Genomic DNA, 113,553 nt, shown 5'->3' with positions numbered 1-113,553 from the left:
GCTCAGCGCGCCGTATGTCACTCCGACGAAACCCAGTGGTCACTGCGAGTCAACCATTGGAACCACGATTCCCGACCCAGTTCACCTTCCGTTTACCAAGCAGACCTACGGTCGCGACGTCACCAACGTCCGTGCGACAACTACGACGATTGTTTGGGTATGGAACACATCTCGTTCCTGGTAGCCGTTGTGATCATCACGGCGCTCGCCTTCGACTTCACCAACGGGTTCCACGACACCGCCAACGCGGCCGCCACCGCGATCGCGACCGGGGCCCTTCGTCCGAAGGTCGCGGTCACCATCGCGGCCCTGCTCAACTTCGCGGGCGCGTTCCTGTCCGTGAAGGTCGCCACCACCATCTCCGGCGGCATCGTCAACGAGAAGGCCGGCGTCCATCCCGAGATCATCTTCGCCGCCCTGGCCGGCGCGATCCTCTGGAACCTGCTGACCTGGCTGCGCGGCCTGCCGTCCAGCTCCTCGCACGCCCTGTACGGCGGCCTGATCGGCGCCACGATCGTCGGCGTCGGCACGAGCGGCGTCAACTTCGACACCGTGGTCACCAAGATCCTCATCCCGGCCGTCGCGTCCCCCTTCGTCGCCGGACTGGCCTCCTGGGGCGCCACCAAGCTGGCCTACGCGATCACCCGCAAGGGCAACACCGCGACCACCGAGAAGGGCTTCAAGACCGGCCAGGTCTTCTCCTCCTCGCTGATCTCGCTCGCGCACGGCACCAACGACGCCCAGAAGACGATGGGCATCATCACCCTGACCCTGGTCTCGGTCGGCGCCCTGCCGCACGGCGCGCTGCCCCCCACCTGGGTGATCGTCTCCGCCGGCGCGGCGATCGCGCTCGGCACCTACATGGGCGGCTGGCGGATCATCCGCTCGATGGGCAAGGGCCTGGCGGACATCCGCCCGCCGCAGGGCTTCGCCTCCGAGTCGGCCGCCGCGACCGTCATCCTGACCTCCTCGCACATGGGCTTCGGCCTCTCCACCACCCAGGTCTGCTCCGGCGGCATCATGGGCGCCGGCCTCGGCGGCCCGAAGGGCGAGCTGCGCTGGAGCCTGGTCCGCCGCATGGTCTACACCTGGGGCCTGACCCTGCCGGCCGCCGCGGTGGTCTCCGGCGGCGCCGCCCTGCTGGCCGAGCAGGGCAGCTGGGGCGTCGCCCTGGTCGGTGCCGTGCTGGTGGCCGGCGCGGCCGCGATGTGGGTGATCTCCCGCCGCCAGCCGGTCGGCGCGGACAACGTCAACGACGTCGACGTCACCCCGGTCGAGGTCGCACCGGCCGGTACCGCGAACACCCCCACCCCCGCCTCGACCACCGTCGCGGCCTGAGCGCCACCGGCTGAGGAGCACTCACCATGCACATCAAGTGGAACGCCCTGGCCCAGACCGCCGGTCTCAGCTTCGGCATCACCGTCGCCGTGGTCGCCGTCTTCGCGCTCGGCATCCTGGCGCTGTCCCGCCGCGAGGCCGCGGTGAGCGCCGCCGGTACGGGCGAGGGCACCGCCGGAGCCGCGGGCGGCGGGCGGCTGGCCCTGGCCGGCGCGTACGTCTGCTTCGCCCTGTGCGGCGGGGTCGTCCTCTACGGGCTGTCCCTGATCGCCGGCCACTAGCCACACGCGCCACGCACAACGGAACGGGCCGGGGAGTGTCTCCACACTCCCCGGCCCGTTCGCGCATCCCTGCCCGCGGTCGGTCCCGCCGGCCGGTCAGCCCTCCTGGGTGGTCCTCAGCACGGTCTCCCGGATGAAGAGGACGGTGACGAAGGCCAGCGCCGCGAACGGGGCGGCCCACAGGAAGACGGTGCCGACGCCGTGGCCGAAGGCGTCCGTCACCAGCGGCACGATCGGGGCCGGCAGCTTGGCCAGGTCCGGGATGCCGCCGCCGGTCGCCGCGGGCGAGGCCGGGACGTGCGCCGCGGCCAGGTTCTCGGCCAGGTAGTGGCCGACCTTGTTGGTCATCAGCGCGCCGAGCGCGGAGACGCCCATCGCGCCGCCCATGGTGCGGAAGAAGGTGACCACCGAGCTGGCCGCGCCGAGCTCGTGCCGGGGCACCGTGTTCTGCACCGCGAGCACCAGGTTCTGGCTGGTCAGGCCGAGGCCGACGCCGGTGATCGCCATGTAGAGGGAGAGCAGCGCGTAGTTCGTGTCGGCCCGGGCGGTGCCCAGCAGGCCGAAGCCGATGGCGAGCAGCGCGGTGCCGGAGACCAGGTAGGCCTTCCACTTGCCGTACTTGGTGATCAGCCGGCCGGCCACCGCGGAGGAGACCGCCAGGCCGAGGATCATCGGCAGGGTCATCAGGCCGGCCATGGTCGGGGACTTGGCGCGGGCCAGCTGGAAGTACTGGCTGAGGAAGGTGGTCGCGCCGTACATCCCGACGCCGACCAGCACGCTGGCGATGGCGGCCAGGGTGACGGTGCGGTACTTGAAGAGGCTCGGCGGGATGATCGGCTCGGCGGCGCGGCGCTCGATCACGACGGCCAGGGCGCCCAGCACCAGGCCGCCGCCGACCATGGCCGCGGTCTGCCAGGACAGCCAGGCGTAGTTCTTGCCGGCCAGGGTGATCCAGATCATCAGCAGGCTGACCGAGGCGGTGATGACCAGCGCGCCCAGGTAGTCGATCTTCGCCTTGCGCTTGACCAGCGGCAGCTTGAGGGTGCGCTGCACCACCAGGATCGCGACCAGCGCGAACGGGATGCCGACGTAGAAGCACCAGCGCCAGCCCAGCCAGGAGGTGTCCACGATGACGCCGCCGATCAGCGGCCCGCCGATGGTGGCGAGCGCGAAGACCGCGCCGAAGTAGCCGCTGTACCGGCCGCGCTCGCGCGGCGGGACCATCGCGGCCAGGCAGATCTGGCCGAGCGCCACGACACCGCCGGCGCCGACGCCCTGGAGCGCGCGGCAGGCGATCAGCTCGCCGGTGTTCTGCGAGAGGCCGGCCAGCGCCGAGGTGCCGATGTAGATCAGCAGGGCGATCTGGAGCAGCAGCTTCTTGCTGACGAGGTCGGAGAGCTTGCCCCAGATCGGGGTGGAGGCGGTAAGGGTGAGCAGGGCCGCGGTGATCACCCAGGTGTACGCGGACTGGCCGCCGTGCAGGTCGGCCAGGATGTGCGGCAGGGCGTTGGAGACGACGGTCGAGGAGAGCACGGCCACGAACAGGCCGAGCAGCAGGCCGGAGAGCGCCTCCATCACCTGCCGGTGCGTCATCTGGGGACTGTCGGCCGCGGCGGCGGTTCCGCTCGCGGCCTCGGTGGTCACGGTCATCTGGGTCCTTCGGCGGGCGGGCGGGATGCGCGGATCATGAAATTTCGTTGCCGTAAGCAACCATAAAACGAGATGGTTGAATAAGGCAACTTTCTTCAAGGGCAAGTAAAACCCGCAGCTACGGGCCCTGTCGCACCGCCGGGGACCGCCCGGTCAGTCGGCCGCCGACTCCCCCAGCACGTCGTTGAAGCGGTGCAGCAGCTCCGCGAAACGGGTCACGTCCTCCGGCGACCAGCCGCCCATCACCTCGCGCACCCGCCGCATCCGGACGCCCTGCGCGGCCAGGTAGCGCCGCCGCCCGTCCTCGGTGAGCGAGACCAGCGCGGCCCGGCGGTCCAGCGGGTCCGTCTCCCGGGCCACCAGGCCCAGCTCCTCCAGCGTCCGGACCTGCCGGCTCACCGTCGCCTTGCCGACCGAGAAGTGCGCGCCGACGTCGGTCACCCGCACCGGCCCGGCCTGCTCGATGTAGCCGAGCAGGCTGTACGCCATCCCCTCCAGCCCGGGGTGCACCCGCCGTGAGAGTTCCGCCACTCTGGCCCGGCCCCGTCGGAACATCAGCGCGACCTCGCGCTCCACCGCCACCAGGGATTCCTCGTCACTCACCGCGCCAGTATCGCGCAGCGACGCCGGCGGCGGCCCGGCGCGGCCGGTGCGACAAGCCAACTACTTCATGGTATGAAGTATCGGTTCTGGAAGTACCGTTTTTCCCCATTACACGAGGAGATGTGGATGGCAGCCCCGGGGCAGGGTTTCATCGCCGAACTGAAGAGCGCGGTCACCCCGCGCGCGGCACTGCTCGTGATCGGCGTGCTGCTGCTCCAGCTCGGCTTCATCACCTCCTACATCGGGGCACTGCACAAGCCCGCCCCGCAGAACCTCTCCATCGCGGTGGTCGCCCCGCCGCAGGTCGCCCCCAAGCTGGTCGGCGCGCTGGAGTCGGTGCCGAACGACGCCGTCCGCGCCAGCACCGCGCCGGACGCCGAGACGGCGACCCAGCTGATCAAGGACCAGAAGCTCTACGCCGCGCTGGTCGTGGACCCGACCTCCACCCAGGACACCCTGCTGGTCGGCAGCGCCCGCGGCACCTCCGCCGCCAAGGCCGCCGAGTCCATCACCACCGCGATCGACCAGTCCCAGGGCCGTACGGTCAAGGTCCACGACGTGGTGCCGCTCGCCAAGGGCGACACCAACGGCCTCTCCGCCTTCTACCTGGTGATCGGCTGGTGCGTCGGCGGCTACCTGGTCGCCTCGATCCTGGGCATCAGCGCGGGCTCCAAGCCGGCCAACACCCACCGCCTGCTGATCCGCCTCGGCGTCCTCGCGGTGTACTCGGTCGGCGCCGGCGTCCTCGGCACGGTGATCGCCGGGCCGGTGCTGGACGCCCTGCCGGGCTCGGTCCTCGGACTGAGCGCCATCGGCGCCCTGGTGGTGTTCACGGTCGGCGCGTTCACCATGGCGCTGCAGTGCCTGTTCGACATCCTCGGGATCGGCGTCGCGGTGCTGATCTTCGTGGTGCTCGGCAACCCGAGCGCGGGTGGGGTCTACCCGGCGCCGATGACGCCGCCGTTCTGGCGGGCGATCGGCTCCTGGATCCCCAACGGCGCCGGTACCACCGCCACCAAGTCGGTCGCCTACTTCGGCTCCACCAACCTGGGGCTGCCGATCCTGGTCATGGTGGTCTGGGCACTGATCGGCATCGGCGTCGCCCTGCTGGCCGTGCTGCGCGGCCCGCGCTCCGGCGGCCGCGAACTGGCCGCCACCGAGAGCTGAGCCCCGCACTCCTCCCGCTCGTCACCGAGCCCCCGGCCGCCACGGCCGGGGGCTCGGCCGCGTTGCCGCCGGGCCCCGCCGCTACCCGACCGGGCCCGGGTCGGCCACGACGGCCCGGACGACCCGCACCGCCGCGCCCAGCAGCGGGCCCCGGCGGCCCAGCCGGGAGACCGTCAGCCGCTCCTCCGACCAGGGCCGCACCGTCACCCGGGCGGCCAGCTCGGCCCGCATCGCGGGCAGCAGCCAGGGCGCCAGCCGGGCGTAGCCGCCGCCCAGCACCACCTCGGCCGGGTCCAGCAGGTTGACCGCGCCGGCGGCCGCGGTGCCGAGCGCCGTACCGGCCCCGGCCAGCGCCGCGCGGGCGGCCGCGTCCCCGGCCCCGGCGCGGTCGGCGAGCAGGGCCACCCAGTCGCCGCGGGCCCCGGTCAGGCCGGCCGCCCGCAGCACCGCCGCCTCGCCCGCGTACTGCTCCAGGCAGCCGTGCGCCCCGCAGGCGCAGCGGGGCCCGTCGGGGTGCACCGGCACGTGGCCGAACTCCCCGGCGAAGCCGCCCGCCCCGCGCAGCAGCCGGCCGCCGACCACGATCGCCGCGCCGACCCCGGCCTCGGCGGAGACGTACAGGAAGTCCTCCGGGCCCTCGCCCAGCCAGCGCTCGGCCAGTCCGCCGAGGTTGGCCTCGTTGTCCGCCTCGATCGGCAGGTCGGCCAGGCCGCCCCCGGCCGTCCGCAGCGCGGGGCGCAGGGCGGCGGCCAGCGGGACGTCCTGCCAGCCCAGGTTGGCGGCCCGCTGGAGCATCCCGCCGGAGCCGCCGACCAGCCCGGGCACGGCCAGGGTGAGGGCGGCCGGGCGCAGCCCCGACTCGGCGACGGCCTCGTGCAGCAGGTGGGCGAGGTCGGCCATCACGGCGGCGGGCTCGCGGCCGTGGTTGGAGACCTCCCGGCGCCGCCAGGCGCGGACCTCCCCGCGCAGGTCGACCACGCAGGCGCCCAGGTGCCGCACGCCGATCTCGGCGCCGAGGCCGCCGGGCCCGGCCGGGTTGAGGCCGAGGGCGGTGCCGGGGCGGCCGACCTTGCCGCTGGGCGCGGCGGGGCCCTCCTCGACCACCAGGCCGGCGGCGATCAGCTGTTCGGCCAGCGAGGAGACGGCGGCCCTGGTCAGCCCCGTCCCGGCGGCCACCTCGGCGCGCGAGCGCGGCCCGCTCGCGATCGTCCCGAGCACCAGGGCCAGGTTGGCCCGGCGCATCCCCTGCTGGCTGGCGGGCCCGGTCCGGGCGGGGTCGGACTCGTGCACAAGGCTCACCTCGCCCCTTTTACGTCCTTACGGCACATCCCGTGGCATCTCGGGTGCAGCGTAGCCGGGTTCCGGGGGCACCGTCGTCGGCACCGGGACGGGCTCGGCCGGGGCCGTCCCGGCGGGCGGGAAGACCCACCGCCGGATCGCCCAGTAGCGGAACAGCATCGCCACGAAGGTGCCGACGACCATCCCGCTGAGGAAGTCCGCGACCTCCTGCCGGAGCGGGTCGACGTACGGCTCGCGCAGGTCCAGGAGGTACCGGGAGACCGCCAGCGGGACGTCGTTGACGGCGATCGCCACCGCGCTGACCAGGACGAACACCAGCACCTCGCGCCGACGGCCGTCGGCCCGCAGGGCCCGGAAGGCCCAGCGGCGGTTCAGCACGTACGAGACGACGGTGCCGATCACCGTCGCGACGGTCAGCGCGACCACCGGCTTGTGCTCCAGCACGGTGAACTTGAGCTCGAAGTCGATCACCGTGGTGAGCGCGAAGCAGCCGCTCCCGACCAGCAGGAACTTCACCAGCCGGCGGTGCCGCACCAGGAACGGGCGCAGCCGCGCGGGCACCCGGGCCAGCGCCCGCTGCGTGGGGGACGGCATCTCCGCAGTCTCGCACGCGGGGGTGCCGTCGGCCCCGCAGACCGCCGCGGCCCGCAGACCGCCGCGGCCCCCGCGGAGCGCCGACGGGCCGCCCGGACCGCCGCTCGGGCGGCCCGGGCGGCGGTCGGGCGGCCCGGGCGGCGGTCGGAGCGGCGGCCGGGGCGAGCCGGTCAGGCGGCGACCAGCACCGCGGCCCCGGCCGGCTCCAGCGCCAGCTCCAGCACCTCCCGGACGTCCGCCACCGGGTGGACGGTGAGCCGCTCCAGCACCTCGGCCGGGACGTCGTCCAGGTCGGCCTCGTTGCGCCTGGGGATGATCACCGTGGTGACCCCGGCCCGGTCGGCGGCGAGCAGCTTCTGCTTCACCCCGCCGATCGGCAGCACCCGCCCGGTCAGCGACACCTCGCCGGTCATCGCCACGTCGGTGCGCACCTTGCGCCCGGAGAGCAGCGAGGCCAGCGCCGTGGTCATGGTGATGCCGGCGCTCGGCCCGTCCTTGGGGATGGCCCCGGCCGGGATGTGCAGGTGCACGCCGCGGTCGCGCAGCGAGGTGACCGGCAGCTCCAGCTCGGCACCGCGCGAGCGCAGGTAGGAGAGCGCGATGTGCGCGGACTCCTTCATCACGTCGCCCAGCTGCCCGGTGAGGGTCAGCCCGGTGCCGCCGGTCTCGGCGTCGGCCAGCGAGGCCTCGATGTAGAGGACGTCGCCGCCGGCGCCGGTCACCGCGAGGCCGGTGGCCACGCCGGGGACGGCGGTACGGCGCTCGGCCGGCTCCTGGGCGGACTCCGGCACGTGGTGCGGCCGGCCGATCAGGGCCCGCAGGTCCTCGGCGCCGACCGTGGCGGGCAGCTCGCGCTCGCCCAGCTCGGCCTGCGCGGCGATCTTGCGCAGCACCCGGGCGATCGAGCGCTCCAGGGTGCGGACGCCCGCCTCCCGGGTGTACTCCCCGGCGAGCCTGCGCAGCGCCGGCTCGTCCACGGTGACCTGCCCGCCGCCCAGACCGGCCTTCTCCAGCTGGCGCGGGAGCAGGTGGTCGCGGGCGATGACGACCTTCTCGTCCTCGGTGTAGCCGTCCAGCCGGACCAGCTCCATCCGGTCGAGCAGCGGCCCGGGGATGGACTCCAACACGTTGGCGGTGGCGAGGAAGACAACGTCGGAGAGGTCGAGCTCGACCTCCAGGTAGTGGTCCCGGAAGGTGTGGTTCTGCGCCGGGTCCAGCACCTCCAGCAGGGCGGCGGCCGGGTCGCCCCGGTAGTCGGAGCCGACCTTGTCGATCTCGTCGAGCAGGACGACCGGGTTCATCGAGCCGGCCTCCTTGATCGCCCGCACCAGCCGGCCGGGCAGCGCGCCGACGTAGGTGCGCCGGTGGCCGCGGATCTCCGCCTCGTCCCGGACGCCGCCGAGCGCGACCCGGACGAACTTCCGGCCCATGGCGCGGGCCACCGATTCTCCGAGCGAGGTCTTTCCCGTTCCGGGCGGCCCGACCAGGGCCAGCACCGCTCCCCCGCGGCGGCCGCCGATCAGCCCGAGGCCCTGGTCGGCCCGGCGCTTGCGGACGGCCAGGTACTCGACGATCCGCTCCTTCACGTCGGCCAGGCCGGCGTGGTCGGCGTCCAGCACCGCGCGGGCGCCGGCGATGTCGTACGCGTCCTCGGTGCGCTCGTTCCAGGGCAGCTCCAGGACGGTGTCCAGCCAGGTGCGGATCCAGGAGCCCTCGGGCGACTGGTCGGAGGAGCGCTCCAGCTTGTCGACCTCCTTGAGCGCGGCCTCGCGGACCTTCTCCGGCAGGTCGGCGGCCTCGACCCGGGCGCGGTAGTCGCCCTCCTCGTCGGCCGGGTCGCCGTTCAGCTCGGCCAGCTCCTTGCGGACGGCCTCCAGCTGGCGGCGGAGCAGGAACTCCTTCTGCTGCTTGGCCACGCCCTCCTCGACGTCCTTGCGGATGGTGTCGTTGACCTCCTCCTCGGCGAGGTGGTCGCGCAGCAGGGCGAGCGCGTACTCCAGGCGGGCGACCTGGTCGGCCTCCAGCAGCACCTTGAGCTTCTGCTCGGCGGTGGCGAAGGGCGCGTAGCCGATGTTGTCGGCGAGCTCGCCGACGCCCTCGATCTGCGCCACCCGGTCGACGATCTGCCAGGCGCCGCGCCTGCGCAGCCACTGGGTGGACAGCGCCTTGTACTCCTTGACCAGCTCGGCGGCCCGGCCGGCCACCGGGGTGCCCACCGAGGACTCCGTGAACGGCGTGGTCTCCACCCAGAGGGCGGCGCCGGGGCCGGTGGTGCCGACCCCGATCCGGACCCGGCGCACGGCGCGCACCAGCGCGGCCGGCTCCCCGTCGGCCAGCCGGCCGACCTGCTCCACGGTGGCCAGCGTGCCGGCCGCCGCGTACGAGCCGTCCACCCGCGGGACCAGCAGGACCTGCGGCTTGCCGGCGCCGGTGGCGGCGGCCCGGGCGGCCTCGACGGCGGCGCGCACCTCGGTGTCCTTCAGGTCCAGCGGGACGACCATGCCCGGCAGGACGACCTCGTCGTCGAGCGGCAGCACGGGCAGGGTGAGCGGTGTGGACGTCGATGCCATGATCTCTCCCCAGTCAGTGAACTTGAGTCGACCTGACTAAGGCTTCACGGGCGCCGGATGTTCCCGGCCCCCTGTTCGCCGTGAGCGAACAGGAATCGGCAGGGAAAGCGCGGCACCCGACTTCGTCAAAAGAGCACCGGACACGCCTCGAAAAGTCCCGACGGGGAGCCCCGCGAGTCCGGGGAGGTCCGACCGGCGACGGCGTCAGCGCGCCGCACGCACCCGCGCGGGCGCACCGCCCGCGGCCGTCGCGGCGGCCGGGCGCGGCCGGGGCGGGCGCCGCTCGGCCCGGCGCAGCCAGCGCCACAGCGCGACCCCGGTCAGCACCGCGGCCGGGTGCCCCACCCCGGTGATCACGTCCTTGTCGGTGGCGATCTGCTCGGCGATCATCAGCCCGGCGCCGCCCAGCGCGAGCAGCCGCCCGCGCCAGGAGAGCAGCCCGGCCACCGCGCCCAGGCAGGCGAGCACGCCGTAGCTGACCCCGATGTCCAGGTAGTCCATCGCCTCGGGCGCCATCCGCCCGGTCTCCACCGCGGTGATCACCACGCCCTGGGAGAGCAGTGTCGCCGCGACATGCCCGGCCGCGAACACCGCCGCGGCCCGGGCCGGGCCGACCCTGCGCTCCAGCGGGGCGAGGGTGAGGGCGAATCCCCACAGGTACGGCATCCACACCTCGCCGGCCACCCAGAACCCGCTCAGCACAAGGGCGCGCAAAGGATGCTGGAGCAGGTTGTGGCCGTCCGAACTGGAGGCCTCCTGCAGACGCTGGACGAGTTCCGGATCGGCGAGCCGGGCGAAGGTCGTGGTGGCTCCCACGACGGCGAGGTACCCGAGTGTGAAGGGCGTTCTCCGGGGCGTCGGCACCCGTTCCAGCAGCCATTCCAGGACGCCGGTGCGCAGCCCGAGGCGGAGCATTCCGTACGGCGCCCCCGCACTCCCGTACCCGTCGGCACCCCGCCCGAGTCCCGCCATGCCGCCTCCGCTCCACGCCGCAGCCACCGGCTCCCCGCCGGATGCCCAACGTACCGGCGCGCGCCGCGGATTCCGCCCGGCCGGGCGCTCACGTGGCCACGGTACGTCGAGGTTCTGAGAGGCACCTGAAAGAAGCCCGTGAAGACCGTCGCCGTAGCGGACCGCCGGATTCCCGACATTGGTCCAGACCTTCTCCCCATAAACGGGGCACCAGGGCCTCTGACCGGCGACTTGGCGTCAACTGCACTGCATACGTACCGTTACGCAGAGAAAATTCGACGGGTAAGGTATCGGCCCGTGCCCACTCGTGCAGTGGGTCCGAGGGCGGCCCGACAGCCGGCCCACGGGCCGGAAACGTCCGGTCCACCTGCCGGGAAGCATCCGCTGTCCGTACGCTGCGAAGTGCGCGGGAGAAGTGGGCGGCCGACCATCCGTCCTCGGCTCCCGATCGCGCGACGGGACGGCGGACCCGGCACAGTCCACGACGGAACAAGACTACGAGCGGAGCCCCGCCATCCCCACAGGTGGCCGGCCCGCAGCCCTGGGGGCGGTGGCGTGACCGTGACAGAGATTCAGCAGGACAACCACAACGCCGGCGGCACTGTGAGCAGCCAGCGCAGAGTCCTGGTGGTGGAGGACGAGCCCACGATCGCCGAGTCGATCGCCGCCCGGCTGGGCGCCGAGGGCTTCAAGGTCGCCGTGGCCCACGACGGCCCCGGCGCGGTCGACGGCTTCCACACCTGGCAGCCGGACCTGGTGGTCCTCGACATCATGCTGCCCGGCTTCGACGGCCTGGAGGTGTGCCGCCGGATCCAGGCCCAGCGCCCGGTGCCGGTGCTGATGCTGACCGCCCGCGACGACGAGACGGACCTGCTGGTCGGCCTCGGCGTCGGCGCGGACGACTACATGACCAAGCCGTTCTCGATGCGCGAACTGGCCGCCCGCGTCAACGTCCTGCTGCGCCGCGTCGAGCGCGCCCAGCAGGCCGCCCGCACACCCGCGCTGGGCAGCCTGCGGTTCGGCGAGCTGGAGATCGACCACGTGCAGCGCCGGGTCCGGCTGGCCTCGGGCGACGTCCACCTGACGCCGACCGAGTTCGACCTGCTCGCCTGCCTGGCCGCCCAGCCGCGCGCCGTGCTCACCCGCGAGCAGCTGCTGGCCGAGGTCTGGGACTGGACCGACGCCTCCGGCACCCGCACGGTGGACAGCCACGTCAAGGCGCTGCGCCGGAAGATCGGCGCCAGCTGGATCCGCACCGTCCACGGTGTCGGATACGCGCTGGAGGCCCCGCTCTCCTAGGGCCTCCCAGGGCGACGGGCCACCGGGGGGCCCGCAGCCCGGACGACGCCGTGCCACCACGCGGGCCGACACCGCGGGGACCACAAGGAACCGATGACCTTTCCACAGCAACGCAACGGGGAATCCGCCGACATGCGGCCGCAGAACCTGGCCGCCCGTGCCGCCCGCCGGGTCTGGGCCGACATCCGGCCGCTCGACCCGGTCCGCTCGATCAAGGGCAAGCTCACCCTGCTCGTGATCGTCTCCGTGTGCCTGGCCACCGGGATGGTGGTCGTGGCGATCCGGTCCGAGACCCAGATCCGGATCATCATGGTCTTCTCCATGATCGCCTCACTGCTCTTCATGCAGTTCCTCGCGCACGGGCTGACCGCCCCCCTGCGCGAGATGACGGCCGCCGCCCGCGCGATGGCCTCCGGCGACTACAGCCGCCGGGTCGAGGTGAACTCGCGCGACGAGATCGGCGAGCTGGCGGCCGCCTTCAACGCCATGGCCGCCGACCTCCAGGCCGCCGACCGGCACCGCCGCGAGCTGGTCGCCAACGTCTCGCACGAACTGCGCACACCGATCGCCGCGCTGCGCGCCGTCCTGGAGAACGTGGTGGACGGCGTCGTCCAGCCCAATCCGGCCACCCTGGGGGCGGCCCTGGAGCAGACCGAACGGCTCGGCCGCCTGGTCACCCACCTGCTCGACCTCTCCAAGATCGACGACGGCGTGGTCGCCCTGGACGCCCGCCCCTTCGAGGTGCGCGAGTTCCTGGACGGCGTGCTGCGCGGGGTCACCGTGGACGGCGCGACGGCCGGCGGCGCCTTCTCCCGGCGCGGGGACGTCCGGCTGGCCCTGGAGGTCAGCCCGACCGGCCTGACCGGCGTGGCGGACCCGGAACGGCTCCACCAGGTGGTCGCCAACCTGGTCGACAACGCCTGCAAGCACTCCCCGCCCGGCGGCACCGTGACGGTGCGGGCGAGGCCGGAGGGCGAGGAGGGCGGCCTGCTGCTGGAGGTCGAGGACGAGGGCCCCGGCATCCCGCCGGCCGACCGCTCCCGGGTCTTCGAGCGGTTCAGCCGCAGCGGCACCGCGACCGCCGCCGGACCGGGCTCGGACGGCGGCACCGGACTGGGCCTGGCCATCGCCCGCTGGGCGGTGGACCTGCACGGCGGACGGATCGCGGTGGCCGAGTCCCCGCGCGGCTGCCGGATCGAGGTCCGGCTGCCCGCACGGCGTCAGAGCGACGGTCGGGACATTTGTCACAGATCCGACACAGCGGTCTACGAAGATCGTTAGAGGATTTGGCCGGGTTTTTGTCCGCTTTGGCCCCGGTATGCCCCCTGTTCGGCGCTGATCGGTTCCCCTCAGATACGGCTTTCTAACGCACTTTTTCAGCCAAAGTGCAGGTCAGCACTGTGATCTGGGCGACGCCTGGGCCCCGGGGACTGCGCGATCACTGGTCAGGGGCGTAGCCTTAATCCCCGCTGTCCAAACATCCCAAAAGGAAGCGGAAGAGGGCGGTTGCCGCCGTGTCGCCACAGTCCCCTGAAACCCCCAACAGCTCGGCAAGCTCCACTGGCTTCGGCCCCAATGAGTGGCTCGTCGACGAGATCTACCAGCAGTACCTCCAGGACCCGAACTCGGTCGACCGAGCCTGGTGGGACTTTTTCGCCGACTACAAGCCCGGTACCGAGGTGACCCCAGTGACCCAGGCCGCGACCCAGGCCGGCCCCGCGCCGACCCCTGCCGCTGCCCCCGCGCCCGCCGTCGCAGCCGCTGCTCCGGCCGCGCCCGCCGCCGCTCCGGCTCCGGCCGCTCCGGCGCCGGCCGCCCCGGCTCCGGCTCCGGCCGCCGCCCCGGCTCCGCTCGCCGCCGCGCCCGCCGCGCCCCCGGCCCCCAAGGCCGCCGCCCCGGCGCCGGCCGAGCCCGCTGCCGCCGCCGGCCCCGAGCTGATCCAGCTCCGCGGCCCGGCCAAGGCCGTCGCCACCAACATGGACGCCTCGCTGGAGGTGCCGACCGCGACCTCGGTCCGCGCCGTGCCGGCGAAGCTGTTGATCGACAACCGCATCGTCATCAACAACCACCTGCAGCGCGCCCGCGGCGGCAAGGTCTCCTTCACCCACCTGATCGGCTACGCCCTGGTCCAGGCCATCAAGGCCGCCCCGGGCATGAACTACAGCTACAAGGTGGAGAACGGCAAGGCCTTCCTGGTCAAGCCGGAGCACGTCAACCTCGGCCTGGCCATCGACCTGGTCAAGCCGAACGGCGACCGCCAGCTGGTCGTCGCGGCCATCAAGAAGGCCGAGACGCTCGACTTCTTCGGCTTCTGGCAGGCCTACGAGGACATCGTCCGCCGGGCCCGCGCCAACAAGCTGACCATGGACGACTTCACCGGCGTCACGGTCTCGCTGACCAACCCCGGCGGCATCGGCACCGTGCACTCCGTGCCGCGCCTGATGCAGAACCAGGGCACCATCGTCGGCGTCGGCGCCATGGAGTACCCGGCCGAGTTCCAGGGCTCCGCCCCGGAGACCCTGTCCCGGCTGGGCGTCTCCAAGATCATGACGCTGACCTCGACCTACGACCACCGCGTCATCCAGGGCGCGGCGTCCGGCGAGTTCCTGCGCGAGATCCACCGCCTGCTGCTCGGCGAAAAGGGCTTCTACGACGAGATCTTCGAGTCGCTGCGGATCCCGTACGAGCCGGTCCGCTGGGCCACCGACGTCGCCACCACCCACGACGACGAGGTCAACAAGACCGCGCGCGTCATGGAGCTGATCCACTCCTACCGGGTCCGCGGCCACCTCATGGCCGACACCGACCCGCTGGAGTACAAGCAGCGCAAGCACCCCGACCTGGACGTCACCACCCACGGCCTCACCCTGTGGGACCTGGAGCGCGAGTTCGCGGTCGGCGGCTTCGGCGGCCAGAAGATGATGAAGCTCCGCGACATCCTCGGCCTGCTGCGCAACACGTACTGCCGCACCGTCGGCATCGAGTACATGCACATCCAGGACCCGAAGCAGCGCAAGTGGCTGCAGGAGCGCCTGGAGAAGCCGTACGCGAAGCCCGAGCGCGAGGAGCAGCTGCGGATCCTCCGCCGCCTGAACTCGGCCGAGGCCTTCGAGACCTTCCTGCAGACCAAGTACGTCGGCCAGAAGCGCTTCTCGCTGGAGGGCGGTGAGTCGCTGATCGCGCTGCTGGACGCGACCATCGACTCCGCCGCCGAGCACCGCCTCGACGAGGCCGTCATCGGCATGGCCCACCGCGGCCGCCTGAACGTGCTGGCCAACATCGTCGGCAAGCCGTACGGCAAGATCTTCGGCGAGTTCGAGGGCAACCTCGACCCGAAGTCGATGCACGGCTCCGGCGACGTCAAGTACCACCTGGGCTCCGAGGGCACCTTCACCGGCCTGGACGGCGAGACCATCAAGGTCTCGCTCGCCGCGAACCCCTCCCACCTGGAGACGGTCGACCCGGTCGTCGAGGGCATCGCCCGCGCCAAGCAGGACATCCTGGACCAGGGCGGCACCACCTTCCCGGTGCTGCCGATCCAGGTCCACGGCGACGCGGCCTTCGCCGGCCAGGGCGTCGTCGCGGAGACCCTGAACATGTCGCAGCTGCGCGGCTACCGCACCGGCGGCACCGTGCACGTCGTGGTGAACAACCAGGTCGGCTTCACCGCCGCCCCGGCGTCCTCGCGCTCCTCGATGTACTGCACCGACGTGGCCCGCATGATCGAGGCCCCGATCTTCCACGTGAACGGCGACGACCCGGAGGCCGTGGTCCGCGTCGCGCGGCTCGCCTTCGAGTTCCGCCAGGCGTTCCACAAGGACGTGGTGATCGACCTCATCTGCTACCGCCGCCGCGGTCACAACGAGGCCGACAACCCGTCGTTCACCCAGCCGCTGATGTACGACCTGATCGACAAGAAGCGCTCGGTGCGCAAGCTGTACACCGAGGGCCTGATCGGTCGCGGCGACATCACCATGGAAGAGGCGGAGCAGGCGCTCCAGGACTTCCAGGGCCAGCTTGAGAAGGTCTTCGCCGAGGTCCGCGACGCGGCCCAGGCGCCGGCCGACGCCACCGCCGGCAAGCCGCAGGCCGACTTCCCGGTCAGCATCCAGACCGGCATCTCCCAGGAGATGGTCAAGCGGATCGCCGCCTCGCAGGTCAACCACCCGGACTGGCTGACCGTCCACCCGCGCCTGCTGCCGCAGCTGCAGCGCCGCGCCGCCTCGGTCGAGGACAACACCATCGACTGGGCGATGGGCGAGACCCTCGCCATCGGCTCGCTGCTGATGGAGGGCCACCCGGTCCGCCTGGCCGGCCAGGACAGCCGCCGCGGCACCTTCGGCCAGCGGCACGCCGTCCTGATCGACCGCAAGACCGGCGAGGACTACACCCCGCTGCAGTACCTCACCGAGGACCAGGCCCGCTACACCGTCTACGACAGCCTGCTGTCGGAGTACGCGGCCATGGGCTTCGAGTACGGCTACTCGCTGACCCGCCCGAACGCGCTGGTCATGTGGGAGGCGCAGTTCGGCGACTTCGTCAACGGCGCGCAGACCATGGTGGACGAGTACATCGCCTCCGCCGAGCAGAAGTGGGGCCAGCACTCCGGCGTCACCCTGCTGCTGCCGCACGGCTACGAGGGCCAGGGACCGGACCACTCGTCCGCCCGTCCGGAGCGTTTCCTGCAGATGTGCGCGCAGGACAACATGACGGTCGCGATGCCGACCCTGCCGTCGAACTACTTCCACCTGCTGCGCTGGCAGGCGCACAACCCGCACCACAAGCCGCTGGTCGTCTTCACCCCGAAGTCGATGCTGCGTCTGAAGGCCGCGGCGAGTGCGGCGGAGGAGTTCCTGTCCGGCTCGTTCCGCCCGGTCATCGGCGACTCCACCGTCGACCCGGCGCAGGTCCGCAAGGTGGTCATCACCGCCGGCAAGTTCTACTACGACCTGGCGGCGGCCCGCGCCGAGCGCGGCGTCACCGACACCGCGATCGTCCGGGTCGAACGGCTCTACCCGCTGCCGGTGGCCGAGCTCCAGGAGGAGCTGGCCCGCTACGGCGACAACGTCCAGTTCGTCTGGGCGCAGGAGGAGCCGGCCAACCAGGGTGCCTGGCCGTTCATCGCGATGAACCTGGTCGACCACCTCCAGGTCGTCATCGGCCGCACCGGCGGCGACGCCCGTCTGCGCCGCGTCGCCCGTACCGCCGCCTCGTCCCCGGCGGTCGGCTCGGCCAAGCGGCACGCCGCCGAGCAGCAGGCACTGGTCGAGGAGGTCTTCGCGCTCTGACGAGCCGAAGCCCGACGCTCTCCACGCCCGCGGCCCCGTCCTCCCCACCGGGAGGGCGGGGCCGCGGGCGTTCGCCGGGCCACCACCGGTACGACGGCCGACCGGCCCGGACTATCCTGACCAGGTCAATCCCCACCGGACCGGAGCGAACCGTGTACTTCACCGACCGAGGCATCGAGGAGCTGGAGAACCGGCGCGGCGAGGAGGAGGTCACCCTGGGGTGGCTGGCCGAGCAGCTGCGCACCTTCGTCGACCTCAACCCGGACTTCGAGGTCCCGGTCGAGCGGCTGGCCACCTGGCTGGCGCGGCTCGACGACGAGGACGACGAGTGACCCGGTGACGGCCGCCGCGAGGCCCGGGAGGCAACCGCCTCCCGGGCCTCCCGCGTGTCCGGGCGCGGAAGGGTGCGGAAGGGCGCTGAAGGGTGCGGAGGGATGCGGAACCCCGGGGGCCTCGTAGGGGAGGACTCGGGGACGGGTCGGGGACGGATCGGGGTCGGGTTCGGGGGTCGGGGCGCTTGACTCTGCCAGCACGCGATATATCGTCTTTAGAAGAGAACGCGATACATCGCGATCGACAACGGGAGGCGACGGACATGAGCCAGTGGACGGTCGAGGGCACCGAGAGGATCACCTTCGACGAGCCGGTGCGCGCGCTGCACGTGCGGACCATCGAGGGCACGGTGAACGTGGTGGCGGCCGACGGCCCGACCCGCCTGGAGGTCACCGAGCTGGCCGGCGAGCCCCTGCACGTGACCCTGGTGGACGGCGTCCTGACGGTCACCTACAAGGACATCCACAGCTGGGGCGAGTTCGGCGACCGGCTCAAGTCGGTCGGCTCGGTGAAGGACCTCTTCGGCTCCTTCAAGCGCAAGCGGATCGCCGCCGTGACGGTGACCGTCCCGACCGAGGTCGAGGTCAAGGTCGGCACCGTGTCGGCCGACACCACCGTCAGCGGCGTCAGCGGGCACGTCTCGGTGCAGAGCGCCAACGGCGACACCACCCTCGCCGGGGTGACCGGCCAGATCGAGGCCGGCACCGTCACCGGTGACGTGGACGCCCACGCGGTCGGCGGCCGGCTCAAGGTCAACACCGTCTCCGGGCAGCTCACCGTGATCGCCGGCACCGCCGACCGGGTCCAGGCCAACACCGTCACCGGCGCCGTCACCCTGGACCTCGACGTGGCCGGCGAGACCGACGTCAAGGTCAACACCGTCAGCGGCGCCGTCGTGATCCGGATCCCCTCGCTGGCCGACGCCACCGTCGAGGCCGGCTCCACCAGCGGCGACGTCTCCAGCACCTTCGAGGAGCTCCAGATGAGCAGCACCTGGGGCGCCAAGAAGATCTCCGGCCGCCTCGGCGAGGGCCGCGGCAGCCTCCACGTCACCACCGTCTCCGGCGCGGTCACCGTGCTGCGCCGCCCCGAGGCGGAGGAGGACGGCCCGGTCGTGGTCAAGGAGCTCCCGGCCGGCCCGGGCACCCCGAACCTCACCAAGGAGGCCTGAGATGACCCCTGTGTTCGGCCACGGCCGGCTCCGCCTCTACCTGCTGAAGCTGCTGGACGAGGCCCCGCGCCACGGCTACGAGGTGATCCGGCTCCTGGAGGAGCGGTTCCAGGGCCTGTACGCCCCCTCGGCCGGGACGGTCTACCCGCGGCTGGCCAAGCTGGAGCAGGAGGGCCTGGTCGCCCACAGCACCGAGGGCGGCCGCAAGGTGTACCGGCTGACCGACGCCGGGCGCGCCGAACTCGAAGCCCGGCAGGTCGAGTTGGACGAGCTGGAGGTGGAGATCCGGGACTCCGTGGCGCAGCTCGCCGGGGCGATCCGCGAGGACGTCCGGGACAGCGCCAAGGACCTGCGCGAGGAGCTGTGGAACGCCGCCCGGCAGGCGCCCGGGCCGGAGCGCACCGAGCCCGGCGACCCGTGGGCCGGGCCCTGGGGCGACAACGAGTCCTGGCAGCGCGCCAAGGAGGAGTTCGCCCAGTTCAAGCAGCAGGCCAAGGAGCAGGCCAAGCGCGCCCGGGAGCAGGAGAAGGCCGCCAAGGCCAAGGCGAAGGCCGCCGAGGCGGAGGCCCGACGGCTGCGCGAGCAGGCCAAGGCCTCGCGCACCGCGGCCCAGCAGGAGGCGCTGCGGATCAAGCGCCGGGTCGAGCAGCAGGTGCGCGAGCACGCCGCGAAGGGCGACTGGCCGACCGGGCTGGCCGAGGGCCTGTCCGAGCTGACCAAGGGCCTGGCCGGCCTGGCCGACGCGGCCCGCTGGGGCCACGGCGCGGAGGAGCCTCCGGCCGAGCCCGCCGAGCGGGTCACCGTGACCAGGATCGACCTGGACAAGGACGGCTCCGACACCCCGGCCGACCTGCCGCCGTGGGCCGCCACCGACCCGGCCGGGGACCCGGCCCGCGAGCTGGAGCGGCTGCTCGACCGCTTCCGCGACCAGGTCCGCGACGCGGCCCGGGACGGCGGGGTGAACGCGGACACGCTGGCCGAGGCCCGTACGGTGCTGGGCGCCGCGGGCGAGCGGCTGAAGCGGCTGCTCGGCTGAGCCCGGAACGGCTCCTGCGGCCCGGTGCCCCCGTCACGGGAGGCACCGGGCCGCCGCACGCCCGCGGGCAGGCGCCAGGGAGTGGGGCTCCGTCAGGAGCGGGGTGCCGTCAGGGAGTGAGGACGATCTTCCCGAAGACGTCGCCCTCGGCGAGCCGGGCGAAGCCGTCCCGGGCCTCGGCCAGCGGCAGCACCGAGTCGATCACCGGCCGGACGCCGGTGTTGGCGCAGAACGCGAGCAGCCCGGCCAGCTCCTCCTTGGTGCCCATGGTCGAGCCGACCACCCTGAGCTCCAGGAAGAAGATCCGGTTCAGCTCGACGGAGCTCGGGTTGGTGCCGGAGGTGGCCCCCGAGATGACGATGGTGCCGCCCGGGCGCAGCGACTTCACCGAGTGCGACCAGGTCGCGGCGCCGACCGTCTCCAGCACCGCGTCCACCCGCTCGGGCAGCCGGGCGCCGCTCTCGAAGGCCGCGTCGGCGCCGAGCTCCACCGCCCGGGCCCGCTTGGCCTCGTCCCGACCGGTGACCCAGACCCGCAGGCCGGCCGCCTTGCCGAGGACGATCAGCGCGGTCGCCACGCCGCCGCCCGCCCCCTGCACCAGGACGGTGTCCCCGGGCCTGACCCCGGCGTTGGTGAACAGCATCCGGTAGGCCGTCAGCCAGGCGGTGGGCAGGCAGGCGGCCTGCTCGAAGCTCAGCCCGGCGGGCTTGGGCAGCAGGTTCCAGGTGGGCACCGCGACCCGCTGGGCGAAGGTGCCCTGGTAACGCTCGGTCAGGATGGACCGCGGCTCGTCCGGGCCGACCCCGTGGCCGCTCTGGCCGATCACCGAGTGCAGGACCACCTCGTTGCCGTGCTCGTCGACGCCGGCGGCGTCGCAGCCGAGGATCATCGGCAGCCGCTCGGCGGGCAGGCCGACCCCGCGCAGCGACCACAGGTCGTGGTGGTTGAGGCTGGCGGCCCGGACGGTGACCACGCTCCACCCGGGGCGGGCCTGCGGCTCGGGGAGGTCGCCCAGCTCCAGCCCGCTCAGCGGGTCGGCGGCGTCGGTACGTGCGGCGTAGGCAGCGAACATGCCCCGGACGATAGCCGCGACGGCCGGGGCCGGGAACCACGCGGAGGTGTGACGCGTGTCCCGGCTGCTGCTCCCCCGCTCGCCTCCGGGCGCTCGGGGGGACGCGGGGGAGCGGCCGCCGTGGCGGGCGCGCTCCCCCGATCACCTCGTCAGATCCGGGCGACGCCCTCCGCCCGGGCGGCCTCGGCGACGGCCTTGGTGACCGCCGGCGCGACCCGCTCGTCGAACGGCGAGGGGATGACCTTCTGCGGCGTCAGCTCGTCGGCCACGACGCCCGCCAGCGCCTTGGCGGCGGCCAGCTTCATGCCCTCGGTGATCCGGGAGGCGCGGACCTGGAGGGCGCCCGCGAAGATGCCCGGGAAGGCCAGCACGTTGTTGATCTGGTTCGGGAAGTCGCTGCGGCCGGTGGCGACCACGGCGGCGTACTTGTGGGCGACCTCCGGGTGGATCTCCGGGTTGGGGTTGGCCATCGCGAAGACGAACGCGCCCTCGGCCATGGTCGCCACGACCTCCTCCGGCACGGTGCCGCCGGAGACGCCGATGAACACGTCGGCGCCGGCCATCGCGTCGGCCAGCGAGCCCTTGAGGCCGGTGCGGTTGGTCCGCCCGGCGATCTCGGCCTTGACGTCGGTGAGGTCGCCGCGGCCCTCGTACACCACGCCCTTGCGGTCGCAGACGGCCACGTCGCCGATGCCGGCCGCGACCAGCATCTTGGCGATGGCGATGCCGGCCGCGCCGGCGCCGGAGATGACGGCCCGCAGCGAGCCGATCTCACGGCCCGTCACCTTGGCGGCGTTCCACAGGGCCGCGGTGGTGACGATCGCGGTGCCGTGCTGGTCGTCGTGGAAGACCGGGATGTCCAGGGCCTCCTGGAGCCGGCGCTCGATCTCGAAGCAGCGGGGTGCGGAGATGTCCTCCAGGTTGACGCCGCCGAAGGAGGGGGCCAGCCGGACCACGGTCTCGACGATCTCGTCGACCCCGGTGCAGTCGAGCGCGATCGGCACCGCGTCCACGCCGCCGAACTGCTTGAACAGGATGGCCTTGCCCTCCATCACGGGCAGCGAGGCCTGCGGGCCGATGTCGCCGAGGCCCAGCACCGCGGTGCCGTCGGTGACCACCGCGACGGTGTTGGACTTCCAGGTGTAGTCGTTGACCAGCTCCGGCTGCTCGGCGATGGCCGTGCAGACCCGGGCGACACCGGGGGTGTAGGCGAGGGACAGGTCGTCCGCGTCGCGCACCGGGACGGTCGCCCGGATCTCCATCTTCCCGCCGCGGTGGAGCGCGAAGACCGCGTCGACCGGATCCTCGGTGTCCTGGGTGCTGCTGTGAATGATCTCCGCTGCCACGATGACCTCTTCGTCATTGATCTGGCGAGGACGCGCGGCCGACGGGCAGGGCGACCCGTCCGGAAACCGGAAACCGGGTACGCCGAAGCGGACCCGGGGTCGGGGTCGGGGCGCTGCCGTCGGGCGGCGCCCTCGGATGAGGGTTGTATGGGGTCTGTGTTGTCCGCGTTGTGCTTCCGGGCCGAGCGTAGGTCGGAGGAAGGCATCGCACCTATGCCTTTTCGTCCTCGTCACGTACGGTTCATCGCCGCGCTGTCGCGTCACAGGGGCCCGGCGTCGGAAGCGCCGGGCTCCGGCGGCGGCAACGGCATGAGCGCACGCGCACCCGCAGGAGTGAACACAGGCCGAAGGGGATCCGGTGCCCCGGATACGGAGCCGCGTGAGGACTTCCGTTCCCGGGCACCCCGAGCCTGTCGGGGCTCGTCGGCCTGGTTCGAGCGTTCGGGGGTCACCCGGTACCGAATTCTGACACACCCGCCGCCGGGCCCGGCAGGGCGGGATGGCAGGATCGCTTGTCCGCCATTTCGCGTACACCCGTGCGACACCGTGGCGGCCCCACCTCCCTCCCTCAGGAGCCGCCCTCATGCCGCACGTCCGCCACGCCCTCCGTCCGGTCCCGGCCGGCGCCGCCCTGGCCGCCGCCGGGGCCCTCCTGCTGACCGGCTGCGGCGGCGGGCAGGCCGCCCCGGGCGACCCGGTCAAGGACCTCCGCGGCAAGCTGCCGAAGGCCCAGCGGTCGGCCGGCGCGCTGCGGGTCGGCATGGACGTCAACTACGCCCCGGTGGAGTTCCGCGGCCCGGACGGCAAGCCGACCGGCCTCGACCCGGACCTCGCCGCCGCCCTGGGCCGGATCCTCGACGTGCGGGTCGAGTTCGTCGACACCCCCTTCGACAAGCTGGTGCCGAACCTCCAGGCCAAGCAGTACGACGTGGCGATGTCCGCGCTCAGCGACACCCGCCGGCGCCGGGACGCGGTGGACGAGACCGGCAAGCCGACCGGCCCGGGCGTGGACTTCGTGGACTACTTCATCGCGGGCACCTCGATCGTCGTCCCGAAGGGCAACCCCAAGGGGATCAGGGGCCTGGACGACCTGTGCGGCAAGACCGTCGCGTTCCAGCAGGGCACCACCCAGGACGAGATCGTCACCCGCCAGGTCGGCGTCTGCACCCGGGCCGGCCGCCCGCTGACCCCGCACAAGCTGGACACCGACACCAAGGCGCTGGCCGAGGTCGCCTCCGGCGCCGCCGCGGCCGGCCTGAACGACTACCCGGTGGCCGCCTACGCGGCGAAGACCACCGACGGCGGCGCCCGCTTCGAGGTGACCGGCGGGCAGTCCACCTCCAACCCGTACGGGATCGCGGTGCGCAAGGACGACGGGCCGCTGCGGGACGTGCTGGCCGGGGCGATCGACCAGCTGATCCGCAGCGGCGAGTACGACAAGATCCTGGCCAAGTGGAACGTCGGCGCCGGCGCGGCGCAGAACGCGGTGGTCAACGGGGGCATCTGAGGCGGGGGCGGCGGGCCTCCGGGGACGGCACGGACCGATCTGCATACTTATGCGCAGAGTGACAGGGGCGCGGAATAAGTCCGAATAGCGGACAGCGCGACCCCTCGTTATCCGATTTTGATCTGGATGAGGGCCACCTGACTGTCATCAGATGGCAGGATTCCCCCCATCTCGGATCGAGCCGGCCACTGGTCGAGGCCGTCCGGTCAACGTCCACCTCGGCGGAGGGTGGCGGAAGCAGTACCTCGTAAAACCCCGGACGGCTCCCCCGCGCCCGGGCAACTGCACGACCCGGCCTGCACGTACGACGACGTACGGCGACACGCACCCGTACCGAGCCGCGCGGCTCGCCGTTCCGGTGCGCCGCTCCCGCGGCGCGCTCCGCCCGACCTCTCTCCCCCAGGATGGAGATCCCCCTCATGACCACCCGTACCCAGCGCAGCCGGCTCTTCGCAGCCGGTGTGGTCGCCGCCTCGGTCTCCCTGGTGCTGACCGGTTGCAGCAGCAGCAAGAGCGAGAGCAGCGGCGCCCCCAACGCCTCCGCGACCGTCAACGAGGTCAAGGCCGACCCCAAGCTGGCCGGGCTCGTCCCGGACGACGTCAAGGCCGCCGGCAAGCTCCTGGTCGGCGCCGACGCCTCGTACGCGCCGGACGAGTTCAAGGACGACAGCGGCAAGGTCATCGGCATGGACGTCGACCTGGCCAACGCCATCGCGGCCAAGCTCGGGCTGAAGGCCGAGGTCCAGGACTCCGGTTTCACCGCGATCATCCCCGGCATCCAGTCGAACAAGTTCCAGCTCGGCATGTCGTCCTTCACGGACAACAAGGAGCGCGAGCAGATCGTCGACATGGTCACCTACTTCAACTCCGGCAGCGCCGTCGCGGTGAAGAAGGGCAACCCGGAGAAGATCGACCCGAAGGACCTCTGCGGCAAGAAGGTCGCCGTCCAGACCGGCACCACCCAGGCCGACGAGATCAAGGACACCCGCGACCCGGACTGCGCCAAGGCCGGCAAGCCGGGCGTCCAGAACGGCGGCGACAAGTTCGACCTCCAGACGGACGTCACCAACGCCGTGGTCTCCGGGCGCGACCAGGCGATGATGGCCGACTCCCAGGTCGTCGACTACGCGATCAAGCAGTCCGGCGGCCAGCTGGAGAAGGTCGGCGAGACCTACGGCGTGGCCCCCTACGGCGTCGCGCTGGCCAAGGGCTCCAAGCTCACCCCGGCCGTCCAGGGGGCCGTCCAGTCGCTGATCGACGACGGCACCTACAAGCAGATCCTCGCCAAGTGGGGGGTCGAGTCCGGCGCCATCACCACCTCGACCGTCAACGGCGCGGTCAGCTGACCCTCGTCCGCTCCATCTTCTCCCCCGAGGCCACACCGTGAACTCTTTGGACAAGGGGACGGCGGAGCAGGGCCGGCCCGAGACCATCAAGGCCGTCCCCGTCCGCCACCCCGGACGCTGGGCCGGCGCCGTCGTCATCGCCGTACTCGCGGCGATGCTGGTGAGCGCCCTCTTCACCAACCCCGCTTTCAAGTGGGACATCGTCGGTCAGTACCTGTTCCACGACAGCATCATGCACGGCCTGCTGGTGACGCTGGAACTGACCGTGCTCGCCATGCTCATGGGTGTGGTCGGCGGCATCGTCCTCGCGGTGATGCGCCTGTCCCCGAACCCGCTGCTGGCCGGCGTCGCGTGGGTCTACATCTGGATCTTCCGCGGCACCCCGGTGCTGGTGCAGCTGGTGTTCTGGAACTTCCTCGGCCTGATCTGGGCCAAGCTGTCGATCGGCGTCCCGTGGGGGCCGGAGTTCTGGTCCGAGCAGACCAACGTGCTGATCCCGACCTTCGTCGCCGCGCTGCTGGGCCTCGGCCTCAACGAGGCCGCCTACATGGCGGAGATCGTCCGCGGCGGCATCCAGTCGGTGGACGAGGGCCAGACCGAGGCCGCGCACGCGCTCGGCATGAGCCGGTTCCAGACCATGCGCCGGATCGTCCTGCCGCAGGCCATGCGGGTGATCATCCCGCCGACCGGCAACGAGACCATCTCGATGCTCAAGACCACCTCGCTGGTCTCCGTGATCTCCCTGGAGGAGATCTTCCGGGCCGGCCAGGTCATCTACTCCCGGAACTACCAGAACATCCCGCTGCTGATCGTGGTCAGCCTCTGGTACCTGTTCTTCACCTCGGTGCTGACCATCGGCCAGTACTACATCGAGCGCCACTACGCCCGAGGTTCCAACCGCACCCTCCCGCCCACCCCGCTGCAGCGGCTGCGGAGGCTGTTCGCCGGGAAGCCCGCCCCCAGGACGACCGCCGACGTCGTCCCGGGGCTCGAGGGAGGTGGTCACGTATGACCGATCCGACCAAGTCCCCCGGCGGCGCGTCCGGCGAGCCGATGGTCCGCGCCGAGAACGTGCACAAGTCGTACGGCCTGGTCGAGGTGCTCAAGGGCATCGACCTGGAGGTCAGGCAGGGCGAGGTGTTCTGCCTGATCGGCCCGTCCGGCTCCGGCAAGTCGACCTTCCTGCGGTGCATCAACCACCTGGAGAAGATCAACGGCGGCCGCCTCTGGGTGGACGGCGAGCTGGTCGGCTACCGGCAGAAGGGCGACCGGCTGCACGAGCTCAGGGACCGCGAGGTCGCCCTCAAGCGGCGCGACATCGGCATGGTCTTCCAGCGCTTCAACCTGTTCCCGCACATGACCGCCGTCGAGAACGTCATGGAGGCGCCGGTCCAGGTCAAGGGCGAGAGCCGGGCCGACGCCCGCGAGCGCGGGATGGCCCTGCTGGAGCGGGTCGGCCTCGCCGACAAGGCGAAGAACTACCCCTCGCAGCTCTCCGGCGGCCAGCAGCAGCGCGTGGCGATCGCCCGCGCGCTGGCCATGAAGCCCAAGCTGATGCTCTTCGACGAGCCGACCTCCGCGCTCGACCCGGAGCTGGTCGGCGACGTCCTCGACGTCATGCGCGGCCTCGCCGAGGAGGGCATGACCATGGTGGTCGTCACCCACGAGATGGGCTTCGCCCGCGAGGTCGGCGACGCGCTGGTGTTCATGGACGGCGGGGTGGTGGTCGAGTCCGGCAACCCCCGCGAGGTGCTCACCGACCCGCAGCACGAGCGCACCAGGGCCTTCCTCTCCAAGGTGCTCTGAGCCCGTACGCCCGGCGCCCGGCAGGTCACTCCTGCCGGGCGCCGTCGTTTTGCCCGCCCGGGTAATAGGCTGGAGGCAGTCAGCCCGTTACCGACCCCCCTGGAAGGACCCCTGTGGAGCTCGCCGCCTACGCCGATCTCGCCGTCCGGCTGGTGAACACCGAGGAGCCCGAGCGCGGCACCGACTCGCTGACCTCCGTGGAGGCGGTGCGCGGTCTCTTCTCCGACTCCTCGCGGGCCCGCTCGCTCGCCGACGAGTCCGACGTGCCCCGGCTGCGGGCGGTGCGGACCCGGCTGCGCGGGGTCTTCGAGGCCGCCGCCGGCGGGGACGAGATCCGCGGCGTCGACCTGCTGAACAGCCTGCTGATGGAGTACCCGGTCAGCCCGCTGATCTCCGGGCACGACTACCTGGACGACGCCGGGCGGCCGCGCTGGCACCTGCACCTGGCCGACAACTCCCCCACCGCCACCGCCCACTTCAGCGCGGTCGCCTGCATGGGCCTGGCCGTCCACCTGACCGAGCTGGGCGCCGACCGGCTCGGCATCTGCCAGGCCGCGCCCTGCCGCAACGCCTACCTGGACACCTCGACCAACCGCTCCCGCCGCTACTGCTCGGACCGCTGCGCGACCCGCGCCAACGTGGCCGCCTACCGGGCCCGCAAACGCCTGGAGGCGGAGGCGGCGGCCCGGGCGTAGCAGCCCGCTAGACGTCCTCGACCCAGGCGCCGAGCCGGCGGGCCAGGCCCGGCACCCGGGCCAGCCGCGGGGTGAGCAGCAGCCGCTCCAGCCGGCGCCCCGGCGCCAGCCAGACCGGGCTCGGGCGCAGCCGCAGCAGCACCCGGCCGAGCACCAGCTCGTCCGGGACGGCGCCGTAGCTGCGGCTGTCGCTGTCCACCGGGCGGTTGTCGGAGAGCAGCCACCAGCCCGTGGCCCGGCGCTCGGCGGCCCGCTTCACCACCAGCAGGTCCTGCTGGAAGGGGTGCCGGAAGACCACCACCGCGCCGGGCCGGATCGGCGCGCCGTAGCGGACCAGCAGCCGGTCGCCCTCGCGCAGGGTCGGGACCATCGACGGCCCCGCCACGTCGACCAGCCCGAACGGCAGCGCGCCGCCCGGGCCGCGCTCCCCCGCCCCGGCGCCCTCCGCTCGCGTGCTCCGCGCCACGACTCCTCCTCCCGCCCCCGCTCGCGCTCCCAGTCTGCCGTACGGACCGCCGTCCGTCCGATGTCCGGATTGCGCCGGTTCCCGGTCCGTCTTTCGCCCTAGGCCCACCGCCCGATCGCGAAACCGGGAGGGCGGAAGGGTAATCTCGGGCGCGGGAAGACGATCTAAGGAAGGACTCCCATGTTCTCTCGTCTGTTTGCACCGCGCGCCACCGTCCACGCCCACTGCGACCTGCCCTGCGGCGTCTACGACCCCGCGCAGGCCAAGCTGGAGGCCGAGTCGGTCAAGGCCACCCAGGAGAAGTACCAGGCCAACGAGGACCCGCACTTCCGCGCCCGCGCCGTCATCATCAAGGAGCAGCGCGCCGAGGCCGTCAAGCACCACATCTCGGTGCTGTGGAGCGACTACTTCAAGGCCCCGCACTTCGAGAAGTACCCGCAGCTGCACCAGCTGATCAACGACACCCTGAAGGCCGCCTCGGCCGCCAAGGCGTCCACGGACCCGGCCACCGGCCAGGCCCTGCTCGACCTGATCGCCCAGGTCGACAAGATCTTCTGGGAGACCAAGCAGGCCTGAGCCTGACGCGTCGCCACCCGACCGCCCCCGTCCGCACCGCCGGACGGGGGCGGTCGTGCGTTCACGTCCGACCCGGCTCGGTAAGGGTTGCCTGCCCTGAGTGGCTGTTATGCTGCCAGGGCGTCCGAGGGGGAAGTCCGGTGCGAATCCGGCGCTGACCCGCAACGGTGAGCACGGCCCGTACCCGCCCGTACGGCCGCGCCAGCCCGATCGCCCTCGGCCGCCGACCTCCCGACAACTCGCCGCGGACTGCGAGGGGAACGGCGCCCCGGCACGCCCCCGGCCCGCGCCCGCCCCGGCGCGCTCCCGGCCCGAGGCAAGGCGCACCCGTGAACCGCGCACCCGTCAACCGTGCAGTCGGCCCGCCCGCTCGCCGAATACCCGTCGTCCCGCTCGCCGCCGGACTCGCCGCCGCCCTGCTGCTCTCCCTGGTCTGCGGGGTCGCCCTCGGCTCCTCCGGGCTCGGCCTGCCCCGGGTGCTGCGGCTCCTGGGCGCCGGGCTGACGGGCGGCCGGCTGGACGCGGACGAGGCGGCCGCGTACGCGATCGTCTGGGAGATCCGGCTGCCGCGCACCGTGCTGGCCGCCGTGGTCGGCGCCGGGCTGGCCGCCTGCGGGGTCGCCGTCCAGGCCCTGGTGCGCAACGCGCTGGCGGACCCCTTCGTGCTCGGCATCTCCTCCGGCGCGGCCGTCGGCGCCAACGCCGTGATGCTCTTCGGCGCCTTCGCCTCGCTCGGGGTGTGGGCGATCTCCGCCTCCGCCTTCGGCTCCGCGCTGGCCGCCATGACCCTGGTCTACGTCGCGGCCCGCACCGCGTACGGGCTCACCCCGCTGCGGCTGGTGCTCACCGGCACCGCGCTGTCCTACGGCTTCTCCGCCGCCACCACCCTGATGGTCTTCGCCGCCGACCGCGGCGAGGCCGCCCGGGACGTCATGATGTGGCTGCTCGGCAGCCTCGGCGGCGCCACCTGGGGCAAGGTGCCGATCGCCGCCGTCACCGTGCTGGCCGGGCTCGCCTACCTGGCCTGCACCGCCGGGCGGCTGGACGCGCTCGCGATGGGCGACGAGACCTCCGCCTCGCTCGGCGTGGACCCGGACCGGCTGCGCCGCGAGCTGTTCGTGGTGACCGCCGCCGTCACCGGCACCGTGGTCGCGGTCAGCGGGGCGATCGGCTTCGTCGGGCTGCTGATGCCGCACCTGGCGCGGATGCTGGTCGGCGCCGGGCACCGCCGGGTGCTGGTGGTCGCGCCGCTCGCCGGGGCGCTGCTGCTGGTCTGGGTGGACATCGCCTCGCGCACCCTGCTGGCGCCCGCCGAACTGCCCGTCGGGGTGTTCACCGCGGTGCTCGGCGTGCCCGCCTTCCTGGTGATGATGCGCCGCCGCGGCCAGGCCTTCGGAGGTGCCCGGTGACCGCGACGACCGACCCGACCCCGGTGCACGCCCAGGACCTCGCCGTCGACGGCGTCTCGGTGGAGCTGGCCGGCACCCGGCTGGTCCACGAGGTGAGCCTGGCGGCCGCCGCCGGGCAGGTGGTCGGCCTGATAGGCCCCAACGGCAGCGGCAAGTCGACCCTGCTGCGCTGCGTCTACCGGGTGCTGAAGCCGGCCGGCGGCGTGGTCCGGCTGGCCGGCGACGACCTGCACGCCCTCACCGCCCGCGAGAGCGCCCGCCGGGTGGCCGCGCTGACCCAGGAGCACTCCGCCGAGTTCGACTTCACCGTCGCCGAGGTGATCGCCATGGGCCGGCTGCCGCACCGCCGCGGCTTCGGCGCCCAAGTCGACGGGGACGAGCGGCGCTGCGCCGAGGCGCTGCGCAAGGTCCGGGCCGGGCACCTCGCCGAGCGGGGCTTCCTGAGCCTGTCCGGGGGCGAGAAGCAGCGGGTGCTGTTCGCCCGCGCGCTGGTCCAGGAGCCGCGCCTGCTGGTGCTGGACGAACCCACCAACCACCTCGACATCGCGCACCAGTTGGAGGTGCTGGCGCTCGCCCGCGAGGCCGGTCCGACGGTGCTCACCGCGCTGCACGACCTCAACCTGGCGGCGGGCCACTGCGACCTGCTGTACGTCCTGCGGGACGGCCGGATCGTCGCCTCCGGGCCGCCCGACGAGGTGCTCCGACCCGCCCTGCTGGCCGAGGTGTTCGGCGTCCGGGGCACCCCGGTGCGCCACCCGGAGACCGGCGCCCTCCAGCTGCTCTTCGACCGCCTCCCCTGACCCCCAAGGAACTCCCGTGCGCACCAAGGCCGTTGCCGCCACCGCCCTGCTCGCCCTCGGACTCGTCGGCTGCGGCGCCGAGATCGCCCCGAAGGAGGCCGCCACCGCCTCCGCCCACTACCCCGTGACGGTGGACAACTGCGGGGAGAAGCTCACCTTCGCGCAGAAGCCCGCCCGGGTGGTGACCAACGACGTCAACATCACCGAACTGATGCTCTCGCTCGGCCTCGCCGACCGGATGGCCGGCTACGTGATGCCCGACGACAAGGGGAAGATCGACCAGGTCGCCTGGAAGGACGGCTACCAGCAGACCACCTGGCTCTCCAAGAAGATCCTCACCAAGGAGATCGCGCTGGACGCCAAGGCCGACCTGGTCTTCGCCGGCTGGCACTACGGCTTCGACGAGGGCAGCGGCGTCACCCCGCAGGCCTTCAAGGCGCTCGGCGTCGACTCGTACGTGCTCAGCGAGTCCTGCCGCAGCGGCAAGGGCACCGAGCGCGGCGTGATGGACCCGCTGGAGGCGCTCTACACCGACCTGGCCAACCTCGGCGAGATCTTCGACGTCAAGGACCGCTCCGACCAGCTGATCGCGGACTTCAAGGCGCGGATCGCCGCCGTCCCGCCGGCCGAGCGCCGCCCGTCCGTCTTCCTGTACGACAGCGGGCAGGACAAGCCGTACACCGCCGGGAAGTTCGCCGCCGCCAACGAGATCATCGCCAAGGCGGGCGGGACCAACATCATGGGCGACCTCGCCGACAGCTGGGTCACGGCCGGCTGGGAGAGCGTGGTGCAGCGCGACCCCGAGGTGATCGTGATCAACGACTACGCGACGCCGAAGGCCGAGGAGAAGCGGAAGTTCCTGACGTCCTTCCCGCCGCTGGCCAACGTCGCCGCGGTCAGGAACGGCCGGATCTTCGTCATGGACTACGTCGACCTGGTGGAGAGCCCGCGCAACCCGGCCGCGATCAGCGCGCTGGCCGCCTACCTGCGCACCGTGCCGGCCCCCTGACCGGCCCGGATCCCGCTCCTCCGGGTCCGGGCGGCCGCGGGCGTACGCTCAAGGTACGAGCCGACGGAACCCGACCGGAGGAGCGAGATCATGACCACCACGACGGCCCCCGCCGCCTTCGACACCCGCGCACTGCGCGAGGGCATCGAGCGCCGCGACGCCGAGGCCCTCCTGGCGCTCTACGCGGAGGACGCCGAACTGCGCATGGTCGACCGCAAGACCCAGCCCAGCCACCCCCTGGTGATGCACGGGCGGGAGGAGATCGGCGCCATGCTGGACGACGTCTACGGCCGCGAGATGACCCACACACTGGAACAGGTGGTCGTCCAGGGCGACCACGTCGCCTTCCTGGAGTCCTGCCGGTACCCGGACGGCGTCCGGGTGCTGATGTCCTCGATGGCCGGTCTGCGGGACGGCCGGATCATCGACCAGACCTCCCTCCAGGCCTGGGACGAGACCGGTCCCGAGCAGTAGGCTCACGGACATGATCCGCACCGCCGTCGCCACCGACGTCCCCGTCGTCCACGCCATGATCCGCGAACTCGCGGAGTACGAGAAGGCCCTGCACGAGGCGAAGGCCACCGAGGAGCAGCTGCACGAGGCCCTGTTCGGCGAGAACCCGGCCCTGTTCGGGCTGATCGCCGAGGACGACGCCACCGGTGAACCGGTCGGCTTCGCGGTCTGGTTCCGCAACTTCTCGACCTGGCGCGGCACCCACGGGATCTACCTGGAGGACCTGTACGTCCGCCCGGAGGCGCGCGGCGGCGGCCACGGCAAGGCGCTGCTGCTGGAACTCGCCCGGATCGCCGTCGAGCGCGGCTACTCCCGGGTCGAGTGGTCGGTCCTGGACTGGAACCAGCCCTCGATCGACTTCTACAAGTCGATCGGCGCGGTGCCGATGGACGAGTGGACGGTGTACCGGCTCTCCGACGGGGCGCTGGCCGCCGCCGGGCAGCGCTGAACGGCTCCCGGGAGTCCGGGGAAAGGGTCTGCCACCCTGCGTCGCAATGCCTTACCATGAGTAACTCCCGAACCGGGGTGCGGAAGGCAGAGCGATGGCGGATCCGCGGCGCCGGGCCCCCTTCGGGGGTAGCAAGCGGTAACAAGCGGGGTACCAAGAAAGCACAGCGCGCCACCCAGGAGGCAAGGGTGTCCCAGATCGACGGCGATCTCGGCGTTCAGGACTTCGTGGAGGTCCGGCTGCCCGCAGCCGGGGCCTACCTCTCCGTCCTGCGAACAGCGACGGCCGGGTTGGCGGCCCGGTTGGACTTCACGCTCGACGAGATCGAGGACCTGCGGATCGCGGTCGACGAGGCCTGCGCCATCCTGCTCCAGCAGGCGGTGCCCGGCTCCGTACTGTCCTGCGAGTTCCGGCTGGTCGGCGACTCGTTGAAGGTCACCGTCTCCGCCCCGACCACCGACGGCAAGGCTCCCGAACGGGACACCTTCGCCTGGACGGTGCTCTCCGCCCTGGCCGGCGAGGTCGACTCCTCGGTCGCCGAGGACAGGACCGTGACGATCAGCCTGCACAAGAAGCGCGGCGGGTCCCCCTCCCACTAGTCGGGCGCCGGACCGCACCGCACGACCGAGCAGCACCGAGCAGCACCCGCGCAAGGGCCGTCCGCCGCTCCCCCGCTCAGGGGACCGACGGACGGCTCCCGGTACCGCCACCCACGCGGTACGACCAACGAGACGATTCCGGGGCCACCGGCCCCGGTGCTCCCGGAACGGAACGGGGGAATGGCCGTGAGTGATCTGGACCGTACCGGCCTCGCGACGGCGGGACCTGCCGTACCGACCCAGGCGAGCGTTCCCGGCCTCGCCGCCAACGACGAAGCGCACCCGAAGGACGCCCAGCGGATGAGCCACCCCACCGAGCCGACGTCCGAGCCGACGCCTGCCTCCGCGCCCCCGCCGGACCCGGTGGACGAGACGGCCCCGGCCGTCGGGACGGAACCGGCGGTCGAGGCCGACCCCGCGGTCGAGGCCGAGCCGACGGCCGAGGTCGAGCCGCACGTCGCCCTGCCCGCCCAGGGCTCGCACCGCACCGGCGCCCCGGACCGGGAGGCCGCCCGCGCGCTGTTCGTCCGGCTGTCCGCACTGCCCGAGGGCTCCCCGGAGCGGGTCGAGCTGCGCAACCAGCTGGTGCGGATGCACATCCCGCTGGTCGAGCACCTGGCCCGGCGCTTCCGCAACCGGGGCGAGCCGCTGGACGACCTGACCCAGGTCGCCACCATCGGCCTGATCAAGTCGGTGGACCGCTTCGACCACGAGCGCGGGGTCGAGTTCTCCACCTACGCGACGCCGACCATCGTCGGGGAGATCAAGCGGCACTTCCGCGACAAGGGCTGGGCGGTGCGCGTCCCGCGCCGCCTCCAGGAGCTGCGGCTGTCGCTCACCACGGCGACCAGCGAGCTCTCCCAGCGGCACGGCCGCTCCCCCACGGTGCACGAGCTGGCCGAGCACCTGGGGATCTCCGAGGAGGACGTCCTGGAGGGCCTGGAGTCCGCCAACGCGTACTCCACGCTGTCCCTGGACGTGCCGGACAGCGACGACGAGTCGCCGGCCGTCGCGGACACCCTGGGCGCGACCGACGAGGCGCTGGAGGGCGTCGAGTACCGCGAGTCGCTCAAGCCGCTGCTGGCCCAACTGCCGCCCCGGGAGCAGAAGATCCTGGTGCTGCGGTTCTTCCGGAACATGACCCAGTCGCAGATCGCCGCCGAGGTGGGGATCTCCCAGATGCACGTGTCCCGGCTGCTCGCCCGGACGTTGGCCCAGCTGCGGGAGAAGCTCCTGGTGGAGGAGTAGGACTGACGCCCCTTCAGCCTCCCGGCTTGAGGCTCCCCGGCTTCAAGCCGCCGGCTTCAGGCTCCCGGCTTCAGGCTCCCGGCGGCCCTGTACCCCTAGTCCTCGGACGGGGCGTACAGGGCCGCCGTCGACTTCGGGTTCAGCAGGCAGCCGATGCCCACCAGGCCGAGCGCGCCGACCAGCACGCCGACCGCGATCATCGCGCCGCCGCTCTCGGCCATGTAGTAGCCGACCGGCAGGCAGATCGAGTTGGTCAGCACCGCCGGACTGCGGCCCCAGCGGCGCTCCTTGAGCAGGGCGCGGGCGGCCAGCACCGGCAGCACCCCGAGCAGCACGATGACCGCTCCGCCGAACTCGTTCAGGGCCAGCTGCTTGGACTGGCCGGACAGCGCGGCCACCATGTCCCAGACGCCGACGACGGCCAGCGCGGCGCCCGCCAGGGCCGTGATGGCGGCGCCCAGGGTCAGGGAGGCCGGGCGGCCGGATCCGGCCGAGGGTACGGGTGCGGAGGTTTCTGCGGTCACTCCAGCAGGGTAGCCGCCGGTTGCTCCGTACCGACCCGTAGGCTTTCCCCATGCGCGCTCTCCTGGTCGTGAACCACAAGGCCACCACCACCAGTGGCCGGACCAGGGACGTCCTGATCCACGCCCTGCGCAGCGATCTCAAGCTGGAGGTCGCCGAGACCCGCTACCGGGGCCACGCGCGCGACCTGGCCCGCGAGGCGGCGGAGGACGGCACGGTCGACCTGGTGGTGGCGCTGGGCGGGGACGGCACCGTCAACGAGGTGGTGAACGGGCTGCTGGCGCACGGCCCGGGCGAGAAGGTCCCGCGACTGGCCGTGGTGCCGGGCGGTTCGACCAATGTGTTCGCCCGCGCGCTGGGCCTGCCCAACGACCCGGTGGAGGCCACCGGCGCCCTGCTGGACGCGCTGGAGCACGGCCGGGAGCGGCCGATCGGGCTGGGCAAGGCGATGACCGACGGGCTGCCGGACCGCTGGTTCACCTTCACCGCCGGCCTCGGCTTCGACGCCGGGGTGGTCGGACGGGTCGAGGAGCAGCGCCGGGCCGGGCGCAAGTCCACCCACGCCCTGTACGTCGGCCAGGCCCTGCGGCACTACTTCACCCAGCGTGAGCAGCGCCGCTCCGGCCCCGTCTCCCTGGAGCTGCCGGGCCACGAGCGGGTTCCGGGCCTGGTGCTGTCGATAGTCAGCAACACCTCTCCCTGGACGTTCCTCGGCAACCGTCCGGTCTACCCCTCACCGCTCGCCTCCTTCGACACGGACCTGGACGTCTTCGGCATCACCCGGATGACGGCGTTCGGCACCGCTCGAACGGTCCGTCAGATCCTGCGGTCGTACACGACTTCGAGTGACGGCGCCCCTCCCAGCGGCCCCTCCGGGAAGCACGTCGTCTCCTATCACGACGTCAGACACTTCACCTTGGTTTCGGAGGAACCGGCCCCGTTCCAGGTCGACGGGGACCATCTTGGAGACAGGAGTCGCGTCAGTTTCACAGGCGTACGGCGGGCACTGCGTGTGATTGTGTGACTGGAAGGGGGGTTCCTCCTTCTTCTCGAACGCACAAGCCCCCTTCACTCCATAGAAGTACTGGCTGTGAGCTAGGCGACACCGAAGAATCCAAAATTCCTCCCCGAAGGGGGTTGTATCCGAGCCCGAGGTTTGCGAACCTCTACATGGCGATCGGGACACATCGCAGCGACGGCAACTCCGGAACCACAGGAGCGCCGACCGCGGGGTGTCCCTCGAATCGCCGAATCCCCCCCAGCACAGACCACCCGGGCCCGACGGGCCTTTGGTCTCTTTTGCTGTTGCGGGATTCGTGAAAGCGTTCACATTCACAAGCCATTCGATTATGCCGATCGGGCCACCCCCCGCGGCAGGAGGAGTTGGACGACCATGGACTGGCGCCACCGCGCTGTCTGCCGCGAAGAGGACCCCGAGCTGTTCTTCCCGATCGGGAACACCGGTCCTGCTCTGCTGCAGATCGAGGAAGCCAAGGCCGTGTGCCGCCGCTGTCCGGTGATGGAGCAGTGCCTCCAGTGGGCGCTCGAGACCGGTCAGGACGCCGGCGTCTGGGGCGGCATGAGCGAGGACGAGCGCCGCGCGATGAAGCGCCGTGCAGCCCGCAACCGCGCCCGCACCGCCTGATCACCCGGCGATCACACGCCGTAGTACCAGCAGTGACCGCAGTACCGATCGACACATGATCAAAGGCTTCCCTGCACCTCCTGGTGAAGCCTTCCGCACCAAGGACCTCGCCCAGCCAGGTCCCGCGACACCGGACCCGCCCAAGCACTTGATACTGTTCACTTAGAGCAATATCGTGGAGCTGTGGCGCTCACCGTGTGCAACGCACCGGCGAGGTGTCGCACCACCCAGAGCCCCCGCTCCGGCCGACTCCCCCCGACGGCCGGAACGGGTTGAGAGGCCCTGTCGACCCACCCCCCCGGTCGACAGGGCCTCGTTTCTGTTTCCGCACCCCGTTCCGCACCCCGGCGTGCGGGTGCGCGCACCCGGCGCTTCCGCCGGACGCACGCCCCCTCCACGCACCTGTGCGCATCCCCGCGCAACGGTTCCTCGCTCCCTGCGGACGAGGAACTCAGCGGACGGGGATCTCCAGGATCACCTTCGTACCGCCGTTCGGGCCGGCCACCATGTCGAAGGTGCCGCCCAGTTCGCCGGTGGCCAGCGTCCGGACGATCTGCAGCCCGAGGTTGCCCGCCGTCTTCGGGTCGAAGCCCTCCGGCATGCCCCGGCCGTCGTCCTGCACCGTGATCAGCAGGTACTCCTCCGGCCGGGCGCCGCCGTTCCAGGTGTCCGACCAGCCCTTGCCGGTCGCCGGGGCCCGCCCGCGCAGCGCGCTGACCTCCAGGTTCCCGGAGGCGGTCGGACCGAACGCGTGCTCCAGGGCGTTCTGGAGCAGTTCGGTCAGCACCATCGACAGCGGGGTGGCCACCTCGGCGGAGAGGATCCCGAAGCTGCCGGTGCGGCGGGTCGCCACCCGGCCGTCCTGGGTCAGCTCCATCGCCATCGCCAGCACCCGGTCGGCGATCTCGTCGAAGGCCACCTGCTCGTCCAGCGCCTGGGAGAGCGTCTCGTGCACGATCGCGATCGAGCCGACCCGGCGCACCGCCTCGTCCAGCGCGGCCCGGGCGGACTCCGACTCCATCCGGCGGGACTGCAGCCGCAGCAGGGCCGCGACGGTCTGCAGGTTGTTCTTCACCCGGTGGTGGATCTCCCGGATGGTGGCGTCCTTGGTCATCAACTCGCGGTCGCGGCGGCGCAGCTCGGTCACGTCCCGGCAGAGCACCAGCGAACCGGTCAGGGTGCCCTTGGGCTTGAGCGGGATCGCCCGCAGGGTCACCACTCCCCCCTGCGCCTCCACCTCGGTCTGCCGGGGCGCCCAGCCGCTCGCCAGCTTCACCAGCGCCTCGTGGACGGCCGAGCGGGACGGCGGGGCGAGGTCGGCGGTGGCCCGGCCGAGGTGGCTGCCGACCAGGTCGGTGGTGAGGCCGAGGCGGTGGTACGCGGAGAGGGCGTTGGGGCTGGCGTAGGTGACCACGCCGTCCGCGTCCAGCCGGATCAGGCCGTCGCCGACCCGGGGGGCCGCGTCCATGTCGGCCTGCTCGACGCCGGGGAAGGGGAAGGAGCCGGCCGCGATCATCTGGGCCAGGTCGGAGGCGCTCTGCAGGTAGGTGAGTTCCAGCCGGCTCGGGGTGCGGACGGTCAGCAGGTTGGTGTTGCGGGCGATCACGCCCAGCACCTTGCCCTCGCGCCGGACCGGGATCGACTCGACCCGGACCGGGACCTCCTCGCGCCACTCCGGGTCGCCCTCGCGCACGATCCGGCCCTCGTCGAAGGCGGCGTCCAGCAGCGGGCGGCGGCCGCGCGGGACGAGGTGGCCGACCATGTCGTCCTGGTAGGAGGTGGGCCCGGTGTTGGGCCGCATCTGCGCCACCGAGACGTAGCGGATGCCGTCCCAGGTGGGGATCCACAGCACCAGGTCGGCGAAGGAGAGGTCGGAGAGCAGCTGCCACTCCGAGACCAGGTGGTGGAGCCATTCCACATCGGCCCCGGTGAGGGTGGTGTGGCGGCGGACGAGTTCGTTCAGCGAGGGCACATGGCGAGGGTAGCGCCGCCGGTCCGGGCGGGGCGCGCCAGGCCTCCCGCCGGGTCCGGACACCCCCTGAGTTGTTTAGACCAATTTTCCGGGAGGCCTGGACAACCGAGATTGGTCTAGTCCACAATGGAAGGGCACCAAGGAGAGGTCCCCGCGCAACTGCCCTGACCGCGCGCGGCCCCTCCTCGGTCGGACGCCGCAGATCGAGGACCCCGCACAGTTCTCGATCCCATCTGGCGCCCGACGACAGCTCCGGGCTGCGGTGCCGCATGGGTTGAGGGTCCCGTGTCGGCGCCGTGGCCCGTAGTGTTTTCCACCCCCGGAACCATGTCTCCGCCGCTCAACGAGCCGGCCCCGGTCCACAACCCGTGGACCGGGGCCGGCTCGCGTGCGGGACGGGCTACCGCGTCTCGGTGACCTTGGCCAGGGCGCGCGGGGCGTCCGGGTCCTGGCCGCGGGCGATGGTGACCTCGTAGGCCAGCAGCTGCAGCGGCAGGATCTCCAGGATCGGCTGCACCTCCTCGGGCACGCCGGCCGGCAGCGCGAAGCCGGCCGAGGCGGCGTCCACCTGCGCCTGCTGGCCGACCACCACCAGGTCCGCGCCGCGCCCGCGCAGCCGGTCCAGCACCGGCTGGAGGGCCTCGCCGCCCTTGCCGTCCGGGACGATCGCGATGACCGGCGAGACGTTGTCCACCATCGCCAGCGGGCCGTGCAGCAGGTCGGCGCCGGAGAACGGGGTGGCCGGGATGTAGGTGGTCTCCATCAGCTTGAGCGCCGCCTCGCGGGCGGTCGGGTAGCCGTAGCCGCGCGAGGTGATCACCAGGCGCTGGGCGAAGCGGTAGCGCTCCGCCAGCGCCTTCACCTCGGCCCGGCGGGACAGCACCCCGGCGGCCAGGCCCGGCAGCTCCTTGGCGGCCGCGCCGTCGCCCCCGCGCAGGCCCTCGACCAGCAGGTAGAGCGCCAGCAGCTCGGCGGTGTACGTCTTGGTGGCCGGCAGCGCCTTCTCCGGGCCGGCCAGCACGTCGATGTGGAACTCGGAGACCTCGGCGAGCGGCGAGGCGGCGTTGTTGGTCACCGCGAGCGTGACGGCCCCGGCCTCGCGGGCGGCCTTGGTGGAGGCCACCAGGTCGGGCGAGCCGCCGGACTGGCTGACGGTGACGACCAGCACGTCGGTGAGGTCCGGCTTGGCGCCGTACGCGGTGGTGGTGGACATCGAGGTCAGGCCGGCCGGCTTGCCGAGCAGGATCTCGATCAGGTACTTGGCGTACAGCGCGGCGTTGTCGGACGTGCCGCGCGCGGTGAGCAGGACGAAGCGCGGGCGGCGGGCGGCGATCTGTGCGGCGACCTCGCGGATCTTCGGGGCACCCTCGTCGAGGATGCGCTGGAGGACGGCCGGCTGCTCGGCCATCTCCGCCGCCATGATCCGGCCGGGGACGGGAACGGTCTGCGGGTCGGACATCTGGGTCTGCCTCCGGTGAGACGGTTCGACCCCGCTCGGGCGGCTGCCCGGCGGGGACCTCCAGGCGGCGAGTCCGCACACTCGCTGCGGTCCTTCGTCCCACGATCCTACGGGCGCGCCCGCCGCCGGGCACCTCCGTCCGCACACCCGCGCGCCCCGCGTGCACGCCCACCCGCGCGCCCCTCCGGACGCCCTTCCGGACGCCCTTCCGACGACGGGACGGGCGTCCGGAGACGGGCGCGACGGGAGGTCAGGACGCCTTGTTGATCAGCTGGTCGATCGCGGCGTCGGCCTCCTTGGTGGCCTGGTCCACCGACTTGCCCTTGAGGATCGAGGTCAGCATGTCCGGGATGATCTTCTGCTTCTCGACCGCGCCCCAGCCGGGGGCCAGCGGGGTGAACCAGGCGTCCGGCACGGCGTTGGCCGCGGCGGCGGTGCTCGGCTTGCTCTTCAGCGGGTTCAGCTGGGTCAGGTTGTTCGGCAGGATGTCCTTGTCGGCCAGCGCCTGCTCGGACTTGGTGCTGGTGAACATCCGGATCCAGTCGGTGGCCAGCGCCACCTGCTGGGACTTGGCGGTGACGGCGAGGTCGGAGCCGCCGATGAAGGTCGGCAGCGGCTTGCCGTCCGGGCCGGGCATGGTGGCCACCTTGACGGCGTCCTTGAGGCTCGGGTCGCCGGTGACCGGCGCGGTGACGCTGGCCGCCTCGTAGCCGTTGCCGTAGAAGGACGCGGCGTGCCCGCGGGCCATCGACTCGAACTGGTTCTGCTCGTTCACCGCCAGGTCGCCCTTGTTGTACTTGCGCACCAGGTCGACGAAGTGGCTGATGCCCTGCTGGGACTTGGGGTCGTGCAGGGTGCCGTGCCAGTTGCCGGAGCCGTCGAACTTGGCGATGCCGCCGCCGTACGCGGCCACGTAGCTCATCGCGGCGTACCAGTACGGGCCGGGCAGGTAGAGCGGGGAGAAGGTCTTGTCGGCCTTGTTCCGGTCCGCGACCTTGTCCAGCGCGGCCAGCAGCTCCGCCTCGGTCTTCGGGAAGTCGGCGCTGCCGGTGGCCTGCTGGAAGGCGGTGGAGTTGTAGATGGCGACCCGGGAGCCGGCGTAGTAGGGCACGCACCAGAGCTTGTCCTGGTACGTACAGGTGTTGGCGAGCGCCTTGATCCAGCTGTCGGAGTTGTCGAAGGTGCCGCGGTCCACCGGGGCCAGCGCGCCGGAGAGCACGTACTTCATGGTCTCGGTGTTGCCCAGCTCGACCACGTCGGGGGCGCTGCCGTCGGCGATGGCCTTGTCGAGCTTGGCCAGCTTGTCGGCCCAACCCTGGTAGGCGAGCTTGAGGGTGACGTTCGGGTACTTCGCCGCGAACTCGTCGTTGACCCGCTGGACCAGGTCCGGCCAGTTCTTCTGGGCGTCGTCCATCAGCCAGACGGTGACGGTGCCACCGGCGGCCTTCGGGTCCGCGGAACCGGCCGCGCCGGCGTCGCCCGAGGGCTTCGCCGTCGAGGAACAGGCCGTCAGACCGACCGCCAGTGCCAGGGTCCCGAGCGTCGACATGAGCTGACGCTTCTTCACGCCATCCTCCGAGGGGTGTAGAGCCGTTGTGCCCGCCGGCAGCGTGATTGGCGCCCGTGGCGGAGAGTCCGGACAGGGGGCGGCGAAGAGCTTGGGGGAGGGCCGATACCACATCCGGCGAGGTTGAATCTCGAACCGGATGACTGGACTCTGGCCTAGACCATAGGTGGTGTCAACGACCAAAAGCCTTCGTCGGGGCGGCCGTTGCAGAGCCGTTGTACCGCGTGGCCGCCAGTCGTCGTTCCGTCACCCTAAGTAGGTCTTAAGGTGGATTTAAGGCCTGCTTGAGGGAACACGGTCACTCGGTGGTCTCCCGGGTCGACGGCGGGGAAACAGAACGGGCCCGCCATGCGACATGCGCATGACGGGCCCGTTCACCGACGCCACCGGACAGCGCCGGTGACGTCGCGTCGATCGTGTCAGCCGACCGCTCCCGGCTGCCCGGTGAGGACCTCCACGGCCGCCAGTCCGCAGACCCGGGCGGCGCCGTGGGTGGCGATGTACAGCGCGCCGACCGGCTCGGACTGGGGCAGGCCCATCTCGACCACGGCGGCGTCCGGCCGGGCCGCCACCAGGCGGCGCAGCGCGGCGGACATCCACGCGTGCCGGTGCGCGTCCCGGACCACCAGCACCAGGCGGCGGCCCTCGGCGCCGGCCAGCAGCTCGCCGACCAGGGCGTCCAGCAGCTCCGGCGCGGCCTCGGCCGCCGACACCGCGCGGGTGCGGGTGCCGGGGAAGCGGTCCGCCAGCATGCCGGCCACGCCCCACGGGGTGACGTCGCCGACCGCGATGTTCGGCTCGTCCGAGAACGAGGCCACGTACGGGCGCTCGCTCACCGGCGGCACCACCTGGCCCGGCGCCCGGACCACCTTGAGCGCCCGGCGCGCGGCCCGCAGGCCGACCGCCAGGTCCGGCTCGACCCGCTCGCCCTGGGCCGCGATCCGGCCCCAGCTGCCCAGCGCCCGGACCCGCTCGGCGGCGTCCGCCAGCCGCTCCTCGGCGAGCAGGCCGGAGCGCACGCCCGCCACGATGGCGTCGCGCAGCATCAGCACGGTCTCCTCGTCGGCCAGCCCGCCGCCGACGCAGATCGCGTCCGCGCCGGCCGCCAGGGCCAGCACGGTGCCCTCGCCCATCCCGAAGGTGTCGGCGATGGCGCCCATCTCGATCGCGTCGCTGACGATCAGGCCCTGGTAGCCGAGGCCGCCGTCGGCCGGGGCCGCGCGCAGCAGGTCGCGCAGCACGGTCGGGCTCAGGGTGGCCGGCAGCTTCGGGTCCAGCGCCGGGATCATGATGTGGGCGGTCATCACGGCCTTGGTGCCGGCCGCGATCGCCGCTTGGAACGGGATCAGGTCGCGGGCCCGCAGCACGTCCAGGTCGACGTCGATGACCGGCAGGCCGTGGTGCGAGTCCACCGCGGTGTCGCCGTGGCCGGGGAAGTGCTTGGAGCAGGCGGCCACGCCGGCCGACTGCAGGCCCTCCACCCAGGCGGCGGTGTGCCGGGCGCACAGCTCGGGGTCGGCGCCGAAGGAGCGGACGCCGATGACCGGGTTGCGCGGGTTGGAGTTGACGTCCGCGGTGGGCGCCCAGTTGTAGTTGACGCCGGCCGCGGCCAGCGCCCGGCCCAGCTCGCGGGCGACGTCCCGGGTCAGCGCCGGGTCGTCGATCGCGCCGAGCGCGAGGTTGCCCGGCCAGGACGAGCCGGAGCCCGCCTCCAGCCGGGTGACGTCGCCGCTCTCCTCGTCGATGGCGATCAGGAGGTCGGGGTTCTCGGCGCGCAGCGCCCGGGTGAGCGCGGACAGCTGGTCGAGGTCGACCACGTTGCGGTCGAACAGCGCGACCGAGCCGAGGCCCGCGGCGAGGTGGCGGCGCAGCCACTCCGGCGGCTTGGTGCCGACGAAGCCGGGCTGGAGGACGGTCAGGGCGTCGCGGTGCAGCTGGTCGCTGTCCGGCACGGTGGGAACGAGGATGCTCACGTGGACTCAGCCCTTCACGGCGCCGTCGGTCAGACCGCCGACCGCCTTGCGCTGGAGGAAGACGAACAGGATCAGCACGGGGATGGCGAACATCGTGGACGCGGCCATGGTGGCGCCCCAGTCGTTGCCGAAGGCGGTCTTGAAGGACGACAGCCACAGCGGCAGCGTCTTGCCCTGGTCCTTGTTGAGGATCAGGACGAGCGGGAACTCGTTCCACGCCGTGATGAAACCGAACAGCGAGGTCGACATCAGGCCCGGGGCCAGCAGCGGGAAGATCACCTTCACGAAGGCCTGGGAGCGGGTGCAGCCGTCCACCATGGCCGACTCCTCCAGCTCCTTCGGCACCGCGGCGATGAAGCTGCGCAGCGTCCAGATGGTGAAGGGCAGGACCATCATCATGTAGAAGAGGGTCAGCGGCACCAGGCTGTTCAGCATGTCGTTGTCGCGGGAGATGATGTAGACCGCGATGGTCATGACCTCCCAGGGCGCCATCTGGGCCATCATGATGACCAGCACGAAGGCCTTGCGGCCGCGGAACCTCATCCGGGCGATGGCGAAGGACGCCAGGGTGGCGATCACCAGTGACCCGAGCACCGCGCCGACGGTGACGACGACGCTGTTGAGGACGTACGTCCAGAAGTTCGGCGCGTTGACCGCGGTGGTGAAGTGCTCGAAGGTCGCGTCGAGCGGGATGAACACCGGCGTCGGGCTGATGATGTCGCTGTTCTGCTTGAACGCGGTCGCGAACATCCAGTAGACGGGGAACACGAAGAAGACGGCGAGGACGGCCGCGATCACGTTCAGCCAGGTACGTCCGAAGAGAGAGCGCCTCACAGCTCGTCCTCCTGCTTGATCATGATGCGGAAGTAGTACGCCATCAGCACGCCCAGCATCAGGATGGTGAGCACCGCGATCGCGGAGCCGACGCCGTAGTGCTGGCCGGCCGAACCCTCCAGGAAGGCGTGCACCGGCAGGGTCCGGGTCAGCTTCTCCGGTCCACCGGCGTTGACCGCGTAGACCTGGGTGAACGCCTTGAACACCCAGATGACCTCGAGGAAGGTCGTGGCCAGGAAGAACGGCTTCAGGTTGGGGAAGATCACCGCGGTGAAGATCTTGCGCGCGCCGGCGCCGTCCATCCGGGCCGCCTCGTAGAGCTCCTTCGGGATGGTGGTCAGGCCGGCGTACATGTTGAACGCCACGAACGGGATCGACATCCAGACGATCAGCAGGATGATCACGAAGAACGTCGAGTACTGGTTGCTGAGCCAGTTGTAGCCGTGCATCGACTGCCAGCCGAGCTGCTCCAGGATCCAGTTGACGACGCCCCACTGGGAGTCGAACAGCCAGGTGTAGACGGTGGTCGCGGCGACCACCGGCATGGCCCAGGCCAGCAGCAGCGCGACCTGGAGCACCAGCCGCATCTTCTTGCCGAGCTGGTTCAGCAGCAGGCCGATCAGGGTGCCGCCGACCATGATCAGCACCACGTTGACCAGGGTGAAGACGATGGTCCGGCCGGTGACCGACCAGAACTCCGGGTCGGTCAGCTGCTCCTTGTAGTTGTCGAAGCCCGTCCACTCGGTCAGGTGCAGGACCAGCTGGCGCCTGTTGAGGTTCTGGAACGACAGCAGGACCGTCTTGAGCAGCGGCCAGCCCAGCAGGGCCAGGGTCGCCACGGTGGCCGGCAGCAGCAGCAGGTACGGCGCGAGGCGTGAGCCCAGGCTGGGGCCGCCCGCGGATCTGGCGCCCTTCGGCGCGGTGCCCTTCGAGCCGCCGCCCGAGGCGCTCGTCTCTTGACCGGCCACAGCGGCCTTCCCTGGGTCCGGGGACTGTGTCTGCACCCGCTCCGAATGCACAGCCATCGTTCTCACTTCCTCACAACCTGGCCACGACGGACAGGCGCCGCCCACCGGCCCCCCGCCGGGGGCCGGTGAACGACGCTGCTGGGACCCGCCTCCGGACTCCCGCCTGCGGGAGGGCCGAGGACGGGTCCCGGGTGCTTACTGCTTCTGGTTGAGCTTCTTGGCGATCTCGTCGTCGTACTTCTTGGCCGTGGAGGCGAAGTCGCCGCCCTGGAGGACAGCGGTCAGGAACTCCTTGACCGGGTTCGGGTTGTCCTCGACGCTGGACCAGTTCGGGGTGTTCGGGGTGATCGCGCCGACGGTGGCGCCCTGCTGGGCGGCCTTGGCGAAGTCGCCCTGGATGTTGGCGTTCAGCGCGGGCTTGTTCGTGGTGATGCCGGCGGCGGCGAACAGACCCTCGTTCTTGTCGTTGAGGGCGATCTTCAGGTAGTCCTTGGCCATGTCGGTGTTCTTGCTCTGCGAGGCGATCGCGAGGTTCGAACCACCGAGGAACACGCCGGTGGGCTTGTCGGCGGTCTTGCCGGGGAGCGCGAAGTAGCCGATCTTGTCCTTCGGCATGGCCTTCTCGTCCGGCAGCTCCCAGCCGAGGCCGATCATGGCGCCGACGTTGCCCTGGGCGAAGACGTCCTTCTGCTGCGGGGTGGCCTCGTCCTTGTCCTTCGGACCGGTGGCCGAGTAGCCCTGGAGCTTCTTGTAGGTCTCGAAGGCCTTCTGGCTCTCGGGCGAGCCCAGGCCGCCGACCCACTTGTCGCCGTCCTTCTTGGCGATCTTGCCACCCTCGCTGGTGAGCAGACCGAAGTAGACGTACCACTCCTGGCCGGGCATGTAGATCGGGTCGACGACGCCCTCGGTGGTCTTCAGCTTCTCCAGGTCGCTGTAGAACTCCTCCAGGGTCTTCGGCGTGTCGGTCAGGCCGGCCTTGGCCCACAGGTCCTTGTTGTAGGCGACCACGCGGTTGGTGACGTACCACGGGGCGGCGTACTGCTTGCCGTCCAGGACGGCGGACTCGTTCTGGTTGGCGGGCCAGGCGTCGCCGCCCAGGGCGGCCTTCTCCTTGGTGAGGTCGAGCAGACCGCCCGAGGAGGCGTAGCCGGCGGTCTGGGTGTTGCCGACCTCCAGGACGTCGACCGAGCCCTCCGACAGCGCGGCGGTGATCTTGGCGCCGATGCCGCCCCACTCCTGGGTCGCGTACTCGACCTTCGAGCCCGGGTAGGTGGTCTCGAACTCGGTCTTGACCGCGTCGGTCCAGCCCTTCGGGGCGGAGCCGGTCATGGTCCAGACCTTGAGCGTCTTGCCCTTGTACTTGTCCGCCGCGGAGGCGGAGGACGACCCCGAGTCGCCCTCGCTCTTCTTGCCGTCCGAGCCGCAAGCCGCCAGGCCGACGACCATTGCTGCGACGCCGACCGCCGCGATGAGCTGACGCTTCATTACGCCATCCTCCTGAGGGATGCCTGGGTTACCCCCGTCGGGCGGCAGCGGCAGACCCACACAAAGCGGGGGGAAAGGTGCCGCGGACCCCTTCGAACGGGTGGGGGGATTCATAGCTACCGGCCTAGTGGTGTAGACCAGCTGCCTGGAGCTTGGCCTAGACCAATGGGCCTGTCAACGGCTGTTCGACCGATCTCGACCACCCGTTATCAAGCCGACACCGCACATCGTTCATCGCGTGATGAGGTATTCGTTCCGTAGCCATACATGCAACGATGTGAGCCGTTAACGATGTGGCGGGGTCGCCGTAGGCCTCGCGAGAAGCGGGAGAACAGGTCCGATGAGCAGCGACGGGGGATCCACCGCCCAGGTCAACGACCCCGAGGTGAACAGCCTCCCGACGCAGGCCGGCACCGACCCGACCGCGCGCGTCCCCAAGTACTACGGCCTGAAGCGGCACCTGCTGCAGCTCACCGAGACCCAGCCCGCCGGCACCCCGGTGCCGCCCGAGCGGGCACTCGCCGCCCAGTTCGACACCTCCCGCACCACCGTGCGCCAGGCCCTCCAGGAGCTGGTCGTCGAGGGCCGGCTGGAGCGCATCCAGGGCAAGGGCACCTTCGTCGCCAAGCCCAAGGTCGCCCAGGCCCTCCAGCTGACCTCCTACACCGAGGACATGCGGGCCCAGGGCCTGGAGCCCGCCTCCCGGCTGATCGAGATCGGCTACATCACCGCCGACGACCGGCTCGCCCCGCTGCTCGACATCAAGCCCGGCGGCCGGGTGCTGCGGATCGAGCGCCTGCGGCTCGCCAACGGCGACCCGATGGCCATCGAGGTCGCCCACCTCTCCGCCAAGCGCTTCCCGGCCCTGCGCCGCAACCTGGCCAAGCACACCTCCCTCTACGCGGCGCTGCGCGAGGTGTACGGGGTCACCGTGGCCGAGGCCGAGGAGACCATCGAGACCACCCTGGCCAACCCGCGCGAGGCCGGCCTGCTCGGCTCCGACCTCGGCCTGCCGATGCTCCAGCTCTCCCGGCACTCCTTCGACAACGACGGGGCCCCGGTCGAGTGGGTGCGCTCCATCTACCGCGGCGACCGCTACAAGTTCATCACCCGACTGAAGCGTCCGGAGTAGCCGCACTCCCCCACCGCATCCCGGGCACCGGCGCGCGCGACCCGCGCGCCGGTGCCCTTCGCGTTCCGCGGCGGCTTCTCCCGCGGCCCCCGGCGGTGGTGGCTTTTGCGCCCCCCGGCGGCGGACTCCGGCCGGTTGCGTCCGGCTGGTGGGAAGTTCGGTCAATCCCGGTGACATGGATCACCCCATGCTCTAGATTGCGCAGCCGTACTGACCTGACTGCCGATCACCGATGGTGCTGCTCGGCGGGCCCGTGCGGCGCTCGGCGCCGAGGGGCTGCGGCGCCGACGGGGAACCCCTCCGGAGCGGAGCCGAAGATGCCCTCTGATCCCCCCAGCGTCGAAGATGTCATGCCCGAGCCAGCCGGGAGGCCCGTCCCGGCCGTGACGCCCGAGCGGGTGCTGGCCGGCCTCGCCCTGCTCGTGCCGATCGTCGCGACGCTCTGGGTGTCCTCGTACGACAAGAGCGACCCGGCGGTGGCCGGGGTGCCGTTCTTCTACTGGTACCAGCTGCTCTGGGTGCCGGTGTCGGCCGTGTTCACGGTCGCCGCCTACCTGCTGATCACCCGGGACGAGAAGGCCCGCAAGGCGGCCCGGAAGGGCGGTGCGCGATGAAGGACGTCAACGTGCCGGCCCTCGTGGTCTTCGTGCTGTTCTTCGCCCTCGTCACCGTGATGGGCTTCCTCGCCTCGCGCTGGCGCCGCGCGGACAACGCCGCGCACCTGGACGAGTGGGGCCTGGGCGGCCGCAGCTTCGGGACCTGGGTGACCTGGTTCCTGCTCGGCGGCGACCTCTACACCGCGTACACCTTCGTCGCCGTCCCGGCCGCGGTGTACGCGACCGGCGCGGCGGGCTTCTTCGCGGTGCCGTACACGATCATCGCCTACCCGCTGGTCTTCCTCTTCCTGCCCCGGCTCTGGTCGGTCTCCCGGGTGCACGGCTACGTGACCCCGGCCGACTTCGTGCGCGGCCGGTACGGCTCGCGGCCGCTGTCGCTGGTGGTCGCGCTCACCGGCATCCTGGCCACCATGCCGTACATCGCCCTGCAACTCGTCGGCATCCAGGCCGTGCTGGACGTGCTGGGGGTCGGCGGCGGGGAGAACGCCAACTGGTTCGTCAAGGACCTGCCGCTGTTCATCGCCTTCGGCGTGCTGGCCGCCTACACCTACTCCTCCGGCCTGCGGGCCCCGGCGCTGATCGCCTTCGTCAAGGACGCCCTGGTCTACATCGTGATCATCGTCGCGGTGATCTACATCCCGATCCGGCTCGGCGGCTACGGGCACATCTTCGACTCGGCCGCGCAGCACTTCAAGGAGGTCAAGGGCGGCTCGCTGACCATCCCCGAGAACAAGCAGTGGACGTACGCCACGCTCGCCCTCGGCTCGGCGATGGCGCTGTTCATGTACCCCCACTCGGTGACCGGCGTGCTGGCCTCCAAGTCCCGCAAGACCGTGCGCCGCAACATGGCGATCATGCCCGCCTACTCGCTGATGCTGGGCCTGCTGGCACTGCTCGGCTTCATGGCGCTCGCGGCGGGCGTCGGCAAGGGCGTCAAGGGCTACAACGCCCAGCTGTCGGTGCCCCAGCTGTTCGCGGACATGTTCCCGGACTGGTTCACCGGCGTGGCCTTCGCCGCGATCGGCATCGGCGCGCTGGTGCCGGCCGCCATCATGTCCATCGCGGCGGCCAACCTGTTCACCCGCAACGTCTACAAGGAGTGGCTCAAGCCCGCCGCCACCCCCGCCGACGAGACCCGGATCGCCAAGCTGGTCTCGCTGCTGGTGAAGGTCGGCGCGCTGGTCTTCGTGCTCGGCATGGACAAGCAGGCCGCGATCAACCTCCAGCTGCTGGGCGGCCTGTGGATCCTGCAGACCTTCGTGGCGATCGTCGGCGGCCTGTTCACCCGCTGGTTCCACCATTGGGCGCTGTTCGCGGGCTGGGCGGCCGGCATGGTGTACGGCACCTGGAAGGCGTACGGGATCGCCAGCCCGGCCACCAAGCACTTCGGCGGCAACGCGGCCGAGATCCCCGGCATCGGCGAGATCGGCTACATCGGCGTCACCGCCTTCGCCCTCAACCTGGTCGTCGCGGTGGCGCTCACCCTGGTGCTGCGGGCGGTCAAGGCGCCGGACGGCCCGGACGAGACCAGGCCGTCCGACTACAGCGCCGAAGCCGGCGACGACGAGCTGAAGAACGCGCCGGAGCCTGTAGCGGCGCACTGATTCGCGCGGTACGCGCCCTGTGATCGCGCCGCCTTCTCCGTGAACACTGGAGAAGGCGGCGCGATCATATGTATGAACAGGCGTGCACGCCGGGCACCACCAGACCGGACCGGCATCCGGCCGGGACCTGATCGACCACGGGGAGCTCGCGGCCATGGCAGAACTCGGCACCACCCTCAACGGCCAGCACCAGTCCACGCAGGGCCAGCACCACCACGTCACCGCGCAGGGCCAGCACGGCACCGCCCAGGGTCAGCACACCGCCGGCCACGGGCCGCACACCACCGGCCAGGGCCAGCACGGCACCGCCCACCGCCCGTCGGCGGCCGGCCGGCTGCCGTCCGTGCTGATCGCCACCCGGCACGGGGAGTCCACCGCCAACGTCGAGTTCCAGCTGGCCGAGGCCGCCGGAGCGCTCAGCGTCCCGATCAGCTGCCGCGACGCCGACATCCCGCTGTCGCTGCAGGGCCGCCGGCAGGCCCAGGCGCTCGGCCACTGGTGGGCCGGCCTGCCCAGCGCCGACCGCCCGCGCAGCGTCTGGTGCTCGCCGTACGTGCGCACCGCCGAGACCGCCCGGATCGCGCTGGCCCAGGCCGCCGGGCTCGGCTCCGTCCCGGTCACCCTCGCCGTCCGGTACGACGAGCGGCTGCGCGACCGCGAACTCGGCGTCCTGGAGATGCTGCCGAAGGCCGCGATCGAGGCCAAGCACCCGGAGGAGGCGGCCCGGCGGCGCAAGATGGGCGAGCTGTACTACCGCCCGCCGGGCGGCGAGTCCTGGGCCGACGTCGCCCTGCGGGTGCGCAGCCTGCTGCGGGACCTCTGCGAGGAGGAGGCCGGACGGCCCGTCCTGCTGGTCGCGCACGACTGCACGGTGCTGATGCTCCGCTACGCGCTGGACCGGCTCACCGAGGACCAGCTCACCGCGCTCGGGCCGGTGCACAACTGCTCCACCAGCCTCTGGCGGGCCCAGGACGGGCGGCTGCGGCCGGACGGCTGGAACGGCGTCGGGCACCTGACGGCCGGGACGGACTGACGGCCGGCGGGACCTGCTGGTGCGAGCCTGCGGCCCCTCAGCCCGCCTTCGGGTCCGGGTCCGGGTCGGCGAAGCAACGCCGGTAGGCCAGCGGCGTGGTGCCCAGCCGGCGGCCGAAGTGGTGCCGCAGCGCGGCCGCGTTGCCGAAGCCGCAGCGGGCGGCGATCGCGTCCACCGGCTCGGCGGTGGACTCCAGCAGCCGCTGGGCGAGCAGCACCCGCTGCCCGACCAGCCAGCGGTGCGGGGTGGTGCCGGTCTCCTGCTGGAAGCGGCGGGCGAAGGTGCGCGGCGACATGTGCGCCCGGGCGGCCAGCTGCTCGACGGTGGCCTCCTCGGCCAGGTGGTGGCGCATCCAGTCCAGCAGCGGGGCCAGCGAGTCGCCGGCGGCCTCCGGCAGCGGCCGGTTCACGAACTGGGCCTGCCCGCCCTCCCGGTGCGGTGCCACCACCATCCGGCGGGCGATCTCCCGGGCCACCTCGGCGCCCTGCACCTTGCGCACCAGGTGCAGACAGGCGTCGATGCCGGCCGCCGTCCCGGCCGAGGTGATCACCGGGTCGTCGTCCACGTACAGCACGTCCGGCTCGACCGTGGTCAGCGGGAAGCGCTCGGCCAGCTCCTCGCCGTGCCGCCAGTGCGTGGCGGCACGACGGCCGTCCAGCAGCCCGGCGGCGCCCAGCACGAAGGCGCCGCTGCAGATGGACAGCACCCGGCCGCCGCCCTCGACCACCCCGCGCAGCGCCGCCAGCAGCGGCTCCGGGTAGCCGGGGCGGATGCTCGCCGCGGTGACCACGGCGAGGTCCGCACCGGCGAGGCGCTCGGGACCGTACGGGACGTCCACCGCGAAGCCGGAGTGGGTGGCGTGCGGCCCGGGACGGGCCCCGGCGATCGCGAAGTCGTAGCCCGGCAGCCCGTCGGCGGTGCGGTCCAGGCCGAACACCTCGCAGGCCACACCCAGTTCGAAGGGGTGGACCTCCTCCAGCACCACCGCGACCACGTTCTTCAGCATGCCCACCAGGATGCCCCCGGCGCCCGCCCCGGCGGAAGGAAGGGGACGGCGGGAGGATGGCAGGATTTCGAGGTGATCGGTCGTTCCTGCCACTCGTGGCCGCGGCGCCGCCCGGCCACAGTGGTGCCCATGGACAGCGACACCCTCATCGGCTCACTCGCGATGACCGCGGCCGTCGGCGGTTTCGGCCTGCTCGGCCTGCTGATCGGCCGCGAGACCTCCCACGGCCCGGCGGCCGGCCGCGACAACTACCACCGCCCGGGCGGCTACCCGGCCGACCCGGCCCGCCCCGACCGGCTGCACGGCACCGCCGACCCGGCCCCGACCCCGGCCCCGTCGACCCCTCCGACCCGTTCGACCCCGGAGGACCGTCCCGACCAGGGCTCCGGCACACTGGCCGCATGGACTTCCTCATCCGCCAGGCCCTCCCGGAGGACCTCGCCGACGCCGGCCGGATCACCGTCGAGGCCTTCGTCGGCGACGGCTTCACCAACCCCACGAGCAGCTACGTCGACCTGCTGCGCGACGCCGGGCGACGGGCCCGCGAGGCCGAACTCCTGGTCGCCGTCGACACGGCCGGAGCCGGGGTCCTCGGCTGCGTGACCTACGCGGTCGGCGGCACCGAGTGGGCGGACATCGCCACCCCGCGGGAAGGCGAGATACGGATGCTCGCCACCGCCGCCGCCTCCCGCGGCCGCGGCGTCGGCGAGGCCCTGGTCCGCGCCACCGTCACCCGCAGCCGCGAACTCGGCCTGGCCGGCATGGCCTTCTCCACCCGCCCGGAGATGACCACCGCCCACCGCGTCTACGAGCGCATCGGCTTCCGGCGCACCCCCGAACGCGACTGGGCCCCGTACCCGGGGATGGACCTGATGGTCTACACCATGGCCTTCTGACGACCGGCCCGGGCGCCCGTCACGGCTTCTTGTCGTACCCGGGCGCCACGTAGACGGTGTACCGGCCGTGCTTCCCGCTCGTCACCACGGTGACCACCCGGTACCCGGAGGCCTTCAGGGTGGGCTGGATCGCCTTGTCGATGGCCCCGGTCTGGGTGAAGTCCAGGACCACGACCTTCCACTCGTGGGCCTGGATGCCGGCCTGGATCGCGGGCACCCCGTTCTGCATCTCGCCGGTGGCCGGGTCCCGGCGGAAGACGGCCACCAGGTCGTGCCACTGCTGCCAGGTGGTCTGCTTGCGCAGGTAGTACGCGGGGACGTTGTAGTTCTCGACCAGGTACCGGTCGTCGCCCTTGACAATGTACGGCTCCAGGGCGGCGACGAACTCCTTCGAGTTCGACCACTCGCCGTACATCTCCCGGCCCTGGGCCGCGCCCACCCAGGCGAGCGGGCCGACCACCAGGGCGGCCGCCGCCACCCCGGCCACCAGGTGCAGACGGCCCTTCAGCCACAGCGCCGTACGGGCCAGCACCAGGCCCACCACGATGCAGGAGAACCAGGCGCCGAAGTCGACGTGCTTCTGCAGCGACAGCCAGGTGTGGATGCGGATCTGGTTCACCGGCGCCATCAGCCCGGCCAGCAGCAGCAACAGCGCCAGCCAGAACTCGGGCCAGGCCGCGCCGCCGCGCCGCCGCGCCCGCACCAGCTGCACCAGCACCCCGGCCAGCGCGACCACCAGCAGCGGACCCACCCAGCGGGCGGCCTCCGAGGCCACGTAGGAGTACGAGTCGTGGCCCGGGGCGCGCTTGAGCGTGGTGTGGTTGAAGCCGTTGACGTACTTCTCGCCGGCCGCCAGCGCCGCCGCGCCGACCGCCACCACGAAGGTGAGCAGCACCAGCAGCCCGCGCCGCCAGGCCTCCCAGCTGCGCAGCGACCCGCGCGGCCCGGCCAGCACCGCGATGCCGCACACCACCGGCACCCACAGCAGCGCGGCGTACTTGGTGGCGCCGGCCAGGGCCAGCAGCAGCCCGGAGGCGACCAGGCTCGGGTACCCGCCGCCCGTGGTCAGCCGCACCGCGAAGTACCCGGCCCAGGCGAGGACCGCCAGTGCCATCGCGTCGTAGGTGGCCAGACCGCCGAGGAACTGGGTGGGGCCGAGCGCGACGAAGGCCGCCGCCGCGCAGAACGCCGCGAGCGAGCCGTGCAGCCGACGGGTGGCCAGGTGGACGGCCGTGGTGGCGGAGAGCATGAACGCCAGGCTCAGCAGCCGGGCGCCGTTCAGCCCGCCGACGAAGTCCGCGACGGCCACCACCACCGGGTAGATCAGCGGGGAGCCGGAGAAGAAGGTCTCGTACGTCGACACCGGGGTGCCGTGCCGCAGGTGCGCGATCTCCTGATAGCCCGCGTAGATGTAGGTGCCCTCGTCGATGAAGGCGGTGTTGCTGAGGATCAGGTGGTACGAGAGCGCCGCCTGGACCAGCAGCACGGCCAGCAGCGGCAGCCAGTCCGCCCGCAGCACCGGCCGGGCCGGGTGCGGCACCCGGGGCGGCCCGGGCCTGCGGCGGCGCCGGTCGGCCGGGGAGGCCGGCGTCGGCCCGGGGCCCGTCCGGCCGCGCTCGCCGAGGGCCACCCCGCCCGGCCGGGCTCCGCCGAGGACGGGCTTGCGGGTGGACTCGGGCCGGATCCAGCGGCCGTCCGCGCTCATCAGTACTGCTCCTCATCTGGGACTTCGCATCCGGACGCGCCGTGGAGCGCGCGCCCCGGGGCGCGCTTCGGCCGCCGCCCCACACTGCCGGGGGCGGCGGCCGGACGTTCACGGGGGCCGGTCGGCCCCGCGGCGGATCCCGCGGGACCCGCCCCTGGCGGTGCTAGGGCCTGTCTTCGAACTCGCGTCTGCGGGGCGACGCCGGGGCACGCACCTCGCCGCGTTGTCGTCGGTCGCCAATGGCCCCCAGCCTTCGGCCGGGAGGTGCCCCCACCGCAGTGGCTCCCTCCTCCGCCTTGCGATGCACGCACCCCAACGCCGCCCCGCCCGCCCACCGGGCGGACGACGGGAGTTCGAAGACAGGCCCTAGCCGCCGAGCCAGGCGCCGGTCGGCGCGATGGACGGCGGCGAGCTCGGGCCGGCCACGATCTTGACGATGTCGGCCTCGGGCAGCACCTGGTCCCACACCTGGATGTCGGCGACGGCGCCGTGCCAGGGGTCGGCCCACTGCGAGTTGGAGCTCAGCCGGCCGACCTGGAGGGAGTTGCTGCCGCTCGGCTGCACCCCGGCCGACTTGGCCGAGGACTGCGGAGCGCCGTTGACGTACAGGGTGAGCTGGCCCGACGGGTCGTCGTACACGCCGGTCAGCAGCACCCACTGATTGACCGTCGCGTCGCCCTTGGACCAGGCGATCGCCGAACCGCCGCCCGGCACCTGGACCTTGAAGTACCACTGGTCGTGCCCGTTGTTGCCGGCCCGGCCCAGCGCGAACGAGTAGTACTGGCCGTCGCCCTGGCTGACCGCGCTGCGGTTGCCGTTGGGCACGTCGACCAGCACCCGCGCGGAGACGGTGAAGCTCTTGTTGACCTCGACGACCGACGTGGAGGTCGAGGCGAACGAGTCCTGGCCACTGGGCAGTTTGAGGACCTGCCCGGAGAATCCGGCCATCGTCCCCTGCTTGGCGTCCGCCCCCAGGTTGAGCGCGGCCGCGCCCTTCTTGGCGGGCAGCGAGCCGACGGTCGGCGGGCTGTCGATGCCCTTGAGCGGCGGCGCGCTCGTCGTGTTCGACGGGCCGGTGACCGTCGGGGTCGGCGAGCCGGCGCCGTGGGGCACCGGCGTCTTCTCCTTGCCGTGCTGGTAGTACCAGTACCCGCCGCCACCGGCGGCGGCCACCACGACCACCGCGGTCACCACGCCGATCAGCTTGAGCCTGCGGCCGCGCTTGGCGGACTGCTCGTTCTGCTCGGCCAGCGCCTCCCAGTTCGGCGTGCCGGCCGGGGAGACCGCCGGGCCGGGCGGGGGGACGGGCGGCTGGAAGCCGCCCTGCTGCTGCCAGTGCGCCACGGGCTGGCCCGGCTGCGGGCCCGGCGGGAAGGGCTGCCCGACGGCCGGACCGGGCTGCGGCATCGGTGCCTGCGGCTGCGGCTGAACCGCCTGCGGCTGGACGGGGTGTGGTGCCACCGGGCCGGGCTGCGGCGCCACCGGACCGGGCTGCACCGGCCCCGGCGCCACCGGGGCGGGTCCGCCGCCCTGGTGCGGCACCGGCGGCACCGGCTGCGCGACCGGATGCGGCGTCATCTGCTGGGGCTGCGCGGGTGCGGGCGGCGGCCCGTAGCCGGACGCGGGGCCGAAGGCTCCGCTCGGGAACTGCGGTGGCACACCGGTGGCCGGAGCGGGCCCCCCGGCCGGTGCCTGCTGCGGTGGCGTGGCGGGCTGGCCCGGCTCGCCACTCGGTACCGGTCGATCGCTCATGGCCCGAATGCTAGGGCATCCACCCCGACACGCCCATGGGGGGTGCGCGGACGAAACGTCAGCACGGCCGGGGTTTCCCGGGTGCGACGCCGGCTCACGCGAGCCCGTTGTAGGGCAGCTTCCAGCGCTGCGAGACGGTGTCCGCGCACGGGCGCAGGAGCACCGCCGTGCCGTCCGCGAGCGCCCCGCCCGCGGTGCCCAGGCACAGCCCGGTGTCCGGGTGCTTCAGCCGCTGCCCGGGGGCGGTGACCCAGCGCTGGGCCGAGCCGCCGGTGCACTCGGCCAGGGTCACCGAGGAGCGGTCGGCGCCCGGTGCCAGGCAGGCCGCTCCGCCGCGCAGCGAACCGTCGTTGCCCACCGTCCACCCGGTCGAGACGGCCTGGTCGCCACAGGATCCGACGGTCACCGGGCTGCCGGCGGTCCCGCCGCCGCCGTGCCGCAGGCAGATCCCCGGGGCACCCGCCGGGACCTCGCCGGCCGGCAGGCCGACCCGGTTGTGGAAGGCGAAGGAGTTGCTGCGCAGGCCGGTCCCGCCGCTCCAGACCTCGAACCCCGCCTGCACTCGGCAGAGGTAGGAGCTCTTCGGGACGTAGCCGCGTGCCATCGCGTCGGCGGTGAACAGCCGCAGGTCGAGGCCGCGGGTGGTGTGGGTGGGTGCCGTGCGGACGTAGCTGATCACGCTGTGCGGACCGGTGATCGGCGCCTGGTAGACGTGGTAGCTCGCGTCCCCGAACGGCAGGGCGTCCGCCACCTTGTCGCCGGCGGGCCGCACGTTGTCGGTGGCGTCCAGCCAGATCATCACCTCGGCGCTCTCCCCCGGCAGGCAGTTGTCCGGGCTGGAGCCGTACCAGAGGTCGAAGGAGAGGTTGAAGGAGCCGCTCACCCGGCCGTTGGCGTCCCAGTCGGCGGTGGCGTCGCCGAGCGCGCTGACCGGCACCGGCAGTCCGCTCGCGCCCGGGGCGGTCGAGACGTTGGGGTAGGCGCCCGGGGCGAGCGGGTTCTTCGGGACGAAGTCGTTGATCCGGGACACCGTGAACCCGCTGTCCCCGACCGGGTCCACGCAGACCGTGCCCGCGGTGTTCCACGGGTTCGGTTCGAGGATCTTGGCGCCGCCGTCCATCGCCAGCTTGGGGAACGGCTCCTGCGCGGTCGAGCAGATGCCCGGCCCGGACAGCGCCGTCGCCGGGCCGGCCGGCGGCTCCACCGCCCCGACGTCGCCGCTGCACCCGGCCAGCAGCGCGGCGACCGCACCGAAGGCGGCGACCGCCCGCAGGCCCCGCGCCACGCGCCCGGCCGCGCCGTCCTCGATGCCCATCGCTCTCCCCCGAACCGTCCTCGCCCGTCGAACGGACAACCGTACACAGGCGCTCCGGCCGCACCCCCGTTCACATCACGATCGGAGCTCGATATCGGTTCCGGGCGGCCGGTCGAACAGGGGGAAGCGGACGCAGAGCGATCGGTCCCGTACGATCCTGGCGTCCCCTGGTGCCCGAGCGACAACGGCCACCACCCGGGGACGGTTCAGACTCAGTACGGCTTCGGGGGAGTAGAGCACGTGACTGTCACCGAGAGCGCGCGACTCGCGGGAAGCGGTCAGCCGCCGGTCTCACGACGCCGCAGCCGGCGCGGCCCGGCCGCCCGCAACCGGTGGGGCCTGCTCCCCCAACCCCCGGACAACACCGAGAAGTACCTCTACGCCCGCACCAACCTGTGGGTGCTGACCTGCTTCTCCCTCATCAGCTTCGCCTGCATGGTGGCCAGCGAGATCGGGCTGCTGAGCGCGACGCCGTGGTTCCTCTTCTTCATACCGCCGCTCGCCTTCACCATCGTCTACTACCTCATATCCCGCTGGGTGCACGGCTTCAACGAGACCTTCGACCTCTCCGCCCACCGGGCCCTGGTCAAGTCCTGGCAGCCCGAGCACCATCCGACCGTCGACATCTTCCTCCCGGTCGCCGGCGAGCCGATCGAGGTCCTGCACAACACCTGGACACACGTCGCCCGGCTCCGCGACCAGTACCCGGGCGACGTCACCCCGTACGTCCTCGACGACAGCAACAGCCCGCAACTCGCGCAGATGGCCGTCGACTTCGGGTTCGTGTACGGCACCCGCGACAAGCTCGGCTGGTTCAAGAAGGCCGGCAACCTCCAGTTCGGCTTCCGCAACTCCGACAGCGACTACATCCTCATCCTGGACGCCGACTTCGCGCCCCGGCCGGACCTGCTGAACGAGATGCTCCCCTACATGGAGGCCGACCCCCGCCTCGGCATCGTCCAGTCCCCGCAGTTCTTCCGCATCCTGGACTCGCAGAACTGGATCGAGCGCGGCGCCGGCGCCGTCCAGGAGCTGTTCTACCGGACCGTCCAGGTCTCCCGGCAGCGCAGCGACGGCGCCATCTGCGTGGGCAGCTGCGCGGTGTACCGGCGCGCGGCGCTGGAGGAGAACGGCGGCACCACGCTGATCGGCCACTCCGAGGACGTGCACACCGGGTTCGACCTGCGCCGCCTCGGCTGGGACCTCCAGTACATACCCGTCGCGCTGGCCACCGGCGTCTGCCCGGACAACGTCGGCGGCTTCTTCAACCAGCAGTACCGCTGGTGCACCGGCTCGATGAGCCTGCTCGGCAGCAAGAAGTTCTGGCAGACCAAGCTGCGGCCGATCACCCGGGCCTGCTACCTGTCCGGCTTCTTCTACTACATCCACACGGCGCTGTTCACCGTCGTCTCACCGCTCATCCCGATCGTCCTGCTGCTCGCCCGCCCCGACCTGATCCGCTGGGAGAACACCGCGCTGGTGCTGCCCGGCCTGCTCTACGCGACGGTCATCTTCCCGCTCTGGCACCGCAACCCCTACCGGCTGGAGGCCTGGGCCGCCCGCATGATGTACGGCTGGGCGCACGTCTTCGCCATCTGGGACATCGTGCGCCGCAACCGGATGGCCTGGCAGCCGACCGGCTCCAGCGGCGCCAAGCGGAACAGGACCCGGCGGTTCTGGATCGGCGTCATCGCCTGGGGCGGCGGAACCGCCCTGCTCTGGGTACTGCTGAGCATCTGGCGGATGCTCACCATGGGCCCGCTGAACTTCGCCCTCGTCCTCGCCTCCGGCCTCTTCTACGCCACCATCGTGGGCCGGGTCCTCGTCCAGCCCCGCCCGACGGAAGCAGTGTGATCGCCATGACCGCCCACCCGAGACGGGCCGGCCGGGTCCGTCACCGGCTGGCGCTCCCGCTGCTGGCCGCCGCCGGCCTGCTGCTCACCACCGCGTGCGGCCCCGAGGACCCCGGCTTCGCGATGCAGAAGGACCTCGCCCAGGCCGCCCCGGCCGCCACCCCGGCTCCCGGCGCCCCCGGGACTCCCGGCACTCCGGGCGCGGCCCCCGCCGCGGGGGGCACCGCACCGGCCGCGCCCGCCACGCCCAAGGCCCTGCCGGCCGGCGTCCCGTACGACGTCACGCCGCTGCTCAGGCCGAGCCACAAGTACCTCGGCGCCGCCCTGCCCGACGTCCCCGCCACGATGGACGCGCTGCCCGGCTACCGCGACGCGATCGGCAAGCAGCCCAACGTCCTGGAGTTCTACGCCCACTGGAAGGGCGGCTTCGACACCGCGGGCGCCCGCCGGATCCACGACGCCGGGGCGCTGCCCTTCATGGCCTGGGAGCCGCACGACCGCTCGCTCGCCTCGATCGCGGCCGGCGACACCGACGACTACGTGCGCGGCGTCGCCAAGGCCGTGGCCAAGTTCAACCTGCCGATCGCCGTCAGCATCGCCCACGAGATGAACGGCGACTGGTACCCGTGGGGCCGTCAGGCCGCCACCCCCGAGGACTTCGTGGCCGCCTGGCGCCACGTCCACGACCTCTTCGACCAGGCCGGCGCCACCAACGTGATCTGGGTCTGGAGCCCCAACATCACCGACCCCGCGCCCAACACCCGCCTGGAGCCGTACTACCCCGGCGACACCTACGTCGACTGGGCCGGCATGACCGGCTACTTCACCAAGACCGGGCCCAAGACCTTCGACGCGCTCTACGGCCCGACCATGGCCGAGATCCGCGGCTTCTCCCAGAAGCCCTTCTTCATCAGCGAGACCGCCTCCGAGCAGGGCAAGCGCCAGCACGCGGACATCGACCAGCTGTTCTCCGGGCTGGAGGCGCACGACGACATCGTCGGCTTCGTCTGGTTCAACATCGTCAAGCGGGCGGACTGGCGGGTCGAGGCCGTGCCGGACACCCTCGCCGCGTTCAAGCAGCGCGTGTCCGACCCCCGTTACGGCTTCGACATCCGGAACCCCTGATGAGCACTGAGTCCGAGTTCTCCCCCGTCCCGCACGGCCGCTCCGCCCACGACCCGGCCGCCGAGCCGGACCCGGACGGGCCCGGCGCCGTGGCGGTGGACAGCCCCGACGGGCCCCGCCCCGCCGTGGCGGTCGACAACCCCGACGGCGTCGAGCTGGCCCCGTACACCATCCCGCGGGTCCCCGCGATCGGCTGGGACCCGGGCACCAGCCCCCGGCGCCGGTGGATCGCCCGCGGCCTGCTGGGCGCCGTCCTCACCGTCCAGGCCGCCCTCTCGCTGCGCCTGCTGGCCGCCGCGCACCCCGACGAGGCCGCCGCCATGGTCGCCGGCCGCCAGCAGCTGGCCCACCTGCTGCACGGCACCCCGGTCACCACCGACCTGGTCGACCGGGTGCACGGCTCGCCCTGGCTCTACCCGCCGCTGGCCGGCGCCGCCGCCGACGCCAACGGCATCTGGGGCACCCGGCTGCTCAGCCTCGGCTTCGCGCTGCTCACCACGGTCCTGCTGTACTCGCTGACCCGGCGGCTGTTCAACGAGCGGGTCGCCATCTGCGCCATCGCCGGGTACGCCGTCCTCCAGTCCACCGTGGTGGTCGGCTTCTACGCCGCGCCCGAGTCCCTCGCCGTCCTGCTGGTCGCCCTCGCGGCCTGGACCACGGTGTTCACCGCCGGCCGCCATCCGGCCCTGGCCCTGCTCGCCGCCCCGCCCACGGCGCTGGCCTGCGCCACGGCCTACTCCGCGGCCTTCGCCGTCCCCGCCCTGGTGGCCCTCGCCTTCGCCTGCGCCCGGCCGTACCACCGGGTGGGCCCGGCCGCCCTGCGCTCACTGCTGACGGCCCTCGGCACCCTCGTCCTACTGCTCCCGTACGGCACCCTCGGCAGGGTCGCCGGGTGGTCGCCCTCGCGCGGCAACGCCCCCGGCTCGGCCGGCTCGGTCCTGCTCGGCACGCTCCAGTGGGCCGGCCTGTTCACCGTCCTCGCGGTGGCCGGCACCATCGCCTACGCGCGCCGCGAACAGATGCCCGAGCACGACGCGCCGGAGAAGGAGCCCCTCCCCACCACCCGGGGCCGGCGCGCCCTGCTCGGGGCCGTCCTGACCGCCACCGCCCTGCTGGTCCCCGCCGCCCACCTGTGGACCGGCACCTCCGGCGCGCTGTTCCGCCACCTCGGCTACGGCATGCTGCTGGCCGCCCCGCTCGCCGGGGTCGGCCTGACCCGGCTGGTCGGCGCCCACTTCCGCCACCCCCAGCTCGGCATCCTGGTCTGGGTCGCCCTGCTCGCCCTCGGCCTGGAGCAGTCCGCGCTGCGCTACCAGAACGGGCCCGACTCCGGCCGCCTGCTGGCCGTCCTGCGGGTCCACACGGAGCCCCAGGGCCGCTACCTCACCGAGGTCGACGGACTCGCCGAGTACTACCTCGGCGGCGTCTCCAAGCCCGAGCAGTGGGTCTCCGCGCGCGCCGGCACGGACTACCGCGACGGGGCCGGGGTCGAGCACCACGGCGACGACGGCAGCGTCGCCGCGATCCGGGACGGCTGGTTCACCATGGTCGTCCTCGACAGCACCGCGCCGAGGGCCACCGACCGGGCCCTGAGCGAGGCCCTGGGCGCCGCCGGACACTACCGGCTGGTCGCCCAATTCACCTCGCCGACCGGCGATTCGAGCACGTACAAGGTCTATCTGAAGCACTGACCGGCTGCCCGGCCCACGCACATCCGCGACACGACAGGCACAACATATGGTGCCGCCGCAGTCCGGCGGCACAACATGTATGCTCGCTTCTGCTGTCGATGCAGGGGAACCCGGTGCGAATCCGGGACTGCCCCGCAGCGGTGAGCGGGCGGCTCCAGCAGCCGCACCCCGCGAGTCCGAGTACCTGCCGACGGCGTGCGCCACGGCCCTCCCGCAGAGGCCGCGCCGGCACCAGCAGTACCCCTCCGGGCCTCGCGGGCGGGCCGGGGAGTCACCTCGCGCGACGCTTTTTGCGTTCGCGCCGTGCTCCCCTGCCCAGATCGGCCCGGTGGCCCCCCGAGCACCGCCGCCGATCGCCGCCAGGAGAGAGCGCCTTGACCACCGCTGCCTCAGCCACCCTGCCCGCCCAGGGCTCCGGTACCGCCTTCACCGACCCGACGGTCTCCGACCCCGGGGGCGCGCTGCTGCGGCTGCTCACCGACCGCAGCACCGACCTCACCGAGGTCGACCCCGGCCATGTCGCCGCCGCCGCGCTGCGCGGCCGCCACGCCGGCTCGGACTTCGCCGAGCTGCGCGGGCTGGCCGTGGACGCCGCCGCGTCGATGATCGCCGAGGACCCCCAGTACTCGAAGCTGGCCGCCCGCCTGCTCGCGCTGGAGATCGTCGACGAGGCGAACAGCCAGGGCTCGGTGTCCTTCTCCGCCTCGATCGCCGTCGGCCACACCGAGGGCCTGATCGGCGACACCACCGCGGACTTCGTCGCCAAGCACGCCGCCGCCCTGGACGCGCTGATCGACACCGCCGGCGACGACCGCTTCGAGTACTTCGGCCTGCGCACCGTGCAGTCCCGCTACCTGCTGCGCCACCCGATCACCCGCAAGGTGATCGAGACCCCGCAGCACTTCCTGCTCCGCGTCGCCTGCGGCCTGGCGGTCGGCGACAGCGAGCAGTCCGTGCGCGAGGTGGCCGAGCTGTACGGCCTGATGAGCCGCCTGGAGTACCTGACCTCCTCGCCGACGCTCTTCAACTCCGGCACCCGGCACCCGCAGATGTCGAGCTGCTACCTGCTCGACTCGCCGCTGGACAACCTGGACTCGATCTACAACCGCTACGCGCAGATCGCCCGCCTGTCCAAGCACGCCGGCGGCATCGGCCTGTCCTACTCGCGCATCCGCTCGCGCGGCAGCCTGATCCGCGGCACCAACGGCAAGTCCAACGGCATCGTGCCGTTCCTGCGCACCCTCGACTCCTCGGTCGCCGCCGTCAACCAGGGCGGCCGCCGCAAGGGCGCGGCCTGCGTCTACCTGGAGACCTGGCACGCCGACATCGAGGAGTTCCTGGAGCTCCGCGACAACACCGGCGAAGAGGCCCGCCGCACCCACAACCTCAACCTGGCGCACTGGATCCCGGACGAGTTCATGCGCCGGGTCAACGCCAACCAGGACTGGTCGCTGTTCTCCCCGGCCGACGTGCCGGAGCTGGTCGACCTGTGGGGCGCCGACTTCGACGAGGCCTACCGCAAGGCCGAGCTGGCCGGCAAGGCCGTCCGCACCATCCCGGCGCAGACCCTGTACGCCCGCATGATGCGCACCCTGGCGCAGACCGGCAACGGCTGGATGACCTTCAAGGACGCCTCCAACCGCGCCGCCAACCAGACCGCCCTGCCGGGCCGCACCGTGCACTCCTCCAACCTGTGCACGGAGATCCTGGAGGTCACGGACGACTCCGAGACCGCCGTCTGCAACCTCGGCTCGGTCAACCTCGGCGCCCACGTGGCCCCCGGTGCCACCGTCGACGACCTGCTCGGCGCCATGGACTGGGAGCGCCTCGACGCCACCGTCCGCACGGCCGTGACGTTCCTCGACCGCGTGGTGGACATCAACTTCTACCCGACCACCGAGGCCGGCACCTCCAACTCCCGCTGGCGGCCGGTCGGCCTCGGCGTGATGGGCCTCCAGGACGTCTTCTTCAAGCTGCGGATCGACTTCGACTCCGCCGAGGCCGCCCGCCTGTCCACGCTGATCGCCGAGCGCATCATGCTCACCGCGTACGAGCGCTCCGCCGACCTGGCCGAGCAGCTCGGCCGCCACGAGGCGTACGGCGAGACCCGCGCCGCCCGCGGCGAGCTGCACATCGACCACTTCCCGACGGCCGCCCCGCAGTGGGCCGACCGCTGGACGGCGCTGCGCGCCCGGATCGCCGAGACCGGCCTGCGCAACTCGCTGCTGCTGGCCATCGCGCCGACCGCGACCATCGCGTCCATCGCCGGCGTGTACGAGTGCATCGAGCCGCAGGTGTCCAACCTGTTCAAGCGCGAGACGCTGTCCGGCGAGTTCCTCCAGGTCAACCCGTACCTGGTGCGCGAGCTCAAGGAGCTCGGCGTCTGGGACCAGCAGACCCGCGACGCCCTGCGCGACGCCAACGGCTCCGTCCAGGACCTGAACTGGCTGCCCGCCGGGGTCCGTTCGCTGTACCGGACGGCCTGGGAGCTGCCGCAGCGCGCGCTGATCGACCTGGCCGCGGCCCGCATGCCGTACCTGGACCAGAGCCAGTCCCTGAACCTGTTCATGGCGGCGCCGACCATCGGCAAGCTCAGCTCGATGTACGCCTACGCGTGGAAGGTGGGTCTGAAGACCACCTACTACCTGCGTTCGCGCCCGGCCACCCGCATCGCCCAGGCCGCGTCCGGCACCGCCCGTGCCGCCGCGCCGGCGCCGGTGCCCGTGAACACCCCCTCCCTCACCCCGGAGCAGGAAGCCGCCATCGCCTGCTCCCTGGAGAACCCCGAGTCCTGCGAGGCCTGCCAGTGACCACCCCCGAAGACCGCAAGATGCTGCTCGACCCCGGCTTCGAGCTGACCCTGCGCCCGATGCGCTACCCGTCGTTCTACGACCGGTACCGGGACGCGATCAAGAACACCTGGACCGTCGAGGAGGTGGACCTGCACTCCGACGTCGCCGACCTGGCGAAGCTCAGCGAGGGCGAGCGCCACCTCATCGGCCGGCTGGTCGCGTTCTTCGCGACGGGCGACTCGATCGTCTCCAACAACGTGGTGCTGAGCCTCTACAAGCACATCAACTCGCCCGAGGCGCGCCTGTACCTCTCGCGGCAGCTGTTCGAAGAGGCCGTGCACGTCCAGTTCTACCTGACGCTGCTGGACACCTACCTGCCCGACCCGGAGGACCGCAACGCGGCCTTCGCCGCGGTGGAGAACATCCCCTCCATCCGCCAGAAGGCGCAGTTCTGCTTCAAGTACATGAACGCGGTCGACCACATCGACTCGCTGCAGACCAAGGAGGACCGCCGCGCGTTCCTCCTGAACCTGATCTGCTTCGCGGCTTGTGTGGAGGGCCTGTTCTTCTACGGCGCCTTCGCCTACGTGTACTGGTTCCGTTCGCGCGGCCTGCTGCACGGTCTCGCGACCGGCACCAACTGGGTGTTCCGCGACGAGTCCATGCACATGGACTTCGCGATGTCGGTGGTCGACACCGTCCGCGAGGAGGAGCCCGACCTCTTCGACGACGAGATGGCCAAGCAGGTCACGGAGATGCTGGAGGAGGCCGTCGAGGCCGAGCTCCAGTTCGCCCAGGACCTGTGCGGTGACGGCCTGCCCGGCATGAACACCGCCTCGATGCGCGAGTACCTGCAGGCCGTGGCGGACCAGCGCCTGGCCCGCCTGGGCCTGCCGATCCGCTACGGGTCGACGAACCCGTTCGGCTTCATGGAGCTCCAGAACGTCCAGGAGCTGACCAACTTCTTCGAGCGCCGCGTCTCGGCGTACCAGGTCGCCGTCGAGGGCTCCGTCGCCTTCGACGACGACTTCTAGGAAGAACAGAACGAATGACAGAGGTGCCCCGCACGGCCGTGGCCGTGCGGGGCACCTCTGTCATGTCAGTTGGTCGAAAACTCCCCGGCCTTGACCCCAGCGAGGAAGGACGACCAGGCATCTGCCGGGAAGAGCAGCGCCGGCCCGCCCGAGTCCTTCGAGTCACGAACCGGTACCGCGCCGGGCAGGCCCACAGCCACTTCGACGCAGTCGCTCTGCGCACCCGAGTACGACGACTTACGCCATTCAAGGCCGGCAACAGCAGCAACCGGCGGGAACGTACTCACCATTTCTAGATCTTGTCCTTTGCACGCTCGATGAGTGCGACCGATTCGGTACGTGGCAGCGACTCCGCCAGGGCACGGCGGAACAGGTTGGTGTACTTGAACACTTCCTCCGGCTCCTCGATGTAGAGCGTGCTGAGCAGGCTGTCGACGTACACCACGTCCGTTTCGGTCGCTTCAGGGAAGCTCAAGATGGCGACGGGGCCGAAGAGCGCCGCATGGACATCCGATTCCTCCGGCAGGACCTGGATGTTGATGTTCGGCTGTTCGGCGCTGGCAACCAGGAAGTCGAGCTGCTCCTGCATGACCGCGCGGCCGCCGATCCGGTGCTTCAGCACGGATTCCGACAGAACGACCCACATACGAAGCGGCGCTTCCCTCATCAGCACTGCGCGCCGCTCCTGGCGGACCTTCGTGAGGCGCTCGACCTGCTCCGCACCAGCGTCCTCTATCTGCGCGCGGACCACCGCACGTGTGTAGTCCTCTGTTTGCAGCAGCCCCGGCACCAGGAACGTCTGGATGCTGTACATGTCCGACGCATCGGATTCCAGTGCGATGAAGTCGGCATAGAGCGGCGACAGCGTGTCCGAGTACCGATCCCACCATCCTCGCAGACGGCCTTCGCGTGACAGCGCCTCCAACCGACTTCGGGCCGCTGGGTCCGCCACCCCGTACAGATCAAGCAGCAGCCGGAGATCCACCAACCGAACGCCTGACTGAGCGGCCTCAATTCGGCTGATCTTGCTCTCGGCACACGCAAGTTGCCGAGCCGACTGGGCAATCGTCAGATCAGCCCCGGTTCGCAGCTCTTTGAGTGTTCGAGCCAGCCGCCGCTGCCGAACCGTCGGGTTCTTGTTCACGGGCACCGCCGCGACCTCCCCACTTCTGTGAGCTGTCAGTCTGCCCCCGTCAGGCACCGACAACAATCTTTGATCACTTCCAAAGTGGGGACTTGCCTTTGGAAGTCCCCAGGAGCATGCTACTCACCGTAGCTCGCATGTCGACACATTGTGATCATGGCGGGCTAGTCACCCGGGCATCCCCATGCCTTCTTCAGTCGCTCTCACCTGCACACTCCAGAGGTGGCCCCGCCATGCCTGAAGACCTCTCCCCCTCCCCCATCCCCGCCGAGCGAACCTGCTGGTTGCCCCGGCACCGCAAGGCCCCCCGCGCCGCCCGCTGGGAGCTCCACGACTTCCTCCTCCCCCACCCCTCCGGCGAACTCCTCGTCTTTACCGGGGAGTTGCTGGTCAGCGAGCTGGTCACCAACGCCGTCCGGCACTGCCGCGCCCCGCGCGACCGGATGATCTTCGTCCGCTTCCGACTCCTCCCGGACGACACCCTCCGCATCGAGGTGCACGACGCCGACAGCGAGAAGCCCTCCCTCCGCCCCGCCTCCACCTCCGCCGAGACCGGCCGGGGCCTGTCCCTCGTCCAGCAGCTGGCCACCCAGTGGGGCTGCTGCCCGCGCAAGGGTGGCGTCGGGAAGTTCGTCTGGTGCCACGTCTCCCCCGAGGCGGACGCCGCGTGAGCGCCGTCCGGGCCGGGATCGCCGGCGTCATGCTCCCCACCGACTTCCCCAGCCTCGACCACGCCCTTCCCGTCCTCTGGGAGCGCGTCCGCAAGCTCCCCGTCCGGGAGGCCCACCGGGACTTCATCCGGATCTGCATCGGGCCGGGCGGCGGCCAGGGCATCGCCACCTGCCTCTCCCGCAACGACAGCTGGAGCGTCACCCTCTACGTCGGCGAGATGACCGACTGGACCTCCCACCTGATCACCATCACCACCACCGCCCCGCAGCCCTGAACTCCCCCGTCCCCGCCCGGCGTTCACGCCGGGCGGGGAGGCACTCCCACCACGACCACGCCCGCCGCCGTCACCCGGCGTCGCCGTTCCCGGCCCGTCGGCGGCCGGCGGTGAGGTCGGCGTCGGCGGCGGCGAGGATGCGGCCGAAGGTGTGGGCGATGAGGGGCTTGGCCAGGGCCCGGGTGAGGGCCGCGCCGAAGGGCAGGCGGACCTGGAAGGTGGTCGTCCACGCGACCTCCGTCCCGCCGGGGACCTCGGTGAAGGTCATCCGGCCGAGTTCGTGCCGGGACGGCGGCAGGCTGCGCTCGACCGTGTAGTCGAAGCCGTACGGCCGGTTGTACGCGGTGACCCGCTCGCGGAACCAGCCGATCGCCCAGGTGTGCACCCGCACCGCCCCCACGCCGTACGGCGCACCGGCGCCCGGCCGGGCCAGGCGGGCCCGGAGGATGAGCGGGGAGCGGGTGTAGTTGGTGGTGGTGGCGCACCAGTCGAACACGTCCTCGATCGGTGCGGCGATGACGCGTCGGACGGTCAGGGTCTCCATGGTCATGTCCCCTCTCTCGGTCGGCGGCGGCGCGGACTGCGGCCACCGCGCCCGACAGATGGACCGGGGAGCCGTCGGAAACGTGACACCGGGGCCGCCGCCCCGTCCCGGAGCGCCTCCGACCACGCCCTGAAACTATCGAATCTGCTACGGTCGTCCATGTGACGAAAGATACCGGCGCCCAGTCCGCCGTGACCGAGCTCCGGATGCCCCTCGACACCAAGGTGGTCATCTGGGCCTTCTGCGGCGCGGTCGGCGCCGGCCTCGGCTTCGCCGTCCCGTGGCTCCTCCAGTTCGCCGCCCGGCACCCGATCCCCTACGCGGACACCGTGCGCTTCCTGGGCTCGTTCACCTCCCCGGCCATGGTGATCGGCCGACCGGTGGCGCTCGCCGCCGTCGGGCTCGTGGTCGGGATGTTCGTCACCTACCACGCCGCCACGCTGCGCATCTCGGACGAGAGCATCACCGTCGTCGAGGGCGACGACAGCCGGGTGATCACCCGGGACCAGGTCGGCGGCGTCTTCCGCCACGGCGGCAAGGTGCGGATCGAGTCACCGGTCGGCCGGGTCCTCTTCGACGACGACGTCGAGGGCGGGAAGGCGGCCATCGCCTCGGCCTTCCGCCGCCACGGCTACCCCTGGGAAGGCGCCTGAGGCCCCGCGTGCCGGATGTGGCACATTGACCGGACGGCCCCAGCCCCGGGCCCCATGATCGAGAACCGAGGTCTCCCGTGTCCGCAGACAACGCCGCGCCGTACCGACCCGCGCCGCGCACGGTCGTCGAGGCCTGCTTCGACCCGCAGGGCACCGCCCCGCTCGACTACGTCTACGACGTCGCCGCGGCGGCCGGCCTGGCGGACCAGCCGGTACGGCTGGCCGTACGGCGGCTGGAGGCGGCGGGCGTCCTGCGGCAGGAGGGGCGGGGCCGCAAGGGCCGGCTCGTCCTGACCGACGCGGGCCGGCTCCGCTCGGACCTGGACGTCCGGTTCGTCGCGCTCGCCTACGCCCAGGACGCCGGGCGCGCCCCCTGGGACGGGCTCTGGCGCCTCTACACCTTCTCCGTCCCCGAGCGGCACCGGGCGGAACGCGACGCCCTGCGCACCGCGCTGACCCGGCTCGGCGCCGCCCCGCTCGCGCCCGGCGCCTACGTCAGCCCGCACGACCTGCTCGACGAACTCGCCGCCGAGGCCTCGGCGGCGACCGTCGACGCCTACCTGGTCACGGCGGAGGCCACCCGCCTGACCGGCCGGGGCTTCACCGACCCCGCCGCCACCGCCGAGCAGCTCTGGCCCGCGGCCGGGACGGTCGAGGCCTACCGGCCCCTCGCCGAGGCGCTGGCCGAGGAACCCCTCGGCCCCGACCGCGACTCCGTCGAACTCGTCGCCACCGCGCTGCGCCTGGCCGAGGCCTTCACCCACGCCCTGGAGCTCGACCCGCTCCTCCCCCCGGAGCTGCGGCCCGCCCCGTGGCCGCCGGCCGGGGTCCGGCGCGACTTCGACGAGGCCTGGACCGCGATCCGCGGCCGCACCCCCGATCTCTCGCTCTTCCGCGCCTTCGACGCGGAGCCGGAGCACCACGAACCGGAGCGCCACGCGCCGTAACAGCGCGAACCGGGGCAACACCTGTCCGCCTGATTTTCACCCGGACGGACGCGATTCCGAATTCCCGGATCGCGAATATGTTCGAGGCTTGATATATCGATAATATGCTCGAAGAATACGACAAGGTATTGGTGTCGGGCGGATTGGGTTTCGTCGGAAGGCACCTGACCAGCGCCCTTCTCTTTCTCGGGAAAGAGGTGGCGATCATCGACAACGCCCGCACCGCGACGAGCATCTCGGCGCCGTCCGGGACCACCCTGCACCTGCTGGACATCCGCGAGGTCGACGCCGTCGCCGAGGCCGTGGACGACGCCGACCTGGTCTTCCACGTCGCCGCGAACGCGAACGGCACGCTGTCGGTGACGCAGCCGCGCCTCGACTTCGAGATCAACGCACTCGGCACCCTGATCTTCGCCGAGGCCCTCCTCAAGGCGTCCGTCCGCCGGGTCGTCTACGTCTCGTCCGCGTCCGTCTACGGAACTCCGCGGAAATTCCCCATGGACGAGGACCATCCGACCCGCCCCTTCGTCCCGTACGGCGCGTCGAAGCTCAGCGGCGAGATCACCTGCCTGGCGCTCCACCGCGCCTGCGGTCTGCCGGTGGTGGTCGGCCGCCCGTTCTGCGTCTACGGGCCGGGCGAGAACCCGCACGAGGCGATGGTCGAGGTCGGCCGGTTCCTGCGCTGGCACCTCAACCACCAGCCCATCCAGATCGTGGGCGACATCGACCGGAAGACCCGCGACTTCGTCCACGTCACCGACCTGGTCCAGGGGCTGCTGACGATCGCCGACCGGGCCGAGCTGGGCGAGGTGTTCAACATCGGCTCCGGTACGGAGGTCTCGATGCGCGACCTCGTCAACACGATCGGCGAGGCCACCGGCGTCACCCCCGAGGTCAGCGTGATCCCGGAGATCGAGGACGACACCTACCGGCTGGTCGGCGACATCTCCAAGCTCCAGGGCCTCGGCTACCGGCCGGCGGTCTCGCTCGCCGAGGGGGTGCGCGACCTGGCCGACCACCTCGGCGCGAACCCGGAGCTCCCCGGCAGCCCGACCATCTTCTCCCGCGGCCAGCACGGCGAGTCCTGAGCCGCTCCCCCGCACCGGACCGCCCCACGGAACGCCGAGGGCCGGGACACCAGCGGTGTCCCGGCCCTCGCGTGCGACGGACCGTCAGTCGTTCGCCACGGTCGCGTACTTCGGGGTGCCCTCGGCCATCTGCTTCAGGGCGTCCTTGCGGTCCCGCTTCGACAGCTTGTCGATGTAGAGGGTGCCGTAGAGGTGGTCGGTCTCGTGCTGGAGGCAGCGCGAGAAGAAGCCGGTGCCCTCGACGCGGATCGGCTGACCGTCCTTGTCGACGCCGGTGACCGCGGCGTAGTCCGGGCGGGCCAGCTCGGCGTAGGCGGTCGGGACGGAGAGGCAGCCCTCGTTGCCGTCGTCCAGGACGCGGCGGCGGTCGGCCGGGTACTCCTCCAGCACGGGGTTGATCACGTGGCCGATGTGGCGCACGCCCTCGTCGTCCGGGCAGTCGTAGACGAAGACCTTGAGGTCGACGCCGATCTGGTTGGCGGCGAGGCCGACACCCTCGGCGGCGTACATCGACTGGAACATGTCGTCGATCAGCGCGGACAGCTCACCGTCGAAGACGGTGACGTCCTTGACCTCGCGGTGCAGCACCGGGTTGCCGACGACGGTGATCGGGCGGGCGGTGCCCTTGCTGAGGTCGGGCTCCTCACCGATCACCTTCACGGGCGCCTCGGCCGCCGTCCCCTCCACGTCGTGCTCGTGCTCGTGCTGCTCGGCCTGCTCCGCCATGTCTTCCGCTTCCGTCGGTGTACGCGTTACCTCACCAGGGTACTCAGCACACTTCTTCGAGGTCCCGGTACGCCCGGCTTCCCGGGGCGGACGCGACCCAGCGGTCCAGCAGGGTGCGCACCAGGTGGGCCGGGGCGGCGATCCCGCACTCGCGCTCGACCAGCCAGGACATCCCGGCCGCGCCGCCCTGGCTGAGGTGGCTGAGGTGGCCGGGGTGGGCGGCGTCACCGTCGTCGTGCGGGTCGTGGTGGGCGGCGACCCCGTCGTCGGAGGCCATCCGGCTCTCCGAGCAGGCGCGGCACAGCAGCCGCACCGAGGAGGTCCAGTCCTCGGCCGCGTAGCCGGCGTCGGCGACCAGCCGCTCCAGCGCGTCCCGGTCCCCGGCGGTGGCGGCCTGCAGCAGCACCACGTACGTCGGCACCGGGGAGGGCGCCCACAGCTCGATCTCGTCGAACACCGGGTAGGCGACGCCGTCGGTGACCCGCTCGCCGTGCGGGGCGCCGTCGTGCAGCACCACCTCGCCCCAGCGGCGGCCGGAGGAGGGCAGCGGGATGGACAGCACCTCGATCCGGGCCGGGTCCAGCCGGCGGCCCCAGACCACCTCGGACTCGCCGTCCGGGGACAGCCGCACCGGGGTGGTGCCGAGGTCCAGGCTGACCGGGCCGTCCGGCTGCGCTCCGGGGCCGCCGGACAGCTTCAGCCCGTACGCCTGCCAGGCGCGGCGGGCCAGCGGCCAGTCCTGGAGGGCGGTGGCGGTGATGCCGAGGTTCCACCAGTCCGGGGCGCCGTGCTCGCGGTCCAGCAGGGCGACGGCGCGCAGGCCGGCCGAGCGGGCCTGCTCCCAGTCCCGGCGGAACTTGTGCAGCAGGGCGAGGTTGAACCAGGAGTCGGAGAGCCACGGCTCCAGGTCGGCGGCCATCACCAGCAGGGCGCCGGCGTCCTCGTAGCGGCCGTCGCCGATCAGCGTGAAGGCCCGGTCGGTCGTCTGCCGCCAGGTGGCGGACGGCCGGTGCCGTGCCCGGTGGAAGATCCTCACGTTCGTCCCTGCCGTCGTCGTCCGCTCAAGTCCCGTGCCACCGTGCCCGTACCGCCTCGGAGGGCGCCCGGGCCCGGTGCCCCGGGTCGGTGTTCCACGCTACGACCGCATCCAACCACGCCCGCCCCCGCCCGCGCTCCCCACCGCCGAGGTTGGGGCCCGCCCCTCCCCAGCCTGCCTGTCCGATGCCGCCCGCTCAACCCCTGACGGCCGGAACCCGCATCCCGGGCCCCGCGGCGGCGGCCGACGGCCCGGGCCGTACGGGCCCGCGGACCCTGCTCCGCCCGGCCGTACGGGCCCCGCGGACCCGAGTTCGAGGACGGGCGCTAGGGCCTGTCTTCAAACTCCCGTCGTCCGCCCGGAGGGCGGGCGGGGCGGCGTTGGGGTGCGTGCATCGCAAGGCGGAGGAGGGAGCCACTGCGGAGCATTGGCGACCGACGACAACGCGGCGAGGTGCGTGCCCCGGCGTCGCCCCGCAGACGCGAGTTCGAGGACGGGCGCTAGCCGCCCACCCTGGCCAGGGCGTCCACCACGCGGGCGTCGTAGACCCGGCCCCGGCCCAGCCGCAGGGCCTCCAGCGCCTCCAGCCGCCCGACGGCCTCGCCGACGCCCCGGCCGCGGGCCGCCGTGAGCAGGTCGTCGTGGGCGTTGGCGACCCGGATGATCCGGGAGGCGAGCGGCACCGGGCCGTCGCCCGAGGCGGGCCCGGTGCACGGGTCGGCCAGCCGGGCGACCTGCTCGGCGACCTGCCGGGGCACCCCGGTGCGGCTGATCACCTCGCTGCCGAGGCGGGCGATCCGCTGCTGCTCGGCCTCGGGCAGCAGCGCGGTGGCGCCGTCCGGCACCGGTTCGACCAGGGACAGCTGGCCGACGTCGTGCATCAGCGCGGCGTACTCCAGCAGGGCGAGCTCGCGGGTGCCCAGACCCAGCTCGCGGCCCAGCGCGCACGCCGTGTCCGCGACCCGGCGCGCGTGCCCGTGCGGGGTGTACCCGGCCACCTCGGTGGCCCGGGCGAGGCTGGCGATGGTCTGCCCGGTGGTGGCCCGCACGGCGGCGGCGCGCCGGAAGGACACCTGGGCGAGCAGCAGCGGGGTGCAGAACAGCGGCAGCGCCCACAGCCCGACCTCGCCGGCCGCGAGGCTGACCAGCATCCCGGTGGCGACGATCGCCGAGCCGATGCCGAACAGCGAGCGCAGCTCGTCCTCCAGCGCCGCCGGGAACCGCAGCCCGCCGCCGGAGCGGCGCAGCAGCGCCGCCAGGGTCGCGTCGCAGAGCGCGGCCAGCGCGGCGACGGCGGTCAGGAACACCCCGTACGCCGGGCCCTCGGGCGAGAAGCGATCGACCATGCCGCCGTTGTAGAGCGGCTGGAAGACGGCGCCCGCGAAGCCGACGGCGAGCACCCGGCGGGCGGCGCCGTCGCGGCGGGCCGGGTCGGCCCAGGGCGGACGGCGGTGCGGGCGCCCGGGGCCGTCCGGCAGGGCCCGGTCCGGCAGGACGAGGCCGGCCAGCCGGCCCAGCAGCAGGCCGGCCCCGGTCACCGCGACCACCTGGAGCGTCCCGTGCGCGGTCGGCACCCCGCGCAGCGGCCCGAGCAGGGCGTACGCCAGCGCACCGGCCGCGCCGATCGGCGCCTGCTCCCGATCCCCCGGAAGGGTGATGCGGACGCATTCGCCGAGCGCGATCAGCACGGTGAACGCCAGCGCGACCCGGGGCTCCGCGACCCCGCGCACCGCGACGGCGCCCAGCGCGAGCGCCAGCAGCGCGGCGGCCGCCGCGTGCACCGCGCGCGCGGTGCGCCCGCAGGGCGCGCGGCCGAGGACCACGCGCCGCAGTGCCCGGGGCCCGGACACCCCGGGCCCGAACAGCTCCCGCCCGGCGGCGGCACCGGCACCACCGGAAGCCGCGCCACCGGAGGCCGCCCGCCCGGCAGCCGCCCGCCCGGGGGCCCTCACGGCTGCCCGGCCGCGGGGACGCTCCCGCCGCCCTGGGGCGGCACCCGGCCCGGGGCGACCTGGCCCGGGGCGGCCCGGACCGGCTCGGGCACCCCGAGCGGGATGTCCGGCACCGCCTCGATGGAGTCCTCGGAGTGCACCACCGGCTGCCAGTCGTACCCGGCCAGCGCGTCGATCAGCGCCCGCACCATCACCGGGTCGAACTGGCTGCCCGAGCAGCGCTCCAGCTCCGCGACCGCCTCGCCGACCGGGCGGCCGCGCCGGTAGGAGCGGGTGGAGGTCATCGAGTCGAAGGCGTCGGCGACCGAGATGATCCGGGCGAACTCGGGGATCCGCTCGCCGGCCAGCCCGCTCGGGTAGCCCCGGCCGTCCAGCCGCTCGTGGTGGTGCAGGATCCCGGCATGCGCCTCGCCGAGGAAGTCGATCCCGCGCACCAGCTCGTACCCGTACACCGGGTGGATCTCCACCGCCCGGCGCTCGGCCTCGGTCAGGGGACCGTTTCTGCGCAGCAGCTCGGTGGCCACGCCGAGCTTGCCGACGTCGTGCAGGATGCCCGCGAAGCGCAGGGTGCGCAGCCGCTCGGCCTCCATGCCGAGCTGAGTGGCGATCAGCACCGAGGCCCGGCCGACCCGTTCGCTGTGGCCCCGGGTGTAGGAGTCCTTGATCTCCACGGCCTGCACCAGCGACTGCACGGTGGCCTGGTGGGCGTCCCGCTCGCGCTGGCCCTGGGCGAACACCCAGGCCGAGATGGACAGCGGCAGCAGCGCGAGCAGCGCCGCGAACGCGCCGTACGGGCCCTGCCAGAGCACCGCGACCATCAGCCCGCCGGCCGCGTGCACCAGCACCGGCAGCCCGCAGGACGCGTGCGCCCCGCTCAGCAGCACCCCGGGCCGGCGGCCCTCGCTGAGCATCAGCATGACGCCCACCACCACCCCGTTGACCAGGCAGAACACCGCGACGGCGGCGAATCCGGGCAGCAGTGCGGCCGGGAAGCGGGAGCCGAGCAGCAGCTGCGGGCCGTGCAGCAGGTGGAAGGCGACGGAGGAGGCGAAGGCGCACAGCGCGAGCTGGGAGCCGTTGAACAGCTGGCGCGGGCGGCAGCCGCGCCCGCTCGGTCCGCCGAGCAGCGCGGCCGGGGCGGCCACCAGGGCGGCGGCGGCCGGCGGGAGCATCAGCACCCCGGCGAACAGCACCGGGAAGAAGGTGTTCACCCCGGGCCGGGCGGGCGTCCGCTCGGGCAGCGCCGGCCGGCGCAGCAGCCGGCGCACCAGCACCAGGCAGGGCGTGGGCAGGCCCTGGGCCAGGGACTCCCAGCAGCCGTGCAGGAAGGCCAGCAGCGCGACCTTGGGCCAGTCCACCGGCGCGCCGAGCCAGTGCGGCCCCCCGGGGGCGGCCGCGGCGGGCAGCAGCGGCACCAGGCAGCACAGCGCCGCCACCGGCACCACCACCAGGTAGTGCGCCGCCCCTCGCGGCAGGGTCGAGCCTCCACAGTCGGTAGCGATCTCGACCTCCCCGCCGTACGGACCCCGTGTTGCCTCAGCGCGTCGGGCGGACCGACGGTGAGTGTCCGTCAGGAGAATAGGCCGCCCTCCGGACATGGGGACGCATGATGGCGCAATGGCGCAGTTGGCGCACCGCCAGCTCACTCGAACGAGTGACGGCGCATGCGAGCAGAACGGGAGCGGCCCCGGGAGTGTGTACTCCCGGGGCCGCTGTTGCCCTTGCCCTGAACCCGCCCGACACCCGCCCGGACGTGCCCGAACCGTCCGGCCCGCCCTCGCCGGCGGGCCGCGGGGCTACCGCCCCCGGCGGTCGACCAAGGAGTCGGCCGCCGTACGGGCGTTCGCCCGACGGGCCGTCACTCCGCGGGGGCGCCGGCCTCGACCGGAGCGCCCGAGCGCCCGGCCGTCTCCGCCTCGCCCGCCCCGCCCGGCCTGGGCGCCGGCCGGGCCGACTCGACGTGCAGCTCGACGGTGGTCTCCACGGCGACCACCACCTGCTCGCCCGAGCGCTGCCCGGCCCGGATCGAGTCGATCCTGGCCAGCACCTTGCTGCGCAGGTCGGTCGGGGTGTCGTCGCACCCGCAGGAACGCTTGATCAACGCCTTGATCGCCTGCTCCAGCCCGTACTGCTTCAGGCAGGGTGAGCACTCCTCGAAGTGCACCCGCAACTTGGCGCAGTCACCCTCGGCCATCTCGTTGTCGAGGAATTCATAGAGGTGGTCGAGGACCTCGCCACACTCGGTTTCGTGCGGATCGCCGCAGCTCATGAGCCCGAGCCCTTCGCTTCCTGCCCTGCCCCGCTGCCGGCCGGGACGAGCCCGCGCTCACGGGCGTAATCCTCCAGCATGCCGCGCAGCTGACGGCGGCCGCGGTGCAGCCGGGACATCACCGTACCGATGGGAGTACCCATGATGTCCGCGATCTCCTTGTACGCAAAGCCTTCTACGTCCGCGAGATAGACGGCGATCCGGAATTCCTCCGGGATGGCCTGGAGCGCGTCCTTCACATCGCTGTCGGGGAGGTGGTCGAGCGCCTGGGTCTCGGCCGAGCGCAGACCGGTCGACATGTGCGACTCGGCCCGGGCCAGCTGCCAGTCCTCGATCTCCTCCGCCGCGGTGCGCTGGGGCTCCCGCTGCTTCTTGCGGTACGAGTTGATGAACGTGTTGGTGAGGATGCGGTACAGCCAGGCCTTGAGGTTCGTCCCCTCACGGAACTGGTGGAAGGACGCGTACGCCTTGGCGAACGCCTCCTGGAGCAGGTCCTCCGCGTCGGCCGGGTTGCGCGTCATGCGCAGCGCCGCCGAGTACATCGGATCCAGGTAGCCCAGGGCGTCGCGCTCGAAGCGCTCCCGCCGGGCCTCCTCGCTCTCCTCCGCCGACACCCGGTAGGTGTCCTCACCGATCGCCTCGGCCAGCTCCTCACCGGTGAGCGCCTCGCCCGCGGGCAGGGCGTCGCCCGGGCCACGGCCCGGATCGGCCTCGTGCTCGGTCCCGACGACCGGACCCACCTCCTCGGCATGACGGGCACGGCCCACGGCGGGCCGCCCAGAAATGGAGGATATCGGGCTGACGGGCTTCTCGCCCGCGTCGATCCAGTCCGACCAGGAGGGGGCGAACGCCGCGGTGGCCTCGCGCTCCTCAGGCCGTTCGGGGCACGCGATCGAACCCATCTGCCCTGCCTCTCACCGGTGACTCCTGCTGACGGAGACGACAACCACACGCGCCCCGCCCGCATTCCCGTCCCCGGGCGCCATTCACTCGCACGAGTGAGCGAATGGAAACTCCCTGCTCACGGCCCCGAAGCCGGAGCCGGAGCCGGACCGCCCCACGGCCTCACACCAGCCGCAGCACCCAGTCCCCCACCGCCGAGCAGATCAGGTCCAGCACCTCGTCCTGCCCCACCGGCGCCCGCTTGGGCACCTCGAAGCCGTGGCTGCCGTACGGCACCGCCACCAGCTCGTGCCCCTGCGGCAGCTCCGGGAACTCCACCGGCCCGCCGAACGGGTCCGCCGCGCTCTGCACCACCAGCGTCGGCAGCCCGGACCCCAGCAGCTCCTCCGCCCGGCTCTTCTCCGGCCGGCCCGGCGGGTGCAACGGGAACGCCAGCGCCACCACCCCGACCGCCCCGGTCGCCGCGCCCGTCCGGCAGGCCACCCGCGCCCCCGCGCTGCGCCCGCCGACCACCAGCGGCAGCCCCTGCCCGGCCAGCCGCTCGGCCACCGGCCGCCAGCCCACGTCCAGCGTCTTCGGCGCCGGGCCCAGCCTCCGGCCCGCCACCCGCCAGGGCTGCTCGACCAGCGCCACGGTGATCCCCCGGGCCGGCAGCTTCGCGGCCAGCGCCACCAGGTCCCTGGCCTCGATCCCGCCGCCCGCGCCGTGGCCGAGGGCCAGGACGGCCACCGGCTTCGCGGCCCGGTGGTAGGTGATCCGGGCCTCCCCGGCCCCGGTGGGGACCGCTTCGGTGCGGACCGGTTCGGTGGTGCTCATCTCGACGTCTCCCGGAACGTTCGCAAAAGGTCGGAACAGGCGGTTCAGAACAGGGTGGTCTCGTACTCGGGCTCGGCCCACGGCTCCTTGAGCTCCGGGCCGTTGTTGCGGATGCTGCCGACCGCCGGCGACACCGGGGTGGCCACCAGCGCGCCCGGCGGCGGGGGTATCAGCAGCCGGCGCAGCCCGTCCGGGTCGGTCAGCCGCGGGTCCAGCCACTCGTCCCAGTCCCCCCGGTCCAGGAACAGCGGCATCCGCTCGTGGATCGGCGCCAGCAGCTCCTCGGCGTCCGTGGTGACGATCGTGAACGTCACCAGCCAGGCCTCCGGGTGCCCCGGCGGCACCGCCCGGTTGCGCCAGAACTCGTACAGCCCGGCCAGCGCCAGCGGGGCACCGTCCGCCCGGGAGACGAAGTACGGCTTCTTGCGGGCCTTGCCGCGCTCCCCCGGGACCGTCTGCCACTCGTAGTAGCCGTCCACCGGCAGGATGCACCGGCGGGCGGCGAAGGCCTGCCGGTACGAGGGCTTCTCGTGCACCGTGTCCGACCGGGCGTTGATCATCTTCACCGCCGTCTCGGCGGAGTTCGACCACTGCGGCACCAGCCCCCAGCGCAGCACCCGCAGCTGGCGCACCGGCCGCGGCCGCTCCCGGCCCAGCCGCTCCAGCACCACGAACGCGCTGTTGGTCGGCGCGACGTTCCAGTTCGGGTCCAGGGTCTCCTCGGGGTCCCAGTGCTCGACGCCGAACAGCTCGACGACGTCCTCGGGCTTGCTGCTCGCTGCGAACCGACCGCACATGCGGGCCAGCTTGCCATGCCGCCGCTCCTCAGGACCTGTTCATCCACGGACCAGAACCACCCCCTGCCTCCCGCCCGTCCCCGCATGGGAGGCTGCCCCGAACGGCCCACACGGCGGCCCGGTACGACGGACGGAGGCGGAGAGACCCCGATGAACGCGAACGACCAGACCCTCGGCGACCTGTGGAACCAGGTGACCGGCACCCAGGCCGCCCCGCCCGGCTGGCTGGTCCTGGCCACCGGCGCCGCCGCCCTGCTCACCGTCCTGGCCCGCCCGCTCTGGCACGTCGCCCGCAACGCCGTGACCATCGCCCACGAGGGCGGCCACGGCCTGATCGCCCTGGTCACCGGCCGCAAACTGGCCGGCATCCGGCTGCACTCGGACACCTCCGGACTCACCCTCTCCTACGGCCGCCCCACCGGCCCCGGCATGGTCCTCACCGCCGCCGCCGGCTACACCGCCCCCGCCCTGCTCGGCCTCGGCTGCGCCGCCCTGCTCGCCGCCGACCGGATCACCCTGCTGCTCTGGCTGGCGATCGTGCTGCTGCTCGCCCTGCTCCTGCGCATCCGCAACGCCTTCGGCTTCCTCACCGTGCTGGTCGCCGGCGGCGCCTTCTTCCTGGTCTCCTGGTTCGGCAGCGCCGAGGTCCAGGCCGGCTTCGCCTACCTCGGCTGCTGGTTCCTGCTCCTCGGCGCCGTCCGCCCCGTCCTGGAGCTCCAGCACCAGCGGCGGATCGGCTGGGCCCGCGACTCCGACGCCGACCAGCTCGCCCGGCTCACCCACGTCCCCGCCCTCGCCTGGGTCACCGTCTTCCTGCTCGTCGCCCTCGCCTGCCTCGCCCTCGGCGCCGCCTGGCTGCTCCAGCCCCTGCAGTGAGCCCACCGGGCCTCCCGCCGCCCGGCCGCGCGCCGAGAACGTTCCCGTACGGCCCCTAGACTTGCCCCATGACCGAGACCCTGTGGCCCGCCCCCGTCGCGACCAGCCCCGTCGACGCCACCGTCACCATCCCCGGCTCCAAGTCGGTCACCAACCGGGCCCTGGTGCTGGCGGCCCTCGCCGACGGGCCGGGCTGGGTGCGGCGCCCGCTGCGCAGCCGCGACTCCCAGCTGATGGCCGACGGCCTGCGCGCCCTCGGGGTCACCATCGAGGAGAAGGTCAACAACGACTCCGGCGGCACCGGCGGCGGCGAGGCCTGGCGGGTCATCCCCGCCCCCGCGCTGCTCGGCCCCGCCTCGGTCGACGTCGGCAACGCCGGCACCGTGATGCGCTTCCTGCCCCCGCTGGCCGTCCTGGCCGACGGCCCGGTGCACTTCGACGGCGACCCGCGCTGCTACGAGCGCCCCCAGCACGGCGTGATCAACGCCCTGCGCGCGCTCGGCGCCCGGATCGAGGACGGCGGCCGCGGCGCCTTCCCGCTGACGGTGCACGGCACCGGCTCGCTGGACGGCGGCCCGGTCGAGCTGGACGCCTCCTCCTCGTCCCAGTTCGTCTCCGCCCTGCTGCTCTCCGGCGCCCGGTACAACCACGGCATCGAGGTCCGCCACGTCGGCGGCCCGGTCCCGTCGCTGCCGCACATCCGGATGACCGTGGAGATGCTGCGGCTGGCCGGCGCCCAGGTCGACGCCCCCGAGGACGGCGGCGAGAAGGACGTCTGGCGGGTCACCCCGGGCGCCGTGATCGGCCGCGACCTGGTGGTCGAGCCGGACCTCTCCAACGCCGCGCCGTTCTTCGGCGCCGCGCTGGTCACCGGTGGCCGGGTCACCGTGCGGGACTGGCCCAAGCACACCTCCCAGCCCGGTGACCAGCTGCGCGAGATCTACACCCGGATGGGTGGTGCCTGCGAGTTCACCGACGAGGGCCTGCAGTTCACCGGCACCGGCCGGATCCACGGCATCGAGGCCGACCTGCACGACGTCGGCGAGCTCACCCCGGTGATCGCCGCCGTCGCCGCGCTCGCCGACTCCGAGTCCCACCTGTACGGCATCGCGCACCTGCGCCTGCACGAGACGGACCGGCTCGCCGCGCTCGCCAAGGAGATCAACGACCTGGGCGGCGACGTCACGGAGACCGAGGACGGTCTGCGGATCCGCCCGCGCCCGCTGCACGGGGGCGTCTTCCACACCTACGAGGACCACCGCCTCGCCACCGCCGCCGCCGTCCTCGGCCTCGCCGTCCCCGGCGTGGAGGTCGAGAACGTGGCCACCACCGCCAAGACCCTGCCCGACTTCCCGGGGATGTGGGCCGAACTGCTCGGCGAAGCGGCGGAAGCGACGGCGGGCGTCTGAGCGGAGACTGAGCACATGCGCCGCTACGGCAAGGACGCCGACGAGGACGACATCCGCAACCGCCCCGCCCGCCGGGGGTCCCGGCCGCGGACCCGGATCCGGCCCAAGCACGAGGACGCCGCCGAGGCGATGGTGCTGACCGTCGACCGCGGCCGGGTCACCTGCCTGGTCGACCCGGGGACGAAGCAGGAGCGCGAGGTCGTCGCCATGAAGGCCCGCGAGCTGGGCCGCAAGGGCGTCGTCGTCGGCGACATGGTCAACCTGGTCGGGGACCTCTCCGGGGACGCCGACACCCTGGCCCGGATCGTCCGGGTCGAGGAGCGCGGCTCGGTGCTGCGGCGCACGGCGGACGACGACGACCCGTACGAGCGGATCGTGGTCGCCAACGCCCAGCAGCTGGCGATCGTCACCGCCCTGGCCGACCCGGAGCCGCGCCCCCGGCTGATCGACCGCTGCCTGGTGGCGGCCTACGACGCGGGCATGGAGCCGCTGCTGGTGCTCACCAAGTCCGACCTCGCGCCGGCCTCGACGCTGCTGGACTCGTACGCCCCGCTGGGCATCACGTACGTGGTCACCCGCCGCGACGAGCTGGAGACCACCGGCGCCGAGGCCGTCCGCGAGCACCTGCGCGGGCTGTCCACGGTGTTCATCGGCCATTCGGGCGTCGGCAAGACCACCCTGGTCAACGCGCTCGTCCCGGACCGCCAGCGGCAGACCGGGCGCGTCAACGCGGTGACCGGCCGCGGCCGGCACACCACCGTCTCCGCCCTGGCGCTGCGGCTGCCCCCGCCGCCCGGCGCCAAGCCGGGCTCGAAGAAGGCGCTGAACCCCGGCTGGGTGATCGACACGCCCGGCTTCCGCTCCTTCGGCCTCTCGCACATCGACCCGTCCCGGGTCATCCTCGCCTTCCCCGACCTGGAGCCCGGCACCGTCGACTGCCCGCGCGCGTGCAGCCACGACGAGCCGGACTGCGCGCTGGACGCCTGGGTCGCCGAGGGCCACGCCGAGGCCGCCCGGCTCTACTCGCTGCGCCGGCTGCTGGCCAGCAAGGAGGGCGAGCTCGACTGAGCCCGGCGGCGCCGGGCCCGTCCCCGGGTTCGGCGCCGGTGGCCCGTTCGAGGTGTCGGAGCGGGCTCACCTGGCGATCATAGGAAGGTCGGACCGTACCCGGTCCGACCCCCGATCGACAGGGAGGGCACGCGATGGCATGGGCCCTGGTGGTCCTGGCCGGCCTGCTGGAGACCGGCTTCGCGATCAACCTCAAGCTCAGCGAGGGTTTCACCAGGCTCTGGCCCACCATCAGCTTCTGCGTGTTCGCCCTCGGCAGCTTCGGCCTGCTCACCCTCTCGCTGAAGACCCTGCCGGTCGGCCCCGCCTACGCGGTGTGGACGGGCATCGGCGCGGCGGGCACCGCGATCTACGGCATGGTCTTCCTGGACGAGACCAGTTCGGTCCTCAAGCTGGTCTCGATCTCGCTGGTGATCGCCGGCGTCATCGGCCTCCAGCTCAGCGGCACGGCCCACTGAGCGGCTAGGGTTTCGGGCATGGCCGATTACCACGACGACCTCCGACTCGCCCATGTCCTCGCCGACTCGGCCGACTCGGTCACCCTGGAGCGCTTCCGCGCCCTCGACCTGAAGGTCGAGACCAAGCCCGACCTCACCCCGGTGAGCGACGCCGACAAGGCCGCCGAGGAGCTGGTGCGGAGCGTGCTCCAGCGCGCCCGCCCGCGCGACGCCGTCCTCGGCGAGGAGTTCGGCCTCCAGGGCTCGGGCCCGCGCCGCTGGGTGATCGACCCGATCGACGGCACCAAGAACTACATCCGCGGCGTCCCGGTCTGGGCCACCCTGATCGCCCTGCTGGAGGACGGCCCGGACGGCGTCGAGCGCCCGGTGGTCGGCATGGTCTCCGCCCCCGCGCTCCAGCGCCGCTGGTGGGCGGCCAAGGGCCTCGGGGCGTTCGGCGGCCGCAGCCTGGCCAAGGCCTCCCGGCTGCACGTCTCCGGCGTCTCCCGGATCGAGGACGCGTCCTTCTCCTACTCCTCGCTCACCGGCTGGGAGGAGCGCGGGCGCCTCGACCCGTTCCTGGACCTCACCCGCGCCTGCTGGCGCACCCGCGCCTACGGCGACTTCTGGTCCTACATGATGGTCGCCGAGGGCGCCGTCGACATCGCCGCCGAGCCCGAGCTGTCGCTGTGGGACATGGCGGCCAACTGCATCATCGTCGAGGAGGCCGGCGGCCGCTTCACCGGTCTGGACGGCGTCCCCGGCCCCGGCGGCGCCGACGCCGTCGCCTCCAACGGCCTGCTGCACGAGGAGGCCCTGCGCCGGCTGGGCGTCTGAGCCGGATCCTCGGGCCGAGGCGTGCGCGGGCCCCGGTGACCTGTGGGAGCAGGTCACCGGGGCCCGCCGTTCTCGCCCGGGTGCGCGGGGCTACTGCTTGCGCAGCTCCCGGACCGCCGCGTCCAGCCGCTGCCCGAAGTCGGCGTCGGCCTTGCGGAAGTTGTCGACCGCCCGCTCCACGATGTCCTCGCGGTCGGCCGAGACCTTGGCGATAAAGCCCGCCAGGTTGGCGACCAGGCGCTGCTTCTCCTCCTCGGAGAACAGCCGGTAGAGGTCGCCGGCCTGCACGAAGTCGTCGTCCTCGGCGTGCGAGGGCGCGACGTGGTTGCCGGTGAGGCCGTCGACGGCGGTCGCGGCCCACAGCGGACGGCCGGTCTGCACCGGGCCGCCGAAGCTGTTCGGCTCGTAGTTCTTCTGCCGGCCGTGGCGGCCGTCGTACAGGTAGCCGTCCCGGCTGTTGGTGCGGGCCTCGGTGGCGTGCGGACGGTTCACCGGCAGGTGGTCGGCGTTGATGCCGACCCGGTAGCGGTGGGCGTCGGCGTACGCGAACAGGCGGCCCTGGAGCATCTTGTCCGGGGACGGGCCGATGCCGGGCACGAAGTGCGCCGGGGAGAAGACCGACTGCTCGACCTCGGCGAAGACGTTGTCGGGGTTGCGGTTGAGCTCCAGCTTCCCGATCTCGATCGGCGGGTAGTCGGCGTGCGGCCAGACCTTGGTCAGGTCGAAGGGGTTGAAGCGGTAGTTCGCCGCGTCGGCCGCCGGCATGATCTGGACCTGCACCGTCCAGCTGGGGAACTCGCCGCGCTCGATCGACTCGCGCAGGTCGCGCTGGTGGCTGTCCGGGTCCTCGCCGGCGAGGGTGTTGGCCTCGGCCTGGGTGAGGTTGCGGATGCCCTGGTCGGTCTTGAAGTGGTACTTGACCCAGAAGTGCTCACCGGCCTCGTTCTGCCACTGGTAGGTGTGCGAGCCGTAGCCGTTCATGTGCCGGTACGAGGCCGGGATGCCGCGGTCGCCGAACAGCCAGGTCACCTGGTGGGTGGCCTCGGGCGACAGGCCCCAGAAGTCCCAGACGTTGTCCGCCTCCTGCGAGCCGGTGTACGGGTCGCGCTTCTGGGTGTGGATGAAGTCGGGGAACTTGATGGCGTCCTTGATGAAGAACACCGGGGTGTTGTTGCCGACGAGGTCGTAGTTGCCCTCCTCGGTGTAGAACTTCAGCGCGAAGCCGCGCGGGTCGCGCACCGCGTCGGCCGCGCCGAGGTTGCCCGCCACCGTGGAGAAGCGCAGGAACGTCTCGGTCTGCTTGCCGACCTCGGAGAGGAACGCCGCCCGGGTCCAGGGCGTCAGGTCCGCGGTCACGGTGAAGGTGCCGTACGCGCCGGCGCCGCGGGCGTGCACCACGCGCTCCGGGATCCGCTCGCGGTTGAAGTGCGCGAGCTTCTCGAACAGCAGCTGGTCCTGGATGAGCGCCGGGCCCCCGGGGCCCGCCGTCTCGGTGTTCTGGTTGTCGGCGACGGGGGCACCCGCCTCCGTGGTCAGGGTCGGGCGCAGCTCGTCCTGGGTCGTCATGGGAGTGCCTCCGCGGTATCCGGTCGTGATGACACGATCCTAACTTGGACTTTGTCCAAGTCAATACTGGAACCAATCTCGGAGGGTGACCTACTCTGGAGGGCATGAGCGACCTGCTGGAGAGACTGCGCGCGAGAGGCTGGCGGCTGACCTCGCAGCGCCGGGTCGTGGCCGAGGTCCTGGACGGCGAACACGTCCACCTCACCGCGGACGAGGTGCACGCCCGCGCGACGACCCGACTGCCGGAGATCAGCCGCGCCACCGTCTACAACACGCTCGGCGAACTCGTCGCCCTCGGCGAGGTCCTGGAGGTCGCCGCCGACGGCCGCGCCAAGCGCTACGACCCCAACGCCCACCGCGCCCACCAGCACCTGATCTGCTCGGGCTGCGGCGCGATCCGCGACGTCCAGCCGCAGGGCGACCCGCTCGCCGCCCTCCCCGCCGCCGAGCGCTTCGGCTTCACCGTCACCGCCGCCGAGGTCACCTACCGCGGCCTGTGCCCGAACTGCCGCCCCTAGCCCGCCGGTTGCCCCCTGCCTCCCGGCTACCCCCAGCCGCCCCGGCCGAACCGCCGCCCCCAGCCGCCCGGTTGCCCCGCTACGCGCTCAACTCCGCGTTCAGCGCGCCCAGCAGCCGCCCGGCCCGCTCCGCCACCTCGGCCGGCCCGGAGTCGATCGCCCGCCGGCACCAGTTCTCCGCCTGCATCGGCTCCCCCCGGCGCAGCGCCAGCAGCGCCAGGCGCAGCGCCGCCCGGCCGTGCCCGGCGTCGGCGGCCCGGGTGTACCAGAGCATCGCCTCGGCCTCGCTGTCCTGCCGGGCCAGCAGCAGCCCCAGGTTGAACGCGGCGCTGCGGCTGCCCGCCTCGGCGGCCCGCCGGTACCAGCTCTCGGCGATCTCCAGCGCCCCGCGCTCGGCCGCCCGCACACCCATCCGCACCTGCGCCCGGCGGTGCCCGGCGTCGGCCGCCAGCGCGTACCAGTGCTCGGCCTCGGCGTCCGCGTCCCCGCGCCGGTCCAGCAGCGAGGCCAGCCGGAACGCGCCCTCGGCCGAGCCGCCGGCCGCCGCCTGCCGGTAGCGCTCCAGCGCCCCGCCCAGGTTGCCGCGCTGCTCCTGGACGACCGCGAGCTGCAGGGCCGCCTCGCCGTGCCCCTCGGCCGCGGCCCGCGCGTACCACTCCTGGGCCTGCTGCTGCTCGCCGCGCCCGGCGTGCAGCACGCCGAGGTTGAACGCCCCGTCCACGCTGCCGGCCTCGGCCGCCTTGGAGAACCAGGGCTGGGCACCGGACTCGTCGCCGCGCTGCAGCAGCACCACGGCCAGCGCGTTGCAGGCCTCCCGGTGCCCGGCGTACGCGGCCCGGCGGTACCACTGCTCGGCCTGCTGCTCGCGGCCGGTGCCGGCGCAGAGCAGGCCGAGATTGAAGGCGCCGTTCTGGTCGCCCGCGTCCAGCGCGGCCCGGTACCAGCGCTCGGCCGCGGCGGCCTCGCCGCGGCTCGCGTGCAGCGCCCCCAGCGCGTTGGCGGCGTTGCCGTCCCCGGCCTCGGCGGCCTCCTGCCACCACTCGGCGGCGGCCGCCAGGTCCCCGGAGTCGCGCAGCAGGAAGCCCAGCGCGCAGGCCGCGCGCGGCTCCCCGTTCTGCGCGGCCTGCCGGTACCAGCGGGCCGCCTCGTCCAGCAGCGACCGGTCGGCGCGGGCCCGCTCCTCCAGCAACACGCCCAGGCGCAGCGCGGCGCGGGCGTGGCTGCGGGCGGCGGCGGTGCGGTACCAGGTCTCGGCGGTCTCCTTGTCCCCGGCGGCCTCGCGCATCCGGGCCAGCCGGTAGGAGGCCTCCCGGTGCCCGGCGTCGGCGGAGACCTTGAACCAGCGCTCGGCGCGCACGTCCCGCCGGTGCTCCATCAGGTCGCCCAGGGCGTAGGCGCCCAGCGGGTGGCCGTGGTCGGCGGCGTAGTGCAGCCAGTACTCGGCGGCCTCCTCCTCGCCCTGGTCGCGCAGTTGCAGCCCGAGCGCGTGCGCGGCCGGCGCGCTGCCGGCCACGGCGGCCTGGCGCCACCACTGCCCGGCCTCGGCGCGGTGGCCCTGCTGGTGCAGCAGCACGCCGAGGTTGTTGGCGGCGGCGCGCACCCCGGCGGCCGCGGCGGCGCGCAGGTAGGGCTCGGCGTCCTCCAGTTCGCCGCGGCGCAGCAGCAGGGTGCCGAGCCGGCAGGCGGCGTCCGGGTCGCCGCCGTCGGCGGCCTGCCGGTGGCGGGCCTCCAGCGCGGCGGACTCGCGGGCGGCGAGGGCGGTCTCGAAGCTGGTCGAGTCGAGGCCGGCCGGGTCGATCGCGGCGCCGGCGCCCGGCTCCCCGCCGGACTGCTCCCCGTACGCGCCGACGGCGGCGGCGAACTGACGGGTCGACACGTGGACGAGGCTGTCGGGCCCGTAGCCCTGGGTCGGGGGGCGCTCGGACAGTCCGCTGGTGCGCTGGGCGGGCAGGGCTCCGGGGTGGTTGGCCGTACGCTCGGCGCTCTCCGCCCAGGCGTCGGTGTCCGCCTCGGCGGCCGCCGAGGACCTGGCGCCTGACTTGCCGATCAGCCTCATGCCGACTCCCGCTCCCCCAGAGTGTCGCGGCATCGTGCCCCGGCGTGCGTCCGGGGGGACTCCCAGGGGAGGCGCCGGACCCGACGGCCGGTCAGCGGCCGCGCACCGTCCCCCATGTGTCCCATCGTCGCATCACCCAGTACCCGCGTACACCTGCCCCGGCCGAATTCCGGCGGGGCCGACCCGAAGCCGACGAAATTGCTTCGGCGCTTTGTCGATTTCCCGACACGTCAACCCCACAAACCCCGTTGCCGTCCTCCTTGGCGACGGTCGATAGTACCGGAGCGGTTCCCGCCGCTTCCGGACGAGAACGGCCCGGGAGCGGCGCGGGAAACACCAGAGGCCCGGAGGAAGAATCCTCCGGGCCTCTGGCCTTTGTAGCGGGGACAGGATTTGAACCTGCGACCTCTGGGTTATGAGCCCAGCGAGCTACCGAGCTGCTCCACCCCGCGTCGGTGGTTAAACCATAGCACGGGCGCGGGGTGGAACGGAAAACGGTTACCGCAGCTCAGCGGCCGCCTCCGCGGACTACGGCTGCGGGCTGGGCGATCCGCCGCCGGTGGCGCCCGGGGCGGGAGTGCCGGCCGGGGCCGGCGCCGGGCTGCCGCCGCGGGCCGCCTCCGCGGCCTTCAGGGCGTCGCCGAGCGCCTTCTGGGCGTTGCCGTAGGCCACCCAGTCGCCGTTCTTGAACGCGGTCTGGCTGTCGCCGTACGCCTTCTCCGCGTCCGAGAGCGCCTTCTGGAGCTCCGGCGAGATCGTCCCGCCCGGCGCCGGCGTCGCCGGTGCCGTCGGGGTGGTGGTCGGAGCGGTCCCGGTACCCGGCGTGGACGGCACGATCGGGGTGGTCGACGGGGGCGCCCCGCCGAACACCTTCTTCAGCGCGGCCTCCAGGGTGTCCTCGAACGCCACGTTGTCGTCCCCGTACACCGCCAGGACCTTCTGCATCGTCGGGTACTTGGCACCGCGACCGCGCACGTACACCGGCTCGATGTTGAGCAGCCCGCCGCCGACCGGCAGGGTCAGCAGGTTGCCGTACTCCAGCTCGGCGTCCCCGCCGCTCTTCAGGGCGAAGATCTGGTTGGCCACCTCCTGGCGGGAGTTGAACTTCGACTGCACCAGGCCGGGGCCGGGGGCGCCGCTCTCGCCCGTCATCTTCAGGATGCGGATCTTCCCGTAGTCGTCCCCCGGGTCCGCGTTGACGGCCATGAAGGCCGCCAGGTTGGGCCGCTGGTTGGGCACGAAGGTGCTGGTGAGCGAGAAGTTCGCGGTGTTCGTGTCCGGCATCCGCACCGTCACGTAGTACGGCGGCTGGACCTGCTTGGTGTCGCTGCTCGGGTCCACCGGGACCTGCCAGATGTCACTGCCGTTGAAGAAGGAGTTGGCGTCGGTGACGTGGTACTGGCCGAGCAGGTCGCGCTGCACCTTGAACATGTCCTGCGGGTAGCGCAGGTGCGGCAGCAGCGTCTGCGGGATGTCCGCCTTCGGCTCGACGGTGCCCGGGAAGGCCTTCATCCAGGTCTTCAGGACCGGGTCCTTGTCGTCCCACTGGTAGAGCTTCACCTCGCCGGTGTAGGCGTCCACCGTGGCCTTGACCGAGTTGCGGATGTAGTTGACCTGGTTGGCGGCGGTCAGCAGCTCACCGCGCTGGTTGGTCAGCGAGTCCTTGGTGGCGGCGCCCAGCGTCGTCTTCGAGGAGAACGGGAAGCCGTCCGAGGTGGTGTAGCCGTCCAGCACCCAGACCACGCGGCCGTCCTGCACCACCGGGTACGGGTCGGCGTCGATCGACAGCCACGGCGCGACCTTCTCCACCCGCTCCTTCGGCGTGCGGTTGTAGATGACCTTGGCGCCGTCGGTGATGGCCCCCGCGTAGAGGATCTGCGGCTCCGTGAAGCGCACCGCGTACGCGGCCCGGGTCAGCGGGTTGTCCAGCGAGACGCCGCTGCCGCCGGAGTAGGTGTACTCGGCGTTCTGGCCGGTCTTGGGATCGGTGTAGTCGATCTCCTTGTTGGCGCCGCCGACGATCGAGTACGTGGTGGTCTTCTCGCCGTAGTAGATCCGCTGCTGGTAGTCGCCCAGCGTGCCGGTGGCCGGCAGGCCCGACTCGGTGAACACCGGCTGGCCCTTGTCGTCGACCTGGTTGCCCTTGGCGACCACCGCGCCGTAGCCGTGGGTGTACTTGAAGTGGTCGTTGATCCAGTTGCGCTGCACGCCGTTGAGGTCGAGCTCACGCAGGCCGATCACGCTGTCCTGCTTGTCCTGCCCGGTGCCGTAGCGGTCCACGTCCAGCGTGTTCGGGAAGGCGTAGTAGTTGCGCTGCTGCTCCAGCGACTGGAACGCCGGCGAGACGACGTTCGGGTCCAGCAGCCGGATGTCCGCGATGGTCTGCGCGTCCGGCTTGAGCGCGTCGGCGTTGGTCGTGCCCTGCGGGGTGTACTGGGTGGTCTGCGCGTCCGCGATCCCGTACGCCTGGCGGGTGGCGTCGATGTTCTTCTGGATGTACGGCGTCTCCTTCGCCTGCTCGTTCGGCTTGACCTGGAACTGCTGCACGATCGCCGGGTACAGCCCGCCGATCAGCACCGCCGACAGCACCATCAGCCCCAGGCCGATCAGGGCCGGGGCCCAGGTGCGGCGGATCGGGGTCAGGAAGAACAGCACCGCGCAGATGATCGCGACGAAGAACAGGATGGTCTTGGCCGGCAGGAACGCGTTGGCGTCCACGTAGCGCAGACCCGTCCAGCCCGAGACGCCCTTGTACGAGCCGGTCTTCACCGCCAGCGCGTACCGGTCCAGCCAGTACGCGACGGCCTTCAGCAGCACGAACACGCCCAGCAGCACCGCCAGGTGCCCCTGCGCGCCCGCGCTCGCCCGGCGCCCCGGGCCCTGCAGCCGCAGCCCGCCGTACAGGTAGTGCACCAGCGCCGAGGTCAGCAGCGAGACGATCACCGCGCTGAACGCGAAGCCCAGCACGAACTCGTAGAACGGCAGGTCGAAGGCGTAGAACGAGACGTCCATGCCGAACTGCGAGTCCTTCTCACCGAAGGAGGTCGAGTTCGTCCACATCAGCCAGGTCCGCCACTGGCCCGAGGCCGCGGCGCCGGCCACCAGGCCGATCACCAGCGAGACCCCGATCAGCGCCCAGCGCTTGAACGGCGCCAGGCCCGACCGGTAGCGGTCCAGGCTCTGCTGCTCCACCGACATCGCCGACAGCGGCGGCCGCAGCCGGTGCGCCAGCCAGATGTTGAAGCCGACGATCACCGCCATCAGCAGGCCGAACACCCCGAACAGGCCGATCTTCGTCCACAGCTGGGTGGTGAACACCGAGGAGAAGTGGACCGACCTGAACCACAGCCAGTCCGTCCAGAAGCCCGCGAACATGACGAACAGCAGGAAGAGCACCGCGAGCACGCCCAGGGTCAGCAGGGCCACCCGCGCCCGCCGGGAGGGCGGGCCTACCCTGCGCCGGAAACCCGGCCCTGAGCGTTCGGGCATCTGGAAGACCACGGTGGCACCTCGGCTGTGTCGTCTGAATGGGGTCGGTCGTCAGAGCAACTTAACCAGGCTTTGGCCGAGTTCCCACCGTTAGCAGACGGTTACGACGGCCGCCCGCCGCCGACCGTCCCCGCCACGGCTCCCCCGGCCCTCCCGACGGCCCGCGACGACCCCCCGACCGCCCCCGGCGGCCTTCCGGCGAGCGCGCCCCGCCCGGCGTGTGAGGATTGAGGCATGTCCGACGCGTCTGATCTGAACAACTCCCCCGACGACGTCTCCAAGCTCCCGGCCGCCACCCCGCTGACCCGGGCCGCGCTGGAGATCGACGAGTACGCCTCCACCCTCGGCTGGGACCTCCCGGCCCGGCTGTTCGCCCTGGTGGACAGCGCCGCCCTGCGCAAGGCCAACCCGAAGATCGCCAAGCAGCTCGGCCTCGCCGACGGCGACGAGCCCGGCCTGACCCCGATCGAGCAGGACGAGCTGCCGGCCGGCATGGAGCTCGACAAGTTCCTCGGCACCATCGCCTGGCCCGACTCCGTGGCCGGCTGCGCCCTGGTCGTCGAGCGCCTCATGCTGCCCCCGGGCGCCGAGCAGTCCCGCCCGCGCGGCGCCTCCGACGCCCAGCTCGCCGAGTGGGTGGCCAACCACCCCAAGCGCGAGGAGGTGCGGATCACCGCCGCGGTGCTCCGCGGCGGCAAGAAGGAGATCGCGCTGCGGCTGCGCTCCAAGGACGTCGCCCGCGAGGTGCTGACCGGCCCCGACCTGGTGCCCGGCCTGACCGACGCGCTGCTGGCGACCTTCGCCTGACACCTTCCCGCCAACGTTCCCGGGCGGCCGCCCCGGCGGCTGCCCGGCAGGCCCCGTGCCGACGGCCCGACCGCTGCCCGGCCGCTGCCCGGCGGCTGCCCGGTGACTACCCGGCCGCTACTTGGCGGCGCAGGACGGCAGCGCGGAGGTCTGCCCGGAGCGGACCTGCTCCAGCGACTTCAGCGCGCTGTCCAGCGTGTCCGTCTTGATCAGGGTCAGCCCGGACGGGACGTTCTTGGTGGCCTCGGCGCAGTTCGAGGACGGGGTGAAGAAGTACTCGGCACCGGCGTCCCGGGCGGCGATCAGCTTCATCGAGATGCCGCCGATCGGCCCGACCTTGCCGTCGTCGTCGATGGTCCCGGTGCCGGCCACGAACTTGCCGCCGGTGAGGTCGCCGCCCGGGGTGAGCTTGTCGATGATGCCGAGCGAGAACATCAGCCCGGCGCTCGGGCCGCCGACGTCCTGCAGCCCGATGTCGATCTGGAACGGGTAGGTGTGCCGGATCCCGGTGCCGATGCCCACCACCGCGAGCTCCGCCCGCTCGGCGGGGGCCTTCGGGTCGAGGTCCTTGGCCCGGACGGTCGGGACGGTGACGTCGGTCTTCCCGCCCGCCGTGGCGACGCCGTTCGCGTCCTTGACCCGCGGCACGACGGTGAAGACCGCCGACTCGCCCGGCTTGTGCTTGGTGACCGCCGCGACCACCTGCTCGACCGAGCCGGCCGGGACGCCGTCCACGGCCACGATCTGGTCGCCCGCGTGCAGCCGGCCCTCGGCCGGGGCGCCCGCGGTGACCGACTTCACGATCAGCTCGCTGCCGACCGGCACGCCCAGCTGCTTGAGCGCCGCGGTGCGGGCGCTGTCCTCGGAGGAGGCGAACTCCTCGGCGTTCTGCTTCTTGGCGTCCGCGTCCGACTGCCCCTTGGGGTAGACGTTGTCGTGCGGCACCACCAGCACGTCGTCCCGCAGCCAGCCGACCACCGCGTTGACCAGGCTGGGCTCGTACTTGGCCCCGGTGACCTGGACGGTGGTCATGTTGAGGTGCCCGGTCGTCGGGTACGACTCGTGCCCGCTGATGCTGATCACCGGCTTGCCGCCCTGGTTGCCGAGCGTGTTGTACGTCGGCCCCGGGCTCATCTCCGTGTACGGCACCTTCATCAGCACCGAGACGCAGAGCAGCGCTATGAGCAGCAGGGTGGCAGCGAGCATCGTCGCGGAGCGGCGTGGCATGCCTCGACAGTACGGGACGTGCCTGAAGCGGCGCCCGCCGGGCTACCGGCCGGAGCCCTCACCCGGGGCGGCGGCGCCCGCGGTGGTGCGTTCCATCGCGGCCATGAAGCGCCGGTGTTCGGCGAGTGAGGCCGGATCGCCGGTGGCCCGCGGGGCCCGCTGGGCCCACCCCGCCCAGAGGGCGGCGACCAGGACGGCGACAACCGGAATGATCAACCAGGCGAGCACACCCATACCAGCACTCCCAGCTCGTCGTGTCTATGAGCAGATTAACCACTCCGGCGGACAACGCGGCCGGCGCCGTCCGGGTTACGGGACGGCCGATCGGCTCACTTCCAGGGAGTATCCGGAGCGCCGGCACGGACCCGTTGGAGTGAGACCGCGGCGCGCCTGACCCGACGGACGCGCGAGGTGTGCCGTTCGGTTCCGACCGGCTCGGTGCCCTCGCGTCCGGTTCCGTGCCGTCCGGTCCGGTCCGGTTCCGTCGGGTCCGGGCCGGCCTCAGCAGTCGCCGGCGCCGACCCACTCCTCCGCGCCGTCGGAGAAGACCTGGTGCTTCCAGATCGGCACCTCGTGCTTGAGGTCGTCGATCAGCCGGCGGGCGGCCGCGAAGGCCTCGCCGCGGTGGGCGCAGGAGACGGCGACGATCACGGCCTTGTCGGTGATCTCCAGCCGGCCCACCCGGTGGACCGCGGCCAGCGCCCGGACCGGGAAGTCCGCGGCCACCTTCTCGGCGACCCGGCGCAGCTCCTGCTCGGCGGTGGGGTGGCAGCTGTACTCCAGCGCGGAGACCGACTTGCCGCCGTCGTGGTCCCGGACCGTCCCGACGAAGACGGTGGTGCCGCCGGCCGCGTCGTCGCCGACCGCCTCGTACACCTCGTCCAGCGAGAGCGGGGTGTCGCGGATGGCGAGCAGGCGGATGGGGTCGTGGTTGTCGGACATGACCCCATGATTCCCCATCCGGGACGCTCCGGGGCAAGTGCTTTCCGCACCGCGGTTCCAGAATTTCGCATCGTGAGAAATCGAGGGAGAGCGCCGCCCGCCGGCCGGGCCCCGCCGTCCGGCACCGGCCGATCGGAACCGGCACTCAGGACCGGCCGCTCAGAACCGCCGCCGCTTGCGGGCCCGGCGCACCAGCGCCGCCGTACCGACCAGCGCCACCGTCGCCCCGGCCGCCCCCAGGCTGGTCGCCGCCTCCTTGCCGCCCAGCCGGCGCCCGGCCACCGCGTGCTTGCCGGACACCTGCTCCAGCAGCTCGGCCAGCACCTGCTCGTTGGTGTGCGCCGGGCGCCAGCCCGCCTCGTGCAGCCGGCTGCCGGACACCACCCACGGGTACATCGTGTACGCCAGGTCCCCGGCCGGGGCCGGGGTCAGGCCCAGCCGGTGCAGCCGCGCGGCCGTACCGAGCGCCAGCGAGGCCGGCAGCTCCATCCGCCGGATCCCGGACAGCCGCTCCACGTCCTCCTGCTCCAGCCAGCCGTCGCAGCCGACCGTCACCTCGCCCTCGACCAGGCCCAGCGCCGCGTACTCCAGCGCCGCCGCCAGGTCGTCCACGTGGCAGAACTGCCAGCACGGCCGGGAGCCGGCCACCACCAGCAGCCGGGGCGCCTCGAAGTGCCGGGTCAGCACGGTGTCCACGCCGGGGCCCACCACCACGGCCGGGCGCAGCACCGTCACCTGCAGGCCCGGGTGGGCGCGCGGCGCCCGGCGGGCCAGCCGCTCGATCTCCAGCAGGTCCCCGACCAGCGAGGCCTCCTCGGTGGCCCGCAGCTCGGAGTCCTCGGCCAGCGGCACCTCGTTGTCGGCCAGCGCGCCGTAGACCATCGCCGAGGTGCACAGCACCACGCGGTGCACCCCGGCGGCCGCGGCCGCGGTCAGCACCGTCTGGGCGCCGCGCACGTTGTAGGCGCTGCGGGCCCGGGCGTCCGACTCCATGCCGAAGTCCATCGCCAGGTGCACCACCACGTCGACCCCGGCCAGCCGCTCGGCCACCGCCGGGTCGCGCACGTCGAGGACCCGCCACTGCACGCCGGGCACGTCGCCGCGCCGGTCGTCCACCGCGAGGACCTTCCGCACGTGCGGCGAGGCCACCAGCCGGGCGGCGACCCGCTCGCCCAGCACCCCCGCGGCGCCCGTGACCGCCACGGTCAGGGGCCGTCCGCCGTAGGCTGGAGGCGGCGACGCCGTGGTGTCCGACGCGTCCTCTCCTCCGGTCTCTCCTCCGGTCAGCCCAGAGCGAACGTCCGAGGGCGGGGAACTCACCGGCCATCCTCCACGGTTAGCTTTATGTGCGTACGGACGTGTGTCACGTACGTCCATCCTGCCCGAGGCGAAGGCCCGGTGGTGCACCCGGCGCGGGCCTGCCGCGCGGGAGCCGCCCCGAGTCCCCCACTCCGCCGCCGCCCCGGGCGCAGACTTTCCCGCCACACCCGCATGACGGCCGACCGGATCGAGGACCCCGTGAGCGACCTTCCCTTCGGATTCGGCGTTCCGCCAGAGGAGCCCGAGGACGGCAAGGCCAAGCCCGACGACGCGCAGAAGAAGAAGGACCAGGAGCAGTCCGACAGCGGCCCCCAGCCGTTCGGCTTCGGGAGCGGCAACCCCTTCGGCGCGCTCTTCGGCATGCCCGGCGCCCCGGGCGGCCCCGGCGGCGCCGGTGCCGACAACCCCTTCGCCGCGATGTTCGGCGGCATGAACCCGGGCGACCTCGGCGCCGCCTTCCAGCAGCTCGGCCAGATGCTCTCCTTCGAGGGCGGCCCGGTGAACTGGGACCTCGCCACGAACATCGCCCGCCAGACCGTGGTCGCCGAGCCCGCCGAGGGCAAGAGCAAGGACCGCTCGGTCAGCGCGGCCGAGCGCTCCGCCGTCGCCGAGGCCGTCCGCCTGGCCGACCTGTGGCTCGACGGCTCCACCGAGTTCCCCTCCGGTGCCGGCACCGCCGTCGCCTGGAGCCGCGCCGAGTGGATCGAGGCCACCCTCCCGGTCTGGAAGGACCTGGTGGACCCGGTCGCCGAGCGGGTCGGCAACGCCATGGGCGGCGTCCTGCCCGAGGAGATGCAGGCCATGGCCGGCCCGCTGATGGGCGTGATGCGCTCGATGGGCGGCGCCATGTTCGGCACCCAGATCGGCCAGGCGCTCGGCGCGCTCGCCGGCGAGGTGGTCGGCTCCGCCGACATCGGCCTGCCGCTCGCCCCGGCCGGCAAGGCCGCGCTGCTGCCGCAGAACGTCGCCGAGTTCGGCGAGGGCCTGAGCGTGCCCGCCGACGAGGTCCGGCTCTACCTCGCCCTGCGCGAGGCCGCCCACCAGCGGCTCTTCGCCCACGTGCCGTGGCTGCGGGCCCACCTGCTGGGCGCCGTCGAGGCCTACGCGCGCGGCATCAAGGTCGACACCTCCCGGATGGAGGAGCTGGTCGGCCAGCTCGACCCCACCAACCCGGAGGCGCTCCAGGAGGCACTGGCCGGCGGCCTGCTCCAGCCCGAGGACACCCCCGAGCAGAAGGCCGCGCTCGCCCGCCTGGAGACGGCGCTCGCGCTGGTCGAGGGCTGGGTCGACGCCGTCGTGCACGCCGCCGCCGAGCCGCACCTGCCGCAGTCCGGCGCGCTGCGCGAGACCGTCCGCCGCCGCCGCGCGGCCGGCGGGCCCGCCGAGCAGACCTTCGCCACCCTGGTCGGCCTGGAGCTGCGCCCGCGCCGACTGCGCGACGCCTCCCGGCTCTGGGCGCTGCTCGCCGACGCCCGCGGCATCGAGGGCCGCGACGCGCTCTGGGAGCACCCGGACATGCTGCCCACCGCCGCCGACCTGGACGACCCGGACGCCTTCGTCCACCGGGGCTCCGCCGACGACCTGGAGGGCGGCATCGACTTCGACGCGCTCGACAAGCTGCTCGGCGAGGCCGCGGCCGGCAAGCCCGACCTCACCAAGAAGGACGAGCAGCCGAAGACCGACGAGGACGGCACCGACGGGAAGGGCGAGCCCACCGCATGACGGCCACCGAGACGCCCGCCACCGAGACCTCCTCCGGCCTGCACGCGGACGCCGTCCGCGCGCTGAGCGGGTGGCGGCCCGCCGACCAGGACCAGGAGCGGCTGCGGCTCGACTATCTGGAGCACCTCGCCGCGCGGCCCGACGGCCTGTACCGCTCCTGCCTGCCCGCGCACATCACCGCGAGCGCGGCGGTCGTCGACCCGGCCGCCGGGCGGGTGCTGCTGACCCTGCACCCCAAGGTCGGCATGTGGCTCCAGATGGGCGGGCACTGCGAGCCCGGCGACCGCGACCTCGCCTCGGCCGCGCTGCGCGAGGCCGTCGAGGAGTCCGGCATCCCCGACCTGGTGCTGCTGGAGAGCGGCGGCACCCCGGTGCCGGCCAAGCTGGACCGGCACCTGGTGCGCTGCGCCGGCAAGGACCGGCCGGAGAACACCCACCTGGACGTCCAGTACATCGCGCTGGCCCCGGCCGGCGCCCAGGCGCTGATCAGCGAGGAGTCGCTGGACCTGCGCTGGTTCGACTACGACCGGCTGCCGGAGCTCACCGACCACTCGGTGCGCGACCTGGTGGCCCGGGCACGGCAGCTGACCGGCTGAGGTGCGACACCGGAAGGGGGCGCGGGCCACATCGGCCCGCGCCCCCTTCCGTCGTTCCTACGGTCGGACGGCCCGCCCGTGGCTCCCGCGCTGCCCCGGCCCTGACACCACCGCGACTCCCGCTCCGCCGCGGCGTCAGTCGCAGGAGGCCGCCTGATCGGGCCCGGTCGGGCCCGGGGCGGCGTGCCGGGCGCCGGGGATGTGCGGCAGCCGGGCCGCGGAGACCACGCCCTCCAGGTAGCCGCGGGCCCGCTCGGTCCGCGGGTAGGCCTCCAGCAGCGCCCAGAACGCCGGGCCGTGGTCCGGCACCAGCAGGTGCGCCAGCTCGTGCAGCAGCACGTAGTCCAGCACGTACTCCGGCATGCCCTGAAGACGGTGGGAGAGGCGGATCGTCCCCTCGCTGGGGGTGCAGGAGCCCCAGCGGGAATTCTGGTTGGTGACCCAGCGGACCTGACTGGGCCGGGCGCGGTCGTCCAGATAGGAGGCCGACAGCTCGCGGGCCCGGGCCATCAGGGCCTCGTCCCCGGGGATCCGCCGGGACTCCTGGGCGGCGAGCTTCTCCAGCATCTGCGCGACCCAGCGCTGCTCCTCGGCGTGCGACATCCGGGCCGGGATCAGCACGATGGTGCGGTCGCCCTCGCGGTAGGCGGAGACGGTACGGCTGCGGCGGGCGCTGCGGCGCACCTCGACCCGGCTGCGGTCGTGCGCCTCGGGGGCCGTGGCACCGGCGGGCGGCGGCTGCGACGGGGCCGGCCTCGGCTGCTGCCGCTGGTCCGGGCGCCCGCGCGTGTTCGGCGCCGCGACCTGCGACCCGGACGCTGCGGGGGCACGCCGACGCGACGCCGGTGGATGGGAGTCCCGCTCGGCTGCCATGGCACACGACGTTACCCGGTACCACGGACAGAAGTCCGCTGCCATGGCCGGAATCTTTCATGGAGCGATCGGGAACGAAAAGTCGACGGGGGGTGTCCGGAAAGCGACATCGGGGAGGATGGCCAGTTATCCACAGGGCGTGCGAACGGATGGGGTGATCATAAGCACAGACCTGTGGATAACTCTGCGCACGACATCGGCGCGATGGGGCAAGCTGCGGTCAGCCGTCCGGAAACGATCGGAAGGAAGATCGTCGTGCGCCTCGCCCTCAAGCCCGCGCTGTCCCGCAGCTGGCGGGACTCGGAGACCCTGCAGTTCGGCACCGTCACCCGGTTCGCCGGGGTGCTCGGCAACGCCGACAAGACCCTCTGCGACTTCCTCGCGCTGCTCGACGGGACGCGCGACCGACCGGAGCTCCTGAACGAGGGAGAACGCATCGGGCTCGGCCGCGAACCGGCCGACACCCTGCTCACCGGCCTGGAGGAGACCGGCCTGCTGGACGACGCGGAGGCCGGCCGCCGCGCGCTGGCCCGCTTCCCCGCGCAGCAGCGGGACCTGCTCGAACCGGACCTCGCCTCGCTCTCCCTGGTCCACTCCGGGCCGGGCGCCGCACCGGCGGTCCTGGGCCGCCGGGCCGACGCGCGGATCGAGGTGCGCGGCGCGGGCCGGGTCGGCGCCGCCGTGGCGGCGGTGCTCGCGGCGGGCGGCACCGGCACGGTCACGGTCGCGGACACCGGCCGGGTGAAACCCGGCGACTGCTCCCCCGCCGGGCTGCCGCCCGGGGACGTCGGCCGGCTGCGCTCGACGGCGGCCCGGGAGGCCGTGCAGCGCGCGGCGGGGCGGCCACCGGCGCCCGTGCCCCGCCGCCGGCCCGGGGACCCGCCACCGGACTTCGTGGTCCTCGCGCCCCGGGACGGCAGTGCCGCCTTCGCGGGCGGGACGTACGAGGCCCGGCTGCTGCTGCGGGCCGGGGTGCCGCACCTCTACGTGGGCGTGGTCGAGGAGTTCGGCGTCATCGGGCCACTGGTGATCCCCGGGATGTCGGCCTGCGGGCACTGCCTGGTGCTGCGGCGGGAGGACGAGGACGCCGCCTGGCCGAGAGTCCTGGCCCAGCTGGCCGACGGAGGGCCCGGCCGGGCCCGTACCCCGGCCTGCGACACGGCGCTCGCGACGGCGGTCGCCGGCCTGGCGGCCCTGCACATCCAGGTGTTCCTGGACGGCGGGCGCCCACCGAGCGTGGACGGCTGGTGCGAGGTCTCGGCCGGGGACGGCATGCCACGGCGCCTGCGGCTGCGCGGGCACCCGGACTGCGGCTGCCTCTGGCAGCCGCTGCCCCCGGGGTGAGGAACGGAGGAGGAGGAGAAGAACGAGTCTGACGGGAGCAGGCCCGGCGGCTGCACGGCTCGGCAGCCTCCGGCCTCCCCACGGGACCACGGGCACCCACCCGGCCGTACGAGCCGATGGCCGGGGTGGGCCCGCCGTCCCGACGAACCCCCGGCCGGGGCCGACAAGCCCCACGGGCGGGTGCGAGGCCTCCCATGGCCTGTGCCCTGCCCCGGGCAAGGCACAGGCCATGGCACGGCACCGGCACCGGCACGGGCACAGACCGGGCACGGACCGGCAGAGAGGACGGGGCGCCACCGCTCGGGGTACGAGGTGGGTGGGTGGGTTGTGGGTGCGGTGGGTGGTGGGCGGTGGGCGGTGGGTGGGGAGGGGGGAGGGGGAGGGGCCCCGGGGAAGAGGGAAGCGAGCAGCATCACAACACTGCGCAGGAAGTCGGCCGAGCCGACTTCCTGCGCAGCAACCACCTGCCCCCACCCCCGCCCTCCCCGGACCAAGCCGCCCAACTCCCCGCAAAGGGAGGCCACTCTCCGCCCCGCCCCACGGAATTCCGAGGGGCACGCAGCAGGGAGCGGGCACAATGGCGTAGAGATGGTCGGCCGTCCGGAACCGGGGGGCCAGGGAATGGAGGCCCGGGGTGAGCGATCTTCCGCGCAAGGCAGTGACCCGCACGGCACGGCTCGCCGCCCTGCCGCTGGGGATAGCCGGTCGCGCCACGCTCGGCCTGGGCAAGCGGATCGGCGGCCGCTCCGCCGAGGTGGTCACCGCCGAGCTCCAACAGGCCACCGCGGACCAGCTGTTCAAGGTCCTCGGCGAACTCAAGGGCGGGGCGATGAAGTTCGGGCAGGTGCTGTCCGTCTTCGAGGCCGCGCTGCCCGAGGAGGTCGCCGGGCCGTACCGGGCGGCGCTCACCAAGCTCCAGGACGCCGCTCCCCCGATGCCCGCCGCCAAGGTGCACACCGCGCTCGCCCAGCGGCTCGGTGACGACTGGCGCGGGCTGTTCCGGGAGTTCGACGACCGGCCCGCGGCCGCCGCCTCGATCGGCCAGGTGCACAAGGCGGTCTGGCACGACGGCCGCACGGTCGCCGTCAAGGTGCAGTACCCGGGGGCGGGGGACGCGCTGCTCGCGGACCTCTCGCAGCTGAGCCGGGTGGCCTGGCTGCTGGGCCCGCTGATCCCCGGGCTGGACATCAAGCCGCTGATCACCGAGCTGCGCGAGCGCGTCTCGGAGGAGCTGGACTACGAGCTGGAGGCGCAGGCCCAGCGCCGCCACGCCGAGGAGTTCACGGACGACCCGGACATCGTGGTGCCGGGCGTGGTGGCCCAGGCCGACCAGGTGCTGGTCACCGAGTGGATGGGCGGCACCCCGCTGGCCGAGGTGATCGCGGGCGGCACCCAGGAGGAGCGCGACCGCGCCGGGCAGCTGCTGGCCCGGTTCCTGTTCGCCGGCCCGTCCCGGACCGGCCTGCTGCACGCGGACCCGCACCCGGGCAACTTCCGGCTGCTGAAGGACGACGGCCCGGTGTCGGGCTGGCGGCTGGGCGTGCTGGACTTCGGCACGGTGGACCGGCTGCCCGGCGGGCTGCCGGCCCCGATCGGGGCCTCGCTGCGGATGGCGCTGGCCGGGGACGCGGCGGGCGTGCTCCGGATGCTGCGCGAGGAGGGCTTCGTGAAGCCCTCGGTCCGGCTGGACCCGGACGCGGTGCTGGACTACCTGCTGCCGATCATCGAGCCGGCCGCGGTGGAGAACTTCCACTTCACCCGGACCTGGATGCGGGCCCAGGCGGCCCGGATCGCCGACCCGCGCTCGCCCGCCTACAACCTGGGCAAGCAGCTGAACCTGCCGCCCGCGTACCTGCTGATCCACCGGGTGACGCTGAGCACCATCGGGGTGCTCTGCCAGCTGGGCGCCAAGGCGCCGTTCCGCGCGGAGATGCTGGAGTGGCTGCCCGAGTTCGCCGGGCGGCCGTCGGCAGAGCGCGCGGAACCCGCCAACCCCACGAAGCCCGTGAAGCCCGTGAAGCCCGCCAGGACCGCCGAACCCGCCCGGGTCCGCAAGGACTGACCCCCACACCGCGACAACGGCCGCAGGCCGCTCCCCCGACGACGGGGAGCGGCCTGCGGCACGACGGGGGTGGTTCAAGGTCCGACGGCGAACCGGTGTCCGGCCGTGGACCGGAGCCGGCGGGGGCCTGTCGAGGACGGGCCCTCCGGACCGACGGGGCCCTGCTTCAGCGCTGTATCAGCGCTACATCAGCGCGACGGCGAGCGCCTTGCGGGCGCGCATCGAGGCCCGCTCGGCCCGCTGCCTGAGCTTGCGGGCCCGGGCGACCCGGCTGACGAGCCGTTGGTTCTCGGCCTCGTGCAGCCTGTCTTGCATATGGGCACGGGCCAGGGATTCGTGGAGGAGTTGCATCTCGAGGATCCTGTTCTGGGTCTGACGTTCGGTGGCCTGCTCGGCGCGGGCGGTGGGATCGACGGCGGCGGGGTTCATGTCGTGGTCCTGCTCGTGGTGCTTGCTCGGGGACGTGATGCGGGCTGCGGCGTCGGCCTTGGCGGCGGCGATCCGCACGGATCGGCGGAGGGCGCTGTCCAGCGGGGGCTGCTCTCCCCGGCGGACGACCCTGGCCTCGTGGGCGGGGTTCATGCCATGACCTCGGTCTTGCGCGGACGGCCACGGGGACGCTTGCGCGCCACCACGACGCCCTGGACGAACAGCTCGCCACCCCAGACGCCCCACGGCTCGCGCCGCTCCAGGGCGCCGGCCAGGCAGGCCTCCTTCACCGGGCAGGTGCCGCAGAGCGACTTCGCGTACTCGACGTCGGCCGGCGTCTCCGCGAAGAAGACCTCGGGGTCGAAGGCGCGGCAGGGGATGGGGAGACCGAGGGACTCGGCCTGCTCGATCGAGCTGAGCTGCATGGAAGGAACCTCCGGGGGGTCGGCCTGGTCGGCCTTGGTGATCTGGCTTGTCGGCGGTACGGACGGGGTGGGCGGTGTGATGACCGTGGACACTGTGGGCGTCTTCCTCGTCTTTTCTCAGTGGTTCCGGCCCAGGTGACTGGTGGTGCTGGGCCGGAGGCCCCAGAGGGCCTGGGTGGTCTTGCGTACCGGACAAAACAGAAGGGCCGCGGATCCCGGTGTGACGGGTTCCGCGGCCCTGGAGGTGCCGACCTGAGGCTGGCTCAGGTTCGTTCTCTCCAGGGTTCAGGGCCGCGGAAGGCCTGCATCCGGATGGCCTCGGCGCCCGTGAAGGCGGCCATGGCCTGGTTAATCTGCTGCTCGTTCTGCTTCTGGGCGTTTCCGGCACCGACGACCTGCGCATAGCCGCCATGCATGGCGGCGGCTACTGCTGCCTTCGGTGCCTGGGTCGGTCGCTCGTCGCGCAGGGAGCACGACGTACCGAACGACGCCCAGTCACGGGACAGACCGGTCTCGACAAAGGTGCCTTCGAAGCTCCTGCCGCCCGTGAGGCACAGATCAGTGTGTCCAAGACCACTGACAACGGGAGCGGAGACACCGGTGGTGTCGAGACCCAGACCGGTTCCACCGAGCTCGGCGAGCGCCCGCAGACGGGCGGCACGCAGGGAGGCAGCGACAACGGTCTGGCCAGTCATTTTGGTGATCATGATGTTTCCCACTGTCTTCGCCTCCTCTCGGCGTCTCGCGGAGCCTGGTCTCCCTGGCTCCGAATGTTCGGATGTCTGTCTCGGTAAAGCTCTCGGGCGAGGGGCATCGGCACAGGTTTCACCCCGTGCGACCGCGTCCCCTTGACCGCTCCGGCAGGCTATTGCGCTCCCGGTACGCGGCGCAAACTATTTTTCACGCGAGTTCTTCGGCACGTCACACGACGGGTTCCGAAACCCTCGGAGCGGCCCCTGGGACCGCGCTCGGACCTGCTCAGGCCTGATCGGCCGGACCGCCGTCCTCGACGTCGTCCGGATCCTCCTCGGGCTCCTCCCCCGCACACAACGAGAGCACGGCGGCCCCGTACTTGTCCAGCTTCATCGCGCCGACCCCGGAGATGGCCGCCAGCTCACCGCGGCCGGCGGGCACGTCCTCGGCGATCGCCATCAGCGTGGCGTCGGTGAACACCACGTAGGCCGGCGCGCCCTGCTTCTTCGCCTGCCGGGCCCGCCACTCGCGCAGCCGCTCGTACAGCCCCTCGTCCATCGTGGACGGGCAGCTCTCGCAGCGGCGCAGCTTGCGCTCGACGGCCTCGGTGAGCACCTTGTCGCAGACCCGGCACTTGACCGGTCCGCGGGCCCGCCGCCCGGCGGAGCGCTCGCCGGGCTCGACGCCCCCCCGCCCGCCGCGCGCGCCGGTGCGCGCGCCCGGGGCGGCGGAGCCGGGGCGCAGCCCGTCCAGGAAGCGGGTCGGCTTGCGGCTGGCCCGGCCGCCCGGGGAGCGGGAGAGCGCCCAGGAGAGGCTGAGGTGCTTGCGGGCCCGGGTGACGCCGACGTAGAGGAGGCGGCGTTCCTCCTCGACCTGCTCGTCGGTCTTGGCGTAGATGATCGGCAGGGTGCCCTCGGTGAGGCCGACCAGGAAGACGGCGTCCCATTCGAGGCCCTTGGCGGCGTGCAGCGAGGCGAGCGTGACGCCCTCGACGGCCGGGGCGTGCTGGGCCGCGGCCCGGGCGTCCAGCTCGGCGACGTAGGCGGCGAGGTCGGTGGTCTGGCCGGCCGCGGTGCGGGTGCGCTCGAACTCCTCGGCCAGCCGGACCAGGGCGGCCAGCGACTCCCAGCGGTCCCGGACGGCGCCGGAGCCGGCCGGGGGGTCGGCGGTGAAGCCGCGGGTGGCCAGGACCGCGCGGACCTGGCCGGCCAGGTCGGGGGCGTCGTCGGTGAGCGGGTCGGAGGCGGCCCGGGCGGCGCCGCGCAGCAGCACGCCGGCGTCCCGGACCTCGGGGCGCTCGAAGAACCGTTCCGCGCCCTTGAGCTGGTAGGGCACGCCGAGGTCGGCGAGGGCCTGCTCGTAGACCTCGGACTGGCCGTTGGTGCGGAACAGCACGGCGATCTCGCTGGCGCGCACCCCGGCGGCGAGCAGGTCCTTGATCCGGCGGCCGGTGGTCTCGGCCTCGGTGGGCTCGTCCTCGTACTCGGTGTAGACCGGCTCGGGGCCGGCCTCGCGCTGGGAGACGAGCTCCAGGCGGTGCCGGGCGGCCTCGCCGCGCGCCTGGGCGAGCAGTCCGTTGGCGAGGTGGACGACCTGGGGGGTGGAGCGGTAGTCGCGGACCAGCTTGACCACCGTCGCCTCGGGGTGCCGGGTGCGGAAGTTGAGCAGGTAGTCGGGGGTGGCGCCGGTGAAGGAGTAGATGGTCTGGCTGGCGTCGCCGACGACGCAGAGGCTGGCGCCGCCGTCGGGGCCGGTCCACCGGTCGAGCAGGCGCTGCTGGAGCGGGGAGACGTCCTGGTACTCGTCGACGGTGAAGTGCCGGTACTGGGAGCGGACCTGGTCGGCGATGTCCGGGCGGTCCTCCAGGATGGCGGCGGTGAGCAGCAGGACGTCCTCGAAGTCCATGCTGCCGCGGCGGCTCTTGGCCTCCTCGTAGACGCGGTAGACCTGGGCGGTCTCGGCCGGGTCGCGGGGGGCCTCGCGGCCGGACTTGGCGACGGCCGCGGGGTAGTCCTCGGGGGCGATCTGGGTGACCTTGGCCCATTCGATCTCGGCGGTGAGGTCGCGCAGTTCGGTGCGCTGGACGCGCAGGCCGCAGCGGCCGGCGGCCTCGGCGACGAGCTGGACCTTGCGTTCCAGGAGCTGGGGGACGGGGCCGCCGACGGCGCGCGGCCAGAAGTACTGGAGCTGGCGCAGCGCGGCGGCGTGGAAGGTGCGGGCCTGGACGCCGTCGGCGCCGAGCTGGCGCAGCCGGCCGCGCATCTCGCCGGCGGCGCGGGCGGTGAAGGTGACGGCGAGGACCTGCTGGGGGTGGTAGACGCCGCTGCGCACGCCGTAGGCGATCCGGTGGGTGATGGCGCGGGTCTTGCCGGTGCCGGCGCCGGCCAGGACGCAGACGGGACCGTGCAGGGCGGTGGCGACGGCGCGCTGCTCGGGGTCGAGCCCGGCGAGCACCGCGTCCGGGCCCGTGTCGGCACCGGGGTCGGCCCAGGGGGAGCCGTGGGGGCCGTCGTAGGGGCTGCCGCTCAAGAGGTCTTCCTGCATGCGTTCCATCCTCTCAGCCCGGGGGGACATCGCGGACGGGGTTGTCCACAGGCCCGGTGCGATCGCAGGATGATCACTCCGCGCGACGGTCGACGGCGCTCCGGAATGTCCGCCGCCCGGTGGACGTTCCTGCCGGTGACCGTACGCCCCCCTCTTTCGAAGGAGCCCCCTCGATGTCCGGCACCGTGACGATGTACAGCACGACCTGGTGTGGGTACTGCAACCGACTCAAGAGCCAGCTGGACCGTGAAGGCATCGGCTACACCGAGATCAACATCGAGGAGGACCCGGCGTCGGCGTCCTTCGTCGAGTCGGTGAACAACGGGAACCAGACCGTCCCGACGGTGCTGGTGACGCCGGTGGGCGGCGGCGAGCGGGTCGTGATGACCAACCCGAGCCTGCTGCAGGTCAAGAAGGCCCTGGCGTCCTGACCCCACCGGGTCCACACCCGCCGGGCGCGAACCCGCCGGGCCCGGGCCCGACCGGCCCCGACCCGGGCCCCGCGGGCCCGGGCCGCCGGGGCCGGCGCGCGTCACGGCGCGTCGGCCCGGGCCGGGTCGACGGGCGCGGCGGGCGCGGGCAGGGTGGTGCGGGCGCCGAGGTCGCCGACGCCGTAGACGAGCCGGCTGCGGTCGGCCGAGTAGCGGGTCTCGATGACCCGCACCGGCCCGCGCCGGTCGTAGGTGACGCGGGTCTGCACCATGAGCGGCACGCCGGGGCCGCCCTGGAACCACTGGGCCTCCTCGGGGCCCGGCATCCGCGCGACCAGGTGGTCCACCGCGCCGATCTCGGTGCGTCCGAGGGTGGCGAGCACCGCCTCGTCGCCGCCCTCGACGGGGTCGGGCTCCATCAGCGGGGTGCCGGCGGCGAGGCCGGCCCGGTAGTGGCTCTCCTCGATGGAGTACGGCTCGCGGTCGAGCAGCCGCAGCTGGCGGCGGACCACGATGGCCTCGCCGGGGCGCAGCCCGAGCCGTTCGGCGATGTCCACCCGGGCCCGGACGATCATCATCTCGAAGTCGGTGCCGAGTTCCCGCCCGGCTTCGGCGGCCTCGCCGAGGTAGACGTCGGAGGGCGCGGCGAGGCAGTCGCGCGGCGCGGGGGTCAGGCCGGGGCCGTAGGCGCGGTGGTCCAGGACGGGGTGTTCGCGCAGGTACGTGCCCTTGCCCTGGAGGCGGACCAGGCGGCCCTCGTTGACCAGGACGTCGACGGCGAGCCGGACGGTGTTGCGGGCGACGCCGTACTGGCGCTCCAGTTCGCTCTCGACCGGCAGGGCGGCGTCGGCGGTGAACTCGCCCTCGGCGATCCGGCGGCGCAGGTCGGCGGCGAGGCGCTGGTATTTGGGGGATTGGGCGGTGCCCCGGGGGATTGTCACCCTCGTGAATGTAGCGAGCGCGGTGAGCCGGTATCAGCCGTTTCCGGCAATATCGTCCGAGCGGGTTGAATGCGCCCCCGCGCCGACCCCTCCCGGTAGCAGAACTGGCCCGTCCGGATACGAACAGCTGGTCGTGGTGAATTCGGGAAGGGGTTGGAGAGAAAAAGGGGGGCGCATGGAATTGACCACGCGCCCCCCTTTCGTCCTGGATTACCAGCGCGCCGCCGAGGGCAGCGGCTCCCCGTACCAGAGCTCGACCAGGTGCCGGGCGATCGAGATGCCGGACGGCGGCAGGATCTCGCCCGCCTCCATCCCGGCGCGCAGCTCCTCGCGGGAGAACCAGCGCGCCTCGGCCAGCTCCTCGCCGTCCACGGTGATCTCGGTGCCGCCGGGCAGCGCCCGGCCCAGGAAGCCGAGCATCAGGCTGGACGGGAACGGCCAGGGCTGGCTGGCCACGTAGCGCACCTCGCCGACCTTGACGCCCGCCTCCTCGTGCACCTCGCGGGCCACCGCCTGCTCGATCGACTCCCCCGGCTCGACGAAGCCGGCCAGCGTCGACCAGCGGCCCTCCGGCCACAGCGCCTGGCGGCCGAGCAGGCAGCGGTCCTGCTCGTCGGTGATCACCATGATCACCGCCGGGTCGGTGCGCGGGTAGTGCTCGGCCGCGCAGGAGGTGCAGCGCCGCACGTGCCCGGCGCCGGCCTTCTCGGTCGGGTGCCCGCAGCGCGAGCAGAAGCTGTGCAGCCGGTGCCAGTGCTCCAGCGCCACGGCGTGCACCAGCAGCCCGGCGTCCCGGTCGGACAGCAGCCCGCCGACCTCGCGCAGCCCGGCCGGCCGGGCGTCGCCGTCCAGCCGCCCGGGCAGGCTCTCGCCGGCCAGCGCGAAGTACGAGACGCCGTCCTGGTCGGTGCCGAGGAAGTACCGGTCGCCGGTCTGCGGGGCCTCGAAGGAGGGCATCAGCACGAGTTCGGTGCCCTGCGCGGTGTCGACCACGAACGCCTCGCCGCCGGCGATCGGCAGGACCCGGGTGTTCGGGTGGCTCCAGGCGGCCGCCAGCCAGGGCTCGTCGAGGCGGTGCTCGGCCGCCCGGTCCACCCCGGACCGGGCCAGGGCCAGGGGCAGCGGGCGCTCGGTCTCAGGCACGGTGCTCACGTCTGTTCCATCCCCACGTGGTGAATCATCCGGATGAGTGATCTGGCTGCCATGGTGCGTGCGGTGGGCGTCATGCCCCCGGCCGGAAGTTCTCGGCCAGGTCGCCCCAGAGGTACGCGGCCGTCTCCACGCCCTTGGCCAGCAGGTCCAGCTCGACCTTCTCGTTGACCGAGTGCCAGCCGTCCGAGGGCACCGAGATGCCGAGGAACAGCACCGGCGCGCCCAGCGCGTCCTGGAGGTCGGCGGCCGGGCCGGAGCCGCCCTCGCGGGTGAAGAGGATCTTCTGCTCGAAGGCCCGCCCCATCGCCCGGACGGTGGACTGGAGCGCCGGGTGGTCCAGCGGGGTCAGGCAGGGCCGGGTCGCGCCCGGGAAGACCAGCTCGTACCGGACGCCCTCGGGCACCCGCCCGGCCACCCAGTCCCGCACCGCCTCGCGGACCTTCTCCACCTCCTGCCCGGCGACCAGCCGGAACGACAGCTTGAGGTGCGCCGAGGCGGGGACGATGGTCTTGCCGCCGGGGCCGGTGTAGCCGCCCCAGATGCCGTTGACCTCGGCGGTCGGGCGGGCCCAGATCCGCTCCAGGGTGGAGTAGCCGGCCTCGCCGCGGGTGCCGTACGACTTGGCGACCCGCAGCCACTGCTCCTCGTCGAAGGGCAGCTCGGCGAACAGCTCGCGCTCGGTCCCGGTCAGCTCGACGACGCCGTCGTAGAAGCCCGGGATCGCGACCCTGCGGTCGGCGTCGTGCAGGGCGGCGGCCAGCTCGGCCGCGACCTGGGCCGGGTTGGGGACGGCCCCGCCGAAGGAGCCGGAGTGGATGTCGGTGTCCGGCCCGTACAGGTCGATCTGGGCGTCGGCCAGGCCGCGCATGCCGGTGCAGACGGTCGGCGTGGTCGCGGACCACATGCCGGTGTCCGAGATGACGACCACGTCGGCGGCCAGCCGCCCGGCCTCGCGCCGGACCAGGTCGGCGAAGTTCGGCGAGCCGGACTCCTCCTCGCCCTCGATCAGCAGCTTGAGGTTGACGGCCGGCGCGGTGCGGCCGGTGGCGGCCAGGTGGGCGCGCACCCCCAGGGTGTGGAAGAACACCTGGCCCTTGTCGTCGGCGGCGCCGCGCGCGTACAGCCGGCCGTCGACCACGGTCGGGGTGAACGGCTCGGTGTCCCAGCCGTCCTCCCGGGCCGCGGGCTGCACGTCGTGGTGCCCGTAGACCAGGACGGTCGGCGCGGACGGGTCCCCGGAGGGCCACTCGGCGAACACCGCCGGCAGTCCGTCGGTCTCCCACACCTCGGCGACCGGGAAGCCGGTCTCCCCCAGCTTGGCGGCCAGCCACTCGGCCGAGCGCCGCACCTCGCCGGCCCGGGCCGGGTCGGCGGAGACGGAGGGGATGGCCAGCCACTCGGAGAGGTCGGCGAGGAACGCGGCCTGGTGCTGGTCGATGTAGGAGCGGACGACGCTGTCCGGGGTTCTCGTCATACCGACGACTGTAGTTCGCCCGTGCGGGTGCCCGCCCCGGCCGTCCGGCTGCCGGGCGCTCCCGGCTCTGTAACATGCGTCACCCCCGCCGCGACAGGGGTGCGCGACGGGGGTGACGGACGGGTGCGCCGGGCTCAGCCCGAACGGCGCAGCAGGGTGATCCGCGACCGGGTCATCACCGCCGCCAGGCCGGCCGCGAGCAGCGGCAGCAGCACCACGGTGGCGGCGATGGTGGGCCACGGGAAGACCACGATCGCCTTGTTGGCCAGCTCGGCGGCGCTCATCCCGGGGTAGCCGCCCGTCGCGGCCTCGACCTTGCGCAGCGCCACCCCCGGCACCACGCCGCAGACCGCGCCGAGCAGGGCGCCCATGGCGGCGATCACCCCGCACTGGAAGCCGGACAGCGAGCGCCGGATGCGGGGTTCGGCGCCGACCGCCGCGAGGGTGGTCAGGTCGCGCTGGGAGTCGGCGGCGGCCAGTCCGGTGGCGATGCCGGCCGCGCCGAGGGCGACGATCGCGGCGAAGACGTTCAGGCCGAGCTGGATCAGTCCGGCCCGGGACTCGTAGCCGCGTTCGATCTTGAGCATGGTGTGGTCGGTGAGCTTGGCGATCGCGCCGTCGGCCTTCTGCTGGGCGCCGTCGGAGGGCATCGCGGCGGGCAGCCAGACCGAGCCGGCCGGAGCGGTGGCGAAGCCGAGCCGGGCCGCGGTGGCCGGGCTGACCACGGCCTGGCCCGGGGCGGGCTCCGAGGAGTCGACGAGGACGGCGTCCACGGCGATCTCGGTGGTGACCGGCTTCTCCCGGGAGTTGCCGCTCGAATCGGGGTGGACCGGCAGGGTGTACTGGAGGGCGAGCTTGCCGTCCTTGAGGTACCGGGGGTCGAACACCACGGCCTTGCCGGCCGCGAGGGCCTGGCCGGCCCCCTGGTCGGTGACGCCGTAGAGGTTGCGCAGCAGGGTGGCGTCGCCGGCGACCAGCGCGGTGTACGGGGTGCTGCGGCGGTTGTCCGACTTGCAGCGCGGGTCCGTCCCCATGATCCGGTAGTGCTCCGCGGGGTCGAGCTCGCTGGTCGGGTCGAGGGCGGGGCATCGGTCCGCCTTGGGCACCTCGACCCTGATGTAGCCGCAGAAGCTGCCGTCGGGGCAGTTGCCCTTGGGCTCGACGCGCTGGACGTCGGCGCGCTGGCCGAGGTCGGGGATGCTGCGTTCGACGGCCTCGCGCGCCTGCGGCAGCAGCTTGCTGTCGGCGTCGGTCATCCAGCCGCTGCCGAGCATGACGGCCTTGGAGGGCCCGGAGGCGACGTAGTCGCGCCGGTTCTGCTCCTCGTAGCTGGCCATGTAGACGCTGACCGCGACGGAGCCGGCGACGGCGGCCATCACGGCGGCCACGGCGGGCGCGGTGCGGCCGCGGTGGCGCACCGAGTCGCGCAGGGCGAGCCGGGGGCCGAGCGAGAGCCAGCGGCCGAGCCGGCCGAAGAGCCCGACCAGGTAGGGCGTCAGGACGACCATGCCGAGCTCCGCGACGACCGAGCCGCCGAGGACGGCGAGGCTGCGGTTGCCGATGCCGCTGGTCGCGCCGAACAGGGCGAGGGCGGCGCCGCCGCCGAGCATCAGCAGGCCGAGGACGGCGAGCTTGCGGCTCGGCGGCTTGAGCGTGTCGCGGCCGGTCAGCGCGGCGACGACGTCCTGGCGGGAGGCCTGGACGGCGGGCACGACGGCGGCCAGCAGACCGGTGACGAGGCCGACCAGGAGGATGCCGAGCAGGTCGAGCGGCTGCAGGTTGAAGTGGCCGAAGCGCTTGCCGGAGTAGTCCTCGGCGCTGGTGCGCAGCAGGGCGACCAGGCCGACGCCCAGGCCGAGGCCGACCAGGGCGCCGGTGACGCCGAGGACGATGCCGCCGCCGAGCACGACCGAGCGGACGTTGGCGCGTTCACCGCCGGCCGCGGCCAGCAGCCCGAGCTGCCGCCGCGAGCGCCGTGCGCCGACGGCGAAGGCGGGGCCCGCGAGGAGGACGATCTCCAGCAGGGCCATGCCGACGACGGTGGCGAGGATGACGACGTCGGTCCGGTTGAGG

Annotated in this window: 99 protein-coding genes, 1 tRNA gene and 2 riboswitches (1 of these 102 cut by a window edge); of the genes, 51 read left to right on the top strand and 49 right to left on the bottom strand. The window is 72.7% G+C overall.

Annotation, left to right across the window (positions count from 1 at the left end):
• Positions 1–159: 159 nt before the first annotated feature.
• Together AMK13_RS06080 and AMK13_RS06075 are read left to right on the top strand one after the other, a co-directional pair.
• Complete coding sequence (locus tag AMK13_RS06080; protein WP_049658086.1) at positions 160–1,338, top strand: inorganic phosphate transporter; 1,179 nt, start codon at positions 160–162, stop codon at positions 1,336–1,338.
• A gap of 26 nt (positions 1,339–1,364) precedes the next feature.
• Entirely contained in the window at positions 1,365–1,619 is a 255-nt protein-coding gene (locus AMK13_RS06075) for a hypothetical protein (RefSeq protein WP_049658085.1), read from the top strand.
• A 96-nt stretch (positions 1,620–1,715) separates the two neighbouring features.
• Here AMK13_RS06075 and AMK13_RS06070 read toward each other — a convergent pair whose 3' ends face one another.
• Both AMK13_RS06070 and AMK13_RS06065 read right to left on the bottom strand, forming a co-directional pair.
• Positions 1,716–3,269 (bottom strand): MDR family MFS transporter, encoded by a 1,554-nt coding sequence (locus AMK13_RS06070; RefSeq protein WP_074001431.1) that lies wholly within the window; start codon positions 3,267–3,269, stop codon positions 1,716–1,718.
• Between the two features lie 153 nt (positions 3,270–3,422).
• On the bottom strand, positions 3,423–3,872 hold the full coding sequence (locus tag AMK13_RS06065) for a MarR family winged helix-turn-helix transcriptional regulator (protein WP_234348623.1): 450 nt from the start codon (positions 3,870–3,872) through the stop codon (positions 3,423–3,425).
• 126 nt (positions 3,873–3,998) lie between these two features.
• Between AMK13_RS06065 and AMK13_RS06060 the strand changes: the two genes are divergently transcribed.
• On the top strand, positions 3,999–5,039 hold the full coding sequence (locus tag AMK13_RS06060; RefSeq protein ID WP_074001430.1) for an ABC transporter permease: 1,041 nt from the start codon (positions 3,999–4,001) through the stop codon (positions 5,037–5,039).
• 81 nt (positions 5,040–5,120) lie between these two features.
• On the opposite strand, the gene AMK13_RS06055 is transcribed toward AMK13_RS06060, so the two are convergent.
• The 4 genes from AMK13_RS06055 to AMK13_RS06040 form a co-directional block, all read right to left on the bottom strand.
• Positions 5,121–6,281: an ROK family transcriptional regulator gene (locus AMK13_RS06055; RefSeq protein WP_074001571.1), complete on the bottom strand. Its 1,161-nt coding sequence runs from the start codon at positions 6,279–6,281 to the stop codon at positions 5,121–5,123.
• Positions 6,282–6,356: 75 nt separating this feature from the next.
• Positions 6,357–6,932 carry a GtrA family protein gene (locus AMK13_RS06050; protein WP_074001429.1) on the bottom strand — a complete coding sequence of 192 codons (576 nt, stop codon included), beginning with the start codon at positions 6,930–6,932 and terminating at the stop codon, positions 6,357–6,359.
• 170 nt (positions 6,933–7,102) lie between these two features.
• Positions 7,103–9,502 (bottom strand): endopeptidase La, encoded by a 2,400-nt coding sequence (gene lon, locus AMK13_RS06045; protein WP_074001428.1) that lies wholly within the window; start codon positions 9,500–9,502, stop codon positions 7,103–7,105.
• 204 nt (positions 9,503–9,706) lie between these two features.
• Entirely contained in the window at positions 9,707–10,474 is a 768-nt protein-coding gene (locus tag AMK13_RS06040) for a rhomboid-like protein (RefSeq protein ID WP_143204494.1), read from the bottom strand.
• A gap of 561 nt (positions 10,475–11,035) precedes the next feature.
• Between AMK13_RS06040 and AMK13_RS06035 the strand changes: the two genes are divergently transcribed.
• The 6 genes from AMK13_RS06035 (at position 11,036) to AMK13_RS06010 (ending at position 19,601) form a co-directional block, all read left to right on the top strand.
• The gene (locus AMK13_RS06035; protein WP_181970677.1) at positions 11,036–11,773 is read left to right on the top strand and encodes a response regulator transcription factor; all 738 of its coding nucleotides are present in this window, start codon (positions 11,036–11,038) and stop codon (positions 11,771–11,773) included.
• Between the two features lie 93 nt (positions 11,774–11,866).
• Positions 11,867–13,054 carry a sensor histidine kinase gene (locus tag AMK13_RS06030; RefSeq protein ID WP_079271882.1) on the top strand — a complete coding sequence of 396 codons (1,188 nt, stop codon included), beginning with the start codon at positions 11,867–11,869 and terminating at the stop codon, positions 13,052–13,054.
• Positions 13,055–13,287: 233 nt separating this feature from the next.
• Positions 13,288–17,061, top strand: a complete 3,774-nt coding sequence (locus AMK13_RS06025) for a multifunctional oxoglutarate decarboxylase/oxoglutarate dehydrogenase thiamine pyrophosphate-binding subunit/dihydrolipoyllysine-residue succinyltransferase subunit (protein WP_074001426.1) — start codon at positions 13,288–13,290, stop codon at positions 17,059–17,061.
• 152 nt (positions 17,062–17,213) lie between these two features.
• Positions 17,214–17,393 (top strand): DUF6104 family protein, encoded by a 180-nt coding sequence (locus AMK13_RS06020; protein ID WP_049649445.1) that lies wholly within the window; start codon positions 17,214–17,216, stop codon positions 17,391–17,393.
• A 263-nt stretch (positions 17,394–17,656) separates the two neighbouring features.
• A complete protein-coding gene (locus AMK13_RS06015) occupies positions 17,657–18,565 on the top strand; it encodes a DUF4097 family beta strand repeat-containing protein (RefSeq protein WP_074001425.1) in 909 nt (302 codons plus the stop codon).
• Between the two features lies 1 nt (position 18,566).
• Positions 18,567–19,601, top strand: coding sequence for a PadR family transcriptional regulator (locus AMK13_RS06010; RefSeq protein ID WP_049649443.1), 1,035 nt, complete (start codon positions 18,567–18,569; stop codon positions 19,599–19,601).
• A gap of 109 nt (positions 19,602–19,710) precedes the next feature.
• Here AMK13_RS06010 and AMK13_RS06005 read toward each other — a convergent pair whose 3' ends face one another.
• Both AMK13_RS06005 and AMK13_RS06000 read right to left on the bottom strand, forming a co-directional pair.
• The gene (locus AMK13_RS06005) at positions 19,711–20,673 is read right to left on the bottom strand and encodes a zinc-binding dehydrogenase (RefSeq protein ID WP_074001424.1); all 963 of its coding nucleotides are present in this window, start codon (positions 20,671–20,673) and stop codon (positions 19,711–19,713) included.
• A gap of 149 nt (positions 20,674–20,822) precedes the next feature.
• Entirely contained in the window at positions 20,823–22,019 is a 1,197-nt protein-coding gene (locus tag AMK13_RS06000) for an NAD(P)-dependent malic enzyme (RefSeq protein ID WP_049649441.1), read from the bottom strand.
• A gap of 583 nt (positions 22,020–22,602) precedes the next feature.
• On the opposite strand from AMK13_RS06000, the gene AMK13_RS05995 reads away from it, so the two are divergent.
• From AMK13_RS05995 to AMK13_RS05975, 5 genes are all read left to right on the top strand, one after another.
• Positions 22,603–23,526 (top strand): ABC transporter substrate-binding protein, encoded by a 924-nt coding sequence (locus AMK13_RS05995; protein WP_074001423.1) that lies wholly within the window; start codon positions 22,603–22,605, stop codon positions 23,524–23,526.
• Between the two features lie 419 nt (positions 23,527–23,945).
• Complete coding sequence (locus AMK13_RS05990) at positions 23,946–24,872, top strand: ABC transporter substrate-binding protein (RefSeq protein ID WP_063780035.1); 927 nt, start codon at positions 23,946–23,948, stop codon at positions 24,870–24,872.
• Positions 24,873–24,909: 37 nt separating this feature from the next.
• Positions 24,910–25,884, top strand: a complete 975-nt coding sequence (locus tag AMK13_RS05985) for an amino acid ABC transporter permease (protein ID WP_049649438.1) — start codon at positions 24,910–24,912, stop codon at positions 25,882–25,884.
• 41 nt (positions 25,885–25,925) lie between these two features.
• Entirely contained in the window at positions 25,926–26,678 is a 753-nt protein-coding gene (locus tag AMK13_RS05980) for an amino acid ABC transporter ATP-binding protein (RefSeq protein ID WP_107086343.1), read from the top strand.
• 113 nt (positions 26,679–26,791) lie between these two features.
• Positions 26,792–27,373, top strand: a complete 582-nt coding sequence (locus tag AMK13_RS05975) for a CGNR zinc finger domain-containing protein (RefSeq protein ID WP_049649436.1) — start codon at positions 26,792–26,794, stop codon at positions 27,371–27,373.
• A gap of 7 nt (positions 27,374–27,380) precedes the next feature.
• Here AMK13_RS05975 and sodX read toward each other — a convergent pair whose 3' ends face one another.
• Entirely contained in the window at positions 27,381–27,743 is a 363-nt protein-coding gene (gene sodX, locus AMK13_RS05970; RefSeq protein WP_079271923.1) for a nickel-type superoxide dismutase maturation protease, read from the bottom strand.
• A gap of 276 nt (positions 27,744–28,019) precedes the next feature.
• Here sodX and sodN point away from each other — a divergent pair, with 276 nt between their 5' ends.
• From sodN to AMK13_RS05930, 8 genes are all read left to right on the top strand, one after another.
• Positions 28,020–28,415: a superoxide dismutase, Ni gene (sodN, locus tag AMK13_RS05965; RefSeq protein ID WP_049649434.1), complete on the top strand. Its 396-nt coding sequence runs from the start codon at positions 28,020–28,022 to the stop codon at positions 28,413–28,415.
• A gap of 67 nt (positions 28,416–28,482) precedes the next feature.
• Positions 28,483–28,621: riboswitch (cobalamin riboswitch) on the top strand.
• A gap of 123 nt (positions 28,622–28,744) precedes the next feature.
• On the top strand, positions 28,745–29,824 hold the full coding sequence (locus tag AMK13_RS05960) for a FecCD family ABC transporter permease (RefSeq protein WP_074001420.1): 1,080 nt from the start codon (positions 28,745–28,747) through the stop codon (positions 29,822–29,824).
• Entirely contained in the window at positions 29,821–30,624 is an 804-nt protein-coding gene (locus AMK13_RS05955; protein WP_241852765.1) for an ABC transporter ATP-binding protein, read from the top strand. The genes AMK13_RS05960 and AMK13_RS05955 overlap by 4 nt, the downstream gene beginning before the upstream one ends.
• Positions 30,625–30,640: 16 nt before the next feature.
• Entirely contained in the window at positions 30,641–31,633 is a 993-nt protein-coding gene (locus tag AMK13_RS05950; protein WP_074001419.1) for an ABC transporter substrate-binding protein, read from the top strand.
• 90 nt (positions 31,634–31,723) lie between these two features.
• Positions 31,724–32,107 (top strand): nuclear transport factor 2 family protein, encoded by a 384-nt coding sequence (locus AMK13_RS05945; protein ID WP_049649431.1) that lies wholly within the window; start codon positions 31,724–31,726, stop codon positions 32,105–32,107.
• Positions 32,108–32,117: 10 nt separating this feature from the next.
• Positions 32,118–32,594 carry a GNAT family N-acetyltransferase gene (locus tag AMK13_RS05940; protein WP_049649430.1) on the top strand — a complete coding sequence of 159 codons (477 nt, stop codon included), beginning with the start codon at positions 32,118–32,120 and terminating at the stop codon, positions 32,592–32,594.
• Between the two features lie 188 nt (positions 32,595–32,782).
• A complete protein-coding gene (locus AMK13_RS05935; RefSeq protein WP_049649429.1) occupies positions 32,783–33,193 on the top strand; it encodes an anti-sigma regulatory factor in 411 nt (136 codons plus the stop codon).
• A gap of 180 nt (positions 33,194–33,373) precedes the next feature.
• The gene (locus AMK13_RS05930) at positions 33,374–34,441 is read left to right on the top strand and encodes a SigB/SigF/SigG family RNA polymerase sigma factor (protein ID WP_074001418.1); all 1,068 of its coding nucleotides are present in this window, start codon (positions 33,374–33,376) and stop codon (positions 34,439–34,441) included.
• 95 nt (positions 34,442–34,536) lie between these two features.
• Here the strand turns inward: AMK13_RS05930 and AMK13_RS05925 are convergent, their stop codons facing one another.
• Positions 34,537–34,965 (bottom strand): hypothetical protein, encoded by a 429-nt coding sequence (locus AMK13_RS05925; protein WP_049649428.1) that lies wholly within the window; start codon positions 34,963–34,965, stop codon positions 34,537–34,539.
• Between the two features lie 50 nt (positions 34,966–35,015).
• Here AMK13_RS05925 and AMK13_RS05920 point away from each other — a divergent pair, with 50 nt between their 5' ends.
• Both AMK13_RS05920 and AMK13_RS05915 read left to right on the top strand, forming a co-directional pair.
• Positions 35,016–35,987: a diacylglycerol/lipid kinase family protein gene (locus tag AMK13_RS05920; RefSeq protein WP_074001417.1), complete on the top strand. Its 972-nt coding sequence runs from the start codon at positions 35,016–35,018 to the stop codon at positions 35,985–35,987.
• 369 nt (positions 35,988–36,356) lie between these two features.
• Complete coding sequence (locus AMK13_RS05915; protein ID WP_014138019.1) at positions 36,357–36,608, top strand: WhiB family transcriptional regulator; 252 nt, start codon at positions 36,357–36,359, stop codon at positions 36,606–36,608.
• A gap of 451 nt (positions 36,609–37,059) precedes the next feature.
• On the opposite strand, the gene AMK13_RS05910 is transcribed toward AMK13_RS05915, so the two are convergent.
• The 7 genes from AMK13_RS05910 to AMK13_RS05880 all read right to left on the bottom strand — a co-directional run bounded on the left by AMK13_RS05910 (position 37,060) and on the right by AMK13_RS05880 (position 46,866).
• A complete protein-coding gene (locus AMK13_RS05910; RefSeq protein WP_181970676.1) occupies positions 37,060–38,580 on the bottom strand; it encodes a sensor histidine kinase in 1,521 nt (506 codons plus the stop codon).
• A gap of 400 nt (positions 38,581–38,980) precedes the next feature.
• Entirely contained in the window at positions 38,981–40,039 is a 1,059-nt protein-coding gene (locus tag AMK13_RS05905; RefSeq protein ID WP_049649426.1) for an SIS domain-containing protein, read from the bottom strand.
• A 250-nt stretch (positions 40,040–40,289) separates the two neighbouring features.
• A complete protein-coding gene (locus AMK13_RS05900) occupies positions 40,290–41,588 on the bottom strand; it encodes an extracellular solute-binding protein (RefSeq protein ID WP_049649425.1) in 1,299 nt (432 codons plus the stop codon).
• A gap of 437 nt (positions 41,589–42,025) precedes the next feature.
• Complete coding sequence (locus tag AMK13_RS05895) at positions 42,026–43,579, bottom strand: glycoside hydrolase family 3 protein (RefSeq protein ID WP_074001416.1); 1,554 nt, start codon at positions 43,577–43,579, stop codon at positions 42,026–42,028.
• A gap of 6 nt (positions 43,580–43,585) precedes the next feature.
• A complete protein-coding gene (locus tag AMK13_RS05890; RefSeq protein WP_049649423.1) occupies positions 43,586–44,413 on the bottom strand; it encodes a carbohydrate ABC transporter permease in 828 nt (275 codons plus the stop codon).
• Complete coding sequence (locus AMK13_RS05885) at positions 44,410–45,438, bottom strand: carbohydrate ABC transporter permease (protein ID WP_049649422.1); 1,029 nt, start codon at positions 45,436–45,438, stop codon at positions 44,410–44,412. The genes AMK13_RS05890 and AMK13_RS05885 overlap by 4 nt, the downstream gene beginning before the upstream one ends.
• 138 nt (positions 45,439–45,576) lie before the next feature.
• Positions 45,577–46,866 carry an extracellular solute-binding protein gene (locus AMK13_RS05880; RefSeq protein ID WP_074001414.1) on the bottom strand — a complete coding sequence of 430 codons (1,290 nt, stop codon included), beginning with the start codon at positions 46,864–46,866 and terminating at the stop codon, positions 45,577–45,579.
• Positions 46,867–47,206: 340 nt separating this feature from the next.
• Here AMK13_RS05880 and AMK13_RS05875 point away from each other — a divergent pair, with 340 nt between their 5' ends.
• From AMK13_RS05875 to AMK13_RS05860, 4 genes are all read left to right on the top strand, one after another.
• Positions 47,207–47,998: a GntR family transcriptional regulator gene (locus AMK13_RS05875; RefSeq protein ID WP_049649420.1), complete on the top strand. Its 792-nt coding sequence runs from the start codon at positions 47,207–47,209 to the stop codon at positions 47,996–47,998.
• 350 nt (positions 47,999–48,348) lie between these two features.
• Positions 48,349–48,612 (top strand): DUF3311 domain-containing protein, encoded by a 264-nt coding sequence (locus AMK13_RS05870; RefSeq protein WP_049649419.1) that lies wholly within the window; start codon positions 48,349–48,351, stop codon positions 48,610–48,612.
• Positions 48,609–50,219: a monocarboxylate uptake permease MctP gene (mctP, locus tag AMK13_RS05865; protein WP_049649418.1), complete on the top strand. Its 1,611-nt coding sequence runs from the start codon at positions 48,609–48,611 to the stop codon at positions 50,217–50,219. The genes AMK13_RS05870 and mctP overlap by 4 nt, the downstream gene beginning before the upstream one ends.
• A 154-nt stretch (positions 50,220–50,373) precedes the next feature.
• Positions 50,374–51,252 carry a histidine phosphatase family protein gene (locus tag AMK13_RS05860; RefSeq protein ID WP_107418693.1) on the top strand — a complete coding sequence of 293 codons (879 nt, stop codon included), beginning with the start codon at positions 50,374–50,376 and terminating at the stop codon, positions 51,250–51,252.
• Between the two features lie 37 nt (positions 51,253–51,289).
• On the opposite strand, the gene AMK13_RS05855 is transcribed toward AMK13_RS05860, so the two are convergent.
• On the bottom strand, positions 51,290–52,258 hold the full coding sequence (locus tag AMK13_RS05855) for a helix-turn-helix domain-containing protein (RefSeq protein WP_074001413.1): 969 nt from the start codon (positions 52,256–52,258) through the stop codon (positions 51,290–51,292).
• Positions 52,259–52,659: 401 nt separating this feature from the next.
• Here AMK13_RS05855 and AMK13_RS05850 point away from each other — a divergent pair, with 401 nt between their 5' ends.
• Positions 52,660–53,154 (top strand): GNAT family N-acetyltransferase, encoded by a 495-nt coding sequence (locus AMK13_RS05850; protein ID WP_074001412.1) that lies wholly within the window; start codon positions 52,660–52,662, stop codon positions 53,152–53,154.
• A 19-nt stretch (positions 53,155–53,173) separates the two neighbouring features.
• On the opposite strand, the gene AMK13_RS05845 is transcribed toward AMK13_RS05850, so the two are convergent.
• From AMK13_RS05845 to AMK13_RS05835, 3 genes are all read right to left on the bottom strand, one after another.
• Entirely contained in the window at positions 53,174–54,859 is a 1,686-nt protein-coding gene (locus tag AMK13_RS05845; RefSeq protein WP_074001411.1) for an ArnT family glycosyltransferase, read from the bottom strand.
• Between the two features lie 366 nt (positions 54,860–55,225).
• Complete coding sequence (locus AMK13_RS45750) at positions 55,226–56,611, bottom strand: LamG domain-containing protein (RefSeq protein ID WP_143204493.1); 1,386 nt, start codon at positions 56,609–56,611, stop codon at positions 55,226–55,228.
• A gap of 94 nt (positions 56,612–56,705) precedes the next feature.
• Entirely contained in the window at positions 56,706–57,926 is a 1,221-nt protein-coding gene (locus tag AMK13_RS05835) for a ricin-type beta-trefoil lectin domain protein (RefSeq protein WP_074001409.1), read from the bottom strand.
• A gap of 435 nt (positions 57,927–58,361) precedes the next feature.
• Between AMK13_RS05835 and AMK13_RS05830 the strand changes: the two genes are divergently transcribed.
• From AMK13_RS05830 to AMK13_RS05810, 5 genes are all read left to right on the top strand, one after another.
• Positions 58,362–59,780, top strand: coding sequence for a glycosyltransferase family 2 protein (locus tag AMK13_RS05830; RefSeq protein ID WP_107086463.1), 1,419 nt, complete (start codon positions 58,362–58,364; stop codon positions 59,778–59,780).
• A gap of 5 nt (positions 59,781–59,785) precedes the next feature.
• Entirely contained in the window at positions 59,786–60,904 is a 1,119-nt protein-coding gene (locus tag AMK13_RS05825; protein WP_143204492.1) for a glycoside hydrolase family 26 protein, read from the top strand.
• Positions 60,904–62,595: a glycosyltransferase family 39 protein gene (locus AMK13_RS05820; RefSeq protein WP_079271881.1), complete on the top strand. Its 1,692-nt coding sequence runs from the start codon at positions 60,904–60,906 to the stop codon at positions 62,593–62,595. The genes AMK13_RS05825 and AMK13_RS05820 overlap by 1 nt, the downstream gene beginning before the upstream one ends.
• 49 nt (positions 62,596–62,644) lie before the next feature.
• Positions 62,645–62,801: riboswitch (cobalamin riboswitch) on the top strand.
• A gap of 192 nt (positions 62,802–62,993) precedes the next feature.
• Complete coding sequence (locus AMK13_RS05815; protein WP_049652373.1) at positions 62,994–65,405, top strand: ribonucleoside-diphosphate reductase subunit alpha; 2,412 nt, start codon at positions 62,994–62,996, stop codon at positions 65,403–65,405.
• Between the two features lie 20 nt (positions 65,406–65,425).
• The gene (locus tag AMK13_RS05810; protein WP_074001568.1) at positions 65,426–66,421 is read left to right on the top strand and encodes a ribonucleotide-diphosphate reductase subunit beta; all 996 of its coding nucleotides are present in this window, start codon (positions 65,426–65,428) and stop codon (positions 66,419–66,421) included.
• Positions 66,422–66,486: 65 nt separating this feature from the next.
• Here AMK13_RS05810 and AMK13_RS05805 read toward each other — a convergent pair whose 3' ends face one another.
• Positions 66,487–66,711 carry a DUF397 domain-containing protein gene (locus AMK13_RS05805; protein WP_074001407.1) on the bottom strand — a complete coding sequence of 75 codons (225 nt, stop codon included), beginning with the start codon at positions 66,709–66,711 and terminating at the stop codon, positions 66,487–66,489.
• Positions 66,712–66,713: 2 nt separating this feature from the next.
• On the bottom strand, positions 66,714–67,571 hold the full coding sequence (locus AMK13_RS05800; protein ID WP_074001406.1) for a helix-turn-helix domain-containing protein: 858 nt from the start codon (positions 67,569–67,571) through the stop codon (positions 66,714–66,716).
• A 227-nt stretch (positions 67,572–67,798) separates the two neighbouring features.
• Between AMK13_RS05800 and AMK13_RS05795 the strand changes: the two genes are divergently transcribed.
• Positions 67,799–68,236, top strand: coding sequence for an ATP-binding protein (locus tag AMK13_RS05795; RefSeq protein WP_074001405.1), 438 nt, complete (start codon positions 67,799–67,801; stop codon positions 68,234–68,236).
• The gene (locus tag AMK13_RS05790) at positions 68,233–68,511 is read left to right on the top strand and encodes a hypothetical protein (RefSeq protein ID WP_074001404.1); all 279 of its coding nucleotides are present in this window, start codon (positions 68,233–68,235) and stop codon (positions 68,509–68,511) included. Before AMK13_RS05795 ends, AMK13_RS05790 begins: the two co-directional genes overlap by 4 nt.
• 70 nt (positions 68,512–68,581) lie before the next feature.
• Here AMK13_RS05790 and AMK13_RS05785 read toward each other — a convergent pair whose 3' ends face one another.
• Positions 68,582–69,055, bottom strand: coding sequence for an SRPBCC family protein (locus AMK13_RS05785; protein WP_074001567.1), 474 nt, complete (start codon positions 69,053–69,055; stop codon positions 68,582–68,584).
• 161 nt (positions 69,056–69,216) lie between these two features.
• On the opposite strand from AMK13_RS05785, the gene AMK13_RS05780 reads away from it, so the two are divergent.
• The 3 genes from AMK13_RS05780 (at position 69,217) to AMK13_RS05770 (ending at position 71,743) form a co-directional block, all read left to right on the top strand.
• Complete coding sequence (locus AMK13_RS05780) at positions 69,217–69,708, top strand: YqeB family protein (protein WP_143204491.1); 492 nt, start codon at positions 69,217–69,219, stop codon at positions 69,706–69,708.
• Positions 69,709–69,785: 77 nt separating this feature from the next.
• Entirely contained in the window at positions 69,786–70,655 is an 870-nt protein-coding gene (locus tag AMK13_RS05775; RefSeq protein WP_074001402.1) for a hypothetical protein, read from the top strand.
• 104 nt (positions 70,656–70,759) lie between these two features.
• Positions 70,760–71,743 (top strand): NAD-dependent epimerase/dehydratase family protein, encoded by a 984-nt coding sequence (locus tag AMK13_RS05770; protein WP_049652368.1) that lies wholly within the window; start codon positions 70,760–70,762, stop codon positions 71,741–71,743.
• Positions 71,744–71,827: 84 nt separating this feature from the next.
• On the opposite strand, the gene def is transcribed toward AMK13_RS05770, so the two are convergent.
• The 8 genes from def to AMK13_RS05730 form a co-directional block, all read right to left on the bottom strand.
• Positions 71,828–72,403 (bottom strand): peptide deformylase, encoded by a 576-nt coding sequence (gene def, locus AMK13_RS05765; protein WP_369808303.1) that lies wholly within the window; start codon positions 72,401–72,403, stop codon positions 71,828–71,830.
• Between the two features lie 109 nt (positions 72,404–72,512).
• A complete protein-coding gene (locus AMK13_RS05760) occupies positions 72,513–73,505 on the bottom strand; it encodes a tetratricopeptide repeat protein (RefSeq protein WP_049652370.1) in 993 nt (330 codons plus the stop codon).
• 500 nt (positions 73,506–74,005) lie between these two features.
• Positions 74,006–75,328 (bottom strand): HD-GYP domain-containing protein, encoded by a 1,323-nt coding sequence (locus tag AMK13_RS05755; RefSeq protein WP_107418692.1) that lies wholly within the window; start codon positions 75,326–75,328, stop codon positions 74,006–74,008.
• A gap of 125 nt (positions 75,329–75,453) precedes the next feature.
• Complete coding sequence (locus tag AMK13_RS05750; protein WP_241852764.1) at positions 75,454–76,905, bottom strand: HD-GYP domain-containing protein; 1,452 nt, start codon at positions 76,903–76,905, stop codon at positions 75,454–75,456.
• 410 nt (positions 76,906–77,315) lie between these two features.
• Positions 77,316–77,726 carry a mycothiol system anti-sigma-R factor gene (rsrA, locus tag AMK13_RS05745; protein ID WP_079271878.1) on the bottom strand — a complete coding sequence of 137 codons (411 nt, stop codon included), beginning with the start codon at positions 77,724–77,726 and terminating at the stop codon, positions 77,316–77,318.
• Complete coding sequence (locus AMK13_RS05740; protein WP_074001401.1) at positions 77,723–78,628, bottom strand: sigma-70 family RNA polymerase sigma factor; 906 nt, start codon at positions 78,626–78,628, stop codon at positions 77,723–77,725. Before AMK13_RS05740 ends, rsrA begins: the two co-directional genes overlap by 4 nt.
• Positions 78,629–78,791: 163 nt before the next feature.
• On the bottom strand, positions 78,792–79,445 hold the full coding sequence (locus AMK13_RS05735; RefSeq protein ID WP_074001400.1) for an alpha/beta hydrolase family protein: 654 nt from the start codon (positions 79,443–79,445) through the stop codon (positions 78,792–78,794).
• 44 nt (positions 79,446–79,489) lie between these two features.
• Positions 79,490–80,242 carry an SOS response-associated peptidase gene (locus tag AMK13_RS05730; protein WP_074001399.1) on the bottom strand — a complete coding sequence of 251 codons (753 nt, stop codon included), beginning with the start codon at positions 80,240–80,242 and terminating at the stop codon, positions 79,490–79,492.
• Between the two features lie 150 nt (positions 80,243–80,392).
• Between AMK13_RS05730 and AMK13_RS05725 the strand changes: the two genes are divergently transcribed.
• From AMK13_RS05725 to hisN, 5 genes are all read left to right on the top strand, one after another.
• Positions 80,393–81,118 (top strand): M50 family metallopeptidase, encoded by a 726-nt coding sequence (locus tag AMK13_RS05725; protein WP_074001398.1) that lies wholly within the window; start codon positions 80,393–80,395, stop codon positions 81,116–81,118.
• 68 nt (positions 81,119–81,186) lie between these two features.
• Positions 81,187–82,527: a 3-phosphoshikimate 1-carboxyvinyltransferase gene (aroA, locus tag AMK13_RS05720; protein ID WP_049655060.1), complete on the top strand. Its 1,341-nt coding sequence runs from the start codon at positions 81,187–81,189 to the stop codon at positions 82,525–82,527.
• 15 nt (positions 82,528–82,542) lie between these two features.
• Positions 82,543–83,595, top strand: a complete 1,053-nt coding sequence (gene rsgA / locus AMK13_RS05715) for a ribosome small subunit-dependent GTPase A (protein WP_049655059.1) — start codon at positions 82,543–82,545, stop codon at positions 83,593–83,595.
• A gap of 134 nt (positions 83,596–83,729) precedes the next feature.
• Positions 83,730–84,053 carry a DMT family transporter gene (locus tag AMK13_RS05710; RefSeq protein ID WP_074001397.1) on the top strand — a complete coding sequence of 108 codons (324 nt, stop codon included), beginning with the start codon at positions 83,730–83,732 and terminating at the stop codon, positions 84,051–84,053.
• An 18-nt stretch (positions 84,054–84,071) separates the two neighbouring features.
• Positions 84,072–84,869, top strand: a complete 798-nt coding sequence (gene hisN / locus AMK13_RS05705) for a histidinol-phosphatase (protein WP_049655055.1) — start codon at positions 84,072–84,074, stop codon at positions 84,867–84,869.
• A 90-nt stretch (positions 84,870–84,959) separates the two neighbouring features.
• Here hisN and AMK13_RS05700 read toward each other — a convergent pair whose 3' ends face one another.
• Positions 84,960–86,435 carry a catalase gene (locus AMK13_RS05700; protein ID WP_074001396.1) on the bottom strand — a complete coding sequence of 492 codons (1,476 nt, stop codon included), beginning with the start codon at positions 86,433–86,435 and terminating at the stop codon, positions 84,960–84,962.
• Between the two features lie 104 nt (positions 86,436–86,539).
• Between AMK13_RS05700 and AMK13_RS05695 the strand changes: the two genes are divergently transcribed.
• Positions 86,540–86,953, top strand: a complete 414-nt coding sequence (locus AMK13_RS05695) for a Fur family transcriptional regulator (protein ID WP_049655052.1) — start codon at positions 86,540–86,542, stop codon at positions 86,951–86,953.
• 79 nt (positions 86,954–87,032) lie between these two features.
• On the opposite strand, the gene AMK13_RS05690 is transcribed toward AMK13_RS05695, so the two are convergent.
• The 3 genes from AMK13_RS05690 to AMK13_RS05680 all read right to left on the bottom strand — a co-directional run bounded on the left by AMK13_RS05690 (position 87,033) and on the right by AMK13_RS05680 (position 92,498).
• On the bottom strand, positions 87,033–89,009 hold the full coding sequence (locus AMK13_RS05690; protein WP_158077675.1) for a tetratricopeptide repeat protein: 1,977 nt from the start codon (positions 89,007–89,009) through the stop codon (positions 87,033–87,035).
• 378 nt (positions 89,010–89,387) lie between these two features.
• Positions 89,388–89,461: transfer RNA gene (locus AMK13_RS05685), tRNA-Met, on the bottom strand.
• Between the two features lie 76 nt (positions 89,462–89,537).
• Positions 89,538–92,498: a UPF0182 family membrane protein gene (locus AMK13_RS05680; protein WP_074001563.1), complete on the bottom strand. Its 2,961-nt coding sequence runs from the start codon at positions 92,496–92,498 to the stop codon at positions 89,538–89,540.
• Between the two features lie 234 nt (positions 92,499–92,732).
• Here AMK13_RS05680 and AMK13_RS05675 point away from each other — a divergent pair, with 234 nt between their 5' ends.
• Positions 92,733–93,305: a PPA1309 family protein gene (locus AMK13_RS05675; RefSeq protein WP_049655907.1), complete on the top strand. Its 573-nt coding sequence runs from the start codon at positions 92,733–92,735 to the stop codon at positions 93,303–93,305.
• A 117-nt stretch (positions 93,306–93,422) separates the two neighbouring features.
• On the opposite strand, the gene AMK13_RS05670 is transcribed toward AMK13_RS05675, so the two are convergent.
• The 4 genes from AMK13_RS05670 to AMK13_RS05655 all read right to left on the bottom strand — a co-directional run bounded on the left by AMK13_RS05670 (position 93,423) and on the right by AMK13_RS05655 (position 96,794).
• On the bottom strand, positions 93,423–94,532 hold the full coding sequence (locus AMK13_RS05670; RefSeq protein ID WP_049655905.1) for a YlbL family protein: 1,110 nt from the start codon (positions 94,530–94,532) through the stop codon (positions 93,423–93,425).
• Positions 94,533–94,574: 42 nt separating this feature from the next.
• Positions 94,575–94,748, bottom strand: a complete 174-nt coding sequence (locus AMK13_RS05665) for a hypothetical protein (RefSeq protein WP_234348548.1) — start codon at positions 94,746–94,748, stop codon at positions 94,575–94,577.
• Positions 94,749–95,033: 285 nt separating this feature from the next.
• Positions 95,034–95,474: a molybdenum cofactor biosynthesis protein MoaE gene (locus AMK13_RS05660; protein WP_241852763.1), complete on the bottom strand. Its 441-nt coding sequence runs from the start codon at positions 95,472–95,474 to the stop codon at positions 95,034–95,036.
• 159 nt (positions 95,475–95,633) lie between these two features.
• Positions 95,634–96,794: an NAD-dependent epimerase/dehydratase family protein gene (locus AMK13_RS05655; RefSeq protein ID WP_107086545.1), complete on the bottom strand. Its 1,161-nt coding sequence runs from the start codon at positions 96,792–96,794 to the stop codon at positions 95,634–95,636.
• A gap of 198 nt (positions 96,795–96,992) precedes the next feature.
• Between AMK13_RS05655 and AMK13_RS05650 the strand changes: the two genes are divergently transcribed.
• Both AMK13_RS05650 and AMK13_RS05645 read left to right on the top strand, forming a co-directional pair.
• The gene (locus AMK13_RS05650; RefSeq protein WP_074001562.1) at positions 96,993–98,516 is read left to right on the top strand and encodes a zinc-dependent metalloprotease; all 1,524 of its coding nucleotides are present in this window, start codon (positions 96,993–96,995) and stop codon (positions 98,514–98,516) included.
• On the top strand, positions 98,513–99,112 hold the full coding sequence (locus AMK13_RS05645) for an NUDIX hydrolase (RefSeq protein ID WP_049660410.1): 600 nt from the start codon (positions 98,513–98,515) through the stop codon (positions 99,110–99,112). The genes AMK13_RS05650 and AMK13_RS05645 overlap by 4 nt, the downstream gene beginning before the upstream one ends.
• Before the next feature lie 135 nt (positions 99,113–99,247).
• On the opposite strand, the gene AMK13_RS05640 is transcribed toward AMK13_RS05645, so the two are convergent.
• A complete protein-coding gene (locus tag AMK13_RS05640) occupies positions 99,248–99,985 on the bottom strand; it encodes a M48 metallopeptidase family protein (RefSeq protein ID WP_079271877.1) in 738 nt (245 codons plus the stop codon).
• Between the two features lie 255 nt (positions 99,986–100,240).
• Between AMK13_RS05640 and AMK13_RS05635 the strand changes: the two genes are divergently transcribed.
• Both AMK13_RS05635 and AMK13_RS05630 read left to right on the top strand, forming a co-directional pair.
• Positions 100,241–101,329, top strand: a complete 1,089-nt coding sequence (locus AMK13_RS05635) for a ThiF family adenylyltransferase (protein ID WP_158077674.1) — start codon at positions 100,241–100,243, stop codon at positions 101,327–101,329.
• Positions 101,330–101,963: 634 nt separating this feature from the next.
• Positions 101,964–103,391 carry an ABC1 kinase family protein gene (locus AMK13_RS05630; protein ID WP_079271876.1) on the top strand — a complete coding sequence of 476 codons (1,428 nt, stop codon included), beginning with the start codon at positions 101,964–101,966 and terminating at the stop codon, positions 103,389–103,391.
• A gap of 183 nt (positions 103,392–103,574) precedes the next feature.
• Here AMK13_RS05630 and AMK13_RS46275 read toward each other — a convergent pair whose 3' ends face one another.
• From AMK13_RS46275 to AMK13_RS05610, 4 genes are all read right to left on the bottom strand, one after another.
• Positions 103,575–103,973, bottom strand: coding sequence for a hypothetical protein (locus AMK13_RS46275; protein WP_063780373.1), 399 nt, complete (start codon positions 103,971–103,973; stop codon positions 103,575–103,577).
• Positions 103,970–104,338: a WhiB family transcriptional regulator gene (locus tag AMK13_RS05620; RefSeq protein WP_369808359.1), complete on the bottom strand. Its 369-nt coding sequence runs from the start codon at positions 104,336–104,338 to the stop codon at positions 103,970–103,972. The genes AMK13_RS46275 and AMK13_RS05620 overlap by 4 nt, the downstream gene beginning before the upstream one ends.
• A gap of 170 nt (positions 104,339–104,508) precedes the next feature.
• On the bottom strand, positions 104,509–104,964 hold the full coding sequence (locus tag AMK13_RS05615; protein WP_049659087.1) for a hypothetical protein: 456 nt from the start codon (positions 104,962–104,964) through the stop codon (positions 104,509–104,511).
• A gap of 259 nt (positions 104,965–105,223) precedes the next feature.
• On the bottom strand, positions 105,224–107,392 hold the full coding sequence (locus AMK13_RS05610; protein WP_074001561.1) for an ATP-dependent DNA helicase UvrD2: 2,169 nt from the start codon (positions 107,390–107,392) through the stop codon (positions 105,224–105,226).
• Between the two features lie 263 nt (positions 107,393–107,655).
• Here AMK13_RS05610 and AMK13_RS05605 point away from each other — a divergent pair, with 263 nt between their 5' ends.
• Positions 107,656–107,913 carry a mycoredoxin gene (locus AMK13_RS05605; RefSeq protein WP_049660517.1) on the top strand — a complete coding sequence of 86 codons (258 nt, stop codon included), beginning with the start codon at positions 107,656–107,658 and terminating at the stop codon, positions 107,911–107,913.
• A gap of 101 nt (positions 107,914–108,014) precedes the next feature.
• On the opposite strand, the gene AMK13_RS05600 is transcribed toward AMK13_RS05605, so the two are convergent.
• From AMK13_RS05600 to AMK13_RS05585, 4 genes are all read right to left on the bottom strand, one after another.
• On the bottom strand, positions 108,015–108,854 hold the full coding sequence (locus AMK13_RS05600; protein WP_074001394.1) for a GntR family transcriptional regulator: 840 nt from the start codon (positions 108,852–108,854) through the stop codon (positions 108,015–108,017).
• A gap of 210 nt (positions 108,855–109,064) precedes the next feature.
• Positions 109,065–110,006: an NAD(+) diphosphatase gene (gene nudC / locus AMK13_RS05595; protein ID WP_049656848.1), complete on the bottom strand. Its 942-nt coding sequence runs from the start codon at positions 110,004–110,006 to the stop codon at positions 109,065–109,067.
• A 70-nt stretch (positions 110,007–110,076) separates the two neighbouring features.
• On the bottom strand, positions 110,077–111,480 hold the full coding sequence (locus AMK13_RS05590) for a dipeptidase (RefSeq protein ID WP_074001393.1): 1,404 nt from the start codon (positions 111,478–111,480) through the stop codon (positions 110,077–110,079).
• A 134-nt stretch (positions 111,481–111,614) separates the two neighbouring features.
• Positions 111,615–113,553, bottom strand: partial view of an FtsX-like permease family protein gene (locus AMK13_RS05585; protein ID WP_074001392.1) — the 3' portion only. Its footprint extends 929 nt past the window's final position; the window shows 1,939 of its 2,868 coding nt (coding positions 930–2,868); the start codon falls outside the window, past its right edge; its stop codon occupies positions 111,615–111,617.

It is taken from the genome of Streptomyces sp. CB02056, from assembly GCF_001905545.1.
Classification (GTDB): Bacteria; Actinomycetota; Actinomycetes; order Streptomycetales; family Streptomycetaceae; genus Kitasatospora.
The sequence above is the reverse complement of the archived record's forward strand: the minus strand, read 5'-3'. Positions and strand labels throughout refer to the sequence as shown.

What these genes read in the sequence shown, in the direction of transcription:
- AMK13_RS46275 (WP_063780373.1), bottom strand. Translation starts at nt 103,973, where the DNA reads ATGAACCCCGCCCACGAGGCCAGGGTCGTCCGCCGGGGAGAGCAGCCC.
- rsgA (WP_049655059.1), top strand. Translation starts at nt 82,543, where the DNA reads ATGCGCCGCTACGGCAAGGACGCCGACGAGGACGACATCCGCAACCGC.
- AMK13_RS05825 (WP_143204492.1), top strand. Translation starts at nt 59,786, where the DNA reads ATGACCGCCCACCCGAGACGGGCCGGCCGGGTCCGTCACCGGCTGGCG.
- sodX (WP_079271923.1), bottom strand. Translation starts at nt 27,743, where the DNA reads ATGGTCCCGACCCTGCGCGAGGGCGACCGGCTGCTGGTCCGCTACGGC.
- AMK13_RS05855 (WP_074001413.1), bottom strand. Translation starts at nt 52,258, where the DNA reads ATGCTGAAGAACGTGGTCGCGGTGGTGCTGGAGGAGGTCCACCCCTTC.
- AMK13_RS05770 (WP_049652368.1), top strand. Translation starts at nt 70,760, where the DNA reads ATGCTCGAAGAATACGACAAGGTATTGGTGTCGGGCGGATTGGGTTTC.
- AMK13_RS05860 (WP_107418693.1), top strand. Translation starts at nt 50,374, where the DNA reads ATGGCAGAACTCGGCACCACCCTCAACGGCCAGCACCAGTCCACGCAG.
- mctP (WP_049649418.1), top strand. Translation starts at nt 48,609, where the DNA reads ATGAAGGACGTCAACGTGCCGGCCCTCGTGGTCTTCGTGCTGTTCTTC.
- AMK13_RS05850 (WP_074001412.1), top strand. Translation starts at nt 52,660, where the DNA reads ATGGACTTCCTCATCCGCCAGGCCCTCCCGGAGGACCTCGCCGACGCC.
- sodN (WP_049649434.1), top strand. Translation starts at nt 28,020, where the DNA reads ATGTTCTCTCGTCTGTTTGCACCGCGCGCCACCGTCCACGCCCACTGC.
- AMK13_RS05990 (WP_063780035.1), top strand. Translation starts at nt 23,946, where the DNA reads ATGACCACCCGTACCCAGCGCAGCCGGCTCTTCGCAGCCGGTGTGGTC.
- AMK13_RS05810 (WP_074001568.1), top strand. Translation starts at nt 65,426, where the DNA reads ATGCTGCTCGACCCCGGCTTCGAGCTGACCCTGCGCCCGATGCGCTAC.
- AMK13_RS05645 (WP_049660410.1), top strand. Translation starts at nt 98,513, where the DNA reads ATGACGGCCACCGAGACGCCCGCCACCGAGACCTCCTCCGGCCTGCAC.
- rsrA (WP_079271878.1), bottom strand. Translation starts at nt 77,726, where the DNA reads ATGAGCTGCGGCGATCCGCACGAAACCGAGTGTGGCGAGGTCCTCGAC.
- AMK13_RS05995 (WP_074001423.1), top strand. Translation starts at nt 22,603, where the DNA reads ATGCCGCACGTCCGCCACGCCCTCCGTCCGGTCCCGGCCGGCGCCGCC.
- AMK13_RS05915 (WP_014138019.1), top strand. Translation starts at nt 36,357, where the DNA reads ATGGACTGGCGCCACCGCGCTGTCTGCCGCGAAGAGGACCCCGAGCTG.
- AMK13_RS06075 (WP_049658085.1), top strand. Translation starts at nt 1,365, where the DNA reads ATGCACATCAAGTGGAACGCCCTGGCCCAGACCGCCGGTCTCAGCTTC.
- AMK13_RS05880 (WP_074001414.1), bottom strand. Translation starts at nt 46,866, where the DNA reads ATGAAGCGTCAGCTCATCGCGGCGGTCGGCGTCGCAGCAATGGTCGTC.
- AMK13_RS05735 (WP_074001400.1), bottom strand. Translation starts at nt 79,445, where the DNA reads ATGAGCACCACCGAACCGGTCCGCACCGAAGCGGTCCCCACCGGGGCC.
- AMK13_RS05605 (WP_049660517.1), top strand. Translation starts at nt 107,656, where the DNA reads ATGTCCGGCACCGTGACGATGTACAGCACGACCTGGTGTGGGTACTGC.
- AMK13_RS05870 (WP_049649419.1), top strand. Translation starts at nt 48,349, where the DNA reads ATGCCCGAGCCAGCCGGGAGGCCCGTCCCGGCCGTGACGCCCGAGCGG.
- AMK13_RS05885 (WP_049649422.1), bottom strand. Translation starts at nt 45,438, where the DNA reads ATGGCTGTGCATTCGGAGCGGGTGCAGACACAGTCCCCGGACCCAGGG.
- AMK13_RS06040 (WP_143204494.1), bottom strand. Translation starts at nt 10,474, where the DNA reads ATGGCGGGACTCGGGCGGGGTGCCGACGGGTACGGGAGTGCGGGGGCG.
- AMK13_RS05640 (WP_079271877.1), bottom strand. Translation starts at nt 99,985, where the DNA reads ATGGCAGCCGAGCGGGACTCCCATCCACCGGCGTCGCGTCGGCGTGCC.
- AMK13_RS05695 (WP_049655052.1), top strand. Translation starts at nt 86,540, where the DNA reads ATGAGCGACCTGCTGGAGAGACTGCGCGCGAGAGGCTGGCGGCTGACC.
- AMK13_RS06050 (WP_074001429.1), bottom strand. Translation starts at nt 6,932, where the DNA reads ATGCCGTCCCCCACGCAGCGGGCGCTGGCCCGGGTGCCCGCGCGGCTG.
- AMK13_RS05675 (WP_049655907.1), top strand. Translation starts at nt 92,733, where the DNA reads ATGTCCGACGCGTCTGATCTGAACAACTCCCCCGACGACGTCTCCAAG.
- AMK13_RS06010 (WP_049649443.1), top strand. Translation starts at nt 18,567, where the DNA reads ATGACCCCTGTGTTCGGCCACGGCCGGCTCCGCCTCTACCTGCTGAAG.
- AMK13_RS06070 (WP_074001431.1), bottom strand. Translation starts at nt 3,269, where the DNA reads ATGACCGTGACCACCGAGGCCGCGAGCGGAACCGCCGCCGCGGCCGAC.
- AMK13_RS05700 (WP_074001396.1), bottom strand. Translation starts at nt 86,435, where the DNA reads ATGACGACCCAGGACGAGCTGCGCCCGACCCTGACCACGGAGGCGGGT.
- AMK13_RS06015 (WP_074001425.1), top strand. Translation starts at nt 17,657, where the DNA reads ATGAGCCAGTGGACGGTCGAGGGCACCGAGAGGATCACCTTCGACGAG.
- AMK13_RS05945 (WP_049649431.1), top strand. Translation starts at nt 31,724, where the DNA reads ATGACCACCACGACGGCCCCCGCCGCCTTCGACACCCGCGCACTGCGC.
- AMK13_RS05835 (WP_074001409.1), bottom strand. Translation starts at nt 57,926, where the DNA reads ATGGGCATCGAGGACGGCGCGGCCGGGCGCGTGGCGCGGGGCCTGCGG.
- hisN (WP_049655055.1), top strand. Translation starts at nt 84,072, where the DNA reads ATGGCCGATTACCACGACGACCTCCGACTCGCCCATGTCCTCGCCGAC.
- AMK13_RS05805 (WP_074001407.1), bottom strand. Translation starts at nt 66,711, where the DNA reads ATGGTGAGTACGTTCCCGCCGGTTGCTGCTGTTGCCGGCCTTGAATGG.
- aroA (WP_049655060.1), top strand. Translation starts at nt 81,187, where the DNA reads ATGACCGAGACCCTGTGGCCCGCCCCCGTCGCGACCAGCCCCGTCGAC.
- AMK13_RS06055 (WP_074001571.1), bottom strand. Translation starts at nt 6,281, where the DNA reads ATGCGCCGGGCCAACCTGGCCCTGGTGCTCGGGACGATCGCGAGCGGG.
- AMK13_RS05680 (WP_074001563.1), bottom strand. Translation starts at nt 92,498, where the DNA reads ATGCCCGAACGCTCAGGGCCGGGTTTCCGGCGCAGGGTAGGCCCGCCC.
- AMK13_RS06060 (WP_074001430.1), top strand. Translation starts at nt 3,999, where the DNA reads ATGGCAGCCCCGGGGCAGGGTTTCATCGCCGAACTGAAGAGCGCGGTC.
- AMK13_RS05875 (WP_049649420.1), top strand. Translation starts at nt 47,207, where the DNA reads ATGAGCAGCGACGGGGGATCCACCGCCCAGGTCAACGACCCCGAGGTG.
- AMK13_RS05930 (WP_074001418.1), top strand. Translation starts at nt 33,374, where the DNA reads ATGGCCGTGAGTGATCTGGACCGTACCGGCCTCGCGACGGCGGGACCT.
- AMK13_RS06005 (WP_074001424.1), bottom strand. Translation starts at nt 20,673, where the DNA reads ATGTTCGCTGCCTACGCCGCACGTACCGACGCCGCCGACCCGCTGAGC.
- AMK13_RS06080 (WP_049658086.1), top strand. Translation starts at nt 160, where the DNA reads ATGGAACACATCTCGTTCCTGGTAGCCGTTGTGATCATCACGGCGCTC.
- AMK13_RS05590 (WP_074001393.1), bottom strand. Translation starts at nt 111,480, where the DNA reads ATGACGAGAACCCCGGACAGCGTCGTCCGCTCCTACATCGACCAGCAC.
- AMK13_RS05820 (WP_079271881.1), top strand. Translation starts at nt 60,904, where the DNA reads ATGAGCACTGAGTCCGAGTTCTCCCCCGTCCCGCACGGCCGCTCCGCC.
- lon (WP_074001428.1), bottom strand. Translation starts at nt 9,502, where the DNA reads ATGGCATCGACGTCCACACCGCTCACCCTGCCCGTGCTGCCGCTCGAC.
- AMK13_RS05900 (WP_049649425.1), bottom strand. Translation starts at nt 41,588, where the DNA reads ATGTCGACGCTCGGGACCCTGGCACTGGCGGTCGGTCTGACGGCCTGT.
- AMK13_RS05660 (WP_241852763.1), bottom strand. Translation starts at nt 95,474, where the DNA reads ATGTCCGACAACCACGACCCCATCCGCCTGCTCGCCATCCGCGACACC.
- AMK13_RS05670 (WP_049655905.1), bottom strand. Translation starts at nt 94,532, where the DNA reads ATGCCACGCCGCTCCGCGACGATGCTCGCTGCCACCCTGCTGCTCATA.
- AMK13_RS05830 (WP_107086463.1), top strand. Translation starts at nt 58,362, where the DNA reads ATGGTGGCCAGCGAGATCGGGCTGCTGAGCGCGACGCCGTGGTTCCTC.
- AMK13_RS05785 (WP_074001567.1), bottom strand. Translation starts at nt 69,055, where the DNA reads ATGGAGACCCTGACCGTCCGACGCGTCATCGCCGCACCGATCGAGGAC.
- AMK13_RS05940 (WP_049649430.1), top strand. Translation starts at nt 32,118, where the DNA reads ATGATCCGCACCGCCGTCGCCACCGACGTCCCCGTCGTCCACGCCATG.
- AMK13_RS05980 (WP_107086343.1), top strand. Translation starts at nt 25,926, where the DNA reads ATGGTCCGCGCCGAGAACGTGCACAAGTCGTACGGCCTGGTCGAGGTG.
- AMK13_RS05710 (WP_074001397.1), top strand. Translation starts at nt 83,730, where the DNA reads ATGGCATGGGCCCTGGTGGTCCTGGCCGGCCTGCTGGAGACCGGCTTC.
- AMK13_RS05730 (WP_074001399.1), bottom strand. Translation starts at nt 80,242, where the DNA reads ATGTGCGGTCGGTTCGCAGCGAGCAGCAAGCCCGAGGACGTCGTCGAG.
- AMK13_RS05845 (WP_074001411.1), bottom strand. Translation starts at nt 54,859, where the DNA reads ATGAGCGCGGACGGCCGCTGGATCCGGCCCGAGTCCACCCGCAAGCCC.
- AMK13_RS05690 (WP_158077675.1), bottom strand. Translation starts at nt 89,009, where the DNA reads ATGAGGCTGATCGGCAAGTCAGGCGCCAGGTCCTCGGCGGCCGCCGAG.
- AMK13_RS45750 (WP_143204493.1), bottom strand. Translation starts at nt 56,611, where the DNA reads ATGAGCGATCGACCGGTACCGAGTGGCGAGCCGGGCCAGCCCGCCACG.
- AMK13_RS06030 (WP_079271882.1), top strand. Translation starts at nt 11,867, where the DNA reads ATGACCTTTCCACAGCAACGCAACGGGGAATCCGCCGACATGCGGCCG.
- AMK13_RS05725 (WP_074001398.1), top strand. Translation starts at nt 80,393, where the DNA reads ATGAACGCGAACGACCAGACCCTCGGCGACCTGTGGAACCAGGTGACC.
- AMK13_RS05905 (WP_049649426.1), bottom strand. Translation starts at nt 40,039, where the DNA reads ATGTCCGACCCGCAGACCGTTCCCGTCCCCGGCCGGATCATGGCGGCG.
- AMK13_RS05740 (WP_074001401.1), bottom strand. Translation starts at nt 78,628, where the DNA reads ATGGGTTCGATCGCGTGCCCCGAACGGCCTGAGGAGCGCGAGGCCACC.
- AMK13_RS05920 (WP_074001417.1), top strand. Translation starts at nt 35,016, where the DNA reads ATGCGCGCTCTCCTGGTCGTGAACCACAAGGCCACCACCACCAGTGGC.
- AMK13_RS05795 (WP_074001405.1), top strand. Translation starts at nt 67,799, where the DNA reads ATGCCTGAAGACCTCTCCCCCTCCCCCATCCCCGCCGAGCGAACCTGC.